The organism is Bacillus thuringiensis (assembly GCF_022095615.2).
Taxonomy (GTDB): domain Bacteria; phylum Bacillota; class Bacilli; order Bacillales; family Bacillaceae_G; genus Bacillus_A; species Bacillus_A cereus_AG.
Genome location: NZ_CP155559.1, coordinates 4,905,857 through 5,021,199 on the forward strand (window position 1 = coordinate 4,905,857; position 115,343 = coordinate 5,021,199).

Genomic DNA, 115,343 nt, shown 5'->3' on the forward strand with positions numbered 1-115,343 from the left:
TAAAAAGTTTATTACTCGGAACAGCCGCACCTCATCTTTGGTACGTGATTATGATGTTCCAAATTCACTTATTGTTTCCTTTACTATGTACACTATTTTATTGGTTTCAAAAACGAACAGAAAATAAAAAAGACATCTATAAATATATGACCATCTTTGCTTGTCTATATTTCCTCTTAATGTGGTATTCTTCTCACTACATTTTTAATGGAGAGAAATTGACTAGTTCAACCATTTTACATTATACAGATCGTTCCTTCTTCTTCTACTCATTCTATTTCGTCATGGGAGGAATCGCTGCTGTAGCGCTAAAAACTTGGCGTATATTTGTCATGAAACATATCCCGCTTATCACAATATTATTTTTTATCTTATTTTTATTCATCAATTATGAGTTATTTAGTTTTTACGGAGTAAACTCTATTCATTTAACCGTTTCAACTTATTTAAAACCGTCTATGTTTTTATATATCGTATGCGAAATTATCATACTTTACGTTCTATCTATTACAATCGTACAGCGACGCGGTTTCTTATATAAAACTTTACGCTTTATCGGGAATTACACGTATGGTGCTTATTTAGCTCATTTTTTCTTCTTGCAACTATGTACAAAATTTCTTTCTTTATTCACACTGCAAGAAAACACAATATTATATAGCCTATTATTATTTACAATAACGGCCACAATCTCAATTTCAGCAATGGTCATTTGCAGTACACTACCATTTCATACGTGGATTACAGGACCTTCTCCTACTACAAATGTGAACTGGGTTAAGATTGTACTTCGGAAAAATCACGAAAAGGTATTCAAACCATATCTTTGATATAATAGAATTCCATACAAGAAAAGAAAGTAGGACACACCTATGATTAATCAAATTGGACAAATCATGTTATATGTAAATAATCAAGATGAAGCAGTACAATTTTGGACTGAGACAGTAGGATTCCAAATTATTGTGGAAGAAAATAACGGACAAGGCTTTCGCTGGATTGAAATTGCGCCAACGAAAGAAGGAGGCACAAGCATCGTCCTTCACGATAAAGCGTTAATTGCGAAGATGCAGCCTGAATTAAACTTAAATACGCCCTCACTCATGTTCTTCTCTAATAACTTAGATCAACTGTATAAAGATCTTTCTGAGAAAAACGTTACAGTTGGACAAGTTGTAGATTTACCTACAGGTAGAGCGTTCAACTTTGCTGATAATGAAAACAATTACTTTGCGGTAATGGAACGCAAATAAAAAAGAAGCTATCCGAAAAAATCGGATAGCTTCTTTCATTTTAAGACACTTGTTCTGTATTCGTTTCTCTATGCTGTATATGACTCGTAATCCAAGCAATTCCGCCGGCAACAACGAGATAGCATAACAATATTAAAATTTGCATTTGTAATTGCGACCAATCTCCTAAAGAGATCACATCTTGTAACCCTCTAAGAGAATGGGACATTGGGAGAAACTGTCCAATTTTGCTAAGAACAGCTATATTTAATTCTCCTGGGAAAGTCCCCCCGCTCGTCGCTAATTGCAAGACGAGAAGCGTTACTGCTAAGAATTTTCCAACAAGACCAAATACCGTTACTAACATAAGAATAAACGTCATGAACGTAAAGGAAATAACAATACTTGATAAAACAAAGAGTGGCACACTTGCAACTTCTAATTTCATAACTCCTAGCACAAGCACATCCACAAGTAATGCTTGAATAAGTCCAATTAAATATACTAATCCTAGTTTATTAATAAAATGTACCGTTCCGCTTACCTTCATATTCTGTCTACGGCCAAGCGGTAAAATATTTGAAGCCATAATTCCGCCAACATAAAATGCAAGTGATAAGAAGTATGGTGCAATACCTGAACCGTAGTTAGGCACGTCAGAAACTGTTGACTTTACTAATTGAACCGGTTCTGTGAACATCGTATTGCGTGCATCATCATTGCGAACATCCGCTATCTTCTCTGCGCCCTCTCCTAATTTCGTAGAAAGTTCTTTCGCACCATCGTCAAGTTTAACAAGTCCGTTCGTTAACTGATCAGCCCCGTGATTCAACTCTGTTCCGCCACTTGCAAGATGATTTACACCTTCTTGCAGGGATGTAAATCCATTTCCCCACTTCGTAAATCCATCTGCTAAATTCGAAGCACCATCTGCTATCTTTTTCGTTCCTTCAGTAGCTTCATTTAACTTAACTCCGAATGTATTCATGCCTTCTTCAACCTTATATTGACCGTCAGCGAGCTTCTTCGCTCCTTGTGTCAATTGTTGTTGGCTATTATTTAAAATATTTGTTGCTTTAGCTAATCCATTAGAAGTAGCAATGATCTTTTGAAAAGCAGGATCTTGCTGCGCCTCTGGATGACTTTTCACGTACGCTTCTAATTGTTGTTTTACACTATTTGCTGCATCGTCCGCTTTCACTTGCCCTTCAGCAAGTTTCTCACTTCCGCTCACCCATTCAATTGTACCAGCACTTAATTCATTAACTCCTGATTGTAAAGTTTTTTCACCTTGTGCTAATAACTCTATACCACTATGAAGTGATGTTGCCCCTTGACTCAGCTCATTTGCTCCCCCCGTTAAGGCAGATTGGCTGGATGCAAGCTTGTCACTTCCCTCTTTCAATTTCGATGTCCCGTCACTTAAACGATGAATACCATCTGCAAGCTCATTTGTCCCATTTCTTGCATCTGTCGTTCCTTCATGTAACTTCTTAGCGCCATCACTTGCATCACCCAATCCTTGTGCTAAGTCTTGAAACTTTGAAAAGACACCTTCTGTATAAGATTTCGTAATACTATTTGAGATTTTTGTTTTCATATTTTCCACAGCTGTCGTTCCAATTTGAGCTGCTACAAAGTTTTTACCTGGATTTACTTTGTACTGCAATTGTGCCGGCTCTGGTTTCTCATCCATAAGCGTACTTACCTTTTTAGAGAAATCCTCTGGAATCGTAACAACCATATAATACTTATCTTCTTTTAACCCTTCATCAGCATTTTTTTCTGATACAAAATGAAAAGCTAATTCCTTGTTCTCTTTTAAATTTTCAACAAAATCGTCTCCTGCATGAATTGTTTTTTCATCCATCGCAGCGCCCTTATCTAAATTCACAACTGCAACCGGTAATTTATCTAATCGTCCGTATGGATCCCAATATCCCGCTAAAAAGAATCCTGAATAAATTAAAGGAACGATTAACAAAAAAATTAAAGCGATACGTCCATGTTTATGGTGCCACATCGCTTTCCAATCTTTAAATATAAGTTGAATTCCTTTCATGAAACATACTCCTTCTCCTAATTTAACACCATTAGAATGGTTTAACAGATTTACTATACACGTCACTTTCCATACTGTATAATACATCTTTAATTATCAATTCATTCCTTTTGGTCTATAGAAAGGAGAGTCAAAATGGAACTTCTTCAATTAAAATACTTTCAGACAGTCGCACGATTAGAGCATATGACAAAAGCTGCTGAAGAATTGCATATCGCGCAACCTTCGCTCAGCAAAACAATCGCTAGATTAGAAAAGGACTTAGGCGTCCCTTTATTTGACCGCCAAGGTCGACAGATCACATTAAACTCTTTTGGGAAAGTATTTTTAAAACGAGTAGAGCGTATTTTTCATGAATTAAGTGAAGGCGAACGAGAAATTAAAGACTTAGCTGAATTACAACAAAGCTCTATTACACTGGCAGTTTCTATCCCGAGAATATTACCAGAACTACTCGGTTCTTTTTTACTAGAACATCCTAACGTTCGATTCCAGCAGTTTCTCGCATCTACTCCTTCTATGAAACGACAACTAGATAATATAGAAATCGACTTTTGCATTTCTTCTGTGCCAATTGAAGGCGAGGAGATTATTTGGGAACCACTTATTACAGAAGAAATTTTCTTAGTTGTCCCTTCAGGTCATCGTTTATCAGGACGTGAAAGTATCTATCTACATGAAGTAAAAGACGAACCGTTTATTAGTATGAACACTGGTTATGGATTTCGGCACTTAACAGATGAATTTTGTAAAGAAGCTGGCTTCACTCCACATATTGCTTTTGAAGTAGATGAACCAACCGTGATTAGCGACCTTATTAAGCAAGGTCTCGGCATCGCGTTTGTCCCAAGTTTAACTTTATTAAAAAACTCTACTTTAGCATTAAATAAGTTACGTATTATTGAACCAAATTGTGAGCGAACTATCGGCTTAAGTTGGTCGAAAAAGCGCTATTTATCGAAAACTGCTCAGCAATTTCGTGAATTTGTGATGGACTACTTCTCTAACATTAGGCCATGAATTTATATCGACGTTTCGACAAGGAATATCGATTTATCAACAAATAACGACACAAATAGAAGGCGCCACCCCAAAAGGGGATAGCACCTTCTATTTCTTACTCTTCTCCAATTCCATTTCCGCTAAAAGCGGCAATACGTTATCGAAAATATGTGTATTATTATTTTCGCCTGTTACGTATCCACCGTAATATCTACTAAATACGTTGTCATTTCGGAATGTAGCCATATGATCATATAATTGCTTTGCAAACTTTGTATCACCTGTTTGTAGCACGTACAAGATTGTTAGTCCGTAAGCAGCTGGCGATTCATAATTCACAGTTTGTTTTCCCGTTTCTAAATTGTAACGACCGTATAGCTTTCCATCCTCCTGGAATTTCTTCTTTATAAATTCCAAATAAGCATCTGATGAAAGGCCACCTAAGCTTCGATGATACGCAACGTATGATTGGTCAATAAGATTCACTTCTTTATCGTACGTAAATGTACCATCTTCTTTATACTCTTTTGGGAATGCCCAGCCATGCCTTGGATAATTCGCTAAAAATTGAACGACTTCCTGATATTGCTGAGCAGAAACTTTTCCGTACTTTTTCATATACGAGAATGCGTGTGGATTTATGTATGATGTAGTTACAAAATTATTTTGTTTCCCTGCATCTGCATCATAATAATCAACGTAATAATTATCTTTCTTATTATAACGAATTACAGCGTCACTCAATTGATCTGCCAAGTTTTTATAACGCTCTTCCTTGTACATTTCATAAGCGCGATATAATTGTTCTATAATACGAAGATCATCTATAAGTGCATTTGTAGCTGACTGCATTTCTCCCTTTTCAGAGATTTTCCATATAACAATGTGATCCTTATGTACAAAGCTATTTTGAATAACCTTAACTTGTTCATCGAATAACGCTTGATCGTCTTTATCCAATGTATATTGTAGCCATAGCCCTGCTGATTCCGATAAAGCTTCACGGCCTTTCGCTTCACCCGTACCTGCCTTTGTATCCGCTAAACGATACGTGGCAAGCGTCCCATTTTCATTCGCCATATGTCTTAAAATAAAATGTTCTGTACGGTTTCCTTGTATAGCTGACCAAAATACAATGCCACCTAAAGCGATTAAGAGAATAACTCCAATGCCTATATATAAACGTTTCCGCAATCTTTTCACCTCCCTAATAAGGCTAGCCTTAATTTTACCAGAACATACGTAAAATGAAAAAAGACAATCTATATTAGATTGTCTCCCGTGCCTCTATCCCTCACAAGCCTCTTTAGAAGGTCTATATAGCGATGCCACAAGTCGATCATATTCACGACGCGTAATCTCTTTATTATACAACTTCAATAATAAATCTCTATGCTCTTTTGAAAATGCCATCTTTTTAATGACTTCAGGATACATAAAACATCCTCTCCATTTCACATAAACTTCTTCACCCCGAAAAACAGAACTTATGTTCGCATAAAAGATTATAAAATATTCCTTACTAAAAAACAAACAAAATATCATTAAACATTAACTTCTTTTTATTTAGAATATTCAAACATTATATTACCATATCCACTTTTTAAATACATATATATTTTTGGTAGTTTTTTTGAATAAATCTTCCAATTCAATCAGAAAATAATGGCAAAAAAGAAGAGGAGTTTACATATGGATACGGTAACATTAGCAAGAGCGTTTTTTGGTTCTTCATTAGCATTCCACATTATCTTTGCAACACTTGGTGTCGGGCTTTCATTAATGATTTTTATAAGTGAAATACTCTATCACTGGAAGAAAGATTCCGATTACGCTATTATGGCGAAAAGATGGACGAAGGCGTTTGCCATCCTTCTCGGTGTAGCAATTCCAACTGGAACAATTGTTGGTGTGCAAATCTCACTTCTTTGGCCTGGTTTTGCCAAAATTGTTGGGCAGGTTATTTCTGTTCCCTTTCAAATTGAGATTTTCGCCTTCTTTTTAGAGGCTTTGTTCATGTCCATTTATGTATATGCAGCTGACAAACTCCCTCCATTCATGAGATTAATCTCGCTATTCTTCGTCATGATTGGTGCCACGGCATCTGCCGTGCTTATTACATCAGCAAATACGTGGATGAATACACCCGCAGGCTTTTCAATGGGGCCAGATGGGTCAGTTTTTAACGTTGATCCGTGGAAAGCTTTCTTTAATCCGAGTTTTGGCACAAGTGCATTCCACGTCGTGATTACAGCCTATACAACTGGAGCTGCCGTCATTGCCTCTATCGCTGGATTTAAATTATTAAAGAAGAATTTAAGTAAACGTGAAGTGGCATATCATAAAAAGGGACTACTGTTAGGACTCGTCGTGACATTTATTACAGGTGCTACGATGTGGCTTTCGGGACACGAATCGGCAATCGCCTTACATAAGCATTCCCCTGAAAAACTGGCATCTGCTGAAGCTTTATTTGAAACGACATCACATGCACCGTTATCAATTGGTGGAGTTGTGGATCCTAACACACTTGAACTAAACTATGCACTAGAAATTCCGAACATGCTTAGCCTACTAGTGGGACTAGACCCTAGCACCGTCGTAAAAGGACTAAATGAATTCCCACAAGAAACATGGCCACCATTTTACACACATACACTATTCAATTTAATGGTCGGCACCGCTGCCTTCACCTTTGCAGTTGCAGCAATTGCTCTCTTATATTGGTACTTTGTTTACCGAAAAAAAGGAGCAGAATTACCGAAGTGGCTTCTTTGGGGAGCTGCTGCATGTGGACCAATTATGATGCTCGGTATTGAATTCGGTTGGATTTTCAGCTGTAGTGGTCGTCAGCCATGGACCATTTATGGTATGCAACGCACAGTCGACGCTTCTACACGCGCTGATTTTGTCGGTCCTTTATTTATTCTATTCATCATTTTATATATTGGACTCGGCATTTTAACGGTTTTTGTACTACGGACATTCTTTAAAAAACATCCGCTTGCAAATGATTTACATCACGAAGGAGGCGATTCTCGTGCATGAGGAAAGTATTGCAATCATTATCTTATGGGCTCTTATTTTCGTATACAGCATATTAGGGTCCATCGATTTTGGAGCAGGTTTTTGGGGCATGGTGTACGCAAAACATCCAACGATTGCTGCTAAACTTGCCAATCGATACTTATCACCAACTTGGGAAGTAACAAATACATTTCTCGTCTTTGTCGTTGTCGCTTTTCTCGGTTTTTTTCCGAAAGCCGCTTTCACCCTTGCGACAGTAATGTTCGTACCAGTTATGTTAATTTTAATACTCATTGCAATTCGTAGTACATTCATGGTATTTGCTTACTCTTTGCCAAAATATCAGTACCTTCTTCGGGTTATTTCAGGCATTACTGGGCTCTTAATTCCAGCCTTATTAATTACTGTTTTACCCGTAACAGAGGGGGCTTATATTACAATGTCTGAAGGAAAAGAAGTACTCCTGTATGGAAAACTTCTTTCTAGCCCGGTTATCTACTGTTATATGCTCTTCGGGCTAACTTCGGAGCTATTTCTCTCCTCTCTCTTTCTTGCTGATTTTGCGAGAGAGCAAGGTTCAGAAGATTCGTATAGAATTTATAGAAGAAACGCCATCATCCTTGGTCCTGCAACACTCGTTACGGCGATTATCGCCCTCGTTGTAATGGACCCGGAAACACACTGGCTTATGCAAGGACTAATAAAGCAATTCCCATGGTTTACAGTTTCTATCGTTTTATTCATTATAGGGTACTCTTCTCTTTGGTGGACAAACAAGAAGTATGGCACGCTAGGATACCCTCGCATTGCCGTGTTAGCAGTCGTCGCTCAATATGCATTTGCAAGTTACGCTTACGGCGTCGCGCATTTACCGTATATTATTTATCCTGATGTAACTGTATTTACGAGCTTTACAACGCCAGAAACGTTCTATGCATTGCTTATTCTATACGCAATTGGAATTGCAATTTTACTACCAGGATTTATTTTCTTCTGGAATTTATTCTTGAAGGATCGAACTTTTTTGAAGGAGAAATAATATAGTGGGGAGTCTGTTCCAAACGGCATTTTGGGATGGACTCCTTTTGTCATGTTTTGTCGATAAGTCGATATATTTTCAAAACCGCTGATATATTTTGAGTTGCGCCGATATATTTCAATAATCGCTCATATAAATGTCATTTTCTATCTTACCGCCCCCACAATTTATAGACTCCTCTCACAATAGTTATTTCACTATTCGTGACACTTGTCCTTTAGCTTGAAAAACACATATTCACTTTATTCCATCATACGTCTAGTTCTTCCTATTTTTTACTGAATATACTACCAATACAGACCTTGAGACAAGCTACATTGGTTTAAGGAAAAGTAGAAAGGTAGGTAAAATATGAGCATTGAAATATGGATTACTATTATTGTATTCTTCTTAACGATGATTGTTATCTTTTGGCGACCTCGTGGTTTAAATGAGGCGTGGCCGGCAGCAATTGGCGCTGGCATTATCCTGATTACTGGACTTGTATCAAAACCAGACGTCATGGACATTATCAGTAAAATCGGCGGTGCCTCGATAACAATATTAGCGACCATCGTTATGGCGGTTATATTAGAAAGCTTCGGCTTCTTTCACTGGTCTGCAGCGAAACTTGCAAACCTAGCAAAAGGATCCGGCCGCCGTTTGTACTGGTATATTCAATTATTATGTTTTCTTATGACTCTTTTATTTAATAACGACGGTAGTATTTTAATTACGACTCCAATTTTAATTCTTCTCCTAAAAAATCTTCAATTAAAACCTCATCAACAAATTCCTTATTTATTAAGCGGCGCTTTAATCGCCACTGCATCTAGTGCACCAATTGGTGTAAGTAATATCGTAAACTTAATCGCATTAAATATCGTTCATATGACTCTTTATATGCACACAGCGATGATGTTTGTACCTGCAACATTAGGACTATTGTTTATGTCATGGCTTATGTACACAGTTTTAAAGAAAAAACTACCAGAAAGATTACCTGTTTCTTCATATGATATCGAAGAAATATTCTTCACGAAAAACTTCCATCCGTTAAAAGGAAAAAATTCTGTTGATACGAAACAAAAACGTACGAAATTCATGCTAAGAGTATTAGGCTTCGTCTTCCTTATGCGCTGTCTTCTATTCGTTGCATCATTCTTATCCATCCCAATCGAAATTGTTGCTGTACTCGGTTCACTCGTTCTTCTCATCTGGAGATGGTACTACTTACGAACGAATCCTATCGATATTTTGAAAAAGACACCGTGGCACATTTTAATTTTCGCTTTCTCTATGTATGTCATTATTTACGGGCTTCATAACGCAGGATTAACAGCGGTGCTTGTCAATTGGCTTGAACCACTTGTAAGCCAACATCTGCTCTATGCTAGCTTTGCAATGGGCGGGCTCGTCTCCCTCCTCTCTAACGTCTTCAATAACCATCCTGCACTTATGATTGGTACAATCACATTAACAGAAATGGGACTAGACCCAGTCACATTAAAAACTATCTATCTCGCAAACATTATTGGTAGTGACATCGGTTCACTATTATTACCAATCGGTACGCTAGCTTCCCTCATTTGGATGTATATCCTGAAACAAAACAAAATTAAAGTAAAATGGAAAGACTATTTAAGTGTATCCCTTATCGTTATTCCTCTCACAACAGTCGTCACATTATTCCTCTTATACTACTGGGTACACCTCTTCTTCGCCTTATAAACGACAGAAGCCCGCTTTGCTACCGTCTTAGCAAAGCGGGCTTCTTCTATATTTAAGTTAGGTACTACAGTGTGATCAATCAAGTAAAGAGGTGTAACGTGTTATTGGTATAAATGACTACCAGTGTCTTTAAATTCTTTCGCTTTCTCTTTCATCCCTTTTTCAATTGCTTCTGTCGTTTCTAAATCATTTTCTTTCGCATATTCACGAATATCATGTGAAATTCTCATACTACAAAACTTCGGCCCACACATGGAGCAGAAATGAGCTGTTTTCGCACCTTCTGCTGGCAATGTTTCATCGTGATATTCCATCGCACGTTCAGGATCTAAAGATAAATTAAATTGATCGCGCCAACGGAATTCAAAGCGAGCTTTTGAAAGTGCATCATCACGCTGATGAGCCGTTTTGTGCCCTTTCGCAAGATCAGCCGCATGCGCAGCGATTTTGTACGTAATAACTCCCTCACGAACATCATCTTTATTCGGTAAACCTAAATGTTCTTTCGGTGTTACATAACAAAGCATCGCCGTTCCAAACCAGCCAATCATTGCAGCCCCAATTGCGGATGTAATATGGTCATAACCTGGTGCAATATCTGTCGTTAACGGTCCAAGTGTATAGAACGGCGCGCCCTGACAAATATCAAGCTCTTTCTCCATATTCTCTTTAATTAAATGCATCGGTACATGCCCAGGTCCTTCAATCATCACTTGCACATCATGTTTCCAAGCAATCTTCGTTAATTCCCCGAGTGTTTCAAGCTCAGAAAACTGTGCTTCGTCATTTGCATCTGCAATCGAACCTGGACGTAATCCATCTCCAAGAGAAAACGAAACGTCGTACTGCTTCATAATTTCACATATCTCTTCAAAATGAGTGTATAAGAAGTTTTCTTTATGATGGAATAAACACCACTGTGCCATAATTGAACCACCACGTGAAACGATACCTGTCGTACGCTTTGCAGTAATCGGAATGTAACGAAGTAATACGCCCGCGTGAATCGTAAAGTAATCAACACCTTGCTCCGCTTGCTCAATTAACGTATCACGATACACTTCCCACGTTAAATCTTCTGCAATTCCGTTTACTTTTTCCAGCGCTTGATAGATCGGTACAGTCCCAACTGGTACAGGCGCGTTACGAATAATCCACTCACGCGTCGTATGAATATTTTTACCTGTAGATAAATCCATAATCGTATCCGCACCCCAGCGCGTTGCCCACGTCATCTTCTCTACTTCTTCTGCAATAGAAGAAGATACAGCAGAGTTTCCGATATTTGCATTGACCTTCACGTGGAAGTTACGCCCGATAATCATCGGCTCTGCTTCCGGATGGTTAATATTTGCTGGTAAAATGGCACGGCCTTCCGCGATTTCCTTACGAACAAACTCAGGCTCTACTCCTTCACGAATCGCAACATATTCCATCTCAGACGTAATGATGCCATTGCGCGCATAATGCATTTGTGTAACGTTTGCCCCTTGCTTCGCTCTAAGCGGCTGGCGATCCATTTGCGGAAAAACAGGTGTATGTTTCGAAGCCACTTTCACACCGTCATCCTCTGGTTTCACTTCGCGCCCTTCGTATGCTTCTACATCTCCGCGCTCCAGGATCCAAGAGTGGCGCGGCGCCTGCAACCCCTTTTCCAGCTCCACTTTATGCGCAGGATCTGTATAAGGACCGCTCGTATCGTATACACGGATTGGCGGATTCGGAATGCCGTTCGTTTCACTTTGTTCAATCTCGCGCATCGGCACTTTCATACCCGCGCGCGGTCCATCCACATACACTTTTTTACTTCCTGGTAAACTCGATTTCAATTCAATTTGCTCAGCTGAAACAGACTGTTTCATAACCTTTGTTGCCCCCTGTACGTGACAAGGACGAGATATGGCCAGCGCATGCCAAAATAAAAAGAGCCAGGTCCATAAAAAAATAAGGACCTGGCTCATAAAAGACATCATTATGTAAAGCCGTTAACTTCCCTACGCTGGTACGAGCCAGATCAGGTCCAAAGGGTTAAGAAGATCAAGCGCTTCTCTCTCAGCCTACGCATACGTTAGGCACCCCTAGTTTATCACTGATTTAATTTTCAATACTTTCCCATCATACACGATAATCTGAAAAATGCAAAGTTTATTTCTTTTGTTGCTTATGGAATCATCCACGTTAAATAATATGCCTGCACATACGTCATAATACCAACAATAATTACGAAGAATAAACTATGCTTCACTGTAAAGCGGAATAAATCTGATTCTTTTCCAGCCAGTCCAACTGCCGCACAAGCAATCGCAATCGATTGCGGAGAAATCATTTTTCCTGTTACACCGCCCGTTGTATTTGCTGCAACGAGAAGTACTTCAGATACACCGACTTGCTGCGCTGTAATCGCTTGTAAATTCGAGAACAGTGCATTCGCTGACGTATCAGATCCTGTTAAGAATACCCCAATCCAGCCTAGAAATGGTGAGAAGAACGGGAATAGCCCGCCAGTTCCTGCAAGTGCTAACGCTAATGTAGAAGATAAACCAGAATAGTTTGCGATAAACGCGAATCCTAATACGAATCCAATTGATAGAATCGGCATCTTAAGCTCGTTTAATGTTTCTTTAAATGTTACTACTGCATCTTTTACACTCATTTTCAAAATCAGCATGGAAATGAGACAAGCAATTAAAATTGCTGTTCCCGTCGCTGATAAAATATCTAATTTCAGGATTGCTTCATAAGGCGTCGGTTTATTTACAATTGGCTCTGCTTTCATTACTAGATTGTGTAAGCCTGGAACTTCAAACTTAAACACAAGGCTTTCCAACGCGCCACCTGGAGCAAATAACGATTTAAAGAAACTTTGGCTCCAAATGACTACCATTACAGTTAAAATAATGAATGGAGACCATGCTTTTACGACCTTTCCTACCGTTAGTTTCGGCATAGATGTTGCCGTCGTTGCCGCAGCTACTTCACTATTTGCTTCTTTAGACTGATAGATTTCTTTCGGCTGCCAAACTTTTAAGAATAGCGATAAACTCACTAAACTTACAAGTGCTGACGTAATATCCGGAAGTTCTGGTCCTAAGAACGTCGCTGTAATGAACTGCGTAATTGCAAATGAGCTACCCGCTACAAATAGAGCTGGCCATGTTTGTCTTACTCCTTTAAATCCATCCATTAAAAATACGATAAAGAACGGAACAAATAATGATAGAAACGGTAATTGATGTCCAGCCATTTGTCCAATTTTATGTGGGTCAATACCAGTTACTTGTCCAGCAACTGTAATCGGAATTCCCATCGCTCCGAACGCTACCGGTGCCGTATTTGCGATTAAACAAAGACCCGCTGCATATAAAGGATTTAACCCAAGACCCGCAAGAAGTGCTGCCGTAATCGCTACTGGTGCACCAAATCCTGCTGCCCCTTCCAAAAATGCTCCAAATGAAAAACCGATTAAAATAACGAGTAAACGATGGTCATTTGTAATGGATAATACAGATGCACGAATGACATCGAATTGACCTGTTTTTACAGATATTTTATATAAAAATACCGACATAATGATAATCCAAGCAATCGGCCATAGTCCGTATAAGAAACCATATCCGGTCGCTGCCATCGCCATCGTGAACGGCATCTTATAAGCGAATAATGCCACTAAAATTGTAAGTACAACTGTAATAAATCCTGCCACATACCCCTTCATGCGGAAAACTGCTAAAGCTAAGAAAAAAAAGATAATCGGAATAAGTGCGACCGCTGCCGAAATCCAAATGTTTCCGAACGGATCATAAACTTGTGTCCATGTGTTCATTGTTCTCTCCCCCTAAAGAATCCCCTTTTAAATAGAATAACCTCATCAATAGACTATCAGGTCATCATACCTTTAAGTCTAAAAATAAAAAACGTTTAAGAAAACGTTTTCAATAACTTTCATTTATACTGTACCATAACAATTTCTATTACAAAAGATTTTTTTGAAAATTATATTATTTAATATAAAAATCTTACAAAATCGTCACGTTGCTGTAATGTTCATCGATAGTAAGCTTGCCAAAACTATCGCATAATAATAGTATAGCAATGGACATTATTTATGAGGTGATATATATGAACGGAAACAAAATATTAGCAGCTTTATCTTACTTTAGCGTACTCTTTGCCCCTATCTTATTCCCTATTATCGTTTGGCTTGTAGGGGATGCTGAAACAAAACCACATGCAAAACGTGCTCTGTGGACACACATTATCCCAAGTATCGCTACATTCATTGGCTTGGTTATTCTAGGAGTTATGGGTCTTGGATCTGATCAGCCTGATGTAACACTTGGAATTGGAACAATGATTGTCTTATGTATTTGCGGAATCATCAGCTTATACTACTTCATTTGGAACATTGTGAAGGGCATTAAAGTATTGAAAGCTTAATTTCCTTTTTAAACAAACGTTTGATTAAAAAGAAAAACCGTCCCAAAAATATCTTTTGGGACGGTTTTTTTATCTTCTGCGTTTCTTCTTTTTTCTCATCATCTTCTTGCGACGCGTATTCACTTTATCCGCTATAATGTGAAGCGTACTCGCCACAACAATTCCCATTACGAACGTTGTAATTTCAACCTCATGTTCCTTCGCAATTCCTATTAAATTCCCGTCAAGCGCGATTACATTTAATAGGAATAAAAACGGGGAAAACACAATTAACATGTATGCAATACGAATCACATCACCAAGTATAATTGTATGTGTAAAGAAGGAGCGATGCGGCATTACCTTCTTATACGGATACCAAAATATACGTAAGAATCCCCATTTATTATACGCATTACTATACGTATCTAAATCCGGCGTTAAAAATGTAGTACCTACTAAAAAGCCAATTGCAAAAGTTAATAAAAAATCAAAGTTTGTTAATCCATACGAAAAGAGCATAAACAAAACAACCGGAAGGGATATTAAGTTTATTTTCGTATGTGTTCTTCCTGATGGCATAATGCACTTCCTCGCTTACGTTCGCCCTGTCACCATATGACAGTTCTCACCTATTGATCTAATTTCTGATCGATAAAGGATGTGTCTATATCCGAACCAAACCATTCTGCCAACTTCACTCGTGCCTTATCTTTCACATCTTCATTGACGTATATCGACGCTTGTAATAGCGCAGCCATTAACGCCCCTAAATCATCCGTATAACCAATTCCAGCAATGAAATCCGGAATCGCATCAATCGGTGCAATAAAATAAGCAAGTGCTCCAATTACAATAATTTTCACTCGTTTTGGAACATCCGGTTTCTGCAAAACGTAAAACAATAATAAACTTGCATAAATGACCGATTGCCCTGCTTGTTTTGCAACATGTTTTCCTTTCTTCCAAAACGCTTCAACTGAAAATTTTTGTTCCATATGAAAGCCTCCCTATTTTTAAAAAGAAATAAGCTACAATATGTTATTAGTAAAAGTTCATCAAAATTACACATAATCTATCAATGAACTTTTATTGTAACAAACAAACCAAAAAAGAACAAGTGTTCGTTAATTTTTACATACTTCCCATCATATAATAGGTTTCTATATAACCACTTACCCATTGTCATTTCTTATTTATCAACCTAGAAAATTTTCACTTTCACTTAACATCCCGTTCTATCTTTGTTATATTTTCTAGTTGACGGACATATAAACGAGTGTTAAAGTTTTCTCTGGTAGTGACAAATCTCATACAAAAAATGTAAAATGTTATAGTGTTTCTCAGAAATGAATTTTGTTGTATAATACAGAAATGACGTTATGCTTATGAGCAACACAAGAAACCAAAAGGGTATGCATAGTTATAGTCGTATATGGGTGAATATAGAACCTCTAATTATGGCCAAGAAAACTATGTATTTTTTATTTTAGCATTTTTCGCTCCAAAATCGACCAAGCCTGATAGAGAAAGGGTGGAAATGAATGAAAGAAACCTTGAAATCACAATTTCAAAATGTGCGTTTCACTGTATTCGTAGCTTTAGCCGTATGGTTGAAGACATATCTTATTACTCGCACAAGCTTTGATTTAAAACTTGAATCTTTCATGCAAGAATTCATTTTATTCCTTAGCCCATTAGCAGCATCATTACTGCTTGTTGGTCTTGCATTATTTGCAAAAGGGAAAAAACGTAACTATATAGCACTTGGAATTAATTTTGTCTTAACAATCATTCTTGTTGGTAATGTAATGTTCTACGGATTCTATAATGACTTCGTTACTTTACCTGTACTAGGACAAACATCTAACTTTGGGAGTTTAGGTTCTAGTGTGAAAGAATTGTTTAACTACAAAATCATCCTTGCATTTGCTGATATTATCGTATTCTTCATTTTATTGAAGAAGAAGAAAAGCTTTGCACCGACAGAGCGTGTAGCACGCCCAATGCGTTCCCTATACTTCGTGTCAACAGTTGCTATTTTCTTCGTAAACTTAGGACTGGCAGAAGCCGAGCGTCCTGAACTATTAACACGTTCATTCGACCGCGTTATGCTTGTTAAAAACTTAGGTTTATATGTACACCAAGTATACGATCTTGGCTTACAAGCAAAATCAAGTTCACAAAAAGCATTTGCTGACGGTAGTAAATTGCAAGAAACAGAAAACTACGTAAAAACAACACAAAGCAAACCAGATCCAAATATGTTTGGTACTGCAAAAGGGAAAAACGTAATTGTTGTCTCTCTTGAGTCATTACAAACATTCTTAATTGGTGCAACAGTTAACGGACAAGAAGTTACACCATTCTTAAACCAATTTACGAAAGAAAGTTATTACTTTGATAACTTCTTCCATCAAACTGGGCAAGGAAAAACATCAGATGCTGAATTCTTAGTAGATACTTCCATGTATCCGCTAGACCGTGGTGCTGTATTCTTCACACACGGTAATAACGAATATACAGCGACTCCAGAAATTTTACGTGAGCAAGGATATCACACATCAGTATTCCACGCGAACAACGCAACATTCTGGAACCGTAACATTATGTATCCGGCACTTGGTTATGATCGTTACTACAACGAACTTGACTACAAGATTACGCCAGAAACGAAATTAAATTGGGGATTAAAAGATATCGAATACTTCGATCAATCTATCGATATGTTAAAAGAAGTGAAGCAACCGTTCTACACTCGCTTCCTTACTTTAACAAACCATTACCCATTCACTTATGATGAAAATACGAAATTAATCGATGAATATAATTCTGGTGATGGTGTGTTCGACCGTTACATGGTAACTGCTCGCTATTTAGACGAAGCAATGAAACACTTTATTGAGCGTCTAAAAGCTGAAGGTATTTACGACAACTCAGTTATCGTATTCTACGGTGATCACTACGGTATTTCTGAAAACCATAACCGTGCAATGGCACAGTTCTTAGGAAAAGAAGAAATCACTGCATTTGACCATATGAACTTACAAAAAACACCAATGTTTATTCACGTTCCAGGTCAAAAAGAAGGTAAAACAATTTCAAAACCAACTGGTGAAATTGACATTAAACCAACAATTCTCAACTTACTTGGTGTAGATTCTACGAATCAAATTCAATTTGGTCATGATGTATTCTCACCTGATAATAAAGGATTCGTTGTTCTTCGTGACGGTAGCTTCATTACAGATAAGTACATGTACACGAACAGTACATTCTACGACCGTAACACTGGTGAGGTTGTACAACTACCAAAAGAAGAATCTCAACCACTCATTGATCGTGCCCAAAATGAATTGCACATGTCTGACAAAATCATTGAAGGTGACTTACTTCGCTTCTCTGAAAGTAATAAGACCAAAACTGGTGAAGTAAAGACAGCAATTAAAGAAGAAAAAAAGAGCGCTGAGTAATCTCAGCCTCTTTTTTTATATTTCTCCATACAATCACTTATATTCATTAACTTTAACATTACATAACCTTTACCAAATATTCACATAGGATTAATGAAACATCCCTATAATAAAATATGTAAGCGCGGTTCTATATATTTCTTATCTCTCATCTGTAATAAGATCCCTTAAAGAAATATGTGAATCGTTTATTTCTACTTTCTTATAATTGTCTTTCAATGTGTTTTGTTTCCATACACAAAACATTCAATAAGACGATGTCCCTATGAAAGATAGCTACCCTCCTTGTGCAGCATTCTATAAGAATGTTGCTTTTTTTATTTAAAAGCAGGATTTTTATTTCTTATTTTCGAATTTGTATATACAAAATGCTCTAAATCACCACTATTTCTCTATGATTTACAAATACATATACGTCATATGTAGAGAATTACTTACATAAAAATTATTATAGTGACTTCTTTACTTACGTACTTACGAAAGGATGGGACGAAAATTGGCATATGAAAGATTTGTACTTTGGAATGATGCAGTTATTGATACAACGAAACAAAAGACGTACATAGAACTTGAAGAAAGAGGCTTGCAGTTTGGAGATGGTGTCTACGAGGTTATCCGCTTATATAAAGGGAACTTTCACTTATTAGATCCGCATATCACAAGATTATATCGCTCCATGGAAGAAATAGAATTATCACTCCCTTTCTCCAAAGCAGAACTTATTATCCTACTCTACAAACTAATTGAAAATAATAATTTCCACGAAGATGGAACGATTTATTTGCAAGTCTCTCGTGGTGTACAAGCTCGTACCCACACATTCTCATATGACGTCCCTCCGACAATCTATGCCTATATTACGAAGAAAGAAAGACCTGCGTTATGGATTGAATATGGTGTACGTGCTATATCAGAGCCAGATACGCGCTGGCTACGCTGTGATATCAAATCATTAAATTTATTACCCAATGTATTAGCTGCTACGAAAGCTGAACGCAAAGGTTGTAAAGAGGCCCTTTTCGTACGAAATGGTACCATAACTGAGGGAAGCTGTTCTAATTTCTTTCTCATAAAAAATGGTACGCTCTACACACATCCAGCCAATCACCTTATTTTAAATGGCATCATGCGTCAATATGTCCTTTCTTTAGCGAAAACCCTTCGTATTCCTGTACAAGAAGAACTGTTTAGCATTCGCGATGTGTATCAAGCAGATGAATGTTTCTTTACAGGAACGACGATTGAAATTTTGCCGATGACTCACCTTGATGGAACTGCAATTCAAGATGGTCAAGTTGGTCCTATCACAAAAATGCTGCAAAGATCATTTTCTCAAAGCTTGTTACAATCCAATATGTCATCTTCTTAAACACGTATAATTTCTATCCTTTCTGCATTCAATATATGTATTTAAATGGAAATCAAGGTATAGATTTATGCCTTGATTTTTTTTTGTAATCTTTTTGTCATATTCAGATTACCGCATAAGTCTTGACAGTAATCGACATGCTCTTTAGAATTTTTAACAGTTGGTAAATATTTCTTCACTACATTACAGACAGAAAGGAATCGACAAATTATGAAAAAATACCTTGCCGGTCTTGCGGCAGTGTCTGTAGCAGGAGGAGCAGCACCTACACTTGATAGTGTTCAAGCTGCCCCTGAACAAAATACACAAAAAGCTGCTACAACTGTCCAAGCTTCAGCATCAAACAGCTCATCTTATACGGTAAACACTAGCGTATTACATGTTCGTGCAGGATCAAGTACTTCTCACGACATCATCTCGCGTGTTTATAACGGTCAATCACTAAACGTGATTGGCGAAGAAAATGGTTGGTTCAAAATTAACATTAATGGACAAACAGGATTTGTTAGTGGCGAATTTGTATCAAAAAATGGAGCAAGCAATTCTAATGTAAGTACAACAGGTGGAAACAATAAAGTTACTGCTGATGTATTACGTGTACGTACTGCTCCTAACACTTCTAGTTCTGTTTCAGGACGTGTATATGCAGGACAAACATTAAACGTAATTGGTCAAGAAAATGGTTGGGTGAAAATCAACCATAATGGACAAGTAGGTTATGTAAGTAGCGAATTTGTATCAGGCGCTTCTTCAAATACGGGTTCTACAAACAGTAACAACAATAGTAACAATGGAGCAACTGTTCAACCAGCAAGCGGAAACTATACAGTAAATGTATCTTCCCTTCGCGTTCGTACAGGTCCTAGCACTTCTCATCCAACTGTAGGTTCTGTTAAACAAGGACAAGTCGTACAAGTTGTTGGCGAAGTTCAAGATTGGTTCAAAATCAATTATGCAGGACAAACGGCTTACTTAAGCAAAGACTACGTAACAAAAGGCGGTTCTAACGAAAACGTCACTCAAGGTAACAACCAAGAGCAAAACAACAAGCCAGAACAAAACAATAATGTAAATGTTCAAACTGGCGGTACTTACGTTGTTAACGCAACATCTCTACGTGTTCGTACAGGCCCTGCTGCTTACCATAGTGTAATTGGTGGCGTGTTAAATGGTACTACATTAAACGTAGTTGGATCTGAAAACGGTTGGTTCAAAGTAAACTACCAAGGAAAAACAGGCTTCGTTAGCAGCGAGTTTGTTAAGTTCGTTAAAGGTGGCACTACTACTCCTGAACAACCGAAGCAACCTGAGCAGCCAAAACAACCTGATCAAGGTGCGATTGGTGACTACTACATTAATGCTTCTGCCTTAAACGTACGTAGCGGCGAAGGTACAAATTATAGAATCATAGGTGCACTTCCACAAGGACAGAAAGTTCAAGTAATCTCTGAAAACTCTGGATGGAGCAAAATCAACTACAACGGCCAAAATGGTTATATTGGAACACGTTACCTTTCTAAAACACCAGTTGGGGGCGCAGTAGATAATAAGCCTAACAACAACCAAAATAACAACCAAAACAATAACAACAATAACAATAATACAGGCAACAATAGCGGTGACAGTTCTTCCATACTTGCATATGCAAAAGGAATGCAAGGTGTACCTTACGTTTGGGGCGGTACTTCTGCTACTGGTGTTGACTGCAGTGGTTACATTTACCACGTATTTAAGAAATTTGGTCATAACATTAGCCGTCAAAGTGTTGCGGGATATTGGGGTAGCCTACCACAAACTTCAAATCCACAACCTGGTGACTTAATTTACTTCAAAGACACTTATAAAGCTGGTCCTTCTCATATGGGTATTTACCTTGGGGGCGGATCATTTATCCAAGCTGGAGATAAAGGTGTAGCAATCGCTTCATTAAGTAACTCTTATTGGAAGAGCCATTTCTTAGGATACACGAAAGCACCTTAATTAATAGTTTAAAAGCCTTCTAGATTACTAGAAGGCTTTTTTGTTATAGGTTCAACACATTACTCTCTTTTACCCATCTTCTCTCTACAATAATAATGTATCCATTCTTCCATTTCATACACCATATTCTACAAAAACAACCCATAACGTTATCATAATGTATATATTTACATAAAAAACATAACCTATTTCATGTGTATTTATTTTATATGTGTTTTTTCAAAGAATTTTCTTTTTATTTAAACTTTTCGTTAGACGTTTGACCTCCGATGTCCATTATGATAAGTTACTTAAGATGTTATATTCGCACAAGTATAGACAACTGGTTTATACACTTTTTTTACTATGAGGAAGGAGCATACACTGCATGAATCTTTTATGGGGAATTGGCGGCGTGATTGGAGTATTAGCAATTGCTTTCTTACTATCTTCCAACCGCAAAGCTATTAATTGGCGCACAATTTTAATCGCGCTAGCATTACAAATGTCATTTTCATTTATCGTATTACGATGGGATGCCGGAAAAGCAGGTTTAAAATACGCTGCTGATGGTGTTCAAGGATTAATTAATTTTTCTTACGAGGGAATTAAGTTCGTTGCTGGGGATTTAGTCAACGCAAAAGGCCCTTGGGGATTTGTCTTCTTTATTCAAGCACTACTTCCAATCGTATTTATTAGTTCATTAGTAGCAATCTTATATCATTTCGGTATTATGCAGAGATTTGTGAGTGTCGTTGGTGGCGCATTAAGTAAACTTCTTGGAACTTCTAAAGCAGAAAGTTTAAACTCAGTAACAACTGTATTTTTAGGACAAACTGAAGCTCCAATCTTAATCAAACCTTACTTAGCACGTTTAACAAATAGTGAATTCTTCACTATTATGGTAAGCGGTATGACAGCTGTTGCCGGATCAGTTCTTGTCGGCTATGCAGCAATGGGTATTCCGTTAGAACACTTATTAGCAGCAGCAATTATGGCAGCTCCATCAAGTTTATTAATCGCGAAACTAATTATGCCAGAAACAGAAAAAGTAGATAATAACGTTGAACTTTCTACAGAACGTGAAGATGCAAACGTTATCGATGCAGCTGCACGTGGTGCATCTGAAGGTATGCAACTTGTTATTAACGTAGCAGCAATGTTAATGGCTTTCATCGCATTAATCGCTTTATTAAATGGTCTATTAGGATTAATTGGCTCTCTGTTCCATATTAAACTTAGCCTTGATTTAATCTTCGGTTACTTATTATCACCATTTGCAATCTTAATCGGGGTTTCTCCAGGGGAAGCTATACAGGCAGCAAGCTTTATCGGTCAAAAACTTGCAATCAACGAATTCGTTGCATACGCAAACTTGGGACCACACATGGCAGAGTTCTCTGCAAAAACAAACTTAATTTTAACATTCGCAATCTGTGGATTCGCAAACTTCTCTTCTATCGCAATTCAATTAGGTGTAACTGGAACGTTAGCTCCTACTCGCCGTAAACAAATTGCACAGTTAGGGATTAAAGCAGTTATCGCTGGTACATTAGCGAACTTCTTAAATGCAGCAGTTGCAGGTATGATGTTCCTATAAAATGATGTAAAGTCTCCTCTTTCTAAAGAGGGGGCTTTTTATTATATTCTTTATTTTTTTAGTATATATTCAATTCTTCATGCTGAAATATAAAAACATTATGATACAATAATTAGTAAGTCTGTTTATTTTTTCTTGCAAAAGAGGAATACTACTTGTGGTTGTTCTCCAAAATAACCTAGTCATCCGGTCTATTTCTTAATAATTGCGCATACTACAAGTATCCTTGCATGAATTATCTTTAAGGAGGAAAGTTTTGTGAAAGATAACTTCTATAAAGTCCTCTCTATGTGGATTTTACAAATTTTATTTTATTTTACAACTGTACATGTCACGCAATATGAGCATGCTCTCATTTTCACAATTATATATGTAATTGTTAATGTACTATTTCTATTATTGAATGATAAAACCGCATTTGTTCTCTTTATATTAGGAACCATTACTTCGGTATTCTATCTGTTCTACCAAGCATGGCTTTACTTATGGAGTACATCAGAACAATGGGAATACATTATTACTCACTTCCTAATGTCAGCAAACTTCTTCATCGTATATATCTCAACTCATTTATTAAAGAAGGTTATTCATGAAAATAAAGAATTAACCGAACGTGTGAGAATATTAGAACAATACATTGGAGAATCAAAATTATTAACAAGACAAGAATTCGAAAGACGACAAGCATTATTAATCACTGCAATGAATCGTCGTAATGAAACAGGCGTTATTATTTACTTTGATTTCAATTCCTTTAGTAAATATACGAAGGAAAGTGTTATGGACCGTGTAGCTTCATTATTAGTTGAAACGATAAGAGATGACTTTGACCTTGCCGCTGAATACGATAATAATAAGCTCGTTATTTTATTACAAAACACAAATGAAGCCGGTGCTGACATTGTAATGAACCGTCTAAAGCCAAAAATGGAGAAATGGCTTGCTGCTGAAGCGATTCAAGATATAAAAATTTCACGCGAGCAAATTGGGAACAAAGGAAAGACATTATTATGATGACACTCGTTATACTGCTTTTATTCCTTCTGTTTTGCGTACTCGTTTTTTGGATTAGTATCACATTTTCAATCAAGTATATACTTATCTTTACAGCCTTTCTATTCTCTGCCTTACTTGTTTACTATTCTTTCTTAACACTCGCAGGCTTAATTCACCGAAATAGTAAACGAAAAGATCGTACGCTAGAACATTATCCAAGCGTCGATATTTTAATACCTGCCCACAATGAAGGTGTCGTTATTAAAGATACTTTAGAGGCGATGGCGAAGATTGAATATCCAGGCAGACTAACTGTTTATTTATTAAACGATAACTCTCAAGATGAGACACCTGAAATTGGTGACGATTTTGACAAAGCTTATGCTCATATTCGTCACATTCGTGTTCCAGCGGGGGAACCGAAAGGGAAATCGCGTGTATTAAACTATGGTCTTAGTATTTCAGATGGTGAATACTTCTGTGTGTATGATGCAGATAACCAGCCTGAACCACATGCACTGCGAATGCTTGTAGAACACGCTGAAACAACCGAGGATGCTGTTGGAGCTGTTGGTCACGTTCGTACTGTAAATGAAAAAAGAAACTGGCTAACACGAATGATTTCGTTAGAATTTCAAATCTTCCAGCTCCTTATGCAATCCGGACGCTGGTTACTATTCCAAACAGGTTCACTAACAGGAACAAACATGCTTCTTCGCCGCTCTGCATTAGAAGAGCTTGGCGGTTATGATCCGTATGCAATTGCAGAAGACGCTGAATTAACATTACGAATTACACAAAAAGGCTATCTCTTACCGATCGTTCCAGAATCGATTACATGGGAACAAGAACCTGAGCATTTAAAAATTCTTATTAAGCAGCGTACACGTTGGCTCCAAGGGAACTTGTACATTTTAGAAAAAATGTTTTCTTCCCTAAGTTTCTTTAAAGGAAAACTTCTCGTCCATTCCTTACAACAGGTTTTAGTGTATGTTGTATTTTGGCTGTTCTTAATCATTTCGAATGTTTGGTTTGTAATTGGGTTACTCGGGATATTCCAAATTCAATATAGCATTCCGCTACTATTCATGTGGTATGTCGCATATATTACATATGTTTCCCAATTATTTAGTGCCCAGAGTGTGGAACGAACCTTTACACCAACTAACATTTTTATTAGTGTTATCATGTACTTTACGTACGCACAACTCTTTACGTACTTATTCATTCGTAGCTTAATTTTATACTTACGTGCAAAGAGCAAGAAACAAGTCATTGGGTGGGATAAAACAGTTCGATTCAAAAAAGATAAATAATAAAAATAAGCACAGAGCGCCGTATGCTCTGTGCTTATTTATTGCCGTATAAATTATATATCAGACAATACCCCTTAGCTGAAAGTAATTTCACGTCCATCCCCCAACGAACGATTGACCTTCATTTATATACGAAAAAGTGATTGCTATTTTTGTAGAACCAATTGCTTCTCTTGCTGTTCTTTGCGCGTTTCAGTCTTAGGTTCCGTGCTTTCTTGGACACTACGATGTGCCACACGTTTCAAACAAATATGCTTCCACTTTCTTTCGTAACGTTTCATTATTCTAGATGTCCCCCTTGAATGCGCTTTAAAACTATTTGAAATCGCTTACAGGAAATAATATAGCACATATACATAAACGTGACAACACATTTCCGACAATTTTTTGTCAAAAATATGAATAGAATTTATAGAATATCGAATATTGTCGAAATACATCGTTTTTTCTTCGTATAAAAGGCATACTACTTATATAGTAAAGTATTTTATTTCCCTTACTTGCAGTTCAAATTCCTTCTATATAAAAAAGAGCTGATACATAATCAGCTCCTTTTCCTTCTATATATTAATGACGCTTCATACGTCCTTCTTTTTGTAACTCTTTAAATAATGCCGCCATCATAAAGAAAATAACGAAAACGAATGGGAATGCCGCTATGATAGCTGCCGTTTGTAAGGCTTCTAATCCACCAATATATAATAAGATAGAAGCTAGCGCGGCTAAAACGATACCCCAAACCATTTTAATACGGTTCGGCGGATTTAAACTACCGTGTGTTGTTAACATCCCTAAAACAAATGTCGCAGAATCTGCGGATGTAATAAAGAATGTAGAAATCAGAAGAATTGCTAGAACAGATAAAGCTGATCCAAAGCTTCCCATCTGATCAAACATAGCGAACAATCCTACTTCTGTCCCCATCTCTTTAATTTTTTCAAAGATATGTGCATCACCGAACAGCTCCATATGAATACCAGTCCCGCCGAAAACAGAGAACCAAAGCGCACCGATTACAGTCGGTACGAGTAACACACCGATAACAAACTCACGAATCGTACGTCCTCGTGAAACACGGGCAATAAACGTACCTACGAATGGTGACCATGCAATCCACCATGCCCAATAGAAAATTGTCCATGACTGAATCCATTGGTTTCCACCTTCATCTAATGGACTTAAACGGAAGCTCATGCTTGGCAATTCCTGAATATAAGAACCGATTGTTGAAGTGAAGTAATTCATAATAAAGTTTGTTGGACCTGCAAATAATACAATAATCATAAGTGCAAACGCCAAAATAATATTCGCATTACTTAAATATTTAATTCCTTTATCAAGACCTGTTTGCGCAGATAACATGAAAAGAACGGTTACGATTGCAATAATAACTAACTGTGTCGGCAATGAATTCGGGATAGATGTTAAATAACTAACACCACCAGCAATTTGTTTCGCACCAAGACCTAATGATGTTGCGACACCAAACACAGTTGCGAAAACAGCTAACACATCAAATGAATGAGCAATACGTCCATGTTCCCCGCCTTTAAATAACGGACCTACTGTCGCACTAATCGTACTTGCTTTTCCTTTTCTAAAAGTAAAGTAAGCAATACACAGCGCTACGAATGCATATAGTCCCCACGGATGTAATCCCCAATGGAAAAATGAAAAACGTAATGCAAGACGCGCACTTTCCTCAGTTGCACCTTCTCCAAATGGAGGTGCGTACAAATGGTTTAATGGTTCAGCAACGCCCCAGAAAACTAAACCGATACCCATACCAGCGCTAAATAGCATAGCAAACCATGTCATATAACTATAATCAGGTTCATCATCATCTTTACCTAAACGAATAGAACCGTATTTCGAAACAATTAAAAAGATAGACACACCTAAAATAATAGAAACAGAAATAATATAGAACCATCCAAACTTACTAACCAATGCCGTTTGAATCGCAGTCGTTACATTTCCTAGGCTACCTTTTCCAATAATAGATTCGGGAATAATCCCCCAAATTGTAAATGCAATACATAATGTTAATGAAACGATGAATGTTTTTGTCAGTTTCCTCATCAAATCCCCCTTCGTAGGTTTCACTTTTGTAAATAACATAAATTCCGATATGTAAAATCGGATAGAAAACTATAATTTTACGGTGATTTTCTTATTTTCACCTTCACCAACTAGAATTCTTATGGACAGCCTTACCTTCCGTATAATCTTTTTACTCTGCAAGAGCTATAAGATCGAAATACTGCTGTCAAATTGTGCGAGAAAAATGCGGATGGGAATGTGTTTTCCCAAAAAAGGATGTGTTACAGATGTAAAAAAGGGCATTTTTCTTCCTTGCAACCCTTTCTGTTTGTAACAATTATGCGGTTTTTTTGCTAGTATATAGCACGTGTTTATAGTTTCACAAACAAAATGTTTATGTTTATATAACTATATTACCCATAAAACGGTAAAATACTCAAGGAATGTAACTGTTTAGTAAACATCATGTAACACTCCTGTAATATTTTTATTTACGCCGAAAACAATATGTTGTATTAAATATTTTGAATATAAGTAGAAACCTACTAATCATATAGAATGAAAAACGCTTTCTTATATTTTTTGCTATATTACAGGATGTTAACGACTGATTACGAATGGTTTGTAATTGTGTGTTTTCCCCAAATCCGAAAAAATCTGTTGCTATAATGAGGACACGAAAACAAACGCAATGGAGGCTATCATGAAAAAATTAATTGGAATAGCAACAGCAGCAGTTTTTGGTCTTGGGATTTTCACATCATCTGCTAATGCAGAAACTGTTGTAACAACAGACGTACTAAACGTACGCGAAAACCCTACTACGGAATCAAAAGTTGTCGGTAAATTACTAAACGGTAATAAAATAGATGTTCAAAATACAGAGAACGGATGGTCAAAAATCACTTTAGACGGTAAAGACGCATTCGTAAGTGCAGAGTTCACAAAAAGCATCTACTACGTAACAGCTAACGTATTAAACGTACGTGCTGAAGCGAACACAAACTCAGAAATTCTTGGAACGTTGAAGAAAGACGATGTAATCGAAACAACGAACCAAGTACAAGATGAGTGGTTACAATTTGAATATAACGGGAAAACAGCTTATGTTCATGTTCCTTTCTTAACAGGTACAGCACCTGTAATTGAGAAACAAGAAATAACTGCTCCTGCTAAAGCTGAAGCACCAGCTAAGGCTCAAACACCTGCAGCACAAGCAAAACCAGCTGCTAAGCCTGCTGTGAAAGCTGCTGAAACTAGCACACCTTCTGGTGGTCGTGAGTTAACAGTTGTAGCTACAGCATATACAGCTCACCCAAGCGAAAACGGTGGCACATACGGTGGCCGTGTATTAACTGCAATGGGTCATGACTTAACAGCGAATCCAAACATGAAAATGATCGCTGTTGACCCGAAAGTAATCCCATTAGGATCTAAAGTATGGGTTGAAGGTTACGGAGAAGCTATCGCTGGAGATACTGGCGGTGCAATTAAAGGTAACCGTATCGACATCCTACTTGGATCAGATAGTGCTGCTCAAAAATGGGGACGCAAAACTGTTAAAGTGAAAATTTTAAAATAACCAATGACTGCTAAAGCCAGTTCTCTTTGTTGAGAGCTGGCTTTTATTTTTTTATAATAACTATAAGGAGGTTATGTCCATGAATGTACAAGCAAAAGTAGACTGGATCGGTACACCAAAGCCGTATATATATAAAGATGAAGTAACATACGACGCTACTTCCATTGACTTCTCACTCGCTAGCGATGACAATCGATATAAATTAATTGTGCTCAGCTCTGAAGAAAATACTCATTACAAAATTGTCCAATATGGAATCAAACCCGGCTCACAAAAACCATTTCCTATCGACATTCCATTCGAACAAAACATGTTACCAATTATAGAACACATATTACATGATCCATATGTGCAAGCGATATTAAAAGAAACGCGCTCATAATTGTAAAAAAGGATATCACCTCACCGGATTTTTTCGGCTAAGTGATATCCTTTTATTTTCGCTTCGTGAACACGAGTAGAGAAAAATATATCAACGCTTCGACACGAATTATCGATTTACTAGCAAAGATTTACAAGAAAAATAAACTACAAAAAAAAGAGGCTGTTCAACAATATTGAACAACCTCTCTCCTTTATTAGCGAGTCGGACCAGATACTTCCTCTGACTTAAGCGTATTATTCGCTCCAAGAGAATGGTACAATATCTTTCCATTTCCATTAACAGTAATGATATGGTCATTATTAAAGCTTTTGAACTTCACAGATCCATCACCGTAACGAATATGATACTCTTCATATGTCGTTACTTTATATTTCGTATCACTTTGACGCTCTACATTACGAACTTCCATCGTTAATAAGTCTTCTGTAATTCCTTTTTTATGTAAATATTGTATATAATCACGGTCTTCCTTATACGATTTCCCGCTCTTATCATAATTATTTTCAATTAAACTAAAATCATTTAATGAAATCGCACGTACATTATCATAAATATGATTTTTTACAAAGTCGCCCACTGCTGAGCTTGATGTTTCTTTCGGGAATTTTAAGTAATACGTGCTTTGTTCTCCAACTTTAACACTTTCAGACTTTATCACACCAAAATCAGTAGTTTTCTCTAAATGTACTTCTACTGTTTCATCTGTGGATACAGGGCCAAGCTTATAACTTCCATAACTTAATTTTCCACGTTTTTTTCCATTCACAAATACAGTTGCATCACTTTCATCAGAAGAAATGCTTACATAATTTCCTTCTAAAGATAACTTGACATCCACTTTCGCCTCTTTTTCATCTACCAAGTCCACTTCTTTTTCTGTTTCTAACTCAGTTAGTTCCGTCTTCGCTTTTGCCTTTACAACGTAAGAACCAGGGAAATATGGACCAATTTCTTTTGAAGTTTTATCATTTGATAACTCTATCTCTTTCTTATCATTCACATATACTTCAACATTTTTCGCAGTTGTGCTTACATTCATATAATAAGATTTCATGTTAAGTTTATACTTCGGATATAAGAACCATTCTTTCCCGTCTTCTATAATTTGACCATCTTTAAAGGTTGCCTTATCTATTGTTAATTTTTGATTTACTGTCTCTTTCTGTAAATACGAAAGTAATTCTTTGTTGTACGACGGATTCTCTTTTAGATAACGCATGTACGCCTTAATATCTTCTGTTTTGATTTTTAAACTTGGATCATCTACTTTCACAAACTCATCAATTGCATTAATATCTTTCTTTTGGAATGCTTCAATCATTACATTCACTTGCTTTTCTTTTGAAAACTTATTTGCTCCAAATTTATATACCCCAAATAATAAAATAGCAATGATGGCTAAACCAATGATTAAAAATAAATTTTTCTTACTTTTGACTGGTTTGGTCTCACTTTGCACTTCTGTATATGAAGCGCCAGTGTTATCGACGATTACTTCTACTTTACTCCCACACTCGGGACAAAAGTTCAAATGGTCTGCAACGTTCTTTTTACATGTTCCACAAAACTTCAACATGCTCTCCTCCTATTTTTCAGCTAACTTCATTCCAACAAATGCTGCTACATATGTCACAATAAAACTAAACAAAGTTAAATATACAAATGAATTTTGCATAGATAATACCGTTCCACTTGTTCCAAACAAATTTGTTACAGTACCTGAAACATCAATTTGGAACTTAGAAATCATATTCATTACGACCATCATAATTGTGTAAGAGCCACTGCATACTGCTAATGTAATATATATATTAGCAGTCGGTAATTCAGCTAACTTTCTTCCCGCTCTAAACATAAGGAACAATGGAATAATAAGCAGTAATAAACCGTAATGGAATACGTTATTCACTTCATCAAATTCAGCAAGGCTTTCCTGACTTGCTCCTTTTGAAATCATTATATCTCTAACCTTTACGCCATTTACAGAAATACCTGATATAAATGAAAACGATAATGTGCTCTCAGATGATTTTGATTTCTTACCAATTCCAGTAAATTCCTTACTAAGTGCTGGACTTGATACTTCTAACGGAGCAAAATGAGCCATACTCCATAATTGAGGTGTTAACTCTAATGCTAATAATGTACTTTCAGATTTTAAAGTTGTTATTTCTTTTAATGGTTCAATACCGTCTTCCTTACTTACTAACGCCATAATACAAACTGCTACCGCTGTTACTAAAAGTCCTTTTATCATAGCTGAAACACCGTAATAAACAGACGCTCCATATGGCATTAACTCTTGAAATGCTGCTGCCATATTGTTTTTGCTTGTATGAGCAATAAATCCTATTAAAGTAAATAATGTCCCGTATACGAAGCCACTTAAAAAGCTCTTAATTGCTGAGTAACCAACCGTAATCTTACCTGCTTCTGAGAATGGAATTGCAAAAGATTGTGATGCTATAAAACTTATAATGAATAAAAAGACGCCATAAATAATACCAACTGTTGCTGCTATAAAGATTTGATCCTTAATCGTTTTTGCAACACGCTGCTTCCCTAACCAAATTCCTGTACCAGCGAAAATAATAAATGGAATAATTAATAGTAATGTAAATGGAGTATGCCAAAATAATGATAATATCAATCCACTATCGTCACTAGCTGTAAAACCAAGTAAATGATAGCTTAGCAGCGTAGAAGTTGCGCTCGAATAAAAGTTTGGGAGCATTTCTAATTGTTTCGCAAATTTACTAAACATCTCACTTAATATAGAAGCAAATAATAAACTACCAATCCAACCAGCAATTAACATTAGAATACTTGCAACAGCTCCACCAATAAAACCTGTTTTTAAAACGGCTTTATCTGCTGTAAATTTAACTTCAGGAGTACCGTCCATTGCAGGTAATTTAATAGATTGTTCTTTTTTCTTCACAATAAATAAAGAATGCCCGCACTTTTGGCAATATAAATTTTGCTGAGCATTTTCACTGCCACAACCTTTGCAGTATTTTGCAGTATCTTGTTCTAACGTTACTACATCTATAGCTCCTGCAATCTCCATACTTCCTTCATTAGGGCAATAATTTACTTCTTCACCGTGTTGCTTTCCGCACGTGCGACAATACATCTAATTCACTCCCCACTTTGCTTAATTCCACAAACTGGACAGTAAGTAGAGTTTTGTTCAATATGTTCATTACATGAAATACAATTCGTCGTTTCACCTTCATTTTCTATCGCTAACATCGGATTAGGCTTTCCACACGAACCACAAAACTTATCATTTATTGATAAAGGTCCACCACATTCACATGTAGCTTTCTCGCCTTGTTGCTTTTGCAGTTCAACAATGCGTTTTCTTGCTTGATAAATAGCTACATCAAATTCTTGAACTGGAGCAATCATTTCTTTTAGGCTCACTTCATCTACTCTATTTCCTCTTAATTGAACGTAGACCCGTTGTCCAACCTCTAATAGAACCTCTGCCTTTTTCTGCATTTGCACTTGCATTTCTTTTTTCAATTGAGCGATTTCCTGCGCAACTTGTAACTTCATCTTCCCTTGCTCAATTCCTTCTTGTAACTTATTCATTCCACTACCTAACTTCGTCTGTAAATCTGACAAACCATTTCTCCTCCTATAAGTATATAGTAATATACAAAATTAACATTATATATATTACCATGATTTTCAATTTATGTAATCCAAATTTCATTTTTTCTGTTTTGAGCATTTTTTGTTTATAATGGTAAAGGAAAGAAATATGTGTACGGAGGAATATTATGCTGCAACACTCAATTACGAAAGATGAAATTATGATGATTGCGAATGAGTTCGTTCAAGGACTAGATCCACAGCAAACAGCTGATCAGGAACATGTCGCTACAGCTCGGCACCTATATCGTAGTGGTGTTGTCTACAACGTTGACTTTGATGGTTATACGCTATCAGGAACTGTAGATGCTGCAGGCAGCGTATATAGCGTCCATATCCCAATTCGTAACGTCGCTGAAAGCTATTGCGATTGCTTTGCACCAACGCAATGTGAGCATATGCTCGCTGTGTTACTATCTGCAGCATCTAGTTTCGGTCAAGTAGGAGATGTATTAACTTTATTTAAAAATAATACGAAACCTTCCCTTCCTCCTATTCGAACTGCAAGACAAGTATTGCAATCATCAGCTTTTGAAGAAACGGATTATAAAAGTTGGCAATCATATTTTGATAACGAATATGAATCATTTAAAAAAGAACAAGCTCGGCTTACTTATAAACAAATGTATTTTCTTATGAGTATTTTTACAGACTTCTATACGAAACTCGAGCGGAAAGCCCCGCGTATCGTTGCGATACATGAGTTGTTCAGGCTACACGCAGCGCTTTATTGCTTTCAAAAATTATTAGAAGAAATTCAGGACTTCGAAGCAAATAAAACGTATTCTTATCATCAGCCTGTTAACGTTGTTCGCTTATTTGTAGATAAGGTGGAATCCATCGTCCGGGACTTACAATCAGAAGCGATTCCTTCAGAGTCTGAAGCAATTTTGCAAGAAACAGCTCGTCTCGTTCACGAAGTATTCTTCTCCACCGACGCCTATACACAAGAAAGATTTTTTATTTATCGTCACATATGGAGTGAACTCTTACACAATAAAGAGCAACTACAAGAAGAAGAAAAGCGAATCGATACGAAAATCAACCCGCTTTCCAAAGCATTAGCATCTTCTCATCTACTCTTTTTAAATGACGAAGACCTATTAGCGATGGACTTACTAAAGAAACAGCCTGCTTCTGTTGTAAGTCTGTACTTCTATTGGTTAGAAGAGCTATTAAATACAATGCAATGGGATCGTGCGAAAAACTGGCTTTCCTTTACGTATAAGCAAGTGAAGAAAACGATACATGAGCATGAAAATACGATTTTCATAAAAGATATCGTTCGCTTATTTGTCATCATGTATGAAACGTATGCAACTCATACAAATGAACAAGCAGGACTCGAAATGATTTTGCAAGAGCTATTACCATATAGTTTTGCAAACTATGAGCAATACGTACTCGCGAAAAAGCAATATCGTACATGGGCAGAACTTCAGCTCTTACATGGGTTTGAAGCAATTGAACTTTTGAAAGAGCCGCTGAAAGATATTGAAAAGGAAGCACCAGAAGCAGCCCTTCCTCTTTATCACCTGGCTGCTACCGAGGCCATTGAAGAGCGAAACCGCAAATCATATAGACGTGCAGTTCGTTACTTAAAGAAATTACGTACATTATATAAACGATTGAAGCGCACTGATGAATGGGATGCCTTCATTATTCACATCGCAAACTTACATTCACGTTTGCGTGCACTACAAGAGGAATTACGGAAAGGAAAATTAATCGATGATCAATCAAACTGAAGTAACAATTAGGCTCCAGCACGTTAGTCAAGGTTGGTTCCTTTGGGGAGAAGATGACAGCGGTACTCCATTATCCGTAACAAGTTGGAAACGAAATGCATTTACATGGCACGCCACTTCTTTCTACGGCACGTTTCTAAAAGAAGCGACCTTTGAAGGAAAACAAGGTGTTATGCTAACAAACGCACAAGCATTTGAATACATCGCGAATAAACCGATGAACTCCTTTGCCCATATTCAAATGAACGGTCCTATTACAGCACTTACGAAAGATGCAAGCGAATTATGGGATGCCTTCATCAGCGGTAGCTTCGTACCTGATATGGAGCGTTGGTCTCAGCAACCATCTTGGAAAGTTCAAAATACCCTAATTGAAGATGACACATTGGCATCTCTTTTCTCGGCCGCGGTAAATGAAAGCATATTACAAGATAACCGTTCAAATGATGGATGGGAAGATGCCAAGAGACTTTATGAACACTACGACTTTACGAAAAGACAATTGGATGCAGCACTACATGAAGAAGATTGGCTTCGTAAAATTGGTTACATTGAAGATGACCTTCCCTTTACAATCGGACTACGACTACAAGAGCCACAAGAAGAATTTGAAATGTGGAAGCTAGAGACAATTGTTACACCAAAGCGCGGCGCACATCGCATATATGTATATGAGAGTATCGATTCTTTGCCAAAACGATGGCACGATTATGAAGAACGTATTCTTGAAACACAAGAAGGATTCAGTAAGCTCGTACCGTGGTTAAAAGAAGACGAGACGTTCCGAAGTGAACTCTTTGAAACAGAAGCGTGGAACTTCTTAACGGAAGCAAGTAACGAATTACTCGCCGCAGGTATTACGATTTTATTACCATCATGGTGGCAAAATTTAAAAGCAACAAAACCAAAACTACGTGTGCAGCTGAAGCAAAATGCCACACAAACGCAATCTTTCTTCGGCATGAATACGCTCGTTAATTTCGACTGGCGCATTTCAACGAACGGCATTGATTTATCCGAAAGCGAATTTTTCGAACTCGTTGAACAAAACAAGCGTTTATTCAATATAAATGGTCAATGGATGAGACTGGATCCAGCCTTTATTGAAGAAGTACGAAAACTAATGAACCGTGCCGATAAATATGGACTCGAAATGAAAGATGTCCTTCAGCAACATTTATCAAACACTGCTGAAACAGAAATTGTAGAAGAAGATAGTCCCTTTACCGATATTGAAATCGAGCTAGATGGATATTATGAAGAGCTATTCCAAAAATTATTGCACATTGGTGATATTCCAAAAGTAGATGTTCCTTCTGCACTAAACGCAACACTCCGTCCGTATCAGCAACACGGCATTGAGTGGTTATTATATTTAAGAACGCTTGGATTCGGAGCATTATTAGCTGACGACATGGGACTTGGAAAAAGTATTCAAACGATCACTTACTTACTATATATAAAAGAGAACAATCTCCAAACAGGCCCTGCTTTAATCGTGGCACCGACATCTGTTCTTGGAAATTGGCAAAAAGAATTTGAGCGTTTCGCACCAAATTTACGTGTTCAGTTACATTATGGAAGTAATCGAGCGAAAGGTGAATCATTTAAAGAATTCCTTCAATCAGCAGATGTTGTATTAACATCTTATGCATTAGCTCAGCTTGATGAAGAAGAACTTAGTACGTTATGCTGGGATGCTGTTATTTTGGATGAAGCACAAAATATTAAAAACCCACATACGAAACAGTCGAAAGCAGTACGAAACTTGCCAGCAAATCACAAAATCGCTTTAACCGGGACACCGATGGAAAACCGACTTGCCGAGCTTTGGTCTATTTTCGACTTCATTAATCATGGATATCTCGGCAGCTTAGGACAATTCCAGCGCCGCTTCGTCTCACCGATTGAAAAAGACCGTGACGAAGGAAAAATCCAACAAGTTCAACGTTTTATCTCACCATTTTTACTGCGTCGTACGAAGAAAGATCAAACCGTCGCATTAAACTTACCTGATAAACAAGAACAGAAAGCTTACTGCCCACTTACCGGCGAACAAGCTTCCTTATATGAACAACTTGTTCAAGATACATTACAAAATGTCGAAGGATTAAGCGGGATTGAAAGACGCGGATTTATATTACTAATGCTGAACAAACTTAAACAAATTTGTAATCACCCTGCTCTTTATTTAAAAGAAACAGAACCGAAAGACATCATCGAACGTTCCATGAAAACGAGCACACTAATGGAACTAATTGAAAATATAAAAGACCAAAATGAAAGTTGCTTAATCTTTACACAATACATTGGCATGGGGAACATGCTAAAAAATGTGTTAGAAGAACATTTCGGTCAGCGCGTCCTCTTCTTAAACGGTAGTGTACCGAAGAAAGAACGTGACAAAATGATCGAGCAGTTCCAAAACGGAACGTATGACATTTTCATCTTATCGTTAAAAGCAGGTGGAACTGGCTTAAACTTAACCGCTGCCAACCATGTCATTCACTACGACCGTTGGTGGAATCCAGCTGTAGAAAACCAAGCAACAGACCGCGCATATCGTATTGGTCAAAAACGCTTCGTTCACGTTCATAAACTGATTACCACGGGGACACTCGAAGAGAAAATTGATGAAATGTTAGAAAGAAAACAATCCTTAAACAACGCCGTCATCACAACCGATAGTTGGATGACCGAACTATCTACAGATGAACTAAAAGAATTACTTGGTGTATAAAGTGAAACTTTAATCAGTGGGGGTTTTGTTCATCCCCCACTGATTATTAGCCCCCACCAATCGGGCTTTTACGGGCAGTTGTCCCCCACCTAACTTCTGTGCTTTCGCTGAATTTTGAGGTGGGGGTCTTACTGCCCGTTAATGCGGGGTAAACAAAAGGAGCTAATCTCAAAAGATTAGCTCCTTTTTCTATTCCAAAACCAATTGCTTATTATAATTCCTGTTAATCCGCCGCATGTATCCAGTAATGAATCTTGCCACATCGGTGTACGGTCTCCCGTAAACCATTGATGAATTTCATCAAATGTTGCATATCCCGCGACGAAAAGAAGGGCATATATAAAACACCGCTTTCTCGAATAACCTGATCGATGAAAAGCATAATACGTCAATGAACCGAGCATAAAGAACACCATAAAATGCGCACCTTTACGAAGGAAAAACTCAACAAATCCGCCTACACCTTTATTTGCAATGCTAACAGGTGTACCACCGCCATAATCAATAGATACCCATGAGAAATGCTCTTTCACAAACTCAACATTTACAGATTGTTCAATATCCGAACGCATATCCTGCTTTTTATATGGTTGTGCCGAGGAATAGAAAATCAATCCCATCCATAGTAAAACAGGAATCCAAAATAACCATTTACGATTCATTCTTCCGAAACCCCTCTCTTAGTCTTTTAAGCGTACCAAAAAAAAGAATAAATTTCACGCCAAAACATGACATTTGCACCCTATTTATATAGTGAAAGGGGGTGATAAACATGGCAGTCGAAACAATCGTAACGGACTTAACCTTACGTCTTGTCTTAAACAATGGATTAGATAAGAACGGAAAAACAGTTTTTAAGAATAAACAATTTAAGCGCGTAAAAACAAACGCAAACTTAGAGAAGGTACAAAACGTAGCACGTGCCCTTGCGTCCTTACAAGCATCGCCGCTTCACGCTGTACAACTTGTTAGCACATCAGATCTTTCTAGCCTATAAGATGAAACTTTAATTAGTGGGGGTGTTCGTCCCCACTAATTATTAGCCAACACCAACAGCTGGATAAATAAAAAGGAGGAAATAAAGCATGCAAGTACTAGAATTAATTTTCGCGAAAGAAGATGGAAAAACAGTTGTTTTTTCTATCGAAAAACCTATCACACCCGTCGATGCACAAGTTGTAAATCAAGTAATGGATACCATCCTTGCCTCATCTGTATTTTCATCAATTCACGATAATACTCGAAAAAAAGGAGCCCGTCTCGTAGAAAGGAATGTATCTGAAGTTCCCATTAACCTCTAAATCAGTGGAGATAAACAAAAAGACGAATCTGCATCATTTTGCAGATTCGTCTTTTTTCTTCGGCATTTCGATCGGAATAAAGATTTTTGAAAAACCGACGCATACATATTTATAGTGTTCTCCGCCTATATCAAACTCGGTAGTATATGTTGAGAAGAAAATATAATCATTTCGCTTTGTATAATTCTCGATTAATAATCCAACTTGTGGCTCAACATATTTTTTCGCCAACTTCTTACCAGCCGATGCTAAATCGCCAAGGAGACCCTCTTCATTTTCCTTTTGAACTTCGTCTAACTTCTTACTTACATCATTACGTTTCATAAACTGCTTTGCTGCCCAGTCCGTATATTCACCTTTACTCGGATTACTATTTGCTAAATATACTAGAAGAACAACAACTAGAGCCATAATAATATACTTTTTCTTCATACTATCTCACCGCCTACTCTTTTCTATTTTCATATATATGTACAAGCGATGCAAATTAGAAAGACTATCATCTATTGATTGTAAACGAATAGCCAAAATTTACAATATGAAATAGAATATTAACAATTAATTTACTTAATTCGTATATAATTATATTGAGAATTATTATCATTTATAAAGGGGGAATCAAATTTATGAATGCAGAAAATGATATTATTATTTCTAATTCTACAATGATGCTAGAACCATACAAGCACCCTTATTATTGCACCAAAATTATCGACAGTAGCGGGAACCATCTTTACTCCTGTCAAACTGCTCTCCAACTCATAAAGCAATCTTGTCTAACCAATGTTCACTCTACTTATCAAGGCAGACGTAATGCCGTCCAAACAAACTTTAAATTTAAACAAAATGTCCCAATTCCGATTAATCATCGAGAATATATTTGCGCTTTCCCGACAGAGTCTCCTTCTTCTCCAAACTGTATATGGCTATTTTATAACCATATAGATGACATAGAATTTTTCAAAAAGAGTAAAAAAGCTAACATTCATTTTTCAAATGGCACTACTACAACAATACATATCAGTCCTCATAAGTTAAAACAACAATTATTAAAAGCTGGATACGTATTATCACGTATGAACATGCAAGATTCATTACAATTTAAAAACCTCTTATCACATTTACTACCTTAGCATAATAAGTAGAATGGAAAGCAATATCTCTTGCCTTCCATTCTTATAATCCTATTTATCCTCTTAAGCTATTTCGCATTTTCTCAAGCGCTTGCCGATACATCCATCTCACTTGATAATAGGTCATTTCCATCTCGCTAGCGATTTCTCCCATCGTTTTCCCTACAAAAAATCGTTCAAAAACAATGTACTTCTCCTTCTCATCTAATACACTCATAAAATCCTTCGCTCTCATTTCAATATCTTCAAAATGGAAGATATCCTCATACTCTCCTACACATACACACTTTTCTTGCACTGCAAACTCTTTCTTCAATCTTTCTAATATATAACCACGCACAGTTATTACTGCATATGCAGGAAAACTTCCTTTCTCCGCATCAAATCTTTCATACGCATACCAAAGACCAATTAAACCACATTGATAATACTCTTCATGATCTTGATAAATACCTAGCTTCTTTATTTGATTTACAATCATTCCTTCATACAAAACAACTGTCTCTGTAAAAGTCGCTGGCTTCACACAGTACCCGTTTCTAAAAGGTATACCTCTTTGTTATTCCGCCGGTACCTCAACAATATAAAAATAAAGAAGCGATTTCACTGTGAGTAATTTCAAATACTACCGCCGAAATTTGAAATTACATGACGTAGAATTTGAAATTTCAACGGTGGTATTTGAAGTATGGGTAAAAATAAAAAAGGTTCCTTCTATACATAAGAAGGAACCTCTTGTTTATAAATTTTCGATTTATACTATTCTGTAGTCATACGTTTGAAGGATCTATCGATTGCATATAGACCTGTAGCTAAAATACAACTTATAACACCAACAAATATATAAGGGTTCTTATTCGGCATATATTCTACCGCTAACAATAATACAACTAACATAAACAAAAAATTTGCTAATAATTTCTTAAACATATGTATCTACTCCTTATAACAAAAATGCAGCAATTACGTTTATAATTGCTGCATTTCTTTATAGTGACTTAAAGTACAACTATTATTGGAACATGCCTTTTACTGCGCCAAATCCAATAGTTAAGATAAAGAATACCACCATAAGGATCGTTGCTTTCTTTTTGCTTAAACCAGCTGTAATTTGAAGACCTAACCACGTGATTACAAATCCCCAAATTGTAAATACTTCAATGCTATTTGCAATACCTTTTACTGCACCGCCACTTGAGGCGAAAATCGGGCCTAAACCAGTGTAAAATTCTTTCCCTGAACCATCTAGAATAAGCGCTAAAACCGTATTTATTAATAAGCCAAGTAATGAAATGATGCTGGAGTATACAGTAATTGTTAATAATTTCTTATAAGAAGTATCATTGCTCATTAACATCATTAACACTTTGTATACTGCTGCGCTAATAAAGAAACCTATTATCATACCGATAATACCAAATACAAAGCCAGCACCAAAAGTCATCACAGGTGTAACATTAACCCCTAATTCTTGATTGAGCTTAATTGATTCAGGTGTTAAAGAATATACATAAGTACTAAGACCTCCAGTAATCCCTGATAATAAAGAAAGTATCCAAAATGCACCCCAAACCGCATTACTGTTCTTCATTCTCTCAAACTGTTCACCTGGAGAAGTAATCATCCCTAATAATGATGGCTTCTTCGCACCTACATCTTGCGTATTAATATTTGTTTCCATTATAACGCCCCCTTATTTATACTGGCATATTTGGTAAAAATGCCGCAATTAACATAACAATCGCTGCTAAGAATAACGCTTTAATGATGAATAAAACGATAATTGGAATAGCTGCTTTCACTTTACTTACTCCCGCTGTAATTTGCAGTCCTAACCAAATTAAAACGATATTCCATAAATAGAATACTTCAATCGAACTCCCTATTCCATAAGCAACTGAGCCTTCCTCAAATAGTGGTCCTAAGCTTGTATATGCAGTTGGTGCAACACCTAAAATTAAAGCTATAATACCATTAATAAATCCACCAATAATAACAACGATGTTCGTATATACAATAATTGTTACTAATTTTTTATAAGAGGTATCATTCCCATAGAACATCATAAACACTTTATAAATAGCTGCAACAACGAATGTTGCCAGCATACCACCTATAGTACCCGACACAATGCCATAAATAACATCGGATGTCAGTGAACTCTGTCCTGCGAATTCACCTAGTTCTTTTTTTATTTTAATCATTTCAGGGGACGTATTCGTAACGTATGTAGTAAAAGCACTTAACAGCCCTTGGAATAACGCCATTAAGAAGAACATACCCCAAACTTTCTCAGTCGTCTTCATTCTCTCAAACTGTAAACCAGGAGAAGTAATCATTCCGAACAATGATGGCTTCTCGCCGCCAGCTTTTTGCGTATTCACATTAGCTTCCATTATAACGCCTCCTTCTATTTATATAACCCGTTCTAACGGGCGGTTCACGTCCTCACATAGAGGCTACGAACCGCCCACTAGAACGGTAATATGCAGTAGAGAGCCCCTCTCTACTACACTACTAACTTATTCATAACGTAATGCTTCAATTGGATCTAATTTTGCAGCTTTATTCGCTGGAATTAATCCGAAAATAATACCAAGTGTCATAGAGAATAGTACGCCTCCAACGACAACTTCCCATGAAACGAGCGGTGGCCATTTTGCAAATGTGGAAACAATATATGCCCCACCATATCCAAGACCAATTCCGATCAAACCACCTAGAAGCGTTAACATGACTGCTTCAATTAAAAATTGCAATAAAATTTTACTACGTGTTGCCCCAAGCGCTTTACGTACCCCAATTTCACGCGTACGCTCCGTTACAGATACGAGCATGATGTTCATAACACCAATACCGCCAACGACTAGTGAAATACCAGCGATACCGCCGATGATCATAGTCATAATACCTGTCATTTTTGAAATACCTTCTTGAATTTCTTTTAAATTCATAACTTCGTATTTACCAGTTGCATCACTCGGTTTACGGCTGTTTAAAACATCTGCAGCTTTTTTACCGGCTTTTTCTAGATTATCTACATTTTTTGCTTGAACAGAAATATTTTGAATTTCATCTTTCCCATACAGTGTCGGCCATAATGAAATTGGAACTAGTGCCTCTGATGGTCCCATTCCCATAAATTCGTTATCTGATTTGTAGACACCAATAATTTGCATCGGTTGACCTTTCATTTCAATAATTTTGCCGACTGGATTGGCATCCTTAAACACCTTTTCTTCGAGTTGCTTACTAATCATGACGACGTTATTACCTTGATCCACATCTGATTCTTGTAAAGAACGTCCCTTTAACACCTTTACTTTATTTACTGCAAAGTACTCACTATCTAATCCAGTAATATTCACCATTTCTATTTTATCTTCAATATCAAGTGGTTCCATACTTGAATTTGTTGTTACAACATGTGCGATCTCTGGAATTTTTTTAATTTCAAAAATATCTTCTTCAGTTATCTTCGGTGCTTCTATCATTTCCATACCAAAGGGATCATTCATATCTGCACTATAATGAATCGGAACCGTTTGATTACCTGACCCAACAAATTGTGATTTCAGTGCAGCTTCCCCGCCCTGCCCAATCGCAACAACAGTAATAATAGAACCAACACCGATAATAATACCGAGCATCGTAAGAGCTGAACGCAATTTATGAGCTAAAATAGAAGATAGGGCAATTTTTATACTATCTAGTAAACTCATACCGCACACCTTCTATCTTCTGTAATTTTCCCATCTCGCAGTACAATGCGGCGAGAAGAATACGCTGCTACTTCCTCTTCATGCGTAACCATAACAATCGTTGTACCTTCTGCATTAAGCTTCGTGAAAATATTCATCACTTGCTCACCAGACTTCGTATCAAGCGCACCAGTAGGCTCATCAGCCATAATGAACGTTGGATTATTCGCAATCGACCTTGCAATCGCTACACGCTGCTTCTGTCCACCTGATAATTCATTCGGCAAATGGTGAACCCTATCTGATAAACCGACTTTACCAAGCGCTTCCAGAGCCCTTTGACGACGCTCTGCTTTCTTCACACCACCGTATACGAGCGGAAGTTCAACATTTTCTACTGCTGAAAGACGTGGCAGCAAATTAAAATGCTGAAACACAAAGCCAATATATTCATTACGAATTAAAGCAAGCTTTGACTCGTCTGCTGTTAAGATATTCACATCATTCAGCATATATTCGCCTTCTGTTGGACGATCTAAACAACCGATAATATTCATAAGCGTTGATTTACCAGAACCAGACGGTCCCATAATCGAAACGAACTCACCGCTTTGAATTGTTAAACTAATATCATGTAAGATCGGCACTGCCAACTTTCCTTGATAATACGTTTTAGCAATATTATTTAACGTAATCATTTCTCTTTCACTTCCATTCCGTCATACACGTCGTCGGAAGGATTTTTAACCACCTTTTGCCCCACTGTTGCGCCTTCAGTAATTTCTGTCCAGTCTCCATCAGTAGAACCTTTTTTCACATTTTGTTTACGAAGCTTTCCTTTATCCTCAACATAAACAAATGCATCATCGCCTTTTTCTACAATGCTCTTAGTTGGAACAGCAATCATCGTCTTATTCTCTAAATTTACTTGTAATGAAACGTGATAACCCGGAGATAAACCATCTTGACTATCAAGACTTGCTTTATATGTATATTGGGACATATTTTGAGTCGCTTCACCCATACCACCAGCTTGAGCCATCTCTGCACTCGTTGGGAATTCACTTACCTCTGTAATTTTACCTGTCCACTTTTTCTTATTATTTGCTTTCGCAGTTACAGTAAATGTTTGATCTGGTTGAATTTGTGACTTTTGAAGCTCAGTTAACGTCCCTTGAACTTGGAACGGATCTTTAGAAGCGACTTGTAAAAATGCCTTTCCTTGACCACCTAAAGCTTGAGATGAACTTTGCGCCGCATCTTTATCTAACTTTTGAACGACACCAGTAAAATTACTATAAATCGTAAGCTCTTTCTGCTTTTTACTTAATTCTTCTTTTTGTAACTTTCCTTTTTCTTTCTCAAGATCGGTTGTCTTTTGCGCCATCTCTAACTCACTTACTTGCTCTTCCATCGGATCTGTTACTTCTTTCCCAGCTCCGCTATCTTTCGCCTTCTTAACTTCTTTCTTCAACGAATCAATCTTCTTCTTCCCTTGATCATAACGCATATCCGCCATCTTCTGATCAAGCTCAGCTTGCTTCATTTGAAGATTCATTTCTTCATTATCATAAGAGAATAACTTTGTTCCCTTTTCTACCTCTTGCCCTTCTTTCACAACAATTTCTTTCACTTTTCCTTTAGTCGGATCAGCATAGAAACTTTCAATATTTGCAGGCTTCACCTGTCCCGCAATTAACTTCGTATTATTAAGCTTTCGCTCCGTTACCTTCTCAAAACTTACAGCATCAGCCGTTGTTGTTGCGCCCTTCTTCTTCCCTTGTATTACAAAAATATTAACTGCTGCTACAATAACAATTAGTGCAATAACCCCGATAATAATCCATTTCTTCTTCTTGTTTGGAGTACGAACCGTATTTGGTAACATATTCTCTCTCCTTTTATAACTTAATAGTTTAGTAGATATTCGAATTGTATAAAACTTTCTGAAAACAAATTACATATTATTACATTCTTTTTACAAAGTTTTACACATTCATTTATATTGTAACAAAAATTCCAATGATTAGAAATATGACATCTTGTCTTTTAAGATAGATTTAAGGAAAGATTATATTAATATAAAAAAAGCCATCCAAAATGGTGATTGGATAGCTTTTTAAATAAAATATTACGCCGCTTTAGGGCCTTTGCTCTCATGTCCACGTTGAACGATGAACAAGAAGACTGTTGATAAAATTGCACCTGTTAATAGTAAGATGAAGCAACCGTCCCAGCCAGAACGATCAACAATAACACCGATTGCTGCGTTTGCTACAAGACTTCCGCCTACATAACCGAATAGACCACACATACCAACTGTCGTACCTACTGCAAATTTCGGTACTAATTCCATCGCACTTAAACCAATTAAGAACTGTGGTACATAAATTAAACAACCAATAATAGAAACTGCAATACTTACAACAAGTATGCTAGTTGCTTGCCAATATACAAACGTACCAATAACAACTCCGACCATACTAATGATACATAATGGCATACGTTTTCCTTTAAATAGTTTATCACTTAAAAGACCAACGATTAATGAACTTGGAATTGCCATACCCTCAAAGATTGCGTATGCCGCATGTGCTTCATTTTTTGAGAAACCTTTAACTGTCGTTAAATAAAGTGGAACCCAGTTAATAACACCGAAGCGAATTAAATACACAAATGCATTCGCAATACATAAGAACCAAACAAATTTATTTTTCACTACATATTTCATTAAAATTTCTTTTGGTGACATCTTGTTAGCATGATCTGCTTTTTCAAGATTTTCATAGTCATTACGATACTCATTAATTGGAGGAAGACCTTCTGATTCTGGTGTATCCTTCGCATTAATCCAAACAAGAACTGAAATTACCATTGCGATAATCGCTGGGAAAATAAACACGCCGCCTTGCCAATGGTTTTCACCAAAAATAGCTACACCAATTCCGACAAGTGGTGGCACAAGCATTCCGCCAACGTTATGTGAAATATTCCAAATACCTGTTTTCGTACCACGTTCTTTCTTCGAGAACCATTTCGTCATAACGATACTACAAGGTGGTGCTCCCATACCTTGTACAATACCATTTAGAACAAGTAATGTAACAATCATTCCAAAGGATGATGCAAAACCGAAACAAATATTTACAAGCCCTGATAAGAATAAACCGACTGCGATAAAGCGCTGGGCGAAAGCTTTATCTGATAAATTCCCCATAAAGAACTTACTAAATCCATAAACAATTGCCATGATTGAACCTAGTAGTCCAATTTCAGCTGTACTAAATCCATATTCTTGTACTAAATACGTACTTGATAACGTAAAGTTACTACGAACTAAATAATAAGCAGCATACCCAACTGAAATTCCCATTAATACACGAATACGTAATAATTTGTATACTCGATCAATCATATCCGCTGGCAATCGCTCAATTGCAGGTGCTGGCTTAAGCCATTTAAACATATATTTTCGTCTCCTTTTCTCACTTCTGAGAGAGACGCTGTCTATTCCATATCTCGATTATTCCGCTATTTGATATATTTTTGTTTGTTCTTCTAACCGGCTGTCCTTCTATTTCTTGCTCATTCTTCGCAAACATCGTTGGTACGCCAAACGAAACCTTCTCTAAAATGTGACCCGCTTCTTCTGATAAACAATAATCAATAAATAAATCCGCAATAATACCATTCGGTGCACGTTTTAGTTTCGAAATCGCATTAACAGATAACCCTGTTTGCTCAGGTACAATACTTACAATTGGAAAGCCTTGTTTTTGAAGCATTCTCTGGTCTCCCATGAAATTGATGCCTATCATATACTCACCACTCGCAACTAGCTCTACTGGTATGTAACCATTCACCGTTACTTCACCAATTTGTCCTGCGAGTTTCTTAACATATTCCTTCGCTTCCTCTTCACCTACAGTATCAATGAGTGATTGAAAAAACGTATATGCTGTTCCTGAGACATTTGGATCTGGCATTACAATCTTTCCCTTATATACTGGATTTAATAAATCTTGCCACCTTGATGGATAAGAAAGTCCGAGCGGTGCTATTTCTTCATTCCACCGCTCTTTATTGATCGCAATTGCCAGTTTCTCCACTTCATAACCGTACCAATAACCGTCTTTATCTTTAACAGTTTTTGAAATACGGTTCGCATGCTGACTCGTAACAGGAATAGATAGATTTTTTTGCTTCATCATTTGATGCGCGTCTACCGTACCGCCAATAATAATATCCGCTTTCGGATTTCCAGCTTCCTCTTCTACCCTCCGAAGAAGCTCTTCTGTCGAAAGACGAATAAATTCATACGTACAGCCGCGTGGTTTACAAAATGATGACAGCAAAGCTTCACCCACTTCCTCACGAGCTGCTACATACGCAACAAGATGACGATCATCCAAAATAGGGAGACCACTTTTATTATATTTAATAGAGGTTGTATCTCGAGAGCAACTAGACATCGCTCCTCCAATTACTAGCAAAAAGAAGAAAAAGGCTATCTTTCTCATGACACATTCTCCTTTACAAATAAATTTGCGAGGGAGCTTTTCATATACATGACATTCCCATTATTATCACCGAGATATTGCACAACAAAGTACGATGGATATACAGAAATAGTAAGAATGTCTTCTCGCTCATTCTTTATACGCTTCCCTGTTTTATAAGCGGTAATATAAGCAATCGGTTCATTCTGTGATTGTAACAATTTCTGTATTTCTCCGTAATCTGTAATTTGCTTTGCGTACCGAATCGAATCAAGTATGTGCGTAAGATTCATCGCACGTTCTACATCACCTTGGCGTACTATAACATCCTGCGCTGACGCAAAAAAATCACTAATACGTTCTGGTGTGTAATACAGGCTTAACAAATACGTTTGAAATGCTGAAATCATTGGGTCCGTACCATTCTTTCCGTACATATCAGCCCCGTACTGGAACAAGTCACCTACTGCAAAAGTACGTTTATGTCCATTCAAGTACGTTACTTCTCCAGTAAATACTTGTTCTTGATTCTTAGCTTCTCTCGGTTCTATTTGAATTCGGTCAAAGAATGAAACAACCGTATGCAAACGAACTTCATCCGTTATAACAATTTCTCCCCACTTTTCATGCCTAACTTTCATTTCAGTAGGCAGGGATTCATTCACTCTTTGTAAAACAGTTTGTTTGTCATTCACTATGGTGATTCGATTATATATTTGCTTCTCCATCACATAAAACAAAATAAGAGAAACGATTATACAAAGGACAAACATAAGAATTTGAAATGATAGCCTTTTCATTTCTGCCTACCTCCAAGATAAAAAAACGTTGTTTCGAAAATACCGCATAATTGTTTCATAAATGTATCATTTAACCGCTTTCAAGTTTTTTATATCTTCCATCCGTCTCGGAAGCAAGAATGTAATAAATATCGTAGTACCTATTTCTTCACTACTCTCAATCCGCATACTTCCGCCCTGTTTATTCATAATCTCCTGACAAATATACAAACCGTAACCATTCCCGTAACTAGAAGGAAGTACCTTCCCTTCTGGCGATTCATTCCACTCTGCAAGCACACCTTCATCTATACCAATGCCATCATCATGAACAAAAACCTTCGCCTCACGTTCATTTACAATTACATTCATACGAATTTGCGTAGCATCGCTATATTTTATCGCATTATCCAGCACGTTTAAGAATATCTGTTTCGTCTTATCGAAGTCCGCAACAACATGCACATCTGTTAACTCATTTATAACTTCAATCTCAAATTTCTGCAGGCGAGGTTTCACAATTGAAACTGCTTCTTCTGCTAATTCCTTTATATTCACAACTGTAGGTGACACTTCAAACGTACTCTTCCCGTACTTTGAAGACTTAAGTAATTCCTCTACAAGTGATAATAAACGCTCACTTTCTACAGCTACATAACGCAGGCTCTCCTGTACATCTTCCTTCGCCTTTAACTTCGGAATTAAATCCACATAACCAATAATCGCCGTTAACGGTGTTTTCAGCTCATGCGTAATACGGTCTAAGAAATCTTTCTGCTTCTCTTTCTCCTCTTTCAATTGCTTAATATGCAGTTCAATTCCATCGGCCATCGCATTAAAAGATGCCGAAAGCTGAGCAATTTCCACATATTCATTTAGCTCAATCTTGCTTTTATAATCCCCATTCGCAAGCCGTTGTGCCATTTGTCTTAACTGATCAATCGGCTTATGAAGAGACTTTGCCAATCGAATTGCAAAGAAAATACCCGTAGCTACGAGACAAAGAGACGTCATTAAGAACGTCCAACCAACATTTGTCAAAACTTCCTTCTCACCCGTTAATTCATTTATGAAGCGAACACTTCCAATGACATCGTTTCCATAATAAACTGGGCTTGAAAACAAAAGAATTGGAGCTGGGTCTCCCTCTTCAAAAACATAAGACTTCTTCCCCTTCAAAGAGCTCCCAATATCAATGTTTCGATGAAGAAGTGCTCCTTTTTGTGTATCCGCAACAACATCTCCATTCTTTCCAATCATCTGTACACGGACATCCATGCGCTTCGCTAAATACGAAGCAATTAAAAGTGAATTCGGACCGAGCGTCTCTACCTCTGCTTCCTTCTCTAAATAATTCATCGTATAAATTTGTGCTTCTACACTTAACTTCTCTAAAGAATTTGCCGCGTTATGATACATATTCTTTTCTAACGTAATATAAACAACTGCGTACAAAAGAACAAAAATCGGGATTAACAGTCCCACTATTCCAAACACCATATTTCTTTTTAAAGACATACCATCACCACTTAACAATCCAGTTTATAGCCAACGCCATAAATTGTCTTAATATATTCCCCGCTACTCCCTAGCTTCTTCCGCAGTCTTTGCACCATAATATCAACCGCTCTCGTATTTCCGATATACTCAAACCCCCATACTTTCTCAAGTAACTCATCTCTCATAAATACACGTTGTGGATTGGAAACAAACAACTGACATAAATTAAACTCTCGGTACGTTAACTGAATTTCTTCTCCACTAACATGTACTTTTCTTTCCTTAGGACAAATGATTAACTCTCCAGCTCGAATAACCTCGTGGCTTACAGCGACCTCCTCTTTCTTCACACGCCTGCTCATATTCTTCACACGAAGAATAAGCTCCGCATAATTGAAAGGCTTCGTCACATAATCATCCGCACCAAGCTGTAACCCAAGCAATTTATCATTCATCTGACTCTTTGCAGTTAACATGAGTACTGGAATATCCCTATTTTTCTCACGAAACAGACGAAGTAACTCATACCCATCTGTATCTGGAAGCATAACATCCAAAATCAATACATCTGGCCCTTCCTTCCATCTCTCTAAAGCTTCTCTCCCGTCAGCCGCAGTCAACACTTCGTATCCTTCCATCTCCAACTGCATCCGAATCAAATTACGAATACTTGATTCATCATCAACTACAAGTATTTTCATTATTCTCCTCCTTCCATCCCGTATTATAGTACAGTTTAGTATAGCAAAAATCTTATAAAAAAAGAGAGGGTATTGTCGAACATATTTTGTCGACGATACCCTCTCTTTCACTTATTATATTTACCCCGCATTAACGGGCAGTGGGATGACTCCTCCACTGATTAAAATTTCACTTTATTTAGCATATCCATTAGGTTGCTTCTGATGCCAATTCCAAGCATGCTCAATGATTGTCTTCACATTTACATACTGAGGATCCCAACCTAATTTCTCTTTCGCTTTCTGAGAAGAAGCAACTAAACGTGCTGGATCTCCCGCACGGCGCGGTGCAATTTCAGCAGGAATTTCATGATTTGTAACTTCACGAACTGCATCAACGATTTCTTTTACACTGAAACCATTACCATTTCCTAAGTTATAAAAATCACTCTCTCCGCCGTTCTGTAAGTCTTTAAGCCCTAAGAAGTGAGCTGCCACTAAATCTTCAACATGAATATAATCACGGATACAAGTACCATCTGGTGTATTATAATCTTCACCAAACATCATAATCTTCTCACGTTGACCTAACGCCACTTGCAACACAAGTGGAATTAAATGTGTCTCTGGACGGTGGTCTTCCCCAATAATACCATTTGGAGTTGCACCAGCCACGTTAAAGTATCTGAAAATCTTGTAACGTAAATTAGAAGCTTGGCTATACCAATGAAGCATCTTCTCGATTGCTAACTTCGTTTCTCCATACGTATTCGTTGGATTTGTCATCGTTTCCTCAGTAATAAGTTCCACATCTACATCACCATACGCTGCCGCAGTAGAAGAGAAAATAAATTTATCTACCTTAAACTCATCCATTACCTCTAATAAGCAAAGTGCACCATACACATTGTTATTATAATATTGAAGAGGCTTCTCCATACTAACTCCAACTAAAGAATCAGCTGCGAAATGCATAACCGCCTCAATATTTTCTTGTGTAAAAACATCTCTTAAAAATGCTTTATCACGAAGGTCGCCATTATAAAACTTCGCACCTTCCGTAATTGCATCCTCATGACCAGTTTGTAAGTTATCTACTACTACAACAGATAAACCTTCGTCTACTAATTTTTTCACAGCGTGAGAACCGATATAACCAGCTCCGCCGCAGATTAGAATTGAATTCATTGTCTTCCTCCTACATATATTAGGATTTCTTATTCACTTACTTATTATAAAAGGTATACGATTGCTCGTATACCTTTTGTGTACCTTTATTACTTAGCAACGAAATAATCTGTTACATATTGTGCCCAAACTTCGTGGCCTTTAGCACTTGAGAAACCGAATTCTGTCTAAAGGAGTTTGGTCATTACTTATTACTTAGTTACTTCAAGATGCGCTCTTAATTTATTCGTTAAATCTTGTTTTGCTGCATCTGGAACATAGTAGTACCAAATGCCATCAGCTGCCTTGTGACCATCACCTGGGATTTGGATATCCTCACTATTTTTCAAGCAATCTTTATAGTTCTTTTGCATATCAAACATTTGATCTTGCGTTAAGTTTGTCTTCACATTCTTTTGAATTGCTGCTAATACATCTCCATAACCTGTTAAAGAAGAGAAGCTTGCACCTTTTTTGATAACACCTTGCATCACTTGACGTTGGCGCATCTGACGACCAAAGTCACCACGTGGATCTTGTTTACGCATACGTGTGAATGCTAGAGCTTGGTCACCTGTTAAATGAATATTCCCTTTCGCAAAATGATGTCCATCCTGCGTAAATTCTAAATCATTAGTTACATCTACCCCACCGACTGCATCAACGATATCTTTAAAGCCTTCCATGTTCACTTCAATATAATAATTAATAGGAACATTTAAGAAATTTTCGACTGTCGCTACAGACATATCTACTCCGCCGAATGCATAAGCATGATTGATTTTATCGCTTTTACCTTTTCCAACAATTTCTGTATAAGTATCACGAGGAATACTTACTGTTTTCATAGAGTTATTTTTAGGATTTAATGTAATTACCATTAAAGAGTCTGAACGCCCTTTATCATTACCACGCTCGTCTGCCCCTAGTAATAAAATTGACACTGGTTCACTCTTGCTAACTTTTTCTCCAACGTTACTGTTGTTTTGATCACGTTTTAAAGGTTGATGAACTTCCTTTAATGTATTAGATACAGAAGAATATACATTATAGGCATAAACTCCTCCACCTATGATTAGTACTCCGAGAATACCGAGTACCCAAAATAAAATTTTCTTTTTCATACCTTTACCCTCTTTATCAAAATTTAAAATAATATATCTATTTTTATACTCCCCACTATATTACATTATTCTTGATTAAAAATAAAAGATAAATTAAAAAGAGCAATTAGTATTTGCCATCAAAACAAGAAAAACTCCATCAATTCAATGATGAAGTTTTTTATTATCTTCTATATTCATATAAGTGTAATTTCCCCATAAAACAAAAAGATCCACACTTCTAATTTCTAATTATTTTTCAGTTTGGCCATCCTCTCGCATTAAGATGGATTTTTTCTATATTTATATAAATCCCTTGTTCCACGCATATCAAAGAAAAATAACTTAACATTCAGACAATTAATATGAATGAACCCCTATGCATAGTACCTTTATCCCTTCACTACTTTTCTCTGATATACCAAATATCTTTTGAAATGTCTTTGCAGCTAACAGCTACATAGTCATCGTTCCAAACAAAATTACCCGATTTAAAAATTGCAATCATCCTTGGATTATTTTGATATAAAAACATATCGCCATCTTTAAACTTTCCATTCTCATAATCATGTAAAACCTCATATAGCTTCACATTCATCATCTCTTTTTCTCTATTTTGATAAACTCATTTTATATTTCTTTTACTAAAAAGTTGTGTTTTTCTTATGAAATCGCTGTGAACCTTTATAATTTTTTAAAAATCCTACCCTTATACACTTAACGGTTTAATTTATAAATTCCTACCTTTGCTTTATTCTTTCATCATGCTATAAATACCTGCAAATTTATATAAATTCCCTTCCTATTATTCCAATTTCCCCCTAACTTATTTAATAAAAACTCTTACTAATATTCTATAGTGTTACTACTACTAAACTTATTTGTTAAAAAAATCACATATTAATACTTGCAAATAAAATAGGTGGACACAAGGCTAAAAATTCAACCCGGTATCCACCTATCTGTATAAAAAACATTTTACGTTTACTATTCTTTTTTATCTCCAAGGGCGAACGTTATTTCTGTCTCACAAGCAATTTCACCATCTACAGTAGCAATTGCTTTTCCTTTTCCAATCGCTCCACGTACACGTGTCATTTCAACTTCTAAACGAAGTTGGTCACCTGGACGGACTTGTCGTTTAAAACGGCAATTATCGATGCCTGCGAAGAATGCTAAACGGCCACGATTCTCCTCTTTCTTCAACATAGCAACAGCACCAACTTGTGCTAACGCCTCTACAATTAAAACACCTGGCATTACAGGATAATCTGGAAAATGTCCATTAAAAAATTCTTCATTAGCTGTAACATTCTTTATCCCAATAGCACGCTTTCCTTCTTCTACTTCTAAAACTTTATCCACTAGTAGAAATGGATAGCGATGAGGAATTATTTCTTTAATTTGTTGAATATCTAGCATACACTTCTCTCCTTAAACAAGATTGGTCATACCACCGGAAGTTATACTATCATTATCCCATTTTAAATCTCATTTGTCATTATAAAAAAGGATTTCAAGATTTCTCTTCTAAATAAAAAAATGTATACACTCTTTTCAATGTGTATTATCACTGACACGGAGGTTGAAAAGAGTGTATACCCAAGTTAGGGAAAGGCAAATTATATCAAATATATTAAGCCTTAATGTCGTATTCAAGATTCATTATATATGACAAAAATAAGAAATTAAAACCTAATTTTCGACCTTTTTCGTATTAATTCCCCAATATTACTCAGGATTTCTCTATTTTCCTTACATTCTCTTAAATGTGATATTTAGAAATATGAATTTTAATAAAAAATCATTAAAATAAAGCAAAAAACGCTTGTAATAGAATTTACATAACTATATTATAATAAAATGAATGTGTGATTTTATTCTACTTATTCAAATACCTTTATTTTTAGAAAGGAATCCAAAAATGGCAAAAGGTATACATACTATAGAGTTAAATACTTCACCAGATCAAATTTGGAAATTTATTAGCGATATAAACAATTGGGCTCCACTAGTCACAGGTTATGTTAAACATAAAATTATTGATGACAAACATTCGACTTGGCGTTTGCACGGTGATTTAGGATTTATTAAACGAGACGTTAATCTCAATGTTGAAATTATTGAATGGCAAATGCCTAATAAAATTAGCTTTACGATGACTTCTCCAACTAAAAAATTAATTGGTAGTGGCTTTTTTCATGCTGAATCAATCTCTCCTTCTACTACAAAAGTAACGAGTCAGTTAGATTTACGAACAACTGGTACAGGAGCCTTTGTTTTTAACGGCGCCATAAAACCATTTGTTCCCAAAATGACAAAGCAGCTTTCTAAAAAAGTAGCAGATAAATTAATGAAACAGTTATAAAAAACCATCTCAGAAATTTATTTTACAATAAATTTCCGGGATGGTTTTTTTGAAAGTTAATTATTAACCATTTCTTTTTGTAATAACTTCTCCATATAGCTTAATAATTCATTCTTTAATCCATCATGCTGTAATGCCATTTCAATTGTTGTCTGAATGAATCCAAGCTTCTCTCCAACGTCGTATCGCTTTCCTTCGAAATCATAAGCAAATACTCTTTGTATCTCATTTAAACGCTGAATAGCATCCGTCAACTGAATCTCGCCACCTGCTCCTGTTTGTTGATTCTCTAAGAACGTGAAAATCTCAGGCGTTAATACATAGCGCCCCATAATTGCTAAGTTGGATGGTGCTGTTCCTTCAGCTGGCTTTTCTACAAACTTACTAACTTGATAACTACGCCCCTTTTGTACTAGTGGATCAATAATACCATAGCGATGTGTCTCCGTCTCCGGAACAGTTTGAACACCAATTACCGATGATTGTGTTGCCTCATATTGATCCATTAATTGGCGTAAGCATGGTGTTTCAGCTTGTACAATATCATCACCAAGTAAAACAGCGAATGGCTCATTACCAATAAACTTACGAGCACACCATACAGCATGACCTAAACCTTTTGGTTCTTTTTGACGAATATAGTGGATATTAATTTTAGAAGACTCCTGCACCTTCTTAAGGATTTCATGCTTACCCTTTTCTAGTAAGTTCTGTTCCAACTCAAAAGAATGATCAAAGTGATCTTCGATAGCACGCTTTCCTTTTCCAGTTACAATAATAATATCTTCAATTCCAGATTGAATCGCTTCTTCCACAATGTATTGAATTGTTGGTTTATCAACAATTGGTAACATTTCCTTTGGCATTGCTTTAGTTGCTGGTAAAAAACGAGTTCCTAATCCAGCTGCTGGTATAATAGCTTTTTTTACTGTTTTCATTCCTACTCCATCCTTACTTAATAACTTTTAATTTTAATCATATTGTTGCAAGTTACAATCTATCTTTCACCTATTCGCTTTTAAAAATCTCAATATATATTCTTTTTTAAGCTTCATAATTTTTACCAACTGCTTAATTGTTTAAAATAAGGTTTATCTTTGTAAAAAAGATAAACCTCCAACAAAGCCTACTATTATTACTTTTTCACTATCGATATTGATTGTACTTCTTTATGCGTTTCATCGGAACGTGCAGAAATATAATAACTTTTAGTTTCATAGAAATAATTTTTTTCATTATCATTGTTCATCGTTTCGGTACCTAATACTTCATGTAATTTTGCAAATGACATTGAAATATCTTGAAGCACAACTTCAACAATCTTATCTTGTGAAATAACAAATTGAATATTTCCATCTTTAATAATTTTTTTCCCAACTTGATTCGGCAATGTAATTAAGGGGCTAGGATATTCTACCTTTAGCTCATCAATTGCTTTCCCTAAATATCCTGGAGCGATTACAATATTCGCACCGTATACACGCTTCAATAAATCGGTTAAATTTGTTAATTTTATATCTTCAGCTATTTCAGTTCCTAATTTAAATGGTTCCATATACTTTGTATTAATCCATCCACTTTCACCATTTAATAGCTTAACTTCTAACCATTCTTCATTTTTTTCTACGCTCTTATCTTTATTATCTACACTAAAAATCTCACCAAAATTTGCTATACCTATTTTATCACTATTTAGCTTTGCTTCTTTACGGATACTAATCCCATTACTCATTACAACGTACTTCTGTACCTTTTCTTTTTCGCTTATCTTATTTTCAGATACAGTCTTACTTGAAACAATTTTTTCTGCATTCGTTTTTGCCTTATTAGAAACTAACAACATATCCTTATAATAAATTCCTGCAGTAATTCCTGCTACTATCATTGTTAAAACAATAGCAGGTATAACAAATTTTTTTCTCTTTACTTTGACTTTGCGGTAAGGCTTTCTTTTAATACTTGTAGGATTTGCTTGTAATAATCCGTGTTGACAATTCGATAACTCTTCTTCTTTTTGCTTTTCTCGTTCTTCTGCTGTCATTTGATTATATCTCTTCAAAAATCCTTCGTAATGCCCAACTACTTCATCTACATCCCCATACTCTTTAAATTGACCATAATGTAGCCAAAGAGCTTTTGTACAGAAGTTTTTCACTTGAGAAAGTGAATGACTAATAAAAAAGATAGTTTTCCCTTGTTCCTTAAATTCATTCATTTTATCTAAACATTTTTTAGTAAACGTTTGATCTCCAACAGATAAAGCTTCATCAATTACCAAAATATCTGGATTAATATGAACCGAAATCGCAAATCCAATTCTAGACTTCATTCCACTTGAATAAGTCTTCACTGGTTGATACATAAATTTTCCTATATCAGCAAACTCAATAACTTTTGGTGTAATTTCTTTAATTTGTTCTTTCGTAAGCCCCATCATTAAGGCTTTTAGCTCAATGTTTTCAATTCCAGTTAATTGGTTATTTAATCCCGAAGAAATTGCAATCAAAGATGCAGAACCATTAATTGTAACCTTTCCCTTATTTGGAATAGTAACGCCAGCAATTAAATTTGATAGTGTACTCTTCCCTGAACCATTTAAGCCAACAATTCCAACTATTTCCCCTTCTGGCACTTCAAAACTAACATTATTTAAAGCATAATGATAATCACCATTATCATTTCTAAAAAATAAATCCTTTAATTTATCTGAAGATTTACTATACATTTTATACTTTTTTGTAACATGTTCAAACTTCACTTTATAACTCATTGGATTATTCACCTTTTATAAGTAATCAACAAACTGCTTGCGGAATCTAACGTGGAACATTGCCCCAATCACAAACAAAATAATTGTTACTCCCCAAAAATATAATGTATACAATGAACCTATAAAACTAATACTTCCGTGTAATAATGAAGATCTATATCCCTCAACTACATAGTAAAACGGATTTATCTTCATTAAAAATGCAAATATACTATTCATATGCTCACTCGGTTTCCACAAAACTGGTGTTAAATAAAATAACATTCTTGTAATCGATTGAATAAATAAATGTACATCTCTTGAAATTGTAGAGATAGTAGAGGTAATAAAAGATAAAGCAATTAAAAAACTAAATGTAGAAAGTATGCAATAAATCAACCCAACTATACTAAGAATACTTATACCTTTAATACATATAACAATAAGTATTAAAACTGCCAGTAACACTAAATGTGTATATAATTGCGATAAGATAATATAAGTAGGTATTACACTCAATGGGAAATTCATTTTAGAAACTGTATTTAGTTTAGCATAAATAGAATTTGACCCTTGAATAATTGAGCCATTTATAAAAAACCATGGAATAATACCACAGATCATCCAAACGAAGAACGGAACTCCTTCTACAGGAGCCCCACCTCGAATTCCTAAACCAAATACCAGCCAATATACAAAAATTTGAATTAAAGGGTTTAAAAACACCCATATAATCCCTAATGTACTAGCAGCATATTGCTGCTTAATTTCATATATAGAAAGCCTTCCCATTAAATATAAGTTATCTAATTGTTCCTTAATAACACTTTTTATAGCTTTCATACAAAAACCTCATCTGATTTTAACATTTCATGAATATTCCCGAAATTAATCACCTTCATTTTACCTTTTTTATTTAAAGGTATACAATTTCGAGCATCGAATAAAATTGGTTGGCGCATTTTTGAAACAAATTGGCTGTAATCTATAGTTTTAAACTCGTTATGATCAGCCAATACTAATATTAAATCTGCACCTTCTACAGCTTCTTCTGCAGTCTTCAAGTTAAATAACTCACTCTTAACATAAGGATCATGAATCGTCACATTATATCCTTTTTGATATAACTCATCAATGATCTCTAAAGCTGGACTTTCTCTCATATCATCTGTATTTCCTTTATAAGTAACCCCAAATATAGCAATTTTAGGGGACTCAATTCCTTTAAGCAATTGTTCAATATTCCCGCAAACGTACAATGGCATAGAAACATTCACATCACGAGACATCTGAATAATATTAGCTATTTCCGGCGTTTTGGCTACAATAAAATACGGATCGACCGCTAAGCAATGCCCCCCCACACCAGGTCCTGGTTGGTGTAAGTTTACACGTGGATGCTTATTGGCCATTTCAATAACATCCAATACATTTATTTTTAAGTTTTGACATATTTTTGCTAACTCATTTGATAATGCAATATTTACATCCCGGAACGTATTTTCCATCAACTTGGACATTTCTGCTGTTTTAGCGTCAGTTTGAATTATTTCACCCTTCACAAATAAGCTATACACTCGGGCTGCCATTTTGGAACAAGCTGGAGTAATACCTCCTACAATCCTATTATTAAAAATAATTTCGTCCATAATCTTTCCTGGCAAGACTCGCTCTGGACAATGTACTAAAAAGATATCTTTCCCAACTGTAAAACCAGCACCTTCTATTAAAGGTTTGATAAAATCATCCATACTCCGAGGAGCAATTGTTGATTCTATAATTAATATGTTTCCTTTTCTAATATTGGGAATAACCTCTTTGACAGCAGTTAAAACACCAGTCAAATCACATGATTTATATTCATCATCTTTATTTGGTGTAGGAACAGCAATAATAAAAACATCTGCTTCGACCACTTCAAGAGAAGCAGTTAATTTTCTTTTCCTTACTGTCTCCCGAACAACTTCTCCGAGCCCCGGTTCTTCAATATGGATTGCTCCCTTATTTAACTTCTCTACAACATGTTGATTGATATCTACCCCTACTACTTCAGCTCCGTGTTTCGCAAACATGGCAGCTGTAGGGAGACCAATATATCCTAAACCTACTACACAAACTTTCATAAATTAATCCTCCACTATACCCTCTACTACCCAATAAAATTAGCAGCTTTCGTCCTGTTTAAGTTAACTTCTTAAATATTCCTCTAATTTGACCTTAAAAATTTGATAATATCTAGATTCATAATGAAAAGGGGCTAACCCCCACTTATGTTCATAATTTGCGACAAAACTATTGTCTTGAATTAAGTCTATTACTTTTAAATACGGATGATTGAATGTAACGTAATTATAATATCCAACCAGTAATTTATTATGCTTCTCGACCTCATCTAAAGTGAAATACTTATTATACGTACCATCAAACCTTTTTATGACTCCATCCGCATCCCTGAAAGAATTTAAATAAAGTGCCTTATGAAGTATAACTTTTTCGGGATTTATAAACTTAAATAATTTATTTAAAAAATTGTCACATGCAATCTCCCACATGGTTACTGTTTCTTTCTTTATTCGATATAATTGATTTTCAATATTCAACTTATTAATTAGCCCTGATTCTAACAGAAAATCACTTCTCGTAATAATAGAACCTTCACCTATATGAAAGCAATCATACCTCTCATCCATAAAATCAATAATTAATACATCCAGATCTAAAGGAATGTACTCAAACCAATTTTTTCTAAAATCTGCTTGCAGTGTTTTGGTACCAAATTTAGTATGATGTTTAATATCAGATATATCATTTATAGGCTGAGAATCTAAACTAATTAAAGATGACTTAGACATATAAAAAGCTATTTCATAATCTTCCTCAATATTTAAATTAATACTGTTATCAAAAACGTCCCGCGTAACACAACTTCCTATAATACCAATCTTCTTCATAAAAAAACCACCATATAATTATTTCAAAAATTATATACTTATTAATTCGCCTTAATTTGCATTTCTTCTATGCATTCAATAGTTCGATAACAATTATTTCTATCTCGAACATTGAATATTTCTTTTGCCTTCTTGAGCTGTTTAGCGTTTAATTTAAAATCATTTTGAATAAACATCTCTAGCTCATCCAAAACAAGTTCTTTTTCATTTACTACTTTCCCCATATCTCGATAACGTATATATTTAGAAGGTCTATAATGGAACTTTTCAGGATCGAATTGATATAGAATCACCGCTTTATCCATATACAGGAAATCAGCTGAAACAGATGAATAATCTGTAATCAATAAGCTATTTTCTTTCAATAAATTTTGCACCGATGCTTGTTGTTTTGTGTGAATTACAATTCTTTCATTCTCAAAATTAAATAGATCTATAAACCTTTGCATCTCACTATGAATATAGAAATTAACTTTTAAATCATACTTTTCAAGCATTTCTATAAAACGGGCATCATTAACTAAATCATTATATCTACGATAATACTCCGAGTACACAAATTGTTTACGCGATTGATGGCGTAAAAAATCTCGCCACGTTGGCATAATCAATATTTCCCTTTTCACATCATTTTTATAAAGATTATCAAAACGACTCAATCCCACATTCTTTACTACCTGCTTCTCATAACCTAATTCTTTAATTACATATTGCCTTTCATACTCAGAGCTTGTAATAAATAAATCATAAGGGTTTTTTTCTTTAAATGTCCATTTACTCACATCATGAATATATACACCGTGTTGTAAAAATACTTCTCTAGCATTAATATATTTCGCAAACTTTTTTTGGAATTCCCTTCCTGGCCTTGGAAATGAGAATGTTAAGAAGTGATATGCTGAAATATAAACTTTAGCGTGCAACATCATTAACTTATGCCTAAAGCTTGAATGATATATTATATTTCCATACGATTTTATATTTTCAAGTTGCTTTGCGTCCTTATCAATAACATAATACAAATTCAAATCTGATCGATGGGTTCTACAATATTTAAATAAATGATAGCCGTTATCTTCTGCCTGATCATTTCTCTCACCAATTAGCCATATATTTTTCTTCCCATAATATGATTTAGTCATAAAGTAACAAATTAACAATAATTGATCCGAAACTTGCTCCTTAATATTCATATACATTTTTTTTATCATTCTTATAGGAGATGTAATAATCCACGACTTGGATTTCTTTACATGTTCAAGTTTGACATCTCGACCTTTTAGATTTTCCAACCGCTCTTCATAATACTCTTTTGATAATTTTACGCTCAATAAAGAAATTGCTTGCTCATATTTCTCTTCATTAATTAGCTTAATTATTAATGTATTTAGTTTGTTAAACCTTCGAATACTGTGTGTATTAGCTCTTTTCATTAAGCTCAAATAGTTTATTAGAACTTCTTCTTTCAACTCTTCTGGCAATTTATTGAAATCATAGTCCAGTTTAAATATAGCATTTCTAACAAAAATATAATTAATTGCCCCATATACCTCGTTTATGATATTTAGTTTCTGACAGTACTCATATAAAATAGCATCTAGTTTCCCAACTTCTTGAGATATTTTGTACGAATGGACGTGAGAGATAGAAATATCCTTCTCTTGATTTCTTACCCGATAGTTATAAACTAAGTTAGGTATATAAGAAAATACCTTAGTTTTAATTAATAGTTGTTTCACGAATGCTTCTGAACAGTAAATTGGTAACTCTTTATTAAATCTAATCTCATTTTCTCTTAAAAAAGAGGTATTCACGAGTCCAACAAATTTATGAAGTAGTACTGATAAGATTCTCGGATCCTTTGTTATAGATGTTTTTAACATTTCTAGCTGCATAAATGATTGTTTATAATCCCACGGAATAATATTTTTTTTCTTAATAGTTCTTACTAAACTACCTAATACTAAGTTCACTTTATCTTCTTCTATTTTAACATATAGATCTGCCAAAGCTGTTTTAGCAAAATAATCATCACCATCTAAAAAAGTGACATATTTTCCTACAGCCTTATCTATTCCAATATTTTTCAATATAGCCTGATTACCTATACGACTTTCTGATTTAATTACTTTTATATTGTGATGTTTTTTAGAATACCAGTCTAAAATTTTTAGTGTTTCATCATTTGAGCAATCATCTATCACTAAAACTTCAACTTTATTTAAATCAAAAGTTTGACTCAAAATAGAATTTATACATTTTTTTATATACTTTTCAAAATTGTACGTATTTACTATTACCGAAATTTTTATATTTTTATTCATGTCCTCACCTTAAATATTTTTATTTTGAAACGGGTACTAGTTTTTTCACTTTTAAAGTTAATTTAGCCCTAACTTTTCGAAAAGGCTTAGTCATCTTCCAATATTTCGACTTATAAATACGATTCAGTTCCTTTGATGCTATTTGCAATTCTCTTTGAGCTTGAAAAGCTTCATTTCTTTTCACCTTTAATTCAATATATAATATAATATTTTCTATATTTCCCTCTTTTAAAAATTTTATAAGACCTCTATCAAATTCTATTAATTCCTCTAAAAATTCATCATCAAATCTTAATACCGTAGGATGTGCCAAATTTAAAATTTCTCTTTGTTCTTTAATTGATAAGGCAAGAAATTCATCGTTCAATCGATAGATAATCGATTGAACTGTTTGCAAATTGGAGTTTTTGTACAAATCCACCTTCTTTAAATCACAAAAATTACTAAATATAATATTATCCGCTATAACAAAATTTGAAATTGCTTCATACGGCTCCAGCTGTGTAAGGGAATTTTCTTCTTCTTCATCTCTCATCCTGTAAAAATATACATTTTCCGGAATATAACTAAATCTTTTAGCTAATAACATAAGTTGATTACATATAATAAAATCTTCACCTAATTTAATTGATGGATTAAATTGAATTTTATACTTCTTAAAAAAAGATGTTTTAATTAATTTATTTACTAAATAGCCTAAGACAGATAGAAATTCTGGTTTCTCTTCAATCTTAATATTTCTATGATACCTTTGTAACATTGCGGTGTTTAATTGCGGTTGTTTCCATTGCTTCTGCGAATTAAAACGAGCTAAACTTCCCATTACAAAATCTGATTTATACTTTTGAGCATACTCATATAATTTCTCATAAGCATCCTTAGGAACGTAGTCATCTGGATCTAGAAAAATTAAGTACTCACCTGTTGCTTGCTCCACACCTATATTTTTAGGTGTAGACGGCGAACCTGTATTTTTTTCTAAGTGGATTGATATGAAATTCGAATATTTTTCACTATATTTATCCATTATTGATTTTGTAAAATCTGTAGAACAATCATTTACCATAATAACTTCTAAATTTTCTACACCAATTGTTTGATTCACTAAAGAATTTAAACACTCCTCTATATACATCTCTACATTGTATATAGGCAAAATCACTGAAATTAGTGGCTTTTTCAAATCTCTACACTCCCTTTATATTTTCAAATAACATTTGACAATGTAACTCTTTTGGCTTTATAACGTACTTATTTACCTTCTCCAAATTAAGACTTTGCAATGAACTTTCGAAATCATTTAATAAAAGGTGTATATCTTTTTCACTTTCTACTCTTGTTCCAAACAACTCTGTCCTATGATTAATCGGGCCTTCATTATAGTGTTTAGAATAAAATTCACCGTAATCAAACTGAAAAAAAATAACAGGCTTATTCATATAAGCAAAGTCAAATGAAACTGTAGAATAATCTGTAATTAGTAAACGATGTCGTTTTAGTAGACTTTGCACTGTTTCTTTACCCTGTTTCAGGACCTTGATTCGTTCATGAAATACAGGCGTTTCAGCACCTAATTTTTGAGTCTGATAATGAGGAAAGAAAGTCAATGTCATGTCTTTCTCTTCTAACATCTTATGGAGCTCTTTACTTTTTAAAAATGACATATATGTCTGCCAATACTTAGATTTCATTAATTGGTCTTTCGTTTTAATCCAACTTCTCCAAGTTGGCATGAGTAAAATCTCATTTCCTTTACTTTCATCCTTTAGGGCATCCCAACGTGCAAGCCCTGTTACGATTACTTCATCTTCCTCATATCCAAATTCTTTGACGATATGCTCCTTCTCAAACTGTGAGGACACAACAAATAGAGAATAGCCCATTCGATTTTTATTTAACACATGATTTACGCGACTTACACCTATAACCCCATGTTGAATAAAAATCTTCTTATTTTGCTGCCATTCGGGATAGTACTTTAAAATGTGCTTATAATCGTCCGTATACATATTGGCTGTTTCTGAATAACTATTAATTGTTTTATTACAAATTAATAAATAGAATGTATGTTTAAAACTTCCGTATTGGATTATATTCCCTAATCCCTCGATATTTTTATAATCATTACTTTCCTTATTAATAATATAAAAAGTTGGAATATCAGGGTGTTTCTTTCGAATATATTTAAATAAGTGATAGGAATTATCTTGTGCTGTATCTTCTCTTTCACCAATTAACCATATATTCTTTCTACGAAAATATGATCCAAATAATTTATAGAATATAATTGCAAGTAACGCTTTATAATTTTTTCTTTTAAATAATCCTAAATCATAGCGAATTGCTCGCTTAACTTCACTACATGTATTCATCATTCTCTTCATATAGTTAGACTTACGAATTTGAATTGTAGCTTCACTATTTTTATATAGTACCTTAATATCCAATGGATTTTCATTTTGATACTTTGTATTATTGCGTAACTGTGCTAACAGAACCCTTAGCGGTTCTTCAATAACAGTTTTCCCTATGCTGAGGCGTATTGATATTTTCCATTCTCCCTCTTCTAACCAATCTCTTACATTGACTTCTATTGTTTCAAATCCCGCATCATTATAGTCAATGGTATTGTTAGAAAATAAGTATGATATATCCGTACGTAAGGAGTTTTTTAGTTGGATTGTTTTAGTGGTTCCATCCTTATAAAATACTAGTTCTTTTTTTATTTTTTTAGTTGATAAATTTTCAACGAATGCATATCCACTAATTGTAAGAATCTCTTTACGAAGTTTTATTCCTTCAATTTTATGAACTAGGGCTAAATTATTAACTTGTAATAATTCTTTATATCGAGGGAAAAATCGATAATAAAAATAATAATATTTCTTATTATCATATACATGTTCTTTTGTAATTAATTCATCCTGAAAGATATTTAATAATTTCTCTAAACCTATAGAATCATTTTCTTTTATCATTTCAGTTATTAATTGATCCCGCACATTAAATTCTTCTATATATTTAAAACTAGTTAGACTTGATAGGAATTTATTTCCTAGTTGAATGACTTCTAAAAGCTTTTCATTTGAAAAATCTTTTCCCTTTAAAACAATGGAATCCACAAAGAATTTCCACTGTCTTGCTTCTATAGTATGGATTAACGCAAGCCTTTTTTTCTCTCTATACATGGCAGTTAATTTCATTTGTAATATAACTAACTGATCAAAAAATGTAATCGTTGTATTTTTAGATAGGTTATTGTTACCGTTATCTACTATCCTATAATAAAGCAAGGGTGTTTCACGTACGATTACTCTTTCAGCAACCAACAAACATTGTTGGGTAAATAGCAAGTCTTCTCCAACCCAAAGATCTTCATCAAAATGAATACCATTAAGGACACACATTTCTCTTTTAAATATCTTATTACTCGTGGATGGAGTGAGATGTAATTCTAAGTTCTTCGCAACGTTTCTAATTAATGGGAATTTCTTATTAAATAACTTTTTCATATATGAAAGTGGCCAATTTTTATATTCATTAAAACAAATAATATTGGCAATAACCATATCTGCATTATTTCCGCTCGCAACCTCATACATTTTCTTGTATCCAGCTAAATGTACATAATCATCCGCATCTAAAAATGTAACATATTCCCCGTTTGCTTTTTGTAATCCGGTATTACGAGCAGCACTCACACCAGCATTCTGTTGTCTATAAACTTTCAAATTATTATGTTGCTTTTCATACTGTCCCAATACTCTCATACTATTATCGGTTGAGCCATCATCAACAACAATAATTTCAATCCCCTTTAATGTCTGCTCAACAACAGATTGTAAACACTGAACTAAATATTGTCCTTTGTTATAATTTGTAATTATTACACTTAGCTTTACTTTCTTCAAGAAACCCTCATTCCCATCTTTTAGTTCATATGGTAACGTAGAAATCAAAAATATTTTCCCCTATATTATTCCAAATCCTTATATATTTTTATAAAGAGTTCTTTTTCATTTTCCCAATTATAATTATTACGGGCAATGAAGCTATTTTCTCTCATTTTCTCTCTCTCTTCTGGATGTTCTAGTATATAGTTTACTCCTTCAGCAATGGAAGCTGGATTGTGAGAATCTATACAAACCCCAACATATTCATTTTCCACCACACGTTGTATCTCCGGAAAACTACAAGCAACAACCGGAACCCCGCTCATCATATATTCAAATAGTTTATTAGATGAAGCTGAATAATGGTTAAAACAAACGTTATTTAAAACTTGAAAACCCAAATAGGCGTTCTTCGTATAGTGTAATAATTCATTCACAGGTACTTTTGGAATGAACTTCACTTTATTGTCCAAGCCTAAATCTAATACCATCTTCTGTAACTCAGGTTTAATACGTCCATCACCAATAAATACAAGTGTGCCCTTTTTAAACATTGGAACTGCTTGTACTAGCTTTTCTAGACCTCTCCCCACTTGAATTCCGCCTTGATATAATAAAATAGGCTCTTCCTGTGGAATCTCTAACACTTCATGCAAATTAATCGAATTACTGTCCTCTGGTTGTGTTACAAAAGGATAATTATGAATGACCTTAGGGTAAAAGCCATATAAATCTTCCGCATATTTTGCACGAGTATGATTTTCCATAATCATCACATCTGTATATTTCAGAAAGAATTTCTCCATAATTCCATAAATTTTACTATTATATCCTGTACGGCTGGTCTGTACCTCATGTGAATCATAGATTAATTTCTTTTTTCTAAATACCTTTGCACAAAGCCATCCTTGTGGCAGTGTATTTAAATCATTGGAATGATAAAAATCATATTCTTTTTTCAAACCAACCTTAACCATTTGAATCAGTATGTAAGAGCGTACAATTAATGTCCGTAGCTTTCCCATAGAAAATAATGCACCAAATAACAATATCAAACATGTTATCATTGGGAATTTCCACAAACAAAGTGCTGCAATTACTCCAAATAAAAACATTGTAACTATATTTTTCGTTATCAATTGCTTTACTTGTTTTGCTGCACCCAAGCCTTTTTGTAAAAGAGATAGTCGATTATTTACACGTGTTACTGTAAATCCTTCTTTTCGCATCTCCCATTTAGGTAAATCATTTTGTTTCCAATCATGAATACAAATCAGGTCTACTTCATAACCCTCTTCAGCTAAAGCCGTGCATTCTCTTAATACACGAGCATCATTTGTGAAGTGGTTCCATACGAACATACATACTTTCTTCTGTGGCATCATTTTCCTCCATTAAACTTGTTAATACTTTAATATTATTTTTCCACCTCAAATATTGGAAAGCAAATTCATGCCCATTGTTCCCCATTTTTCTACGTAATATCTCATTTTCAGCTAGTTTGATAATGTGCTCTCCTAATTCTTTAACTGTTCGATCATTTGAAATCAAACCACATTGAGCTTCATTAATAACTTTCTCGGCATATCCAGACACATCTCCAATAATAGGCTTTTTCATACACATATAATCAATAACCTTTCCTGGTAAAACGGTTTGAAATACTTTTTCATCTACTAAACTAACATATGCAATATGTGCCTTTGCAACTTCTTTTAGGGTTTTATTACGACTTTTTGCTCTAATAATTTCTATATTAGAAAGTTTTTTGTCTTTAATAACCTCAGCCACCTGATAACTTTTAAACCCATAACCAATTATTTTAAATTTAATATTTTCCTTTCCTCGTAAATATTCAGCCACCTCAATCAACTTTAATACATCTTGAGCTAACCCGATATTTCCTGTATAAATTACTTCAACTGTTTTAGTACTCGAATCAGTTATAGCTTGTTTAGTTTCTATCATATGTAATTCTTCTTCTGTTAAAGAGTTTGGCATAAATGATATTTTTTCACGTCTAACCCCTTTTAACTCCAGGTATGGAATAAACCCTGCGCTATTTACAATAATTTGATCAGCTACACGATACAACATCTTTTCTAATGCATATGCTATCGATAATACAAACCGATTTGCAAAAACTCCAACTCCTAACAAGGATTCCGGCCATAAATCTCGTACATCTAATAATAATTCAGCTTTTAACTTTTTTTTAGCCAAAAAGCCAGCTATACCAATAAAAATAGGCGGAGTTGAAACAAATACATAATCATATTTTTTATCCATACGGAATATAGCCATAATAAAAAGCATTGTGATTTCTAAATACAAAAATAATCTCCTTAGCATATTATTTGTGTATTTTTTCACTCTTGGTTTTACTCTTATAACATCTTCACTATTTATCGATTCTTCATCCCAAAATTCCTTCTTCTTATATAAATTCTCATTTGGATACCTTGGATCAGTAGTCAAGATTGTAACATCGTATCCTTTTTCACTTAATTCCAAATAAATATTCTTTATTCTATTCGCTGCACTTCCGATTTCTGGATAAAAATTTTGTGCTATTACTAACACCTTCTTCATTTTTCTATGTCCCTTCTTCCTCCCATATCAAATAATACCCCATTCTATTTCACCTAATCACTTACTATTTTTACTATTTTTTAACAAAGTTCGCTTTAAATTTACAAAGTTCGCTTTAAATTTACAAATACAAGGATATCACTAAATCTGACAAAATTGAACCTTTCTAACTAATAATTTAGCTTTTTACACCTAACATAAATAAAGATATATATATAAATAAATAGTATTTAAATCTCAACATTTACTATAAAGTGACCCAATACAAATAAACCTTGAACAGTAGATAATAAAATCAACTGTTCAAGGTTTACAGTATTCAAAATAATATTAATTGAATATTTATCGTAAAGCACGCTTTGGTAATTTATCAATATTCTCTAACATAATACCTGTACCAACCGCAACACATTGCATTGGGTTTTCAGCAATTAATACTGGTACTTTTAGTTCTTCTGCTAGAAGCATATCGATACCATGTAGTAAAGCTCCACCGCCTGTTAGAATAACACCGCGATCGATGATGTCCGCAGATAATTCTGGTGGTGTGCGCTCTAGTACGCCTTTTGCAGCTTGTACAATAATAGCCGCGTCTTCTTTTAGTGCTTCTGTAATTTCTTCAGAGCATACTGTAATTGTACGTGGTAAGCCCGTTACCATGTCACGTCCACGAATTTCAAGCTCTTCGCTACGTGCACCTGGGAATACTGTACCAACTTTAATTTTAATATTTTCTGAAGTACGTTCTCCAATTAACAGCTTATACTTACGTTTAACATAGTTTAAGATCTCCATATCAAACTTATCGCCAGCCATTTTGATAGAGGAAGAGGTAACAATATCACCCATAGATAGTACAGCGATATCTGTTGTACCTCCACCAATATCAACAACCATGTTACCGCTTGGTTGGAAGATTTCCATACCAGCACCAACTGCGGCTACTTTTGGTTCTTCTTCTAAAAATACTGTTTTACCACCTGAACGTTCAGCAGCCTCACGAATTGCTTTCTGTTCTACTGATGTGATATTTGTTGGACAACAAATTAAAATACGAGGTTTTGAAAAGAAGCTCTTTACGTCCAATTTGTTAATGAAATACTTTAACATTGCTTCTGTAATTTCGAAATCTGCGATTACACCATCTTTAAGTGGACGAATTGCTACAATATTACCAGGCGTACGCCCCACCATACTTCTTGCTTCTTCACCTACTGCTAATACTTTACCTGTGTTACGATCAATTGCAACAACAGATGGCTCATTTAATACAATACCTTTACCTTTAACATGGATTAATACGTTAGCCGTACCTAGGTCAATTCCGATATCTCGCGCAAACATTCCCGTTTTTTCCTCCTCGATATTCAAAATCAGGTTACACCCGAATTCTTTTACACCTAATTTCTGATTTTATCATAAATTTAACAGAAACGTAATATTCGCAAAAAGAATTCTTCTGAAAAATATTACCGAATCGAAACGGAATGTTCACGATTGTACCTTTATTGACGTACCGGCTTTTCTACATCTTCTTTTCTATACTTTTGTTTTGTTGCTTCTCCGCCTCTTAAATGACGAATAGACTTATGATAATCAAGAATTTCTTTCACTTCATTTGCGAGCTCTGGATTAATTTCTGGTAGACGTTCCGTTAAATCTTTATGGACTGTACTCTTTGATACCCCAAATTCCTTTGCAATGACACGCACTGTCTTTCTTGTCTCCACGATATACTTACCAATCTTGATAGTTCTCTCTTTGATGTAATCGTGCACACCACTCGCCTCCCTAAATTGGATGTGAGAAGGGTGAAATGAGCCTCGCTGCATATGACTAAGAAGTAAGTGTGAGTGCTGTTTGTAAGCGTTAAACATTCTTGGATTTATAATGAAATGATTCACGATTTCTCACCTCAAACACTCTCTTTGCTTTGGTTTATACCATTGTATTGCCCGTGCTACTGATATATGCTACATGTTCAATATTTTTATAAGTTTGTAAGAAGAAAGATAAAACATATATTTTTATACCCTTATGCATTCTAATAAAAAAGACGTATTAGTTTTCTTATTTAAAACTAATACGTCTCACTATTCATATTCTATTTTTCTGGAACCTTATAAATTCCTGAAAGTACTTCTGAAAATTTCTTCATATCAACTTCAGGAGATATTGGAAAACGCTTTATTTCCATTAATTTATTTGTACGATTGGCATAACCTTGATTATTAGTAAAAGCTAAATTAAATTTAATTCCATTTAATAACGATATAGATTTTTCATTATATTCTCCAAATGGATATGCAAAATAATCCGTTTTTAAAATTGATTTACTCATAGAAAGATCCTCTTTAACCACCGAATCTGGTTGTGAAACCAAGTAGGCTTCACCGTTTTTACTCAATTTAAACAAATCATGTGTATAACTACCAAATTCAAAGACATCTTTCATTTTATTAATTTCATGCTTGCTAAGTGGTTGTATTTTTTTAGGATCAAATACTTCTTCTTTATCAGTTAGTCTCGATGTAACCACAAAAGCAGTAGCCTTCATTTTATATTTCTTTAATATCGGATATGCATATGTATAATTTGTTTTTGAACTATCATCAAAAGTAATTAGGACACTTTTTTCGGAAAGTTCCCCCTTATTTTTCATATATTCCTCAAATTCTTTCATTGTAATGGTCTTATATCCCTTGTCATTCAAATACTTCATTTGCTTTTCAAACTGTTCTACTGATAAAATTGTTTCCTTATCTTTAAATACACCATTTTCCTTTTTATCATTTTCTTTCAGTAAATGATGATACATTAAAACAGGAATTTTTTGATTTTCCGCTTCTTTTTTATTAGTTTTATTAAATGCAAAAACGCAGACACTAATTAATAGTATCAATGATATAATAATTACAAACCAATTTTTCACCTTCATGATTCTTCTCCCTTAACAGTTATCATATTTGTAGAGTTCAATGTCCGAACAACTATATCATCTACCTTTTTCAACATCTCTTTATAATAGTTAGGCTCGTAATGATTTACCGATTCACCACCATAAGGAAAGTCGTATTGACCAATATAACCAAATTGCGTTAAATCAATTACTTGTATATTAGGCATTAAATGTAACAAATAATTTTCCATATATTCAAACAGTGTATTACTCCGTTCAATAAAGTTTCTATCATTTTTAAACTTCTTCACTTTCTTATCCTTATCATAAAAAGTTTCTATAGCACGTGCTCTTTGTAAAATGATTCTTTCTTGAGGGATATACTCTTGTATTTTTCGCGAAAAACTTTCCATAGCTTTATGCCAATAAGAAAGATATATTTCGACATTTTCACGTGTCAAAATTTCCGCCCTTCTTGAAATTTCATATAAATATTCTGAATCACGTACATAATAACTCCCCGTAATAATATGATCTTCATCAAAAATTATTAAATCAGAAAAAACATCTGCATAAAAATCCATTATTAAAAATTCAGGTTTTAACAACTCTATCTTTTCAAAAAAGCCCTTTTCAAAATCATCCTTTATATAATCAATTTGTGTCTGAGTATAATTCAAAAAATAATCAATTGGGAATTTTGTAGGCTTACTCATAACACTAACAACAGAAGAATGAAATTGCGTATGTACTACATCATACTTTTCTTTATAATCGGGATTAAAGTATGTATTAGAACTAAACGCTACACGACTATAACAAGAACCACACACTGCAATTTTAATTGGGTTCGTTACCGGTGTTATAACTTTCTTTCTCACTTTAAATGCCAGTGAGTTACCTTCCACTAAACATGGCTTTATATCATAATTAGGGATTATTTGTTCATATTCAAGTTCATTAACGCCCCTATCTTGTGTATAAACAGCGAACTCTCCTTTAGATCCTGTTTCTTTATCTAATACCTCAACATATATCCCCCAGATAGCACCTTCATCTATACGATAATTATTTAGTACTGATTTCAGCGAAAACTTACTTGATAAATTATTACAGCTTAACTCAAAGGGTAATTCAATAACATATGGTATTAAACGATTAGAATTGCTTCTTAATCGAAGGTATAACCTATTAATTTGAAAAGGCTCGTTTAGATTTTCTAACCCTTGAATGCTTCCAAAAAGTGCAACAGTTGTTCCGACTTCATAACTTAAACGCTCCAGTTGCATACTAATATTTGTTTGTTCCACTTTTAACATTAATGAGTTTTTATCATCAATTAAGAATTTCGCCTTACATAACCTATTATTGGCCAATGCTGAAAACTGGTCATCTATTCTACAAATCTCAGGTATAATTAGCGGTAACCTAACATAATTCCCCTGTAGGTCACATATATCGATGACACCTTTCCATGTATCGCCGGGCTTTACAACTTCTTTTTCAAAAACTGATCTTTTAGCAATAAAAAATGAAAATAGATTTCCCCCTAACTCCTTATTAGCGGCTTCTATTTTTATTGATTCATTATGAACACCAATTCCCTGCTCTTCTATTTTATTAAAAACTAAATGAGCTGCATAATTTAATGTAGTATGTGGTGAATAATTAACAATTATCACCTGTAGAATTAATCCCTCTGGTCTTAATTCTACATGATGAACTTTTACTTCTATTTCTTTAGGTTTAACCCAAATCGATAAATTATTTTTTCTTGTAACATAAGGTACCGCCTGAAACAATGTGTCCTCAAAGGGATAATAAGAAGCCTGAAAAGAAGGACAGTTTAACATATCAAGTTTATATTTATCATTATTGACCTTCACATAAAAATCCCATGCCTCCCCACTACTCAAAATCTCCCTCTTATCATGAAAATCTAGTATCGCACTAAAATTTTCCCCATCCCAATCTACCTTTAACAGGATAACCTTAGGAAAAAATAAAGCTTCACTATTAATTTGTTCCTGCAATAATATCTTTGGTTCTAAATTCGATATATTACCTTCCAACTTCCCCGTAACCACAAGAATACCTGTTTTGTTATTAAACTTCACACCAGTAATAGTATTTTTAATATTAAACACTCCCAACTAAGAAATAAATTTTATTTTTTCATCAAAATTTCTATAAACCATCCAATATTTCATTACAATACATTGATACTACATAGCTTTGTAGGTACTAGATAACTAACTCACCAGATATTCTAATTAAATTCACTCTATAAAAATAAAGAACCTAAATACACCCACACCTTTAGCTTTAGTGTGTCACTGGCATAGCAAAAGATTAAAAATTTACACTCGCGGAACTTGTAATCACGTCAATAATCAATCTCCCTTACATACTATACTACTAAAAATTAAATAGGAAAATTTTGTTTTACTCTAAACCTAAATAATTATATAAGGAAATTTTTATTTTTTCTATATCTTATTTATTAAGTTATTCTTCACAAAAAATGACACCTTGTATATAAGGTGTCATTCTTCTCTTTCCAACTCTTCTTCTAACAATTGATGGTGGGGAACCTCTTTCTTACCGGCAATATAATAATATAAAGTGAATAAAACAAACAATAAAATAATAGCAGTCGACAGAACAAATAAAAATGACACAGTATCCCCTCCTTTTTGTAATATATATTCGAGAATCTCGTCATTTTTCCTTGTTATTGCAACTTTTTTCTCGAAATTGAGTATTTTTATATAAAAGTAAAAAAATCAGCTCTCCTAGTGAGAACTGATTTTTTCACTTTTCTATTCTTGTGAAGAAGAACTGTTAGATGATTCTGTAGAACCATTTGTTGATTTCTCTTCTTTCTTCGGTTCTTCTTTTTTATCACTAGTCGAACCGCTTGTTGATTTCTCTTCTTTTTGAGACTTGTCTTCTGTTTTATTTTCTGGTTTCGTGCTCGTTGACTTTTCTTCTTTTTGAGATTTGTCATCAGCTTTTTTACCAGAAGCATTCGTTGCTTTTGCAGCACCTGCATCAGCTTTAATTTCTGCTACTGACTTATTTAAGTAACGTTCAGGGTTCACAGCCACATTGTCTTTACGTACTTCAAAGTGAACGTGAGACCCTGCTTCTTTATTCATTGCACTTAGACCGGATTTTCCTAATACTTCACCTTGTACAACTCGTGCACCTTTTTCTACTTTCACACTGCCTAAGCTTTGATAAGAAGCTGCTACACCATTTCCGCTATCAACTGTTACAACATAACCAAGAAGTGAATCTTTTTCAGCTTTCGTTACTGTACCGCTTAAAGCAGCAGCTACATTGAATTCTTTTCCATTCTTCGCAGCAATGTCGATTCCTTTATTTGGGGAATATGTGTTGTTATAAAAGACAAGTGCTTTTTCTTGTTCCGCCTCAGTTGCTGCATCTTCATAGAATTTCTTCTGTACGACTACTTCCGCATTCGCGGCAGCTGGCATTTTCACTACTTCTGAAGATTTCGTTACTGGTACTGCTGGATCTTCCGATTGTGTATACGGCGTTGCTTGATCTTGGTTCGGAGTCTTCTTCGGATTAGCTCCTTGGAACCATAGCGCAACCATTAAAATTACCGCTGCACAAGCAATGTACAGTGCTGGAAACACCCATCTTTTTTGAAATAAATGTACTACCTTTTGCGACTTTTTATTATTTCTTCCTCGCATTCCATCATCACCTCAGCAATCATTTTGAACAATATTCACGTATCCTATACAACGTATAACTAATTACTTTTCGACAAAATCTGTAAAAATATGTATAAGAATTGTAAAATTTCCGAGGAAATGATAGAAAAAAGAAAAAACTGAGCATTTCAGCTCAGTTTTTAGTCCATTTGTTTCTTTTTATATACGATTAAACATGCAATAAGTGAAATAATAAGCCACACTCCAACATTTAGTACATGCCCACTAATACTACTAAACCCTGCTCCCTCTACTAAGCTGTTAATTGCTTTTTCCATATGAGATGTTGGAAGATACTCAATCATTGTCTTAATTACTTTATTTTCAACCATTGGCTCAAACTGTACAGCTAAATACATCGTCATTAATATCGGCATTCCAATTAGTGATGTTTGCGGTACAGACTCAGCTAATAACCCAATCGTTGTTCCAATTACGATAAATAGAATTGTTCCACTTAAGAAAATAAACCCTAGCAATACAAGATTGCCACTGAATTGATCTAGAATGAATAAATTCACAATACAAATACAAAGCGTCAAACATGCTGTTAATATACTTTTTCCAAGAAGAACTTCAACAGAAGAAGCTGGCGATAGCATTAAAACACGCAATGTATGTTTTTCTTTTTCTTCTGCAATTACCATTGATTGAACAAACCCTGCAACGAATAGAAAGGCCATTAAAGTAATAATACCAACTCCTGCACTCCCTTGCCCAAACCTGCTAAATATAAATGCAAATATAATTGGTAAAGATGCCATTAACAACACTTGTGAATTTGTCTTAAAATCTTGTACTTCTTTTCTAAAAATAGCTGATACACGTCTCATTGAAAATGTCATTATAGTCCCCTCCCAGTAACTTCAATAAAGATATCGCCTAGCGTTGGCTCTTGTGAATGAATCGATAGTAATTCGCCCTTTTTCATCCATTCTGAAATACGTTTTGCGCCTAATTCATCTTTTTGCACGACTTCTTTTTGTTTATCTTTTAATACGACTTGTATTTGATCCTTAGCGTATTGCAAGCGCAGGTTCTCTGGCGTATCAAGCGCTACAATTTCTCCACCGCACAGAAAGGCAATGCGGTTACAAAGCGTTTCTGCTTCGTCCATGTTGTGAGTCGTTAAGAAAATCGTCGTTCCTTCTTTATTTAAGTCTTTTAAGATTTTATGAATGTTTTGTACGTTTACTGGATCGAGTGCAGATGTTGGTTCATCTAAGAAGAGGATATCTGGTTTATGAAGGATTGCTCTAGCTAATGTAACGCGCTGCTTCATTCCTTTTGATAATTTCTTTACTGGTGTTTTTTTATCATCTAATAGATTCACTTGCGCTAGCACTTCATCGATTCGTTCTTTTTTGCAATCGTATAAGTCACAAAATAATAGTAAGTTATCATAAATGCTAAGTCTTTCGTATAATCCACTGTTGTCTGTTAAAATACCAATTCGTTTATAATCAATGCTGCTTGGCCCTGTAATATCTTTACCTAGTACCCTCACTGTTCCAACGCTATGCAGCAATTGAGAAGTTAAAATCTTTACTGTTGTCGTTTTTCCAGATCCACTCGGTCCAAGGAATCCAAAAATTTCTCCTTGCTTCACCTCAATGTTTACATTTCGAAGTGCCGTTTTTTCGTTAAAACTTTTCATTACATCTTTCATTTCAATTGCCAATGTCATCCCGTCATCCCCTTTGTTTTTCTTTTTATAGATGAAAGTCGCTTTAGCGCTTTTCGTTTGTTTGTTTCGCTTTTCTTGACTCAATCATATGAAAAACAAAGGAATTACGCAGTAAAATACCGGTAAAAGGAGTATTTTTACCGGTGAATGAATCGTATTTTGAGCTTATTGGAGCAAATTTTATAGCCCAATCACGCCTTTTAATTCATCCATTCGTCCTTTTGAAAGCGGGATTGAACTTTTTCTTTCGTCATCCAAAATTAAACTAAAACTGTTACGAGTCCACGTAATCACTTCTCGTACTCTTTGTAAATTCACAAGGTACGAGCGATGACATCTAAAGAACCCGAATCCTGTTAATCTCGCTTCTAGTTCACTTAATGTTAATGCACATACGAAATCACCTTCACGCACATGAATATGTGTCACTCCGTTTTGCGTTTCAATGAAATGAATTTCCATCGGATCTAGTAAAATGATTTTATCGTTCACTTTCGCTGGAATTCTTTCAAGTTTCATCTGCGGAATCATTTGAACAACCTTTTCTTCATCAACCTCTTCAACTTCTTCTTGTTCGATTTCTATTTTCTTCACACCATCATTGTTTAATATGTATACATCTTCTGTTAACGAAAGGGCGTCCGATAGAAAGGATGACGTAATAAAAATCGCTTTTCCTTTCTCTTTCATCGCCATAATTGCTTTTCGAATAATAATCGTGCTCTCTGTATCTACATTTTGCTCTGGCTCTTCCAAAATAACTAAATCCGGATTATGAATCATAACTCGCCCGATATGAAGGCGACGTTTCTCTGAAAATGATAATTTTTCTATTTTAACGTTTAATTTATCTAAGAGGCCGACAAATTGTACTACTTCTTCTATACTCACATTTGATTCATACAGCCCTAATAAAAACTTGTAGTATTCCTTTACCTTCAGACGTTCGTACGCTTCATCTTTCAAAAAACAAAAGCCGATGCGAGAATAATTTTTCTTTCCAATCGATTCTCCCTCAAATAGCACGTTGCCAGTTGAAGCTTCTTCCTCACCAATAATAATGCGGTGTAACACTTTAGCTGTATGGTTATTACATTGCAAAACAACACATTGCCCCTTCTCAACCTTCAGTTCAACTGCCGGTAACTGATTCGTCTTCCCTAATTGTTTCAACTCCAATAACGCCATTCTGTCTCCCCCAAATGTTTTTATCTTATTATACCAAACAATTAATGGAAAATTTTGATATTTTATGAAGTGTTATAAAAAGAAGGCTATCCAAATGAATGGACAGCCTTCTTCTCTAGTTTTGCTCTACCATATACGTCTTGGGCTGATCACGCAGCGCTCTCTTTAAGAATTTCCCTACAGATGTTTTCGGAACTTTATTTACAAATAAAATATCGTCTGGCATCCACCATTTCGGAAACTCTGCTTCTAGTAAAACATACAACTCTTCTCTTTCTACTACTTGTCCCTCTTTTAATACGATACAAGCAACGGAACGTTCTTGCCATTTTTCATGCGGCACCGCCACAACAGATGCTTCTAACACTTTATCGTGCGACATTAAAGCATTTTCTAAATCTACGGAAGAAATCCATTCGCCTCCACTTTTAATTAAGTCTTTCGTCCGATCAGCAATTTTAATAAACCCTTCCGAATCACCCATCACAATGTCTCTTGTATGGAGCCAACCGTCTTTCATTGATTCTTCTGTACGTTCATCCTCATAATAGCTTCCGGCGATCCATGGACCCCTTAAACAGAGTTCTGTCATCGTTGAACATTGACGATTTTTTAATATATCAATGATTCGACAAGAATAACCTCTCTACTAACAAAAGAAAACCGTCCCAACATACCTCTTGGGACGGTCTCTTTTCAGCCTACTTCTTCACCATCAACTTTCCCTCATAATCGTTCATCGACTTTATTTCGACACCTTTATAATAATGAGCGACGATATCTGTATATTTCTTACCTTCCGCTGCCATGCCATTTGCTCCGTATTGGCTCATGCCAACGCCGTGACCGAATCCCTTCGTTGTAACGATGATTTTATCCCCCTCTTGCTTCCATGTGAAGTCAGAAGAGCGTAAATCTAATTTGTCACGTACATCTCTTCCGGTTAATGTTTTACCTTGAAACGCTACGTCTTTTACACGTTTTCCTTCTGTACGCCCTTTAATATCACCAATCTTTCCGTCTGCTAGTACTTTCACACCGAGACGCTTTTGAAAGTCAGCTACCGTAAAGGTTTGCTCGCTCGTAAATTTTGGAGAGGCTTGATCCCACGGACTATCTACGCTCTTTAAGTACGGATAATCATTTCCCCAATAATCAGCCGCATTTTCTGTCCGGCCATTACTCGTTGAGAAGAATGATGCTGAAATTGGTTTGCCATCATACGTTAAAACTTGTCCTGCGGTTTTCGAAACGGCTTCTTCAATTTTCTTCAAATTATTTTCGTAGTTATTGCCCCATTGTTTCTTCAATTCTTCTTTACTTTTGTACACTTGATCTTTCACAGTATCTGTCACATCCGCATTGTTTTTCTTACCTCCGCTTAGCATACGCTGCACCACAAATGTTCTCGCTGCTAATGCCTGCGCCTTTAGCGCCTCTATTTCAAAACTGGCATTCATCTCAGAAGCTACTACACCGGTCACATACTCCTCCATAGGTAATGTATCTACCTTCTTCTGTTTCTCGCGATATACAGCCACTTGAACCGCTGTATCCACTTTCCCTGGAGCTGGTATACTTTCTATCGCTGGAGGAGTTTTAGAAGCTGCTTCTTCCCCTACCTTTGCTTTCGCAAACGGAATAACAAGAGCAGCAGGTACAATGATAACGAGCGCTATTAGGAGCGCTACTGTGATGAAAAGTGGCTTTGAAAATTTCATCTTATTTCCCCCAATATCCAAAAGCTTTACTCCATTCATTCTTATGGAACAACTCTTTCTTTTAGAACATACTTAAGGGGAACCAGCTAAAACGAAAATTTTCTAAATATTTTTACTGGTACGTGCATAAGTATAGAATTTATTGACTATAACAGTAATAACCCCAAAAAAAATAGCCCCTACGCCAAAAGACGTAGAGACTATTTCAATTAAGCGTGAAGATCAGAAACTTCTTGTTCTTTCACTTCTTCTACTTTTTCGTTTACACGTTCAATAGTTGCACCTAATGCAGCTAATTTCTTATGGAAATCTACATAACCACGGTCAAGATGCTTTAACTCAGTTACACGAGTATAACCTTCAGATACTAAACCAGCTAAGATTAATGCAGCAGCAGCACGTAAGTCAGTTGCGCCTACTTCAGCACCTTGTAAGCTGTTAGGACCGTTCATAATAACAGAACGACCTTCGATTTTAATATCAGCATTCATACGACGGAATTCTTCAACGTGCATAAAGCGGTTTTCGAATACCGTTTCTGTAATCATACTTGTTCCATCAGCTTGTAGTAATAATGCCATCATTTGTGATTGCATGTCTGTTGGGAAACCTGGGTGAGGCATAGTTTTAATATCAACCGCTTTTAACTTATCTGGGCCGATAACACGTACACCTTCATTTTCCTCAATAACTTTAACACCCATTTCTTCCATTTTCGCTGTAATTGAGCGTAGGTGTTCAGGTACAGCATTTTCAATTAAGATGTCTCCACCAGTAATTGCCGCTGCAACCATGAATGTTCCCGCTTCAATACGGTCAGGAATAATAGAGTGGTTTCCACCATATAATTTATCAACGCCTTCGATACGAATCGTTCCAGTTCCAGCTCCGCGTACTTTCGCTCCCATCGCATTTAAGAAGTTAGCTAAGTCAACGATTTCTGGTTCTTTCGCTGCGTTTTCAAGGATTGTTGTCCCTTTTGCTAATGTAGCTGCAGACATAATGTTTTCTGTCGCGCCCACGCTTGGGAAGTCTAAATAAATTTTAGCTCCTTTTAGTTCTCCCTCAACGTATGCCTCAACAAAACCATTACCAACCTGTACTTTTGCTCCCATTGCTTCGAAGCCTTTTAAATGTTGGTCAATTGGACGTGAACCAATTGCACATCCACCAGGAAGTGCAATACGAGCACGACCGTTACGTGCAAGTAATGGTCCCATTACTTGCACAGATGCACGCATTTTACGTACATATTCAAATGGTGCTTCGATGTTTAGTTCTTTAGAAGCATCGATTGTTACTTGGTTATTTTCAAATACGACTTCAGCATTTAAATGACGTAATACCTCATTAATTGTGTATACATCAGACAAAACTGGTACTTCAGATAGTACATTCTTTCCATCACTCGCTAATAGGGCTGCAGCGATTATAGGTAATACAGCATTTTTTGCGCCCTCAACACGCACTGTGCCGTTTAACCGCTTTCCGCCACGGACGATGATCTTTTCCAAATTATTCCCCTCCGTGTCCTTTTTTCAGTATCTATTCACTCAATACTCAGAAGTTATGATCGGTGTGCCAACCACAATTGTATCTTTGTTGTCTGTAGAACGTATTGCTATTTGCACATTTATTTTCTCTCTATTTGTTGAAAGAGCGTCATCCCACTTTTTATTGTATGCGGAGACTGACACAAATGCTCTTTCTTCTATCTGTTCGATCGCTCTTGCTGAAAAATCTTTCAAAACCTGATTGGTTTTATTTTGCAAAACACCTTCAATCTTATCATTCAGTACACCTTGAACACAAGTGTAAATTATAGGTTTTTCACTAAAAATTTTATTTGTTTTCTGAATGTACTTCGGGTCCCATTTCGCCCCGCTTACTTCGAAAATAATGAAAGTGTTTTCTTTAGTATTTTCCTTACTCCATGTTACTACTATTCGTTCTTCATAAGAAGAAAACTTTTTATAGGATGTAGCTTTATATCCATCTGGAGATTGCTCTAATTCCCACTTTTGAATATTCGCCTTGTCCTTCACGTCGTTTAACAACTTTTGAAACGTATGTATATTAGAAATTGTTTTTGTTTCTCGCGCTAACCATGACCACTTCTCTACTTTAGCATCATTTTTCTCTAAAGTTGCAATCATGCTCTCCATTTTCTGTTCATCGCTGATCGGTTTCATCTCTCTATATCCAACCAAAAATAAAACAACACTTATCACAACAATAAGAATGGCTTTAAGCTTCAATTTCATCCCCTCCTATCCCCATTGTTAACGGAGATATGAGGTTCTATACACTTACTTTACTAAATACGTTAAACTCTTTGAATAGCCTAAATAATCAAGGAAAAAGTTACTTACAGATGTCCCAATTGCAATTGTAATTAGGATGAGTAATACTCGCGTCTGCATCACCTTTCCAGGCTTCATTAAACGCTCAATGTGAATACCTTGTAAGGCCCACCACGTAATGGTAATAAACAATAAATGCGAAACAATGGCAATCAGTGCTTGTTGCCCTAAAAGATGTGCCAAAAAATCGACCCCTTTTTACCCAGCTACTACTTACGAAATACTATAAAAAACGATACCATAATAAGTAGGAGCCACACTTTTTCAAATACAAATAAGCATCTTACATTTCACATCGTAATTTGCTCTTAAAAAACGTATACCTACATGCATTTTCAATTGTAGTTCACACAAAATAAAAAGCGCAGAGCAACAACTCCACACCTTTTATTTTCACTATTGTACCACGTTCCCTAGGAAGAAGAAATCCTTCATTAATGGAAAATATTCATAAAAGAAATTGTATCCAATCATCGGCATAATCCCTAGTATTACAATCGAGATTGCACAAAGGCTCATAACAACCTTTATATTGAATGGCAAACGAATTTTCTCTTCCACTTCTCCCGTCCGGAAAAACATTTGCTGTAGAATACGGAAATAATATACGAATGAAATGACTGTCGTTCCCATCATAATAGAAGCTAGTACGTAATGAGCTGGCTCTACATGCAGTGCACCTAAAAAGATATTAATTTTCCCGATGAAACCAGCTGTTCCTGGTATCCCGGCCAACGATAGAATAAAAATCGTCATCACTATCGCCGTAAATGGTGACCTTTTATATAATCCGGTGAAAATGGTAATGTTTTCTTTGTCGCTTTGTAAGATTAAGCCGTGAATAATTGCAAATGCTCCTATATTCATAAGCATATACGCAAGCATGTAAAACCACATGCTATCCATCGTAAATGGTGATAATGCTACAAGCGGAACGAGTAAATACCCCGCATGTGCGATTCCCGAATAGGCAAATAGGCGTTTTACGTTATATTGCTTTAACGCTACTACATTTCCAATAATCATCGTAATACTAGCTAGCACAGCGATGTATATGCTCATACGCCCGTATAAAGATTGCATGTCTCCTTGCACCGATACACTTGCAAAAACCATGAGAAACAGACGAATAATGAGTAAGAACCCCGCAATTTTAGAAATTGTTCCAAGAAAAGCAGTAACAGGTGTAGTAGCCCCTTCATATACATCAGGTGCCCACATATGAAACGGCACTGTTGCAATTTTGAATGAGAGCCCGACGAGCAATAATAGAAATGCGAGAGCTAACAATAACTGAATACCACCAACAAGCTCCCCTGCGAATACTTTTTGCATATCCACGATATTAGTCGATCCTGTAATACCGTACAAATAACTCATTCCAAAGAGCGTAATTGCAGTTCCAATTCCTCCATTAATGACATATTTCATGGCTGCCTCATTCGATGCACGGTTCTTTTTTCGTATTCCTACTAAAATATACGAAGAAAGTGAAAGCAATTCTAAACCGACGAAAAGTGTAATGAAGTCGACACTAGAAGCCATAAACATAGCCCCAAGAAGTGCCATTAAAAATAAGTAATAATATTCTCCCTTATCTTCAATTGGATTCTTCTTATCATCGCTCATTGCCATGCATAAGATGAGGGCCGCTCCGCCTAACAACAACGTTTTGAACCCTTTTGAAAAACCATCTAGCACAAACGATCCGTTTAAAATATCTCCTGTGGGTTCACCGTATAGCGTAACTAACGACACGATTGCTAATATGACGGCTGCGATTGCACTAAGCGCTACATATCTATGGTTCAGCTTAAAAAACAAATCACATATGGAAAGAAGGATGGCAGCTCCGAGAATTATGAATTCTGGCACCATGAGATGCCATGACAAGCTAAGTAACGTATTCATATCCATCCTACTTCACCCCCAATGTTTTCAATGTATTTTGAAGCGGATCCCCGAGTATTTCTGGCATTACTCCAATTGCAATAATGCAGAAAATAAGTAGCAATATAGGGACATACTCCCATCCGTGTATATCAGCTTTCGCTTCCCACTCTTGCTTACCAAATGTCACTTGAAGTGTTGCCCTTAATACGTATACAGCGGTTAAAATGATGCCAAGCACACCGACTGCAGCAATGATTGGCTCCCCTTGGAATAAACCGAGAAAGGCAAGAAACTCGCTAACAAATCCAGACATTCCTGGCAATCCAAGCGATGCCATTCCTCCCGCTAAGAAGAAACCACTAAGTACCGGGACACTTTTTGCGAGTCCGCCAAGCGCTGTAATGTCCGAAGTTCCAAAGCGCTGTTCTATAACGCCAAGTAAGAAGAAGAGTAAGGCTGCAATTAAACCGTGAGAGACAACTTGGAATAGTGCCCCTTGTGTACCTGGTGCATTTAACGCCGCAAGACCCATTAATACGATGCCCATATGCGAAATACTAGAGTAAGCAAGCACCTTCCGAAAGTCCGTTTGAATGAGCGCTAAGAATGCTCCGTACAATAAATTGATAACTCCTAAAATCGCAATAAGCGTTGCAAACTCGCGAAAGTATTCCGGGAATAGCCCCTTTCCGAAACGAATCATACCGTATGCTCCAATCTTCAGTAAAACGCCCGCATGAAGCATAACTACAGCCGGATGCGCTTCAACATGCACATTAACCATCCAGCGATGTAACGGGAAAACGGGTAGTTTAATCGCGAAAGCAATCATTATGGCAAGAAACAAACCGAACTGTAAGCTGCTTGAGACAGCCATTCCTCCCCCAGCACCTACACTCGTTAATATTTCTTTCAGCTCCGTAATATTTGTTGTACCTGTTTTTGCAAATAAAACTGAGAAAACGATGAGTAAAATAGCGGAGCCAATACCGTTATATATTAAATAACTATAAGCGGCCTTTTCACTCGACAATTCCCCCCACTTCCCAATTAATAAAAACATTGGCGGCAATGTAATTTCAAAGAAGATAAAGAACAACATTAAATTTTGAGCAGCGAAGACGCCGAGCATCCCTATTTCTAGCATGAGTAGCAGCATATAAAAGGCTTTTAAGTTCCTTTTAATAGTAAATGCCGCAATTGCTGCAAGCATCGCTAGAAGGGCTGTCAGCACCATCATAACGAGTGATAAACCATCAATGCCGAGCTCGTAATAAATGGAAAACCATCTTTTATCCACCGCTGCAAAATCCCCAAATTTAATCCATTTCACTTTTTCATCGAATAGCGACAAACTCTTTCCAGAAGCATATGTACAAGCGAGGACGATAGCGATTCCAAATGGAAGCGCCGTCCCAAATAAACCAAGCGCTCGCACTGTACGCGATTCTTTTTTTGGCGTTAATACAAGTAAGAGAATTCCTAAAAGCGGGGAAAAAATGAAGAACGTTAATAACAAATCATTCATCGTAAATCCCCTCCCGTATAGAGCAAAATAATGACGAGTACCGCAAGCGAAACAGCTGTTATAGTGCCGTACACTTGTACATTTCCGTTTTGAAGTCTAGAACCGAGTCCGCTTATCCCTTTAACTAGACTCCCTATTAAAACGGCAATTCCTTCGACTACATACACCTCAAATAAGCGAAGCACATGAGCGATTCCTTTCGTAATAGGAAGCACCGTTATATTGTATAGTTCATCCACATAATATTTTTCTTTCAAAAGGTTATAAAGAGGTGTTCCCTCACCCCCAGCCCAATCTCTAGAAATAGATTTCTTGCCATATATGAAATATGCAAGAGCAATCCCAGCCAATGAAACGAGCGTCGCAACAATCATAATCCAAACTGGTCCATGTGCTTCTCGCGCTTTAAATGCTACATCTTTCGTAAGCCAATCCCCGAGAAACGTCCCAAACCACGGTGTATTTATATAACCTGCCACTACTGCAAGGACCCCGAGAACGATCATCGGATACGTCATAATGCGGGGCGATTCATGCACATCTTCCTTCGTCTTTTCTTCCCCAGTAAAAACAAGGAAGTATAGTCGGAACATGTAGAATGCTGTTAAGAATGCTGCAATTACTGCTAAGATGAATAAAAAGTAATTGCCGTTCATCCAAGCCGCCGCTAAAATTTCATCTTTACTAAAGAAACCAGAAAGGAGTGGCACACCACTAATTGCAAGAGTACCGATTAAAAATAGTGCACCCGTTACTTTCATCTTCTTCTGTAAACCGCCCATTTTATTAATGTTTTGCGTATGCACTGCATGAATGACACTTCCTGCCGCCAAAAATAGTAGCGCTTTAAAAAAGGCGTGTGTCGTTAAATGGAAAACACCAGCTACATAACCAGCAGATCCTAACGCAAGCATCATATACCCGAGCTGGCTAACTGTAGAATAAGCAAGCACTCTCTTTATATCCGTTTGTACAAGACCGATAGAAGCCGCAAAGATTGCAGTGAAGGCTCCAACGATTGCCACCGTCTGCATCGCCACCGCACTTGCTGAAAATAGCGGAAACATCGTCGCCACTAAATATACGCCAGCTGCGACCATCGTCGCCGCATGAATAAGTGCCGAAACAGGCGTCGGCCCTTCCATCGCATCTGGTAACCACGTATGAAGCGGGAACTGACCTGATTTCCCCATCGCACCGATAAAGATTAATATCGCCGTTATTGTAATCATCGTAGGGGTAAGATCCCCCGTATGAATCGCTCTAAAAATGGCGTCATATTCAAAGCTACCTGCATGCCAGAAAATTAGGATCATCCCAATAAATAAACCGACATCTCCAATACGTGTCATAATAAAAGCCTTTTTCGCAGCAGCCTTCGCTTCTTCTTTAAAGAAATAAAAACCGATGAGTAAAAATGAGCCGAGGCCCACTAACTCCCAAAATATATAAAGCTGTAATAAATTAGGTGATATAACAAGCCCGAGCATCGCAAATGTAAAGAGCCCTAAATAGGCATAAAAGGTTGGTAATCTTTCCTCACCTTTCATATAACCTTTCGAATACACATGTACAAGTAAGCTCACAAGTGTAACGATAAACAGCATTAAAGCCCCTAATGCTGTCACTTCAAAGCCAAATGATATATCAATATCTCCAGCTCTAAGCCATACCCACTTATGCTTTAATCCTACTTTTGAAAACCGTTCTATTAATACAAGTACCGCAAATATAAAGGAGAGAAAGACGAAGAAAATACTAAGTACACTGCTTCCTTCTCTAATTTTCTTCCCGAATATAAGTAATAAAAAAAACGAAACAAGCGGGAAAAGCGGTATGAGCCATGCATAATCGATCATTGTTTCCTTCCCCCTTTTCGGTCACAATGTTATCCTTTGAGCGTATCCATTTCATCTACATGAACCGTCGTACGATTACGATACAAAGCAATTAAAATGGCGAGTCCTACCGCCGCCTCCGCTGCTGCTACAGCCATCGTAAACAGAGAGAAAATTTGCCCTGTTAAATTTGGGAACAAACCTAATTTACTAAACGCTACTAAATTTAAATTGGCCGCGTTAAGCATTAATTCGATACAAACTAATACAATTACCGTGTTTCGCTTCGTTAAAGCTCCAAACAAACCGATGCAAAACAAAATAATCGCAAGCGTTAAATAAGCAGAAGCTGGAACGCTACTCATTGGAATCCTCCTCTTTCTCATCCTTCTTCGCAAGTATAATCGCGCCAACAAGTGCTACAAGTAAAATAACTGAGGTTAACTCAAATGGAATAATATATTTCGAATAGAGAAGTGTACCGATTTGAAGTGTGTTTTTTTCATGGAGAGGTAAACTTCCTTGTGTGCTTCCATTTACAAAATCAATATTGTTAACAGCAAAATACATGACTGCCCCAAATGCTACAACCGCAAAGAAGATAATCCATTTTCGAAGAGTAAGACGTGATTCATTTTCTGCGTTATGTTTCGTTAACATAATGCCAAAGATCATAATAATTGTGATCGCACCAGAGTAAAGTAAAATTTGTGCAACGCCGATAAATTCGGCCGATAAAAGAAAGTACAAACCTGCGATACTAAGAAATGTCAGAACGAGAGCTAGCATCATATGCATGACTTTCGTTAAGTTCAACATAAGAACACCGCCGATAATTGCAGACAAGGATAGTATGAAGAATGCTACAAACTCGCCATTCATGCTTTATTCTCCTTCCTGACGTTTTCGTCGTTTTCGTCAAGCCACTGCAAATTTTTAAATAAATCATCACGTGAATATTCCGCGAGCTCAAAGTTATTTGTCATAACAATCGCCTCTGTCGGACAAACTTCTGTACATAAATCACACAGAATACAAATTTCAAAATTAATATCGTACGTGTCGATAATTTTTCCTTTTTTCGTAGGATCCGGATGTTTTTTCCCCGTTAACTGAATACAGTCTGTCGGACAAATGTTGGAGCACTGGTTACAAACAATACACTTTTCCGGATAAAACTTTTGAATACCTCGAAAACGGTCTGGCAACGGCAACGGTTGATTCGGATAATCATAAGTCACCTTCTTCTTACTCAAATTACTTAATGTATATTTTAATCCTTTAAATAGTCCCTTCATCTCTTACTGGCACCCCCCTCATAGATTAGAAGAATAACTCCTTAATCAATGCCGTTAAGAAAATATTTGCAAGTGCAATTGGCAATAATACTTTCCAGCCAAACTCCATTAACTGGTCACCTCTTATACGCGGGAACGTAACGCGGAACCAAATTAATAGAAAGACTACACTGCTAAATTTCAAAGCAAACCATACCGATCCTGGGATAAATCCAAGGAACATAACTGGATTCCATCCGCCTAAAAAGAGCACTGTAATTAAAGATGCCATTCCGAAGAAATATACGTACTCTGAAAGCATGAAAAACGCCCATCGAAACCCTGAGTATTCCGTATGATATCCAGAAACAAGTTCCGACTCTGCTTCTGGTAAATCAAACGGCGTCCTATTTAACTCTGCTACCGCCGCGATCAAGAAAACGACGAAACCGATTGGCTGCACAAAAATGTACCAAACATTCTCCTGCGCCGCTACAATTTCATTTAAATTCAGGCTACCAGCTAACAAAACGACGCCAATTACACTCATTACGAGCGGAATTTCATAAGAAATCATTTGCGCCGCCGCACGCATCCCTCCTAAAAGGGAATATTTATTATTTGATGCCCATCCTCCGGTTACGACACCAATCGTCGTAATGCCAGAAACAGCAATGTAATACAGTAAGCCTACGCCAATATCCGCGAACTGAAATTTATCAGTAAACGGGATGACTGCAAGCACCATAAATGCCGGTGCGAATGCAATGACAGGCGCTAATATAAACAACGGTTTATCTGCCGCTTTCGGAATACTATCTTCTTTCAGTAATAGTTTTAAAACGTCAGCTACCGTTTGCAGTAAACCGAACCGCCCCCCAACTTGGTTTGGGCCAATCCGCCCTTGCATAAAACCCATCACTTTCCGTTCTGCCAAAATACCATATGTAACGAAGCCAAGGACTGCAAATAATAGAAGTACCGCTAACCCGAAAAAAATGAAGAAATTCGTCCAGCTTGAAGGTGATTGTAAGAGCGTCTCAATCATTAGCCATCAACCTCCCCAAGTACAATATCAACTCCACCTAAAATCGTAATTAAATTGGCGATGTTTTCACCTTTCAATAACTTCGGTAAAATTTGTAAATTGTAAAAAGACGGCCTGCGAAACTTCAAGCGGTACGGCTCTTTCTTTCCATCACTAGCAATATAGCAACCAATCTCTCCTCGCGGCGATTCTATACGGACGTACGCTTCCCCTTTAGGCGCCTTAATGATTTTCGGCACTTTCGCTAGCACAGCTCCGTCTTTCGGGAACTGATGGACAGCTTGCTCAACAATTTTTAATGACTCCTCAATCTCTTGCATGCGGCAAACGTAACGATCCCAAGCATCTCCCACACTCCCAACAGGAATATCGAAATCAAAACGGTCATAAATAGAGTACGGTTCATCTTTGCGAAGATCCCAGTTTACTCCGGTACACCGCAAATTCGCTCCGCTTAATGAATACGAAATCGCTTCTTCCGCGCTATATATACCAACGCCTTTTACACGATTTAAGAAAATCTCATTACCGCTAACGAGATCATGATAACCTGCCAATTGCTCTCGCATATACGGAACGAACTCTTCCACTTTTTCAATCCAACCGTCCGGCGCATCCCACTTTACACCCCCGACTCTCATATAGTTAAAAGTAAGCCGGGCACCGCATAATTCGTTTAATAAATTTATAATCATCTCTCGTTCACGAAACGCGTACAAAAACGGACTGACCGCTCCTATATCAAGAAGATTTGTCCCCCACCAAACGAGGTGGCTCGCAATCCTTCCAAGCTCCATTGCAAGTACTCGCAAGTATTCAGCCCGCTCCGGGATTTCAAGCCCCATCATCGTCTCTACAGCATGGCAAATGACGTAATTATTCGTCATGGCCGATAAATAGTCCATTCGATCTGTATAAGGGATAATTTGCGTATACTGTAAGCTCTCGGCAATCTTTTCGGTCCCGCGATGCAAATATCCAATAACTGGTGTAGCTTCTTTAATAATTTCCCCGTCTATCTTAATAACAAGCCTGAACACACCATGCGTACTCGGATGCTGTGGCCCTACATTCAAAAGCATTTCTTCCGTACGGATCATAAGCTACACCTCCACATCATACGGTTCATAATCTTTCCTAAGCGGATACCCTATCCAATCATCCGGCATTAAAATACGTGATAAATTCGGGTGTCCCTTAAATACAATGCCGAGCAAATCATACGCTTCTCGCTCTGGCCAGTCCGCCCCTTTCCAAAGCACTGTCACCGATTCTACTTGCGGCTCTTCCCTATCCAGCTTCACCTTCACCGCTACTGACTGTTTCTTTCCATATGAAAATAAATGAACATATACTTCCATATGTGTCACAAAATCCGTCGCATGTAGCTCTGACATATAATCAAAAGCAAGTCCCTCATGGAATCGTATTAACTCCATTACTTCATAATATTTTGAGGACTCCACCACAAGAGTTGGCACATCTTTTGAAAGTTTATTAATGTAGGAATCTACTAATGCATCCTCTCCTACGTTTACCTTAATAACGTCAACATACTGATTTAAATACGGCTGATTCATGGATGGTTCTTCCCGCTTGGGCGCCTCTTCCTGCTTTCCTTCAACGCCCTTTGTCTTCGCCCTTGCAGCCGCAGCCACTTTTGCCTTCGCTGCTGCAATCGCCTTCGCCTTTTCATCTCCCGAATCCCCATCGCCTTGCGAGGCCTTCTGCTTCGCTAACGCCGCTGCTTTTGCCTTTGCTACCGCCACGGCCTTCGCCTTCGCTTTGGCCTTTTCTTCGTCCGTTACTTCTTCTGTTCCTTCTCTTTTTCGCTTCGCTAACGCCGCTGCTTTTGCTTTTGCGGCTGCTGCTGCCTTCGCCTTCGCTTTGGCCTTTTCTTCGTCCGTTACTTCTTCTGTTCCTTCTCTTTTTTGCTTCGCTAACGCCGCCGCTTTTGCTTTTGCGGCCGCTGCTGCCTTCGCCTTCGCTTTGGCCTTTTCTTCGTCCGTTACTTCTTCTGTTCCTTCTCTTTTTTGCTTCGCTAACGCCGCTGCTTTTGCTTTTGCGGCTGCTGCCGCCTTCGCCTTTGCTTTCGCTTTTTCTTCGTCCGTTACTTCTTCTGTTCCTTCTCTTTTTTGCTTCGCTAACGCCGCCGCTTTTGCTTTCGCTGCGGCTGCTGCACGTCGTTTTGCTCCTTCCACAGTCATATCATTATTTTTTGGTAGCGCTTTCTCTTTTTCTCGATTTTCTTCCTCAAGTTTACTTATTTCCGCATCATGTTTCGCAACGAGACGCTTTCTCGCCTCTTCTTTTGCACGTCTAGCCGCTTCTCTTTTCAAATCCTCTAAGTCTTTGTTTGGATCACTCATTTATTCGTCACCTGCTTTCCCGTCTTGGCCTCGTAACGAATTTTTTCTTTCAATTTATTAATTCCATAAATTAAAGCAGCGGGATTTGGTGGGCAGCCAGGAATATACACATCAACTGGTACAATTTGATCTACACCTTTCACAACAGCGTATGAATTTACATATGGACCACCTGCTGTCGCACAAGATCCCATTGCAATAACCCACTTTGGTTCAGGCATTTGATCATATAAACGCCGAACAATAGGAGCCATCTTCTTCGTTACCGTTCCCGACACAATCATAACGTCCGATTGCCTTGGTGAAGTCCGAAAAAATGACCCAAATCGATCTAAATCGTAATGCGATGAACCTACTCCCATCATTTCAATTGCACAGCATGCCAGTCCGAATGTCATCGGCCATAAAGAATTGCTACGTGCCCATCCTTTCAACTGTTCCAATGTAGAAAAAAAGATATTTCGTTCTAATTCCGCTCGCTCATTTGGATGTAATTCCTCAAAATTTATAACCATTGTAACACCTTCTTTTTCCAAGCATACGCTAATCCAACTAGCAACATTACAACAAAGATGAGCATTTCAATCAGTGCAAATAAACCGAGCTTGTCATATGCAACAGCCCATGGATATAAAAATAAAGTTTCTACATCAAAGATGACAAACAATAAAGCAAAAATATAATAACGAGCATGAAACCGAATATTTGCATCATGAAAAGGCTCAATCCCACTCTCATACGTCGTCGCTTTCGCTTCACTTGGTTTGTTTGGACGCAGCATCCTTCCTAATGTAAGAGCCACTACCGGCAGCAATATGCCTAATAGCAAGAAAATCAAAACGATCATATAACTATTTTCATATACACTTGCCATTGTGAAACCCTCCCCCCTGAATTAAGAACAAGTTCACTTAGTAAACAATATGTCCTAGTTGCAGCAATTATTATTTTTAAATTTTTCTAAATAATGCAACTATTTTAATCATTATAGCAAACTTCAAATTCCTATGTCGATATGTTGGGGACAGAAACGAGAATTATTAAAATCTATTTTTATAACTCGCTATACCTGTGCAAAATAAGTATAGAAATTATATATGTTTTTCAAGAAACAATAAAAAATAAAAAGAGGAATTTATATGTATATACCGTGGGTGAGATAAAATGAAAAAACAAACACATGTAAGTATTCTTATAAGCATTATATTGTTGTCTACAGTAATTCATTACGTGGCAATGCCTTTTCTATATGAATACTCATTTCCTTTTCAAGTATTAATTGGGATGAGTACACTATTCATTGATATTATTGCTTGTAGTTATATACTTTATTTTTCAAACATGAAAGAAGGGTTACCTCGTTTATTTTGGACCATATTATCTGTGGGAACCCTCTCTTATTTCATTGGTGATATCATTGTTGCCTATCAACGTTTAATTTTAAAGGACTACTATACATTCGTTGATCCGTCCGATTTTTTTTACCTACTTTTTTTAATTAGCTTTGCATTTGCCTTTCTATATGAAATCATTTATAACCGAGATTTATTAGAAAAGCTTTTTATGATATGTGACATTTGTATCATCGTTACAGCCCAATTTACTTTAAGCTACTACTTACTTATTGAACGAACCATTCACGTTTTTACAACATCCTATGTCGACATATTCGTTCAACTTATCTATCCAATGGCTGATTTACTCTTTCTTCTCATAGGAATCAATCTGTTATTCAAGCCATTATCCTTATTACCCAAAAAAGTTGGTGCGCTTCTTGGCAGTGCTTTAATTTTATATGCTACTACAGACGCGATTTATGCTTATATCAAATACTTCACACCCGAGTATTCTATGTTTACAGTTACCCCTCTCTATCAAATAACTTTAGTACTAGTAGCAATCGCCTGTATTCTGCATACAAAAGAACCTGAAAAACAAGAGCAAGTACTATTAACACCTAAACTTGGGGAATCAATCAGATTATCATTACCTTATATTTCTGTAGTCATGCTTATTGTTTTTATATTAGTTGAATACGTTTTTGCACCTATTGTAGTAATTGGACTTATGATAACTTTCTCCTTCGTTCTCATACGCCATAGTTTAGTTAGAAAACAAAATAAAATATTATTGCTAGCCCAAATGCAATTCAACTTAGAACTCGAAAAACAAATTGAACTACGTACAGAAGATTTAGTAGATCAAAAAAATGAACTATATCATAACCAACAAATGTTTAAATCTTTATACGAGCATCATCCAGATCCAATCTTCACACTCGATCTGTACGGTAACTTTCTTAAAGTGAATAACGCTGGTACTACTTTGCTCGGTTATCAAACGAATGAATTATTAAATCAACCTTACTATTCACTTATGTATGAAGAAGATTTGGAAGAAATCATTAATGCCTTTCATCGCGTAAAAAAGGGGAAATCTATTTCTTTAGAAATACGGGCATATCATAAAAATAGAGATATTTACTACTTGCATGTTACAGCTGTTCCTATCTTTTTAAAGAATCATATTTCTGGGGTTTATTTAATGATTAAAGATATTACGGAAAGCAAACAACAACAAGAACAAATTAATTTTCTAGCATATCATGATACGTTAACAGAGCTTGCAAATCGCCGCGCATTTCATCAATATGTAGAACAAGCAATTGCTCGATCCGAAATATCAAAAAGGCCTTTTGCTGTTATGTTTCTCGACCTAGACCGCTTTAAGGTTATTAATGACACCCTCGGTCATAGGGTTGGAGACCTTCTATTAATTGCAGTAGCAAAAAGACTCGAAAGAATATCGACACCAAATATGAAGCTTGCCCGGCTAGCTGGGGATGAGTTCACAATCCTTATCGAAAATTATAGAAAAAGACCAGATGTACAAAAAATAGCTGATACGATTGTAGCAGCCATGAACGAACCATTCGAAATTGAAAATCAGCATTTACAAATCTCACCGAGCATCGGAATTGCAATATATCCTGAAGCAGGTGAAGATCCATTGTCCATTTTACAGCATGCTGATATGGCCATGTACGAAGCAAAAAATAAAGGAAAAAACGGTAGCTCTCTGTACACGAAAGAATTGTATAAAAAAATGGAACGAAAGGCTCGAATTGAAAAAGATTTACCACTCGCTTTAGTAAACAAAGAATTTTATCTCGTCTATCAACCACAAATCGATATTACGACGAAAAAGATTATTGGCTCTGAAGCATTAATACGCTGGAAACACCCGCTCCTAGGTGACATTCCGCCATGTGAATTCATTCCAATTGTAGAAGAGACTCCACAAGTCATTCCACTCGGTCATTGGGTATTAAAAGAATCTTGTCGCCAGTTAAAAATATGGCATACTTTCGGCTACACAGATTTAAGAATAAGTGTGAACTTATCAGCAAAAGAGTTCCAGCAAGATAATTTAATCGAGAACATTTCACAAATAATAACAGACGTTAACGTCAATCCAAGGTATGTAACACTTGAGTTAACAGAACGAATTGCAATGATTGATGAAAAAGAAACATTATCAAGACTAAAACAATTAAAGGAATATGGTATTCAAACGTCCATTGATGACTTCGGTACCGGCTATTCTTCTCTCGCTTATTTATCAATTTTCCCTATCGATACATTAAAAGTACCGAGAGAATTTACACAACTAGCCGATCATCGGCCGGAAGAGCGAGCTATCGTTTCCACCATCCTTTCCCTTGCAAATACTTTAAACCTTTCTGTCGTTGCCGAAGGAATTGAAACAGAAAAACAGCTTAAGTTTCTACAAAAGAACAACTGTAAATATATGCAAGGTTACTATTTCAGTAAACCACTTACTAGTCATCAATTTATAAAATTTCTACAAAAAACACCCAGTATGAACCAATAGCTCATACTGGGTGTTTTTATAATGTCGGAATTTTTTTTTCGTAATATTCCTCTGCAATTTCTTCATAAAAAGCTGCTGACGTCGTATAAAAATATGGAATTAGCCATAGGAATCCAATTCCTAGTGTAATACAACTTAATATAAACCAACCAATAAAACTTAAACATAAAATGAAATACTCCATCTTATGTCCATCCATCATACGACGACTCTCTGTAATAGCTTGATTTATAGAATACTCAGGATGATCATTTATAATAAAGTAAGTCATCGCATAAGAAAATGATTTAATAATGCCTGGAATAATAAATAGTAAAAACCATAAGAAAATATAAATGTTTACTACTATATATAATAAAAATGCCTTGATAAACTTACTTCCTTCTGTAAACCATCTGAATACATGCCCAATACGCGCTTCCTCATCACGAATGATATGCAGTCCTAAATAATAACCACCTAGCGTTAATGGACCTACCACCAATATTGTAATAATGTCTACTGAAAGTGAGCCATTTACTTCTTTCCAATTCCAAACCTGAGAGAAAATGAAATCAACACTAAAACTAAACACTGAAATAAGAATCGAAATCAGTAATGTTGCCCCGACAGCTAATCCCCATTTCCCTTCTAATGAATCTAGCGCTTCTCCTTTTAAATCACTAATCATAATTTTCCTCCTATACGTAATAATTCTATTAGTATAGCATGTTCCTACTACAATTCATCTTTTGAAAGATAGCGATAAAAATGTGCTGTCGTTGTGCTCACGTACGGACTAAGCCAAAGAAAACCTATTCCAAGTGTAAGAATCGATAAAATCGCCCAACCTATAAAGCTCAGCCATAAAAGGAATAAATCTAACTTATGTCCCTTCATAAGATGCTTACTTTCTTTCATTGCCTGTGAAACACTATATTCTGGTTTTTCAACCATCACATAATATGTCATCGAATATGAAAAATACAGAATAGCCATTACAATAAACGAAATAGCTAATAAAACAAAGAAAACGATTATGAACGATGGATTTGCATTCTCATCAAAAAAACCTAATGTCCCAAACACAATCATTCCTAACATCGGTACCCATGCACCTGTATATAACAAAATTGCAACCATAGCCCACATTGTTTTCATCATTCTTTTAAAACCACGAAATCCTTCAAACAAATAATCCACTCTAGCATCTTCTCGTTTACTTATTTGTAGAAACACATTCGTATAACCGTATGAGGTAATACCATAAGCTGCATAACTTAAAATTATTATAAGACAATAAAAAATTCCAAACGTAATCACAGCTCCAATTTCCATCGCTTCTTCTCCAATTGAACCGATTGAAATAGACGCTAAAAGAAATATTATAACTCCTGGGATTAATAGTATAAGCATTATAGCCATTGAAACGACGTAACTTATAATATGATATAAAATCGTTGATCCAACACCTAGTCCCCATTTTCCTTTTAAAGAGTGCAATGCTTCTCGTTTCATTTCACCAATCATTTATTCATCTCCTTTATAAATTGTTGTACATTCTCTACTTATACAAGCATCAATATAATTATACCATTTTTGTAAAATTATCCATAAACTACACAAAAAATCCGTAAAGGCAAAGCCTTTACGGATTTTTTATTTCATATCAGAAACGTTTAAACGGTTCACGGCACGTTGTAATGCCATTTCTGCACGTCTAAAGTCAACATGTGCTTGTTTATCTTGCATACGTTGCTCAGCGCGACGCTTCGCTTCATTTGCACGATGGATATCGATATGGTTTGCTTCTTCAGCAGATGATGATAATACAGTTACTTTATCTGGACGAACTTCGATAAAGCCACCACTTACTGCTACATAATCAGTGTGTCCACCGTTTTTCAGACGAACTGCACTAATTTTTAATGGTGCAACAGTTGGAATGTGACCTGGTAAGATCCCCATTTCCCCACTCTCTGCTTTTACACTTACCATCTCTACTTCTTTTTCGTAAACCGGTCCATCAGGAGTTACAATACTGACTGGAAATGTCTTCATACTTCGTCCCTCCTAAGGCCTTACGCCATCATTTTCTTCGCGTTTTCAATAACTTCTTCAATGCCACCTACAAGACGGAATGCATCTTCTGGAAGGTCATCATATTTTCCTTCTAGAATTTCTTTGAAACCACTAACTGTATTTTTTACAGGTACGTAAGAACCTTTTTGACCTGTAAACTGCTCAGCTACGTGGAAGTTTTGAGATAAGAAGAATTGAATACGACGAGCACGATGTACAACTAACTTATCTTCTTCAGATAACTCATCCATACCTAAGATAGCGATGATATCTTGAAGCTCTTTGTAACGTTGTAAAGTTTGCTGTACTTGACGAGCCACTTCATAATGCTCTTCTCCTACGATTTCTGGAGAAAGTGCACGAGATGTAGATGCTAATGGATCTACGGCTGGGTAAATACCCATTTGTGTTAAACGACGCTCTAAGTTTGTTGTTGCATCTAAGTGAGCGAACGTTGTAGCTGGTGCTGGATCCGTATAGTCATCGGCTGGTACATATACCGCTTGGATAGACGTGATAGATCCTTTATTTGTAGATGTAATACGCTCTTGTAATTGACCCATTTCTGTTGCAAGTGTCGGTTGGTAACCTACCGCAGATGGCATACGACCAAGAAGGGCAGATACTTCAGAACCTGCTTGCGTGAAACGGAAGATATTATCGATGAACAGAAGTACGTCTTGTCCTTGCTCATCACGGAAATGTTCAGCCATTGTTAAACCTGTTAATGCAACACGTTGACGTGCTCCAGGTGGCTCGTTCATTTGTCCGAATACCATCGCAGTTTTCTTAATTACGCCAGAATCGCTCATTTCGTGGTATAAATCGTTACCCTCACGAGTACGCTCACCTACACCAGCGAATACAGAGATACCACCGTGTTCTTGTGCGATGTTATTAATTAATTCCTGAATTAATACCGTTTTACCTACACCGGCACCACCGAATAGACCGATCTTACCACCCTTAATGTAAGGAGCAAGTAAGTCTACTACTTTAATACCAGTTTCAAGAATTTCTACTTTAGTAGATAATTCTTCGAATGCAGGTGCTTGACGGTGAATTGGATCACGACGTACATCGGCAGGAACCTCACCATCTAAGTCAATTGCATCACCTAATACGTTAAATACGCGACCAAGTGTTGCATCACCAACTGGTACAGAGATTGCTTTACCAGTATCTTCTACTTCTGTACCACGAACAAGTCCGTCTGTGGAAGACATTGCAACTGTACGAACTGTATCATCACCTAAATGAAGTGCAACTTCAAATGTTAAGTTAATGCTTGTTCCGTTTTCGTTGCTTTGTTTTACCGTAAGGGCGTTGTAGATTTCTGGTAGCTTTCCGCCATCAAACTTAACGTCTACAACCGGACCCATGATTTGCGTAACGCGCCCTTTATTCATCGGGTTCCCTCCTAGCTTTCTTTTAATTAGCCAACTTGCTACGAGCAGTTAGCTTTTAATTTTTTATTGGTTTATAGCTTACGCGACTCTTTTGAAAGAGTCGCTTCCACTTTTTATTGAATCTAGTTCCAGCGGCTAGAACAGTCGGTCATTTCGCGCCTTCCTACGAGGCAAAAAGCGCCTCTTTGTCAGGAGCTCCAATGCCCTCCTGTTCTGGACGAGCCGCTTCCACTTTTTATTACTACTCTAACGCTGCTGCTCCACCAACGATTTCCGTAATTTCTTGCGTAATCGCTGCCTGACGCGCACGGTTGAATGAAAGTGTAAGTGAATCGATAACTTCCATTGCATTGTCTGTAGCACTCTTCATTGCTGTCATACGCGCTGCGTGTTCACTTGCTTTACCGTCTAGTAATGCACCGTACACTAAGCTTTCTGCGTATTGTGGCAATAGTACTTTTAAAATCTCTTCTTCAGAAGGTTCGAATTCATAAGCTGTCGTCGGTTTGTCAGACGCCACATCAGTAAGCGGTAAAATTTTATTTTCCGTTACTTCTTGTGAAATTTTACTTACGTAATGGTTGTAGTAAATATACAGCTCATCATAAGCACCATCTGCGAACATCGCAATTGCTCGAGAAGCAAGGTCTTTAATATCAGTAAATGATGGGTGGTCAGATAATCCAACTACTTCATCAATGATGTTAAAGCCGCGACGTTTTAAATAATCACGTCCTAGTCGGCCAAGCACAATAATTGAATATTGGTTTGAGTCCATATTATGACGTTCACGAATTACGTTACTCACTGTACGTAATACGTTACTGTTATAACCACCTGCTAGTCCGCGATCAGATGTAATAACGATGTATCCTGTACGCTTTACAGGACGCGCATTTAGCATCGGATGATTAATTCCTTTACTTCCTTGCGCAATGCTCGCTACTACTTCTTGAATCTTTTCCATATACGGAACGAAAGATTTAGCATTTTGCTCTGCACGGTTTAACTTAGATGCAGATACCATCTCCATCGCTTTCGTAATTTGACTCGTTTTCTTTGTCGAGTTAATCTTCGCTTTTATATCGCGTAAAGATGCCACAGGTTTTCACCACCTTTTTTCCGGAAGTTGGCACGATTAGTAAGAATTCTCTTCCTAATCTACGTTGCAAGATATTCTTGCTCATGATTGAAGGAAAAGAATAGGTGCACCTACTCTTTTCCTTTACATAACCGTCAGCAATCTCAAAACTTGAGATGCCTTTTATATATTATCTAGCTCCAGCGGCTTGAACGAGCCGCTTCCGCTTTTATTATTCAGAAGCTACGAATACTTTTTTAAATCCATTAATAGCTGCTGCAAATTTGTCGTCATCCGCAAGTTTCTTAGTTGTGCGGATTTCTTCTAATAAGTCAGTCGCATTAGAATCTAACCAAGCATGGAATTCTTCTTCGAAACGAGTGATATCTACTACTGGGATATCATCTAGGAATCCACGTGTTAAAGCATAAAGAATGATAACTTGTTTCTCTACACGTAACGGTTTGTGTAATCCTTGTTTTAATACCTCAACAGTACGAGCACCACGGTTTAGTTTCGCTTGAGTTGCTTTATCCAGGTCAGAACCGAACTGAGCGAACGCTTCTAACTCACGGTAAGATGCAAGGTCAAGACGAAGTGTACCTGATACTTTACTCATTGCTTTAATCTGAGCAGATCCACCTACACGAGATACAGAAGTACCCGCATCGATCGCTGGACGTACGCCAGAGAAGAATAGGTCAGATTGTAAGAAGATTTGTCCATCCGTAATAGAAATTACGTTTGTTGGGATGTAAGCTGATACGTCCCCTGCTTGTGTTTCGATGAAAGGTAGTGCAGTTAAAGAACCGCCGCCTCTTGCATCACTTAATTTTGCTGCACGCTCTAATAAGCGAGAATGTAGGTAGAATACATCCCCTGGATATGCTTCACGACCTGGAGGACGACGTAATAGTAATGAAAGCTCACGGTAAGCCGCTGCTTGTTTTGATAAGTCATCATATACTACTAATACGTGTTTACCATTGTACATGAACTCTTCACCCATTGTTACACCAGCATAAGCAGCTAAGTATAATAATGGAGCTGGTTGAGAAGCTGATGCAGTTACAACGATTGTGTAATCTAATGCACCGTGCTTACGTAGTGTTTCTACTACGTTACGTACAGTTGATTCTTTTTGTCCGATAGCTACATAGATACAAATCATATCTTCATCTTTTTGGTTAATGATTGTATCAAGTGCAACTGCTGTTTTACCTGTTTGACGGTCACCAATGATTAACTCACGTTGACCACGGCCAATTGGTACAAGAGCATCGATCGCTTTAATACCTGTTTGAAGTGGCTCATGAACAGATTTACGATCCATTACACCTGGTGCTGGACTTTCGATTGGACGAGTGTTTGTTGTATTGATTGGGCCTAAACCATCAACTGGTTGACCTAATGGGTTTACAACACGACCGATTAGTTCTTTTCCTACTGGTACTTGCATGATGCGACCAGTACGACGAACTTCGTCACCTTCACGGATTTCTGTGTAAGGTCCTAAAATGATAATACCTACGTTGTTTTCCTCTAAGTTTTGTGCTAGTCCCATAACGCCGTTAGAGAACTCTACAAGTTCACCAGCCATAACGTTATCAAGACCATGAGCACGCGCAATACCGTCACCAACTTGGATAACTGTACCAACATCACTAACTTCGATTTCAGACTGATAGTTCTCGATTTGTTGCTTTATCAGTGCGCTAATTTCTTCAGCTCTGATGCTCATGTGCTTCACCCCTATCTATTCTTCATTAATTCACGCTGAATACGTGCTAATTTTCCTTGTAAACTTCCATCATAAATGCGATTTCCAATACGTACTTTAATGCCGCCTAGTAAATCTTCATCTACAACATTTTTTACGCGAATTGCATCTTTTCCCGTTCTCTTTGCAAATGCTTCTGCAATGTTAAGCTTCTCTTCCTCTGATAGAAGACGAGTAGAATATACAGTTGCATCCGCTACGTTACGTTCTTCATTAGCAAGAACAACGTATTCATCTGCAATTTCAGGTAAGATATCAATGCGTTTGTTATCAATTAAAATATATAACGTATTTAAAATAGATTCAGAAACAGATCCGAATACGTTTGCAAGAAACGTTTTCTTTTGTTCCTTTGAAATGTTCGGTTGCGTTAAAAAGCTATGTAGTTCTCCGTTCTTTACATAAACGTTTTGTACAAGGCGTAATTCCTCTTCAAACATTTCTAATACGTGTTTTTCTTTTGCAATTTTAAAAAGAGCGACAGCATAACGTTTTGCTACAATCCCATTGCTCATCGCGCTTCTCCTACTTCTTTAATATAATCGCGAATTAACTTAACTTGATCTTCTTCTTTTAACTCTTTTTCAATTACTTTAGAAGCAATTTGAACAGATAAAGAAGCCACTTGTTCTTGTAAAGCAGCAATCGCTTGCTCTTTTTCGCGTTGAATTTCTTGTACAGCAGATGCTTTAATTGATTCTGCTTCTTCTTTCGCAGCAGCAACAATAACATCTTTTTGATCTACAGCTTGTTTTTTCGCTCTTTCGATTAACTCTTGTGCTTCAACACGCGATTGTTTTAACATTTCACGTTGTTCTTCTACTAATTTCTTCGCTTCAGCGTTACTTCTTTCTGCAGCGTCGATTTCATTAGTAACATGCTCTTCACGTTCTTTCATAATTCCCATTAAAGGACCCCACGCAAATTTGCGTAGCATTACTAATAGAAGTAAGAAAATGAACAATGTATAAGCAATCGTTCCAAATGGAATGGCAGCCCCTAATAATAAAGTTGGCACAAGGATTCACTCCCTTCAAAATATCTAAATTGATCATATGAAAAAAAAAGACATACGTTTCATCCATAAAGCAATGGCGAAGAAAGTTCGGAAAAACACTCTTCGCCATCTATGTAAGGGGAGTCTCCCTTATTTGTTCATTACGATGAATGCAATAACTACACCGATGATTGGAAGTGCCTCAACTAAAGCAACCCCGATGAACATAATTGTTTGAAGTGCGCCTTTTAATTCTGGTTGACGAGCAACACCTTCGATTGTACGTGATACGATAAGACCGTTACCAATACCTGCACCTAATGCTGATAAACCAATTGCAATTGCAGCTGCGATTACACCTAAACTCATTTAATTTGTCCTCCTTTGTATTATAAAAAAATATTTTTTTCTTACTTAAATTATATTAATGGTCATGGCTTACTTTATGAGCCATATAAACCATCGTTAACATAACGAAAATAAATGACTGGATTGATCCAACGAATACACTGAATCCCATCCATGCTAACATTGGTACAAGCGCACCTAATGCTCCAAGGACTGTCGTCCCGCCTAACTTAGCAAGTAATCCTAATAAGATCTCACCTGCATAAATGTTACCGAATAAACGAAGACCTAACGTTAATGTGTTCGCAAACTCCTCAATAACCTTTAATGGGAATAAGAATTTCATAGGTTGGAAATAACCTTTTACGTATTCTTTCGTACCCTTCATCTTAATTCCATAATAATGGGTGAGGGTAACTACCATCACGGCTAATGTTAATGTAACTGCTGGATCAGACGTTGGTGATCTCCACCATGCAATATGTTCGCCAGCCTCAACTGTTGAATACATGAATGGTAAACCAAGGAAGTTCGATACGATGATAAACATGATAAGCGTAACGCCAAGCGTTAAGAAACGTCCACCTGTTTTCCAGTCCATCGTACTATTGATAATCCCTTTCACGAAGTCAAACACCCATTCCATGAAGTTTTGCATCCCGGTTGGGCGAAGGGCTAAACTGCGAGTTCCGATAACAGCGATTAAGAAAACAATAACTGCTGCTACAGTAACCATCATAACTGATGACAAATCGAACGTTAAACCTAGAAATTCAACTAATTTACCGTGTTCCACTAGTAATTCACCTCTCTTCCCTGCTCTTATACTCTAAATAAAGAAAATCTATGATCATGACAAGGTATCCTGTCAGCAATCCTACACCTAGGCCCCACATCGCAATTAACTCTTGATATTTGGCTGCAAATAAAATTAATAACCCAATCGTGGCGAATCTTGAATATGTACTTACCGCTGTCGCCTTAAACTTCACGTTTTCTCCATTTGTTACGCGATCCAACAGCTTGTCTGTTCTACGTGCAATGATGCGCAAACTAAGAAAACTGAAAATCGTTCCGATAATCAGCCCAAGAAATACATCCTTGTAAGAGGTGAATCCCCATCCTAGCACTAGAAGCGCAAGCAAGTAGTACATATATTTCTTTTGTCTTTGGACAAGTCCATGTACGTCTATCATCATTGCTCTCCCGAATAGTAATGTCGAATGAGTCGAATCATTGCGTATATCCCTGTTCCTAATCCGAGTAATAACCCTATAATAAGAAACAATGGAAACGTTCCAACCTGATTATCAATCCACTGCCCACCAAAGATCCCAATAAGAATAGAACCGACTAACTGAGCAAGAATACCTGACATTAAAGCATAAGCTTTTATATGGCTGCGATCGTTTTTTTGCAAGGATTCATCCCTCCAATATGTAACCCTCATTCACGATGTGTTAATAATAACTCATTTTTTTGCATAAATCCTATACAAAATAAAAAGTTTACATTTTCGTCACGGAATAGATGTATTTTTGTCACTGAAAGCCCTACCATCTATCCCCGTTGTTAGCATACAATAGGGTATTAACAGTGTCAACGAGAAATCGTAAAAAATCAAAAAATTTGAGTATCAGGTATTTCCTCCCAAAAATGAAAACGTTACCCTTCTAAATACTGGTTATGGATATGCAATTTCTAACAGTTTTCTATTTATAATAGAAGAGAATGTTCACAAGTTTGTCACTATTATATTTTTAAAATATAACGCTTCCCTTCCATATATAGTGTTTGCTAGACGTAAGACTTCTATATTATATGTGATGTGTATACTACTTATGTTGTATATAACCTGTATATTTATCTCCCTCCCCTACTTACTCGGAACACACAAAAAAAACGAGAGGGGAATCCCCTCTCGTCAGTTGTCTTACTTCGTTCCGAATAAACGGTCACCAGCATCACCAAGACCTGGTACTACATATCCGTGGTCATTTAATTTCTCATCTAATGCTGCTACATAAATATCAACATCAGGATGTTCTTCTTGTACTACTTTTACTCCTTCTGGAGCTGCAACGATACACATTAATTTAATTTGTTTTGCACCGCGCTTTTTCAGAGAGTTAATTGCTTCAGCTGCAGAACCACCTGTTGCTAGCATCGGATCTAGTACGATAAAGTCACGCTCTTCTACATCCGTTGGAAGTTTCACATAGTATTCTACCGGTTGCAATGTTTTAGGGTCACGGTATAAACCAACGTGTCCTACTTTTGCTGCTGGAATTAATTTCAGAATTCCATCAACCATTCCTAAACCTGCACGTAAAATCGGAATTAAACCAAGCTTTTTACCAGCGATCACTTTTGTTGTCGCTTTGCTTACAGGTGTTTCAATTTCAATGTCTTTAAGTGGAAGATCGCGAGTAATTTCGAAAGCCATTAAACTTGCTACTTCGTCCACTAATTCACGAAAATCTTTCGTACCTGTATTCTTATCGCGAATATATGTAATCTTATGTTGAATTAACGGGTGATCAAATACATACAGTTTTCCCATGTGAATCTCTCCTTTAGATGATATTCATGCGTTTACACGCTTTTTTACACTATTTACGATTGTAAAGAAAACGCTACTAATATTCAAGGGCAAATTTGGCAAAATCATGATTTTACGATGAATCTATCTAGTATCTTTACCAATTATGGGAGCTGTATCCTTCATTATATCGCCAAAATTTATTCATCCTTTGTATACATACTTAAAGAGCAATATATGTCCAAAAAAAAACTGCCAAAACAATTACGTCTCAGCAGTCTTCTTTAATCTATTATAGGTCTGTGTACATTGGGAATTTGCTCGTTAACGCTTCTACACGCTTACTTGCTTCTTCTAATGCAGCTTCATTTTCATGATTTTTTAATGTGTAAGCAATAAGTGACGCAATTTCATCCATCTCTTCTAAACCGAAACCACGAGATGTTACAGCTGCCGTACCGATACGTACACCGCTTGTTACAAATGGGCTTGCTGTTTCAAATGGAATTGTGTTTTTGTTCACTGTAATACCAACTTCATCTAATACGTGCTCTGCTACTTTACCTGTGATTTCTAAGTTACGAACATCAATCAGGATTAAATGATTGTCTGTTCCACCAGAAACAAGTGTAAGTCCTTCTTTTTGAAGACCTTCAGCTAAGCGGTTCGCATTATTAATGATATTTTGTGCATATGTTTTAAAATCATCTTGTAGTGTCTCACCAAATGCAACAGCTTTTGCAGCGATTACATGCATAAGTGGACCACCTTGAATACCAGGGAAGATTGATTTATCAATTTGTTTTGCAAATTGCTCTTCACATAAAATCATACCACCACGTGGGCCACGTAATGTTTTATGTGTTGTCGTTGTAACGAAATGTGCATGTGGTACTGGGTTTGGATGTAAACCAGCAGCTACTAAACCAGCGATATGTGCCATATCAACCATAAAGTATGCACCCACTTCATCTGCAATCTCACGGAATCGTTTGAAATCGATAACACGAGGATATGCACTTGCACCTGCAACGATTAATTTTGGTTTATGTTCTTTCGCTTTTGCTAATACATCATCGTAATTAATACGGTGAGATTCAGCATCCACGCCATATTCTACGAAATTATATTGTACTCCACTGAAGTTAACAGGGCTTCCGTGTGTTAAGTGACCACCATGAGATAAATTCATACCAAGTACTGTATCGCCTTGCTCTAAAATCGTGAAGTATACTGCCATGTTCGCTTGTGCACCAGAATGCGGTTGAACATTTACATGCTCTGCGCCAAAAATTTCTTTCGCGCGATCACGTGCGATATCTTCCACTACGTCTACGTGCTCACAGCCACCATAGTAACGTTTTCCAGGATATCCCTCAGCATACTTATTCGTTAAAACAGAACCTTGCGCCTCCATTACTGCTTCACTTACGAAGTTTTCCGAAGCAATTAACTCAATCTTTGAACGCTGTCTTCCTAGTTCTGCCTCAATTGCAGCAAATACCTTTTCATCTTGACGTTTTAAATGATCCACCAAAATCCCCCTTTTCTGAACGAATTACATCGATTCCCAATAGTTTTTTCTCATTTATTCAGAAAAAACGAAAATTCAGGTTGTAATTCTTTCGAACCTTCATGTTTTCAACTACATTCTAACATGACTTTCTATATCATAAAAGAAAAAAAAGACCGAAAATCGGTCTTTTCTTTCTTCTATTATAAAGTCAGACTACATACCTTTTATCTTTCGATATAAAGCTATTATGCGACTTTATAATTTTTCATGTCTAACGGCAAGAGATACTCTCTTCCTTCGCCGCATAAACAGCACGTGCTCCACCAATTAGTTTTCCACGTGTCGTTGCCATCGTTACATGTGCACTTCCAATTTCCTTCACACTTGTACGAACCGGAACAGCTACATGCTTTAAATGCATACCGATAAATGTATCACCAATATCCATTCCTGCATCTGCTTTAACAAACTCGATTACTACCGGATCTTTCAAATTGTGATAAGCATATGTTGCTAATGCACCACCTGCTGATCTAACAGGCGTAACTGTTACAATTTCAAATTGATATTTCATCGCCAACTCTCTCTCAACTACTAAAGCACGGTTTAAATGCTCACAACATTGAAACGCCAACTCAATACCTGTTTGTTCTTGAAATTGTTTTAACTCAGAAAAAATCGCCTCTGCTACTTCCATCGTTCCTGATGTTCCAATTCTTTCTCCTAGCACTTCGCTCGTGCTACACCCCACTACAAAAATTTGACCACTTTGTAATGAAGCTTGTTCTTGGAAATCAGAAAGCGATATTTGTAACTGTTCTCTTACCTTTACGATTTCTGTCATTACGCCTCTTCCTTTCACAGGTTGGTTCACCAAATTATATTTCATACTGCTTCTAGTTAGAATCTATTACTTTGTTTCGTATGTTTTAATTTTTCCTACGCGGTTTTCGTGACGACCACCTTCATAGTCAGTTGTTAACCAAATTTTTGCGATGTCACGTGCTAGACCCGCACCAATTACACGCTCGCCCATTGCTAGCATGTTCGTATCATTATGCTCTCTCGTTGCTTTCGCACTGAAAGTATCATGAACTAATGCACAACGAATACCATTTACTTTGTTTGCTGCGATTGACATACCGATGCCTGTCCCACAAACTAAAATACCACGATCTACTTCGCCATTCGCTACCATTTCCGCTGCTGGAAACGCAAAATCAGGGTAATCAACAGAACCAGCTTCACATTCACAACCTAAATCAATATATTCAATATTTAACTCTTCTAATAAACTTACAAGTTCTTTACGGATATTCATACCGCCGTGATCAGATGCTACTACTACTTTCATTTTTACCCCTCCAAAGTTTCAATCAATTATCTTCATTTCTCACTCGTTACCTTAATGGAACGAAGTGATCTCCAATATCGTATTATACACGAAACATCAACCCTCTGAATGTTTTTTCAGTAAAGTTTGTACAAGTTTTTCCATCTCTTCTAACGTTTCTTTATAAATAGAAAGTGCCCCGCCAAACGGATCTGAAATATCCCTACTTATCCCCTCAGTTACTCCATATAATGTATCTACTTTCTTTTCAACACTCGGATAATGCCCAAGTACAATTTGCTTATGGTTTTCCGTCATTGTTACTACAATATCTGCCCAATCAATTAAAGCTTCATTTACCTGCTGCGAAGCATGATTGATTGCAATTCCCTTTTCAGCTAAAGCTTCCTTTGCATATATCGACGCATCACTACCAGGATAGGCGAAAACACCAGCAGATTGCACTTCAAACTTACCTTCTCCATAATGACGAAGTAACACCTCAGCCATCGGGCTACGGCATGTATTTCCAGTACAAATAAATAACACTCGTTTCATCCAAACCCACCCCTTTTCTTCTTTTTCCTACCTTTCATCATAACGTACATAAGAATAGAAAAAAAGAAATGTGAATATACAAAAGACGCATTTCTCTTATATTTTTTCTAAGAAAAATGCGCCTTATCCACATATATGTGAAACCCTATTTCCAAGTGCCTAGAGTATTTTAACATACATAGCAAGCGTACTACAAAACAAAATAAGGAATCCATTTCATACGAAACGGACTCCTCTTTTACAATAATTATTTCATTGTAACTTTCATTACTTCTGTTGAACCTTTTGTAGCTGTTACACCTACAGTTGTCTTAATAGACTCAGCTGCATCTGTGTTTGTAATAACGATTGGAGTAATTGTGCTTTTCGCTTTTTCACGAATTAATTCTAAGTCGAATGAGATTAATTTATCTCCAGCTTTTACAGCTTGGCCTTCAGAAACGTGAGCTTCGAAACCTTCACCTTCCATTTTTACAGTTTCTAATCCAACGTGGATTAAAATTTCTGTACCGTTTTTCGCTTTAATTCCGATAGCGTGTTTTGTGTGGAATAATTGTACGATTTCACCATCAACTGGAGATACAACTACACCTTCAGTAGGATCGATTGCAACACCGTCACCCATCATACGACCTGCGAATACTGGATCTGGTACTTCTTCAATATTTTTCACTGCTCCAGTTAATGGAGCTACGATTGTTTCTTCATTTGTTTTTGAACCAAGACCGAATAATTTTTTAAACATAGGATAGTCCTCCTTATAATTTACCTAAAAGTTTATAGGGCAATCTCTATTAAAGATCGAAATAAACGTAAGACCTCATACTTCGAATATTATACTGTAAAAACGCTTTCGAAATAAATTACGTCATTACTAATAGACTCTTATTGTAGCGCCTCACAAAATTCCAGTCAATTCTGATTGTCTGAATAACAATAAGAAGTTAACTTCTACTTATATTTTCTCTTTTTTTACCCAACTTGTCTAGAGGTCTTTACTACATTTTATTTTTTGTCGCTAATTTGTAAAATTAATTTCAAACTTTTTTCGAAATCCGCTTGACTAAAGTAAGTAACTATTTTATCATTACTTACATAAGGTAAGTTAATAACTTTTAGGAGGTTTTTAAAAATGATGGATTTCGGTCTTCTTATTATTCGTCTTATTATAGGTATTACATTCATGGGTCATGGTGCTCAAAAATTATTTGGTTGGTTCGGCGGTTACGGTTTAAAAGGAACAGGCGGCTGGATGGAATCAATCGGTTTACGCCCTGGTGTATTCATGGCATTTATGGCTGGCGCAACTGAATTATTAGGCGGCTTCTTATTCGCATCAGGTATTTTCACTGCAGTTGGTTCATTATTTATCGTTGGTACAATGCTAATGGCAATCTTCACTGTTCATGGAAAAAATGGTTACTGGGTAACCCAAAACGGATATGAATATAACTTAATGTTAATTGCCGTTGCGATTGGTGTAGCTTTAATCGGACCTGGCGCATACGTTTTACTTTAATATGTCTCGTTAAACTCTTAATCCCCCAAGAAAGCAACTTGGGGGATTTTATCATTACTTACACTTATAATTTTTTATTAGAAAAATCCACCTCTTCTCATTGAAGAAATTTTTAAATTCCAATTCATAGGACAACCCCCAGTCACACTAAAAAACCAAACATATGTTATTTAGTAGTAAATATAATAGGAGGGAAAAATCTTATGAAAAACCATGATAAAAAACTTCTAGAAGAAGACATGGATCCAACTAACGAAAATGATAATGAAAGCAAAGTAAAAGCAAAAGCTAAAAACAAAAATAAGAATAAAAACAATAATAATCTTGCTAATCAAGGTGGACAAGCTGGTCTCGAATTAACAGCGTCTGGCGGTGGACAAATTAGCGGAAAAGGTGGAACAAACGTAAGTCAAGGTGGACAAATAGCTAAAAAAGGCGGACAGAATGCGAATCAAATGGGACAAGTGGCTAGAGAAGATAGTGAAAATATAATCAAGAAAAGCGAATTTGAAGCAGGTGTTGCCGACAGCGAAGAAAGCGCTGACGAAAATATTTCAACACCAGCGGAAGATGAGCTTTAAGCTGAGCAGAAAAAAAGATAGGAGCGAACATTCTTATGGCGAACCGTCGTTCTCAAAAATATAAAAACAACAGCACAAAGACAGAAACAGCCTCCTCCTTTAAACTCAGCAAAGATGACCTTCCAATTGAAATTCACATCCATGTCAACATTTACAACTATAATGATAATAACAATAACCTTGCAAACCAGGGCGGGAAGGCTGGTTTTACAATAACAGCGGATCGAAATGGACAGATCAGCGGAAACGCAGGAACAAATGCTAATCAAGGTGGACAGATTGCCAAAAAGGGTGGACAAAACTCGAGACAAACAGGACAAGCTACTAAAGAAAATAATGAAAATAAAATTCAAGAATCACGTCCTACACTTTTTTTACCACCGTTCTCTTAATTAGCAACACTTCCATTTCTAAAACTTCCGCTTTACCTTAGTTCCAACCTTGTTTGTCATTTATAAGTTAAATCCTTATTTGGCTTATAAATGACAAACATATTTTATGACTTCAAAATATTAATGCTAATTCTTCCGAGCTTATGTGTCTTTAGCCTATTTACAAAAATACCAAAAAAATATTTTTCCAGCAGGAGTTTTCCACTAGCATCTTGTAAACAAACAATAAGTCGTCATATTCAGAAAGGGGATTTCAAACATGTTATCCATTAATCCAAACGAACAAACAGAAAAAGAGAATTACAAATTATTAACAGGAAGTATTATCCCACGCCCTGTCGCATTCGTTACTTCTGTAACAAAAGAAGGCGTATTAAACGGAGCACCATACAGTTATTTCAACATCGTCGCTGCAAACCCACCACTTATTTCCGTTTCTGTGCAACGGAAAGCAGGAGAAAGAAAAGACACTTCCCGAAATGCAATTGAAAAAGGTGAATTTGTCGTACATATTTCTGATGAATCTTACGTAGGAGCAATTAACGAAACAGCAGCTAATCTTCCGCCAAATGAAAGTGAAATTGAACTAGCGAAACTAACACCAATCGAAAGTGATGTCATCTCCGTTCCAGGTGTAAAAGAGGCAAATATTCGAATGGAATGCATACTAGAACGCGCAATCCCTCTTGGTGGAACAGAAGACTCACCAGCTTGCGATCTACTGATCGGACGCGTCGTTCGTTTCCACGTCGCAGAACACCTATACGAAAATGGACGCATCCATGCAGAAGGACTAAAACCAGTAAGCCGCCTAGCAGGACACAACTACGCAAAACTAGGAGAACAATTTGAATTGGTTAGGCCAGTTTAAAAGTGGAAGTAGCCCGTTTAGCGCTGACCAGCTAAGGTTCTCTCGCACAAAAGGTGCTTTTTACCTTTCGTGCGGGAGGTTCTTAGATGCGAAGAGCTGGCCACTGGAACTAGATATCAACCTAAAAGCGGCAGCGGCTCGCAGGAAAACGCGAAGCCACGACCATTCTTGCCGCTTTCATCACCCAGACATAAAATCCCCCGCTAAAAAGCGGGGGATTTTTTTTTATAATTCTTCCTTTTTTTCCTCTAATGCAGGTAACTTCTCTTTTTTAGGTTTACCAAGCTTTATCACAAAGAAATATAAAGAAAGTAACGTAATAAGAAAAACAATTAAAAATGGATACGGAGAATAAAAGGCACGCGCCGCCTCCGTTTTTCCTGCAACAAACTTCAATGACTCAATATCTAAAAACTCAGCAAACATTTGTACACCGAGCATACTAAACCAAAAAACAAAAAAACTAATAATAATACCAAAAACTTGCTTCAATCTCGTCATTCATCTCATCCTTTCTATATGTGTAATTTTTTAGCGCAATGAGTATAGTACAAACAAAACTATGCACAGAAAGGAACCATCCTACCATTCGCGAATTAACTTCATCCAACCTAAAATTGAAATTTGCAAAATAATACCCCAAATTATAAGTCTTCTTAGCCATCGAGGAAAGAAGGTTAAAAACTTAACATACCATTCCAACAACCCGTTCATAACGCCCCCCTCCTTAAAATTATATAGGAAAAAGGAGATATAATCCAAATCCAACCAAAATGATACCGCCTACTATCTCACCATA

At 36.4% G+C, this 115,343-nt stretch carries 111 protein-coding genes, 1 pseudogene and 1 riboswitch (2 of these 113 running past the window's edge); of the genes and pseudogenes, 26 read left to right on the plus strand and 86 right to left on the minus strand.

All coding sequences use genetic code 11. From position 1 onward, the window contains the following. Together KZZ19_RS25535 and KZZ19_RS25540 are read left to right on the plus strand one after the other, a co-directional pair. Nucleotides 1-830, plus strand: partial view of an acyltransferase gene (locus KZZ19_RS25535; RefSeq protein ID WP_237981255.1) — the 3' portion only. 328 nt of this gene lie to the left of the window's left edge; 830 of the gene's 1,158 nt are visible here — the last part of the coding sequence; its start codon lies off the left edge, out of view; its stop codon occupies nt 828-830. Between the two features lie 42 nt (nt 831-872). After that, nucleotides 873-1,253, plus strand: a complete 381-nt coding sequence (locus tag KZZ19_RS25540) for a VOC family protein (RefSeq protein ID WP_237981254.1) — start codon at nt 873-875, stop codon at nt 1,251-1,253. Nucleotides 1,254-1,293: 40 nt separating this feature from the next. Here KZZ19_RS25540 and KZZ19_RS25545 read toward each other — a convergent pair whose 3' ends face one another. Beyond that, entirely contained in the window at nt 1,294-3,294 is a 2,001-nt protein-coding gene (locus KZZ19_RS25545; protein ID WP_237981253.1) for a YhgE/Pip family protein, read from the minus strand. A 135-nt stretch (nt 3,295-3,429) separates the two neighbouring features. On the opposite strand from KZZ19_RS25545, the gene KZZ19_RS25550 reads away from it, so the two are divergent. Continuing rightward, nucleotides 3,430-4,314, plus strand: coding sequence for a LysR family transcriptional regulator (locus KZZ19_RS25550; RefSeq protein ID WP_088098426.1), 885 nt, complete (start codon nt 3,430-3,432; stop codon nt 4,312-4,314). 90 nt (nt 4,315-4,404) lie between these two features. Here the strand turns inward: KZZ19_RS25550 and KZZ19_RS25555 are convergent, their stop codons facing one another. Continuing rightward, complete coding sequence (locus KZZ19_RS25555; RefSeq protein ID WP_140392603.1) at nt 4,405-5,490, minus strand: transcriptional regulator; 1,086 nt, start codon at nt 5,488-5,490, stop codon at nt 4,405-4,407. Between the two features lie 93 nt (nt 5,491-5,583). Then, nucleotides 5,584-5,733: a hypothetical protein gene (locus KZZ19_RS25560; RefSeq protein ID WP_000283173.1), complete on the minus strand. Its 150-nt coding sequence runs from the start codon at nt 5,731-5,733 to the stop codon at nt 5,584-5,586. Between the two features lie 255 nt (nt 5,734-5,988). Here KZZ19_RS25560 and cydA point away from each other — a divergent pair, with 255 nt between their 5' ends. From cydA to KZZ19_RS25575, 3 genes are all read left to right on the plus strand, one after another. Then, nucleotides 5,989-7,344 carry a cytochrome ubiquinol oxidase subunit I gene (gene cydA / locus KZZ19_RS25565; protein ID WP_088098428.1) on the plus strand — a complete coding sequence of 452 codons (1,356 nt, stop codon included), beginning with the start codon at nt 5,989-5,991 and terminating at the stop codon, nt 7,342-7,344. Then, nucleotides 7,337-8,362: a cytochrome d ubiquinol oxidase subunit II gene (locus KZZ19_RS25570; RefSeq protein WP_088098429.1), complete on the plus strand. Its 1,026-nt coding sequence runs from the start codon at nt 7,337-7,339 to the stop codon at nt 8,360-8,362. Before cydA ends, KZZ19_RS25570 begins: the two co-directional genes overlap by 8 nt. 351 nt (nt 8,363-8,713) lie before the next feature. Next, nucleotides 8,714-10,072, plus strand: a complete 1,359-nt coding sequence (locus KZZ19_RS25575; RefSeq protein ID WP_088098430.1) for an arsenic transporter — start codon at nt 8,714-8,716, stop codon at nt 10,070-10,072. 101 nt (nt 10,073-10,173) lie between these two features. On the opposite strand, the gene thiC is transcribed toward KZZ19_RS25575, so the two are convergent. Both thiC and lldP read right to left on the minus strand, forming a co-directional pair. Continuing rightward, nucleotides 10,174-11,934, minus strand: a complete 1,761-nt coding sequence (gene thiC, locus KZZ19_RS25580) for a phosphomethylpyrimidine synthase ThiC (RefSeq protein WP_088098431.1) — start codon at nt 11,932-11,934, stop codon at nt 10,174-10,176. A gap of 112 nt (nt 11,935-12,046) precedes the next feature. Next, a riboswitch (TPP riboswitch) is annotated at nt 12,047-12,162 on the minus strand. A 71-nt stretch (nt 12,163-12,233) separates the two neighbouring features. Next, nucleotides 12,234-13,895 (minus strand): L-lactate permease, encoded by a 1,662-nt coding sequence (lldP, locus tag KZZ19_RS25585; protein ID WP_237981252.1) that lies wholly within the window; start codon nt 13,893-13,895, stop codon nt 12,234-12,236. A gap of 296 nt (nt 13,896-14,191) precedes the next feature. Between lldP and KZZ19_RS25590 the strand changes: the two genes are divergently transcribed. Beyond that, nucleotides 14,192-14,509 (plus strand): DUF4870 domain-containing protein, encoded by a 318-nt coding sequence (locus KZZ19_RS25590; RefSeq protein WP_088098432.1) that lies wholly within the window; start codon nt 14,192-14,194, stop codon nt 14,507-14,509. A gap of 69 nt (nt 14,510-14,578) precedes the next feature. On the opposite strand, the gene KZZ19_RS25595 is transcribed toward KZZ19_RS25590, so the two are convergent. Together KZZ19_RS25595 and KZZ19_RS25600 are read right to left on the minus strand one after the other, a co-directional pair. Next, the gene (locus KZZ19_RS25595) at nt 14,579-15,070 is read right to left on the minus strand and encodes a metal-binding protein (RefSeq protein ID WP_088098433.1); all 492 of its coding nucleotides are present in this window, start codon (nt 15,068-15,070) and stop codon (nt 14,579-14,581) included. A gap of 50 nt (nt 15,071-15,120) precedes the next feature. After that, on the minus strand, nt 15,121-15,486 hold the full coding sequence (locus KZZ19_RS25600) for a YkvA family protein (protein WP_098342360.1): 366 nt from the start codon (nt 15,484-15,486) through the stop codon (nt 15,121-15,123). A 546-nt stretch (nt 15,487-16,032) separates the two neighbouring features. Here KZZ19_RS25600 and KZZ19_RS25605 point away from each other — a divergent pair. From KZZ19_RS25605 to KZZ19_RS25630, 6 genes are all read left to right on the plus strand, one after another. Then, nucleotides 16,033-17,961 (plus strand): LTA synthase family protein, encoded by a 1,929-nt coding sequence (locus KZZ19_RS25605; RefSeq protein WP_237981251.1) that lies wholly within the window; start codon nt 16,033-16,035, stop codon nt 17,959-17,961. Between the two features lie 484 nt (nt 17,962-18,445). Further along, nucleotides 18,446-19,330: a D-amino-acid transaminase gene (locus tag KZZ19_RS25610; protein WP_237981250.1), complete on the plus strand. Its 885-nt coding sequence runs from the start codon at nt 18,446-18,448 to the stop codon at nt 19,328-19,330. Between the two features lie 210 nt (nt 19,331-19,540). Beyond that, complete coding sequence (locus KZZ19_RS25615) at nt 19,541-21,310, plus strand: SH3 domain-containing protein (protein WP_237981249.1); 1,770 nt, start codon at nt 19,541-19,543, stop codon at nt 21,308-21,310. A 367-nt stretch (nt 21,311-21,677) separates the two neighbouring features. Beyond that, a complete protein-coding gene (locus KZZ19_RS25620) occupies nt 21,678-22,889 on the plus strand; it encodes a NupC/NupG family nucleoside CNT transporter (protein WP_088064824.1) in 1,212 nt (403 codons plus the stop codon). A 258-nt stretch (nt 22,890-23,147) separates the two neighbouring features. Continuing rightward, nucleotides 23,148-23,903, plus strand: coding sequence for a GGDEF domain-containing protein (locus tag KZZ19_RS25625; RefSeq protein WP_237981248.1), 756 nt, complete (start codon nt 23,148-23,150; stop codon nt 23,901-23,903). Further along, nucleotides 23,900-25,201, plus strand: coding sequence for a glycosyltransferase family 2 protein (locus KZZ19_RS25630; protein WP_088098441.1), 1,302 nt, complete (start codon nt 23,900-23,902; stop codon nt 25,199-25,201). The genes KZZ19_RS25625 and KZZ19_RS25630 overlap by 4 nt, the downstream gene beginning before the upstream one ends. A 567-nt stretch (nt 25,202-25,768) precedes the next feature. Here the strand turns inward: KZZ19_RS25630 and opuD are convergent. After that, complete coding sequence (opuD, locus tag KZZ19_RS25635) at nt 25,769-27,283, minus strand: glycine betaine transporter OpuD (protein WP_226545783.1); 1,515 nt, start codon at nt 27,281-27,283, stop codon at nt 25,769-25,771. A gap of 664 nt (nt 27,284-27,947) precedes the next feature. Here opuD and KZZ19_RS25640 point away from each other — a divergent pair. Further along, the gene (locus tag KZZ19_RS25640) at nt 27,948-28,826 is read left to right on the plus strand and encodes a cell wall-binding protein EntA (RefSeq protein ID WP_237981247.1); all 879 of its coding nucleotides are present in this window, start codon (nt 27,948-27,950) and stop codon (nt 28,824-28,826) included. Between the two features lie 79 nt (nt 28,827-28,905). Then, the gene (locus KZZ19_RS25645) at nt 28,906-29,208 is read left to right on the plus strand and encodes a DUF3910 family protein (protein WP_088098444.1); all 303 of its coding nucleotides are present in this window, start codon (nt 28,906-28,908) and stop codon (nt 29,206-29,208) included. Nucleotides 29,209-29,404: 196 nt separating this feature from the next. On the opposite strand, the gene KZZ19_RS25650 is transcribed toward KZZ19_RS25645, so the two are convergent. From KZZ19_RS25650 to KZZ19_RS25660, 3 genes are read right to left on the minus strand one after another with little or no spacing between them, the layout of a single operon-like run. Beyond that, on the minus strand, nt 29,405-30,784 hold the full coding sequence (locus KZZ19_RS25650; protein WP_237981330.1) for a zinc ribbon domain-containing protein: 1,380 nt from the start codon (nt 30,782-30,784) through the stop codon (nt 29,405-29,407). A gap of 12 nt (nt 30,785-30,796) precedes the next feature. Further along, nucleotides 30,797-32,347, minus strand: coding sequence for a zinc ribbon domain-containing protein (locus tag KZZ19_RS25655; RefSeq protein ID WP_237981246.1), 1,551 nt, complete (start codon nt 32,345-32,347; stop codon nt 30,797-30,799). 5 nt (nt 32,348-32,352) lie between these two features. Beyond that, complete coding sequence (locus KZZ19_RS25660) at nt 32,353-32,844, minus strand: zinc ribbon domain-containing protein (RefSeq protein ID WP_226545785.1); 492 nt, start codon at nt 32,842-32,844, stop codon at nt 32,353-32,355. A 158-nt stretch (nt 32,845-33,002) separates the two neighbouring features. Here KZZ19_RS25660 and KZZ19_RS25665 point away from each other — a divergent pair, with 158 nt between their 5' ends. Continuing rightward, nucleotides 33,003-34,622 (plus strand): SWIM zinc finger family protein, encoded by a 1,620-nt coding sequence (locus tag KZZ19_RS25665; RefSeq protein WP_226545786.1) that lies wholly within the window; start codon nt 33,003-33,005, stop codon nt 34,620-34,622. Then, nucleotides 34,606-37,362: a DEAD/DEAH box helicase gene (locus KZZ19_RS25670; protein ID WP_226545787.1), complete on the plus strand. Its 2,757-nt coding sequence runs from the start codon at nt 34,606-34,608 to the stop codon at nt 37,360-37,362. The genes KZZ19_RS25665 and KZZ19_RS25670 overlap by 17 nt, the downstream gene beginning before the upstream one ends. Nucleotides 37,363-37,538: 176 nt before the next feature. Here KZZ19_RS25670 and KZZ19_RS25675 read toward each other — a convergent pair whose 3' ends face one another. Continuing rightward, complete coding sequence (locus KZZ19_RS25675) at nt 37,539-38,024, minus strand: VanZ family protein (RefSeq protein ID WP_237981245.1); 486 nt, start codon at nt 38,022-38,024, stop codon at nt 37,539-37,541. 110 nt (nt 38,025-38,134) lie between these two features. Between KZZ19_RS25675 and KZZ19_RS25680 the strand changes: the two genes are divergently transcribed. Both KZZ19_RS25680 and KZZ19_RS25685 read left to right on the plus strand, forming a co-directional pair. Next, nucleotides 38,135-38,359 carry a DUF1659 domain-containing protein gene (locus tag KZZ19_RS25680; RefSeq protein WP_088098449.1) on the plus strand — a complete coding sequence of 75 codons (225 nt, stop codon included), beginning with the start codon at nt 38,135-38,137 and terminating at the stop codon, nt 38,357-38,359. An 88-nt stretch (nt 38,360-38,447) separates the two neighbouring features. Further along, the gene (locus tag KZZ19_RS25685; protein WP_088098450.1) at nt 38,448-38,663 is read left to right on the plus strand and encodes a DUF2922 domain-containing protein; all 216 of its coding nucleotides are present in this window, start codon (nt 38,448-38,450) and stop codon (nt 38,661-38,663) included. A gap of 33 nt (nt 38,664-38,696) precedes the next feature. Here the strand turns inward: KZZ19_RS25685 and KZZ19_RS25690 are convergent, their stop codons facing one another. Next, a complete protein-coding gene (locus KZZ19_RS25690) occupies nt 38,697-39,095 on the minus strand; it encodes a DUF4359 domain-containing protein (protein ID WP_000731403.1) in 399 nt (132 codons plus the stop codon). Nucleotides 39,096-39,289: 194 nt separating this feature from the next. On the opposite strand from KZZ19_RS25690, the gene KZZ19_RS25695 reads away from it, so the two are divergent. Then, a complete protein-coding gene (locus tag KZZ19_RS25695; protein WP_237981244.1) occupies nt 39,290-39,796 on the plus strand; it encodes a competence protein ComK in 507 nt (168 codons plus the stop codon). A 55-nt stretch (nt 39,797-39,851) separates the two neighbouring features. Here the strand turns inward: KZZ19_RS25695 and KZZ19_RS25700 are convergent, their stop codons facing one another. From KZZ19_RS25700 to fabZ, 16 genes are all read right to left on the minus strand, one after another. Further along, the gene (locus KZZ19_RS25700; protein ID WP_237981243.1) at nt 39,852-40,322 is read right to left on the minus strand and encodes a sigma-70 family RNA polymerase sigma factor; all 471 of its coding nucleotides are present in this window, start codon (nt 40,320-40,322) and stop codon (nt 39,852-39,854) included. 233 nt (nt 40,323-40,555) lie between these two features. Continuing rightward, complete coding sequence (locus KZZ19_RS25705) at nt 40,556-40,726, minus strand: hypothetical protein (RefSeq protein WP_170930163.1); 171 nt, start codon at nt 40,724-40,726, stop codon at nt 40,556-40,558. Nucleotides 40,727-40,808: 82 nt separating this feature from the next. Further along, nucleotides 40,809-41,477, minus strand: a complete 669-nt coding sequence (locus KZZ19_RS25710; RefSeq protein ID WP_237981242.1) for a Yip1 family protein — start codon at nt 41,475-41,477, stop codon at nt 40,809-40,811. Between the two features lie 16 nt (nt 41,478-41,493). Next, a complete protein-coding gene (locus tag KZZ19_RS25715; protein WP_237981241.1) occupies nt 41,494-42,192 on the minus strand; it encodes a Yip1 family protein in 699 nt (232 codons plus the stop codon). 126 nt (nt 42,193-42,318) lie between these two features. Beyond that, nucleotides 42,319-43,518, minus strand: a complete 1,200-nt coding sequence (locus KZZ19_RS25720) for an ABC transporter permease (protein ID WP_226545790.1) — start codon at nt 43,516-43,518, stop codon at nt 42,319-42,321. Further along, a complete protein-coding gene (locus KZZ19_RS25725) occupies nt 43,515-44,195 on the minus strand; it encodes an ABC transporter ATP-binding protein (protein WP_048542605.1) in 681 nt (226 codons plus the stop codon). The genes KZZ19_RS25720 and KZZ19_RS25725 overlap by 4 nt, the downstream gene beginning before the upstream one ends. Beyond that, nucleotides 44,192-45,385 (minus strand): efflux RND transporter periplasmic adaptor subunit, encoded by a 1,194-nt coding sequence (locus KZZ19_RS25730; RefSeq protein ID WP_237981240.1) that lies wholly within the window; start codon nt 45,383-45,385, stop codon nt 44,192-44,194. Before KZZ19_RS25730 ends, KZZ19_RS25725 begins: the two co-directional genes overlap by 4 nt. 243 nt (nt 45,386-45,628) lie before the next feature. Beyond that, a complete protein-coding gene (locus KZZ19_RS25735) occupies nt 45,629-46,963 on the minus strand; it encodes an MFS transporter (RefSeq protein WP_237981239.1) in 1,335 nt (444 codons plus the stop codon). Between the two features lie 19 nt (nt 46,964-46,982). Beyond that, complete coding sequence (locus KZZ19_RS25740) at nt 46,983-48,017, minus strand: ABC transporter substrate-binding protein (RefSeq protein ID WP_237981238.1); 1,035 nt, start codon at nt 48,015-48,017, stop codon at nt 46,983-46,985. After that, nucleotides 48,014-48,796: a DUF3919 family protein gene (locus KZZ19_RS25745; protein WP_237981237.1), complete on the minus strand. Its 783-nt coding sequence runs from the start codon at nt 48,794-48,796 to the stop codon at nt 48,014-48,016. The genes KZZ19_RS25740 and KZZ19_RS25745 overlap by 4 nt, the downstream gene beginning before the upstream one ends. Before the next feature lie 66 nt (nt 48,797-48,862). After that, nucleotides 48,863-50,293, minus strand: coding sequence for a HAMP domain-containing sensor histidine kinase (locus tag KZZ19_RS25750; protein WP_237981236.1), 1,431 nt, complete (start codon nt 50,291-50,293; stop codon nt 48,863-48,865). 11 nt (nt 50,294-50,304) lie between these two features. Continuing rightward, nucleotides 50,305-50,976: a response regulator transcription factor gene (locus KZZ19_RS25755; RefSeq protein WP_237981235.1), complete on the minus strand. Its 672-nt coding sequence runs from the start codon at nt 50,974-50,976 to the stop codon at nt 50,305-50,307. Between the two features lie 174 nt (nt 50,977-51,150). After that, nucleotides 51,151-52,143, minus strand: coding sequence for a UDP-glucose 4-epimerase GalE (gene galE, locus KZZ19_RS25760; protein WP_237981234.1), 993 nt, complete (start codon nt 52,141-52,143; stop codon nt 51,151-51,153). 191 nt (nt 52,144-52,334) lie between these two features. Then, nucleotides 52,335-53,246 carry a transcription antiterminator LytR gene (gene lytR, locus KZZ19_RS25765; protein WP_237981233.1) on the minus strand — a complete coding sequence of 304 codons (912 nt, stop codon included), beginning with the start codon at nt 53,244-53,246 and terminating at the stop codon, nt 52,335-52,337. Between the two features lie 382 nt (nt 53,247-53,628). After that, complete coding sequence (locus KZZ19_RS25770; RefSeq protein ID WP_237981232.1) at nt 53,629-53,826, minus strand: hypothetical protein; 198 nt, start codon at nt 53,824-53,826, stop codon at nt 53,629-53,631. Between the two features lie 386 nt (nt 53,827-54,212). Further along, nucleotides 54,213-54,647 (minus strand): 3-hydroxyacyl-ACP dehydratase FabZ, encoded by a 435-nt coding sequence (gene fabZ / locus KZZ19_RS25775; RefSeq protein WP_000884318.1) that lies wholly within the window; start codon nt 54,645-54,647, stop codon nt 54,213-54,215. A 502-nt stretch (nt 54,648-55,149) separates the two neighbouring features. On the opposite strand from fabZ, the gene KZZ19_RS25780 reads away from it, so the two are divergent. After that, on the plus strand, nt 55,150-55,593 hold the full coding sequence (locus KZZ19_RS25780; protein ID WP_237981231.1) for a CoxG family protein: 444 nt from the start codon (nt 55,150-55,152) through the stop codon (nt 55,591-55,593). A 56-nt stretch (nt 55,594-55,649) separates the two neighbouring features. Here KZZ19_RS25780 and galU read toward each other — a convergent pair whose 3' ends face one another. The 35 genes and pseudogenes from galU to nuoA all read right to left on the minus strand — a co-directional run bounded on the left by galU (nt 55,650) and on the right by nuoA (nt 94,536). Beyond that, entirely contained in the window at nt 55,650-56,531 is an 882-nt protein-coding gene (gene galU, locus KZZ19_RS25785; RefSeq protein WP_237981230.1) for a UTP--glucose-1-phosphate uridylyltransferase GalU, read from the minus strand. A gap of 197 nt (nt 56,532-56,728) precedes the next feature. Next, nucleotides 56,729-58,363: a teichoic acids export ABC transporter ATP-binding subunit TagH gene (gene tagH / locus KZZ19_RS25790; protein WP_237981229.1), complete on the minus strand. Its 1,635-nt coding sequence runs from the start codon at nt 58,361-58,363 to the stop codon at nt 56,729-56,731. Nucleotides 58,364-58,378: 15 nt separating this feature from the next. Continuing rightward, nucleotides 58,379-59,185 (minus strand): ABC transporter permease, encoded by an 807-nt coding sequence (locus KZZ19_RS25795; RefSeq protein WP_064449577.1) that lies wholly within the window; start codon nt 59,183-59,185, stop codon nt 58,379-58,381. Beyond that, a complete protein-coding gene (locus KZZ19_RS25800; RefSeq protein ID WP_237981228.1) occupies nt 59,182-60,465 on the minus strand; it encodes a nucleotide sugar dehydrogenase in 1,284 nt (427 codons plus the stop codon). Before KZZ19_RS25800 ends, KZZ19_RS25795 begins: the two co-directional genes overlap by 4 nt. A gap of 63 nt (nt 60,466-60,528) precedes the next feature. Continuing rightward, on the minus strand, nt 60,529-61,293 hold the full coding sequence (locus tag KZZ19_RS25805; RefSeq protein ID WP_237981227.1) for a DUF6270 domain-containing protein: 765 nt from the start codon (nt 61,291-61,293) through the stop codon (nt 60,529-60,531). A gap of 41 nt (nt 61,294-61,334) precedes the next feature. Beyond that, entirely contained in the window at nt 61,335-63,617 is a 2,283-nt protein-coding gene (locus KZZ19_RS25810) for a bifunctional glycosyltransferase/CDP-glycerol:glycerophosphate glycerophosphotransferase (protein ID WP_237981226.1), read from the minus strand. Nucleotides 63,618-63,636: 19 nt separating this feature from the next. Beyond that, nucleotides 63,637-64,800: a glycosyltransferase family 2 protein gene (locus tag KZZ19_RS25815; RefSeq protein ID WP_237981225.1), complete on the minus strand. Its 1,164-nt coding sequence runs from the start codon at nt 64,798-64,800 to the stop codon at nt 63,637-63,639. 4 nt (nt 64,801-64,804) lie between these two features. After that, a complete protein-coding gene (locus tag KZZ19_RS25820) occupies nt 64,805-67,576 on the minus strand; it encodes a bifunctional glycosyltransferase/CDP-glycerol:glycerophosphate glycerophosphotransferase (RefSeq protein ID WP_237981224.1) in 2,772 nt (923 codons plus the stop codon). Nucleotides 67,577-67,593: 17 nt separating this feature from the next. Beyond that, complete coding sequence (locus tag KZZ19_RS25825) at nt 67,594-68,892, minus strand: glycosyltransferase (RefSeq protein ID WP_237981223.1); 1,299 nt, start codon at nt 68,890-68,892, stop codon at nt 67,594-67,596. Next, entirely contained in the window at nt 68,843-70,102 is a 1,260-nt protein-coding gene (locus KZZ19_RS25830; protein WP_237981222.1) for a glycosyltransferase family 4 protein, read from the minus strand. The genes KZZ19_RS25825 and KZZ19_RS25830 overlap by 50 nt, the downstream gene beginning before the upstream one ends. 342 nt (nt 70,103-70,444) lie before the next feature. Further along, nucleotides 70,445-71,446, minus strand: a complete 1,002-nt coding sequence (locus KZZ19_RS25835) for a rod shape-determining protein (RefSeq protein WP_000457990.1) — start codon at nt 71,444-71,446, stop codon at nt 70,445-70,447. 161 nt (nt 71,447-71,607) lie between these two features. Beyond that, entirely contained in the window at nt 71,608-71,880 is a 273-nt protein-coding gene (gene spoIIID / locus KZZ19_RS25840) for a sporulation transcriptional regulator SpoIIID (RefSeq protein ID WP_000544012.1), read from the minus strand. 326 nt (nt 71,881-72,206) lie between these two features. Beyond that, nucleotides 72,207-73,040, minus strand: coding sequence for a polysaccharide deacetylase family protein (locus KZZ19_RS25845; RefSeq protein WP_237981221.1), 834 nt, complete (start codon nt 73,038-73,040; stop codon nt 72,207-72,209). Further along, complete coding sequence (locus KZZ19_RS25850) at nt 73,037-75,148, minus strand: DUF6270 domain-containing protein (protein WP_237981220.1); 2,112 nt, start codon at nt 75,146-75,148, stop codon at nt 73,037-73,039. Before KZZ19_RS25850 ends, KZZ19_RS25845 begins: the two co-directional genes overlap by 4 nt. Before the next feature lie 399 nt (nt 75,149-75,547). Continuing rightward, nucleotides 75,548-75,682 carry a hypothetical protein gene (locus tag KZZ19_RS25855; protein WP_000008903.1) on the minus strand — a complete coding sequence of 45 codons (135 nt, stop codon included), beginning with the start codon at nt 75,680-75,682 and terminating at the stop codon, nt 75,548-75,550. A 141-nt stretch (nt 75,683-75,823) separates the two neighbouring features. Further along, nucleotides 75,824-76,729 (minus strand): M23 family metallopeptidase, encoded by a 906-nt coding sequence (locus KZZ19_RS25860; RefSeq protein ID WP_064449566.1) that lies wholly within the window; start codon nt 76,727-76,729, stop codon nt 75,824-75,826. Between the two features lie 161 nt (nt 76,730-76,890). Then, nucleotides 76,891-77,595: an ABC transporter permease gene (locus KZZ19_RS25865; protein ID WP_088098479.1), complete on the minus strand. Its 705-nt coding sequence runs from the start codon at nt 77,593-77,595 to the stop codon at nt 76,891-76,893. Further along, a complete protein-coding gene (locus tag KZZ19_RS25870; RefSeq protein ID WP_088098480.1) occupies nt 77,595-78,437 on the minus strand; it encodes an ABC transporter ATP-binding protein in 843 nt (280 codons plus the stop codon). Before KZZ19_RS25870 ends, KZZ19_RS25865 begins: the two co-directional genes overlap by 1 nt. 180 nt (nt 78,438-78,617) lie before the next feature. Further along, complete coding sequence (locus tag KZZ19_RS25875; protein ID WP_237981219.1) at nt 78,618-79,625, minus strand: LytTR family transcriptional regulator DNA-binding domain-containing protein; 1,008 nt, start codon at nt 79,623-79,625, stop codon at nt 78,618-78,620. A 115-nt stretch (nt 79,626-79,740) separates the two neighbouring features. Further along, a pseudogene (locus KZZ19_RS25880) lies at nt 79,741-80,217 on the minus strand (AMP-binding enzyme); the annotation flags it as partial. Nucleotides 80,218-80,326: 109 nt separating this feature from the next. Continuing rightward, nucleotides 80,327-81,346: a stage II sporulation protein D gene (spoIID, locus tag KZZ19_RS25885; RefSeq protein ID WP_088098482.1), complete on the minus strand. Its 1,020-nt coding sequence runs from the start codon at nt 81,344-81,346 to the stop codon at nt 80,327-80,329. A 209-nt stretch (nt 81,347-81,555) separates the two neighbouring features. Continuing rightward, the gene (gene murA / locus KZZ19_RS25890; protein WP_000411269.1) at nt 81,556-82,860 is read right to left on the minus strand and encodes a UDP-N-acetylglucosamine 1-carboxyvinyltransferase; all 1,305 of its coding nucleotides are present in this window, start codon (nt 82,858-82,860) and stop codon (nt 81,556-81,558) included. A 39-nt stretch (nt 82,861-82,899) separates the two neighbouring features. Next, nucleotides 82,900-83,604: a YwmB family TATA-box binding protein gene (locus KZZ19_RS25895; RefSeq protein WP_400791987.1), complete on the minus strand. Its 705-nt coding sequence runs from the start codon at nt 83,602-83,604 to the stop codon at nt 82,900-82,902. A 51-nt stretch (nt 83,605-83,655) separates the two neighbouring features. After that, nucleotides 83,656-83,892, minus strand: coding sequence for a DUF1146 family protein (locus KZZ19_RS25900; protein ID WP_000940742.1), 237 nt, complete (start codon nt 83,890-83,892; stop codon nt 83,656-83,658). A gap of 213 nt (nt 83,893-84,105) precedes the next feature. Then, the gene (gene nuoN / locus KZZ19_RS25905) at nt 84,106-85,620 is read right to left on the minus strand and encodes an NADH-quinone oxidoreductase subunit NuoN (protein WP_348638044.1); all 1,515 of its coding nucleotides are present in this window, start codon (nt 85,618-85,620) and stop codon (nt 84,106-84,108) included. A 7-nt stretch (nt 85,621-85,627) separates the two neighbouring features. Beyond that, a complete protein-coding gene (locus KZZ19_RS25910; protein ID WP_237981216.1) occupies nt 85,628-87,130 on the minus strand; it encodes an NADH-quinone oxidoreductase subunit M in 1,503 nt (500 codons plus the stop codon). Then, nucleotides 87,127-88,989, minus strand: coding sequence for an NADH-quinone oxidoreductase subunit L (nuoL, locus tag KZZ19_RS25915; RefSeq protein ID WP_237981215.1), 1,863 nt, complete (start codon nt 88,987-88,989; stop codon nt 87,127-87,129). The genes KZZ19_RS25910 and nuoL overlap by 4 nt, the downstream gene beginning before the upstream one ends. Nucleotides 88,990-89,018: 29 nt before the next feature. Then, on the minus strand, nt 89,019-89,333 hold the full coding sequence (gene nuoK, locus KZZ19_RS25920; RefSeq protein ID WP_000100078.1) for an NADH-quinone oxidoreductase subunit NuoK: 315 nt from the start codon (nt 89,331-89,333) through the stop codon (nt 89,019-89,021). Continuing rightward, nucleotides 89,326-89,850, minus strand: a complete 525-nt coding sequence (locus KZZ19_RS25925; protein ID WP_237981214.1) for an NADH-quinone oxidoreductase subunit J — start codon at nt 89,848-89,850, stop codon at nt 89,326-89,328. The genes nuoK and KZZ19_RS25925 overlap by 8 nt, the downstream gene beginning before the upstream one ends. Then, nucleotides 89,847-90,266 carry an NADH-quinone oxidoreductase subunit NuoI gene (gene nuoI, locus KZZ19_RS25930; protein WP_000677191.1) on the minus strand — a complete coding sequence of 140 codons (420 nt, stop codon included), beginning with the start codon at nt 90,264-90,266 and terminating at the stop codon, nt 89,847-89,849. Before nuoI ends, KZZ19_RS25925 begins: the two co-directional genes overlap by 4 nt. Nucleotides 90,267-90,291: 25 nt before the next feature. Beyond that, nucleotides 90,292-91,293, minus strand: a complete 1,002-nt coding sequence (nuoH, locus tag KZZ19_RS25935) for an NADH-quinone oxidoreductase subunit NuoH (protein ID WP_074651572.1) — start codon at nt 91,291-91,293, stop codon at nt 90,292-90,294. Further along, the gene (nuoD, locus tag KZZ19_RS25940) at nt 91,293-92,393 is read right to left on the minus strand and encodes an NADH-quinone oxidoreductase subunit NuoD (protein ID WP_237981213.1); all 1,101 of its coding nucleotides are present in this window, start codon (nt 92,391-92,393) and stop codon (nt 91,293-91,295) included. The genes nuoH and nuoD overlap by 1 nt, the downstream gene beginning before the upstream one ends. Before the next feature lie 3 nt (nt 92,394-92,396). Further along, complete coding sequence (locus KZZ19_RS25945) at nt 92,397-93,662, minus strand: NADH-quinone oxidoreductase subunit C (RefSeq protein WP_348638016.1); 1,266 nt, start codon at nt 93,660-93,662, stop codon at nt 92,397-92,399. Beyond that, nucleotides 93,659-94,177, minus strand: a complete 519-nt coding sequence (nuoB, locus tag KZZ19_RS25950) for an NADH-quinone oxidoreductase subunit NuoB (protein WP_000236331.1) — start codon at nt 94,175-94,177, stop codon at nt 93,659-93,661. Before nuoB ends, KZZ19_RS25945 begins: the two co-directional genes overlap by 4 nt. Beyond that, a complete protein-coding gene (nuoA, locus tag KZZ19_RS25955; RefSeq protein WP_088098492.1) occupies nt 94,168-94,536 on the minus strand; it encodes an NADH-quinone oxidoreductase subunit NuoA in 369 nt (122 codons plus the stop codon). The genes nuoB and nuoA overlap by 10 nt, the downstream gene beginning before the upstream one ends. A 290-nt stretch (nt 94,537-94,826) precedes the next feature. Between nuoA and KZZ19_RS25960 the strand changes: the two genes are divergently transcribed. Next, the gene (locus KZZ19_RS25960) at nt 94,827-97,556 is read left to right on the plus strand and encodes a putative bifunctional diguanylate cyclase/phosphodiesterase (RefSeq protein WP_098342312.1); all 2,730 of its coding nucleotides are present in this window, start codon (nt 94,827-94,829) and stop codon (nt 97,554-97,556) included. A gap of 16 nt (nt 97,557-97,572) precedes the next feature. Here KZZ19_RS25960 and KZZ19_RS25965 read toward each other — a convergent pair whose 3' ends face one another. The 19 genes from KZZ19_RS25965 to KZZ19_RS26055 all read right to left on the minus strand — a co-directional run bounded on the left by KZZ19_RS25965 (nt 97,573) and on the right by KZZ19_RS26055 (nt 111,926). After that, on the minus strand, nt 97,573-98,226 hold the full coding sequence (locus KZZ19_RS25965) for a DUF975 family protein (RefSeq protein WP_088098494.1): 654 nt from the start codon (nt 98,224-98,226) through the stop codon (nt 97,573-97,575). A gap of 47 nt (nt 98,227-98,273) precedes the next feature. Continuing rightward, entirely contained in the window at nt 98,274-99,065 is a 792-nt protein-coding gene (locus tag KZZ19_RS25970; RefSeq protein ID WP_237981211.1) for a DUF975 family protein, read from the minus strand. 129 nt (nt 99,066-99,194) lie between these two features. Beyond that, nucleotides 99,195-99,596 carry a F0F1 ATP synthase subunit epsilon gene (atpC, locus tag KZZ19_RS25975; protein ID WP_000847215.1) on the minus strand — a complete coding sequence of 134 codons (402 nt, stop codon included), beginning with the start codon at nt 99,594-99,596 and terminating at the stop codon, nt 99,195-99,197. 20 nt (nt 99,597-99,616) lie between these two features. Beyond that, nucleotides 99,617-101,026 carry a F0F1 ATP synthase subunit beta gene (atpD, locus tag KZZ19_RS25980; RefSeq protein WP_001032603.1) on the minus strand — a complete coding sequence of 470 codons (1,410 nt, stop codon included), beginning with the start codon at nt 101,024-101,026 and terminating at the stop codon, nt 99,617-99,619. A gap of 241 nt (nt 101,027-101,267) precedes the next feature. After that, nucleotides 101,268-102,128, minus strand: coding sequence for a F0F1 ATP synthase subunit gamma (gene atpG, locus KZZ19_RS25985; RefSeq protein ID WP_000157696.1), 861 nt, complete (start codon nt 102,126-102,128; stop codon nt 101,268-101,270). A 211-nt stretch (nt 102,129-102,339) separates the two neighbouring features. Further along, nucleotides 102,340-103,848 carry a F0F1 ATP synthase subunit alpha gene (atpA, locus tag KZZ19_RS25990; RefSeq protein ID WP_000027511.1) on the minus strand — a complete coding sequence of 503 codons (1,509 nt, stop codon included), beginning with the start codon at nt 103,846-103,848 and terminating at the stop codon, nt 102,340-102,342. 11 nt (nt 103,849-103,859) lie between these two features. Beyond that, a complete protein-coding gene (gene atpH, locus KZZ19_RS25995) occupies nt 103,860-104,402 on the minus strand; it encodes a F0F1 ATP synthase subunit delta (RefSeq protein ID WP_000064683.1) in 543 nt (180 codons plus the stop codon). Next, the gene (gene atpF / locus KZZ19_RS26000) at nt 104,399-104,905 is read right to left on the minus strand and encodes a F0F1 ATP synthase subunit B (RefSeq protein WP_001142618.1); all 507 of its coding nucleotides are present in this window, start codon (nt 104,903-104,905) and stop codon (nt 104,399-104,401) included. Before atpF ends, atpH begins: the two co-directional genes overlap by 4 nt. Nucleotides 104,906-105,034: 129 nt before the next feature. Then, on the minus strand, nt 105,035-105,253 hold the full coding sequence (gene atpE / locus KZZ19_RS26005) for a F0F1 ATP synthase subunit C (RefSeq protein WP_000052064.1): 219 nt from the start codon (nt 105,251-105,253) through the stop codon (nt 105,035-105,037). A 55-nt stretch (nt 105,254-105,308) separates the two neighbouring features. Continuing rightward, nucleotides 105,309-106,028 carry a F0F1 ATP synthase subunit A gene (gene atpB, locus KZZ19_RS26010; protein ID WP_088098496.1) on the minus strand — a complete coding sequence of 240 codons (720 nt, stop codon included), beginning with the start codon at nt 106,026-106,028 and terminating at the stop codon, nt 105,309-105,311. A gap of 7 nt (nt 106,029-106,035) precedes the next feature. Next, nucleotides 106,036-106,428, minus strand: a complete 393-nt coding sequence (locus tag KZZ19_RS26015; RefSeq protein WP_000567600.1) for an ATP synthase subunit I — start codon at nt 106,426-106,428, stop codon at nt 106,036-106,038. After that, complete coding sequence (locus tag KZZ19_RS26020; RefSeq protein ID WP_048560282.1) at nt 106,428-106,652, minus strand: AtpZ/AtpI family protein; 225 nt, start codon at nt 106,650-106,652, stop codon at nt 106,428-106,430. Before KZZ19_RS26020 ends, KZZ19_RS26015 begins: the two co-directional genes overlap by 1 nt. Nucleotides 106,653-106,678: 26 nt before the next feature. Then, on the minus strand, nt 106,679-106,792 hold the full coding sequence (locus KZZ19_RS26025) for a DUF4024 domain-containing protein (RefSeq protein WP_000232961.1): 114 nt from the start codon (nt 106,790-106,792) through the stop codon (nt 106,679-106,681). A gap of 373 nt (nt 106,793-107,165) precedes the next feature. Beyond that, nucleotides 107,166-107,795 carry a uracil phosphoribosyltransferase gene (gene upp, locus KZZ19_RS26030; RefSeq protein WP_000517539.1) on the minus strand — a complete coding sequence of 210 codons (630 nt, stop codon included), beginning with the start codon at nt 107,793-107,795 and terminating at the stop codon, nt 107,166-107,168. Between the two features lie 271 nt (nt 107,796-108,066). Then, entirely contained in the window at nt 108,067-109,308 is a 1,242-nt protein-coding gene (gene glyA, locus KZZ19_RS26035) for a serine hydroxymethyltransferase (protein WP_000349796.1), read from the minus strand. A gap of 253 nt (nt 109,309-109,561) precedes the next feature. Then, nucleotides 109,562-110,179 carry a TIGR01440 family protein gene (locus tag KZZ19_RS26040; protein WP_237981210.1) on the minus strand — a complete coding sequence of 206 codons (618 nt, stop codon included), beginning with the start codon at nt 110,177-110,179 and terminating at the stop codon, nt 109,562-109,564. A gap of 21 nt (nt 110,180-110,200) precedes the next feature. Beyond that, nucleotides 110,201-110,644 (minus strand): ribose 5-phosphate isomerase B, encoded by a 444-nt coding sequence (gene rpiB / locus KZZ19_RS26045; RefSeq protein ID WP_000869917.1) that lies wholly within the window; start codon nt 110,642-110,644, stop codon nt 110,201-110,203. 96 nt (nt 110,645-110,740) lie between these two features. Then, complete coding sequence (locus KZZ19_RS26050; protein WP_237981209.1) at nt 110,741-111,181, minus strand: low molecular weight protein arginine phosphatase; 441 nt, start codon at nt 111,179-111,181, stop codon at nt 110,741-110,743. 247 nt (nt 111,182-111,428) lie between these two features. Further along, complete coding sequence (locus KZZ19_RS26055) at nt 111,429-111,926, minus strand: PTS sugar transporter subunit IIA (RefSeq protein WP_000473666.1); 498 nt, start codon at nt 111,924-111,926, stop codon at nt 111,429-111,431. 387 nt (nt 111,927-112,313) lie between these two features. Here KZZ19_RS26055 and KZZ19_RS26060 point away from each other — a divergent pair, with 387 nt between their 5' ends. The 4 genes from KZZ19_RS26060 (at nt 112,314) to KZZ19_RS26075 (ending at nt 114,544) form a co-directional block, all read left to right on the plus strand. Further along, nucleotides 112,314-112,700 carry a DoxX family protein gene (locus KZZ19_RS26060; protein WP_061680023.1) on the plus strand — a complete coding sequence of 129 codons (387 nt, stop codon included), beginning with the start codon at nt 112,314-112,316 and terminating at the stop codon, nt 112,698-112,700. Between the two features lie 203 nt (nt 112,701-112,903). Continuing rightward, the gene (locus KZZ19_RS26065; RefSeq protein WP_088098500.1) at nt 112,904-113,281 is read left to right on the plus strand and encodes a hypothetical protein; all 378 of its coding nucleotides are present in this window, start codon (nt 112,904-112,906) and stop codon (nt 113,279-113,281) included. A 35-nt stretch (nt 113,282-113,316) separates the two neighbouring features. Beyond that, a complete protein-coding gene (locus KZZ19_RS26070; RefSeq protein WP_088098501.1) occupies nt 113,317-113,673 on the plus strand; it encodes a hypothetical protein in 357 nt (118 codons plus the stop codon). 259 nt (nt 113,674-113,932) lie between these two features. Beyond that, entirely contained in the window at nt 113,933-114,544 is a 612-nt protein-coding gene (locus KZZ19_RS26075; RefSeq protein WP_088098502.1) for a flavin reductase family protein, read from the plus strand. A gap of 225 nt (nt 114,545-114,769) precedes the next feature. Here KZZ19_RS26075 and KZZ19_RS26080 read toward each other — a convergent pair whose 3' ends face one another. The 3 genes from KZZ19_RS26080 to KZZ19_RS26090 form a co-directional block, all read right to left on the minus strand. Next, nucleotides 114,770-115,045: a DUF3935 domain-containing protein gene (locus KZZ19_RS26080; RefSeq protein ID WP_088098503.1), complete on the minus strand. Its 276-nt coding sequence runs from the start codon at nt 115,043-115,045 to the stop codon at nt 114,770-114,772. 81 nt (nt 115,046-115,126) lie between these two features. Then, nucleotides 115,127-115,258 (minus strand): hypothetical protein, encoded by a 132-nt coding sequence (locus tag KZZ19_RS26085; protein ID WP_265413080.1) that lies wholly within the window; start codon nt 115,256-115,258, stop codon nt 115,127-115,129. A gap of 19 nt (nt 115,259-115,277) precedes the next feature. Further along, nucleotides 115,278-115,343: the final stretch of a manganese efflux pump MntP gene (locus tag KZZ19_RS26090; protein WP_071743641.1), read on the minus strand. The gene runs 483 nt beyond the window's last position; the window shows 66 of its 549 coding nt (coding positions 484-549); its start codon lies off the right edge, out of view — the gene reads right to left on this strand; it ends in the stop codon at nt 115,278-115,280.

Bases quoted from the DNA above. Each gene is read 5' to 3' on its own strand.
- KZZ19_RS25540 (WP_237981254.1), top strand. From the start codon at position 873: ATGATTAATCAAATTGGACAAATCATGTTATATGTAAATAATCAAGAT.
- KZZ19_RS25545 (WP_237981253.1), bottom strand. From the start codon at position 3,294: ATGAAAGGAATTCAACTTATATTTAAAGATTGGAAAGCGATGTGGCAC.
- KZZ19_RS25550 (WP_088098426.1), top strand. From the start codon at position 3,430: ATGGAACTTCTTCAATTAAAATACTTTCAGACAGTCGCACGATTAGAG.
- KZZ19_RS25560 (WP_000283173.1), bottom strand. From the start codon at position 5,733: ATGTATCCTGAAGTCATTAAAAAGATGGCATTTTCAAAAGAGCATAGA.
- cydA (WP_088098428.1), top strand. From the start codon at position 5,989: ATGGATACGGTAACATTAGCAAGAGCGTTTTTTGGTTCTTCATTAGCA.
- KZZ19_RS25575 (WP_088098430.1), top strand. From the start codon at position 8,714: ATGAGCATTGAAATATGGATTACTATTATTGTATTCTTCTTAACGATG.
- thiC (WP_088098431.1), bottom strand. From the start codon at position 11,934: ATGAAACAGTCTGTTTCAGCTGAGCAAATTGAATTGAAATCGAGTTTA.
- lldP (WP_237981252.1), bottom strand. From the start codon at position 13,895: ATGAACACATGGACACAAGTTTATGATCCGTTCGGAAACATTTGGATT.
- KZZ19_RS25590 (WP_088098432.1), top strand. From the start codon at position 14,192: ATGAACGGAAACAAAATATTAGCAGCTTTATCTTACTTTAGCGTACTC.
- KZZ19_RS25595 (WP_088098433.1), bottom strand. From the start codon at position 15,070: ATGCCATCAGGAAGAACACATACGAAAATAAACTTAATATCCCTTCCG.
- KZZ19_RS25600 (WP_098342360.1), bottom strand. From the start codon at position 15,486: ATGGAACAAAAATTTTCAGTTGAAGCGTTTTGGAAGAAAGGAAAACAT.
- KZZ19_RS25605 (WP_237981251.1), top strand. From the start codon at position 16,033: ATGAAAGAAACCTTGAAATCACAATTTCAAAATGTGCGTTTCACTGTA.
- KZZ19_RS25610 (WP_237981250.1), top strand. From the start codon at position 18,446: ATGGGACGAAAATTGGCATATGAAAGATTTGTACTTTGGAATGATGCA.
- KZZ19_RS25615 (WP_237981249.1), top strand. From the start codon at position 19,541: ATGAAAAAATACCTTGCCGGTCTTGCGGCAGTGTCTGTAGCAGGAGGA.
- KZZ19_RS25620 (WP_088064824.1), top strand. From the start codon at position 21,678: ATGAATCTTTTATGGGGAATTGGCGGCGTGATTGGAGTATTAGCAATT.
- KZZ19_RS25630 (WP_088098441.1), top strand. From the start codon at position 23,900: ATGATGACACTCGTTATACTGCTTTTATTCCTTCTGTTTTGCGTACTC.
- opuD (WP_226545783.1), bottom strand. From the start codon at position 27,283: ATGAGGAAACTGACAAAAACATTCATCGTTTCATTAACATTATGTATT.
- KZZ19_RS25640 (WP_237981247.1), top strand. From the start codon at position 27,948: ATGAAAAAATTAATTGGAATAGCAACAGCAGCAGTTTTTGGTCTTGGG.
- KZZ19_RS25645 (WP_088098444.1), top strand. From the start codon at position 28,906: ATGAATGTACAAGCAAAAGTAGACTGGATCGGTACACCAAAGCCGTAT.
- KZZ19_RS25655 (WP_237981246.1), bottom strand. From the start codon at position 32,347: ATGTATTGTCGCACGTGCGGAAAGCAACACGGTGAAGAAGTAAATTAT.
- KZZ19_RS25665 (WP_226545786.1), top strand. From the start codon at position 33,003: ATGCTGCAACACTCAATTACGAAAGATGAAATTATGATGATTGCGAAT.
- KZZ19_RS25670 (WP_226545787.1), top strand. From the start codon at position 34,606: ATGATCAATCAAACTGAAGTAACAATTAGGCTCCAGCACGTTAGTCAA.
- KZZ19_RS25675 (WP_237981245.1), bottom strand. From the start codon at position 38,024: ATGAATCGTAAATGGTTATTTTGGATTCCTGTTTTACTATGGATGGGA.
- KZZ19_RS25680 (WP_088098449.1), top strand. From the start codon at position 38,135: ATGGCAGTCGAAACAATCGTAACGGACTTAACCTTACGTCTTGTCTTA.
- KZZ19_RS25685 (WP_088098450.1), top strand. From the start codon at position 38,448: ATGCAAGTACTAGAATTAATTTTCGCGAAAGAAGATGGAAAAACAGTT.
- KZZ19_RS25690 (WP_000731403.1), bottom strand. From the start codon at position 39,095: ATGAAGAAAAAGTATATTATTATGGCTCTAGTTGTTGTTCTTCTAGTA.
- KZZ19_RS25695 (WP_237981244.1), top strand. From the start codon at position 39,290: ATGAATGCAGAAAATGATATTATTATTTCTAATTCTACAATGATGCTA.
- KZZ19_RS25705 (WP_170930163.1), bottom strand. From the start codon at position 40,726: ATGTTTAAGAAATTATTAGCAAATTTTTTGTTTATGTTAGTTGTATTA.
- KZZ19_RS25710 (WP_237981242.1), bottom strand. From the start codon at position 41,477: ATGGAAACAAATATTAATACGCAAGATGTAGGTGCGAAGAAGCCATCA.
- KZZ19_RS25715 (WP_237981241.1), bottom strand. From the start codon at position 42,192: ATGGAAGCTAATGTGAATACGCAAAAAGCTGGCGGCGAGAAGCCATCA.
- KZZ19_RS25720 (WP_226545790.1), bottom strand. From the start codon at position 43,518: ATGAGTTTACTAGATAGTATAAAAATTGCCCTATCTTCTATTTTAGCT.
- KZZ19_RS25725 (WP_048542605.1), bottom strand. From the start codon at position 44,195: ATGATTACGTTAAATAATATTGCTAAAACGTATTATCAAGGAAAGTTG.
- KZZ19_RS25730 (WP_237981240.1), bottom strand. From the start codon at position 45,385: ATGTTACCAAATACGGTTCGTACTCCAAACAAGAAGAAGAAATGGATT.
- KZZ19_RS25735 (WP_237981239.1), bottom strand. From the start codon at position 46,963: ATGTTTAAATGGCTTAAGCCAGCACCTGCAATTGAGCGATTGCCAGCG.
- KZZ19_RS25740 (WP_237981238.1), bottom strand. From the start codon at position 48,017: ATGAGAAAGATAGCCTTTTTCTTCTTTTTGCTAGTAATTGGAGGAGCG.
- KZZ19_RS25745 (WP_237981237.1), bottom strand. From the start codon at position 48,796: ATGAAAAGGCTATCATTTCAAATTCTTATGTTTGTCCTTTGTATAATC.
- KZZ19_RS25750 (WP_237981236.1), bottom strand. From the start codon at position 50,293: ATGTCTTTAAAAAGAAATATGGTGTTTGGAATAGTGGGACTGTTAATC.
- KZZ19_RS25755 (WP_237981235.1), bottom strand. From the start codon at position 50,976: ATGAAAATACTTGTAGTTGATGATGAATCAAGTATTCGTAATTTGATT.
- galE (WP_237981234.1), bottom strand. From the start codon at position 52,143: ATGAATTCAATTCTAATCTGCGGCGGAGCTGGTTATATCGGTTCTCAC.
- lytR (WP_237981233.1), bottom strand. From the start codon at position 53,246: ATGAAAAAGAAAATTTTATTTTGGGTACTCGGTATTCTCGGAGTACTA.
- KZZ19_RS25770 (WP_237981232.1), bottom strand. From the start codon at position 53,826: ATGATGAATGTGAAGCTATATGAGGTTTTACATGATTATGAGAATGGA.
- fabZ (WP_000884318.1), bottom strand. From the start codon at position 54,647: ATGCTAGATATTCAACAAATTAAAGAAATAATTCCTCATCGCTATCCA.
- KZZ19_RS25780 (WP_237981231.1), top strand. From the start codon at position 55,150: ATGGCAAAAGGTATACATACTATAGAGTTAAATACTTCACCAGATCAA.
- galU (WP_237981230.1), bottom strand. From the start codon at position 56,531: ATGAAAACAGTAAAAAAAGCTATTATACCAGCAGCTGGATTAGGAACT.
- tagH (WP_237981229.1), bottom strand. From the start codon at position 58,363: ATGAGTTATAAAGTGAAGTTTGAACATGTTACAAAAAAGTATAAAATG.
- KZZ19_RS25795 (WP_064449577.1), bottom strand. From the start codon at position 59,185: ATGAAAGCTATAAAAAGTGTTATTAAGGAACAATTAGATAACTTATAT.
- KZZ19_RS25800 (WP_237981228.1), bottom strand. From the start codon at position 60,465: ATGAAAGTTTGTGTAGTAGGTTTAGGATATATTGGTCTCCCTACAGCT.
- KZZ19_RS25805 (WP_237981227.1), bottom strand. From the start codon at position 61,293: ATGAAGAAGATTGGTATTATAGGAAGTTGTGTTACGCGGGACGTTTTT.
- KZZ19_RS25810 (WP_237981226.1), bottom strand. From the start codon at position 63,617: ATGAATAAAAATATAAAAATTTCGGTAATAGTAAATACGTACAATTTT.
- KZZ19_RS25825 (WP_237981223.1), bottom strand. From the start codon at position 68,892: ATGCCACAGAAGAAAGTATGTATGTTCGTATGGAACCACTTCACAAAT.
- KZZ19_RS25830 (WP_237981222.1), bottom strand. From the start codon at position 70,102: ATGAAGAAGGTGTTAGTAATAGCACAAAATTTTTATCCAGAAATCGGA.
- KZZ19_RS25835 (WP_000457990.1), bottom strand. From the start codon at position 71,446: ATGTTTGCGCGAGATATCGGAATTGACCTAGGTACGGCTAACGTATTA.
- KZZ19_RS25845 (WP_237981221.1), bottom strand. From the start codon at position 73,040: ATGAAGGTGAAAAATTGGTTTGTAATTATTATATCATTGATACTATTA.
- KZZ19_RS25860 (WP_064449566.1), bottom strand. From the start codon at position 76,729: ATGCGAGGAAGAAATAATAAAAAGTCGCAAAAGGTAGTACATTTATTT.
- KZZ19_RS25865 (WP_088098479.1), bottom strand. From the start codon at position 77,595: ATGACATTTTCAATGAGACGTGTATCAGCTATTTTTAGAAAAGAAGTA.
- KZZ19_RS25870 (WP_088098480.1), bottom strand. From the start codon at position 78,437: ATGACATTGGCAATTGAAATGAAAGATGTAATGAAAAGTTTTAACGAA.
- KZZ19_RS25875 (WP_237981219.1), bottom strand. From the start codon at position 79,625: ATGGCGTTATTGGAGTTGAAACAATTAGGGAAGACGAATCAGTTACCG.
- spoIID (WP_088098482.1), bottom strand. From the start codon at position 81,346: ATGAAATTTTCAAAGCCACTTTTCATCACAGTAGCGCTCCTAATAGCG.
- nuoN (WP_348638044.1), bottom strand. From the start codon at position 85,620: ATGAATACGTTACTTAGCTTGTCATGGCATCTCATGGTGCCAGAATTC.
- KZZ19_RS25910 (WP_237981216.1), bottom strand. From the start codon at position 87,130: ATGAATGATTTGTTATTAACGTTCTTCATTTTTTCCCCGCTTTTAGGA.
- nuoL (WP_237981215.1), bottom strand. From the start codon at position 88,989: ATGATCGATTATGCATGGCTCATACCGCTTTTCCCGCTTGTTTCGTTT.
- nuoK (WP_000100078.1), bottom strand. From the start codon at position 89,333: ATGAGTAGCGTTCCAGCTTCTGCTTATTTAACGCTTGCGATTATTTTG.
- KZZ19_RS25925 (WP_237981214.1), bottom strand. From the start codon at position 89,850: ATGAATGGCGAGTTTGTAGCATTCTTCATACTATCCTTGTCTGCAATT.
- nuoI (WP_000677191.1), bottom strand. From the start codon at position 90,266: ATGAAGGGACTATTTAAAGGATTAAAATATACATTAAGTAATTTGAGT.
- nuoH (WP_074651572.1), bottom strand. From the start codon at position 91,293: ATGATTGAGACGCTCTTACAATCACCTTCAAGCTGGACGAATTTCTTC.
- nuoD (WP_237981213.1), bottom strand. From the start codon at position 92,393: ATGATCCGTACGGAAGAAATGCTTTTGAATGTAGGGCCACAGCATCCG.
- KZZ19_RS25945 (WP_348638016.1), bottom strand. From the start codon at position 93,662: ATGAGTGATCCAAACAAAGACTTAGAGGATTTGAAAAGAGAAGCGGCT.
- nuoB (WP_000236331.1), bottom strand. From the start codon at position 94,177: ATGGTTATAAATTTTGAGGAATTACATCCAAATGAGCGAGCGGAATTA.
- nuoA (WP_088098492.1), bottom strand. From the start codon at position 94,536: ATGGCAAGTGTATATGAAAATAGTTATATGATCGTTTTGATTTTCTTG.
- KZZ19_RS25960 (WP_098342312.1), top strand. From the start codon at position 94,827: ATGAAAAAACAAACACATGTAAGTATTCTTATAAGCATTATATTGTTG.
- KZZ19_RS25965 (WP_088098494.1), bottom strand. From the start codon at position 98,226: ATGATTAGTGATTTAAAAGGAGAAGCGCTAGATTCATTAGAAGGGAAA.
- KZZ19_RS25970 (WP_237981211.1), bottom strand. From the start codon at position 99,065: ATGATTGGTGAAATGAAACGAGAAGCATTGCACTCTTTAAAAGGAAAA.
- atpC (WP_000847215.1), bottom strand. From the start codon at position 99,596: ATGAAGACATTTCCAGTCAGTATTGTAACTCCTGATGGACCGGTTTAC.
- atpD (WP_001032603.1), bottom strand. From the start codon at position 101,026: ATGAATAAAGGGCGCGTTACGCAAATCATGGGTCCGGTTGTAGACGTT.
- atpA (WP_000027511.1), bottom strand. From the start codon at position 103,848: ATGAGCATCAGAGCTGAAGAAATTAGCGCACTGATAAAGCAACAAATC.
- atpH (WP_000064683.1), bottom strand. From the start codon at position 104,402: ATGAGCAATGGGATTGTAGCAAAACGTTATGCTGTCGCTCTTTTTAAA.
- atpE (WP_000052064.1), bottom strand. From the start codon at position 105,253: ATGAGTTTAGGTGTAATCGCAGCTGCAATTGCAATTGGTTTATCAGCA.
- KZZ19_RS26015 (WP_000567600.1), bottom strand. From the start codon at position 106,428: ATGATAGACGTACATGGACTTGTCCAAAGACAAAAGAAATATATGTAC.
- KZZ19_RS26025 (WP_000232961.1), bottom strand. From the start codon at position 106,792: ATGGTAGGGCTTTCAGTGACAAAAATACATCTATTCCGTGACGAAAAT.
- upp (WP_000517539.1), bottom strand. From the start codon at position 107,795: ATGGGAAAACTGTATGTATTTGATCACCCGTTAATTCAACATAAGATT.
- KZZ19_RS26040 (WP_237981210.1), bottom strand. From the start codon at position 110,179: ATGAAATATAATTTGGTGAACCAACCTGTGAAAGGAAGAGGCGTAATG.
- rpiB (WP_000869917.1), bottom strand. From the start codon at position 110,644: ATGAAAGTAGTAGTAGCATCTGATCACGGCGGTATGAATATCCGTAAA.
- KZZ19_RS26050 (WP_237981209.1), bottom strand. From the start codon at position 111,181: ATGAAACGAGTGTTATTTATTTGTACTGGAAATACATGCCGTAGCCCG.
- KZZ19_RS26055 (WP_000473666.1), bottom strand. From the start codon at position 111,926: ATGTTTAAAAAATTATTCGGTCTTGGTTCAAAAACAAATGAAGAAACA.
- KZZ19_RS26060 (WP_061680023.1), top strand. From the start codon at position 112,314: ATGATGGATTTCGGTCTTCTTATTATTCGTCTTATTATAGGTATTACA.
- KZZ19_RS26065 (WP_088098500.1), top strand. From the start codon at position 112,904: ATGAAAAACCATGATAAAAAACTTCTAGAAGAAGACATGGATCCAACT.
- KZZ19_RS26070 (WP_088098501.1), top strand. From the start codon at position 113,317: ATGGCGAACCGTCGTTCTCAAAAATATAAAAACAACAGCACAAAGACA.
- KZZ19_RS26075 (WP_088098502.1), top strand. From the start codon at position 113,933: ATGTTATCCATTAATCCAAACGAACAAACAGAAAAAGAGAATTACAAA.
- KZZ19_RS26080 (WP_088098503.1), bottom strand. From the start codon at position 115,045: ATGACGAGATTGAAGCAAGTTTTTGGTATTATTATTAGTTTTTTTGTT.
- KZZ19_RS26085 (WP_265413080.1), bottom strand. From the start codon at position 115,258: ATGAACGGGTTGTTGGAATGGTATGTTAAGTTTTTAACCTTCTTTCCT.